Origin of the sequence: Arthrobacter sp. M2012083, assembly GCF_000281065.1 — a bacterium.
In the GTDB taxonomy this organism is placed as follows: domain Bacteria; phylum Actinomycetota; class Actinomycetes; order Actinomycetales; family Micrococcaceae; genus Arthrobacter.
This window is the reverse complement of record NZ_AKKK01000039.1, coordinates 110,416-196,726: the sequence shown is the minus strand read 5'-3', so window position 1 is coordinate 196,726 and position 86,311 is coordinate 110,416. Positions and strand designations below refer to the sequence as shown.

Annotated in this window: 81 protein-coding genes, 1 pseudogene and 1 riboswitch (1 of these 83 cut by a window edge); of the genes and pseudogenes, 31 read left to right on the top strand and 51 right to left on the bottom strand. The window is 62.8% G+C overall.

Going from position 1 to position 86,311, the window contains the following annotated elements; translation table 11 throughout:
• The coding region (locus A477_RS22440; protein WP_017200118.1) for an ABC transporter ATP-binding protein at positions 1-1,420 on the top strand (1,420 nt) is incomplete at its 5' end.
• Positions 1,417-2,211: an energy-coupling factor transporter transmembrane component T family protein gene (locus A477_RS0116895; protein ID WP_017200117.1), complete on the top strand. Its 795-nt coding sequence runs from the start codon at positions 1,417-1,419 to the stop codon at positions 2,209-2,211. The genes A477_RS22440 and A477_RS0116895, both read left to right, overlap by 4 nt.
• On the opposite strand, the gene A477_RS0116890 is transcribed toward A477_RS0116895, so the two are convergent.
• Together A477_RS0116890 and A477_RS0116885 are read right to left on the bottom strand one after the other, a co-directional pair.
• Complete coding sequence (locus A477_RS0116890; RefSeq protein ID WP_017200116.1) at positions 2,208-2,807, bottom strand: GNAT family N-acetyltransferase; 600 nt, start codon at positions 2,805-2,807, stop codon at positions 2,208-2,210. The two genes, A477_RS0116895 and A477_RS0116890, sit on opposite strands and share 4 nt — an antisense overlap.
• Before the next feature lie 36 nt (positions 2,808-2,843).
• Entirely contained in the window at positions 2,844-4,964 is a 2,121-nt protein-coding gene (locus A477_RS0116885) for a penicillin acylase family protein (protein WP_017200115.1), read from the bottom strand.
• Positions 4,965-5,065: 101 nt separating this feature from the next.
• Between A477_RS0116885 and A477_RS0116880 the strand changes: the two genes are divergently transcribed.
• Positions 5,066-5,800, top strand: a complete 735-nt coding sequence (locus tag A477_RS0116880) for a siderophore-interacting protein (protein ID WP_017200114.1) — start codon at positions 5,066-5,068, stop codon at positions 5,798-5,800.
• Positions 5,801-5,811: 11 nt separating this feature from the next.
• Here the strand turns inward: A477_RS0116880 and A477_RS0116875 are convergent, their stop codons facing one another.
• Entirely contained in the window at positions 5,812-6,291 is a 480-nt protein-coding gene (locus A477_RS0116875) for a hypothetical protein (RefSeq protein ID WP_017200113.1), read from the bottom strand.
• The gene (locus tag A477_RS22785; RefSeq protein ID WP_017200112.1) at positions 6,288-7,259 is read right to left on the bottom strand and encodes a WXG100 family type VII secretion target; all 972 of its coding nucleotides are present in this window, start codon (positions 7,257-7,259) and stop codon (positions 6,288-6,290) included. Before A477_RS22785 ends, A477_RS0116875 begins: the two co-directional genes overlap by 4 nt.
• 213 nt (positions 7,260-7,472) lie before the next feature.
• Here A477_RS22785 and A477_RS0116865 point away from each other — a divergent pair, with 213 nt between their 5' ends.
• Both A477_RS0116865 and A477_RS0116860 read left to right on the top strand, forming a co-directional pair.
• Positions 7,473-8,996 (top strand): UDP-N-acetylglucosamine 1-carboxyvinyltransferase, encoded by a 1,524-nt coding sequence (locus tag A477_RS0116865; RefSeq protein ID WP_017200111.1) that lies wholly within the window; start codon positions 7,473-7,475, stop codon positions 8,994-8,996.
• 75 nt (positions 8,997-9,071) lie between these two features.
• Positions 9,072-10,268, top strand: a complete 1,197-nt coding sequence (locus A477_RS0116860; RefSeq protein WP_017200110.1) for a glutamate--cysteine ligase 2 — start codon at positions 9,072-9,074, stop codon at positions 10,266-10,268.
• On the opposite strand, the gene A477_RS0116855 is transcribed toward A477_RS0116860, so the two are convergent.
• The 5 genes from A477_RS0116855 to A477_RS0116835 all read right to left on the bottom strand — a co-directional run bounded on the left by A477_RS0116855 (position 10,255) and on the right by A477_RS0116835 (position 14,680).
• Complete coding sequence (locus tag A477_RS0116855) at positions 10,255-10,875, bottom strand: hypothetical protein (protein WP_017200109.1); 621 nt, start codon at positions 10,873-10,875, stop codon at positions 10,255-10,257. The two genes, A477_RS0116860 and A477_RS0116855, sit on opposite strands and share 14 nt — an antisense overlap.
• Positions 10,876-10,885: 10 nt before the next feature.
• A complete protein-coding gene (locus A477_RS0116850; RefSeq protein WP_017200108.1) occupies positions 10,886-12,094 on the bottom strand; it encodes an O-succinylhomoserine sulfhydrylase in 1,209 nt (402 codons plus the stop codon).
• Positions 12,095-12,505, bottom strand: coding sequence for a rhodanese-like domain-containing protein (locus tag A477_RS0116845; RefSeq protein WP_017200107.1), 411 nt, complete (start codon positions 12,503-12,505; stop codon positions 12,095-12,097).
• Positions 12,502-12,768, bottom strand: a complete 267-nt coding sequence (locus A477_RS0116840) for a DUF1737 domain-containing protein (RefSeq protein ID WP_017200106.1) — start codon at positions 12,766-12,768, stop codon at positions 12,502-12,504. The genes A477_RS0116845 and A477_RS0116840 overlap by 4 nt, the downstream gene beginning before the upstream one ends.
• A gap of 13 nt (positions 12,769-12,781) precedes the next feature.
• Positions 12,782-12,893: riboswitch (SAM riboswitch) on the bottom strand.
• An 83-nt stretch (positions 12,894-12,976) separates the two neighbouring features.
• The gene (locus A477_RS0116835) at positions 12,977-14,680 is read right to left on the bottom strand and encodes a SulP family inorganic anion transporter (RefSeq protein ID WP_017200105.1); all 1,704 of its coding nucleotides are present in this window, start codon (positions 14,678-14,680) and stop codon (positions 12,977-12,979) included.
• A 154-nt stretch (positions 14,681-14,834) separates the two neighbouring features.
• Here A477_RS0116835 and A477_RS0116830 point away from each other — a divergent pair, with 154 nt between their 5' ends.
• From A477_RS0116830 to A477_RS0116815, 4 genes are all read left to right on the top strand, one after another.
• Positions 14,835-16,163, top strand: coding sequence for an NtaA/DmoA family FMN-dependent monooxygenase (locus A477_RS0116830; RefSeq protein WP_017200104.1), 1,329 nt, complete (start codon positions 14,835-14,837; stop codon positions 16,161-16,163).
• Positions 16,163-17,728 carry an aromatic amino acid ammonia-lyase gene (locus A477_RS0116825; protein WP_017200103.1) on the top strand — a complete coding sequence of 522 codons (1,566 nt, stop codon included), beginning with the start codon at positions 16,163-16,165 and terminating at the stop codon, positions 17,726-17,728. Before A477_RS0116830 ends, A477_RS0116825 begins: the two co-directional genes overlap by 1 nt.
• Positions 17,722-18,786 carry a PLP-dependent cysteine synthase family protein gene (locus tag A477_RS0116820; RefSeq protein ID WP_026005716.1) on the top strand — a complete coding sequence of 355 codons (1,065 nt, stop codon included), beginning with the start codon at positions 17,722-17,724 and terminating at the stop codon, positions 18,784-18,786. Before A477_RS0116825 ends, A477_RS0116820 begins: the two co-directional genes overlap by 7 nt.
• Before the next feature lie 100 nt (positions 18,787-18,886).
• A complete protein-coding gene (locus A477_RS0116815; RefSeq protein WP_017200101.1) occupies positions 18,887-19,369 on the top strand; it encodes a carboxymuconolactone decarboxylase family protein in 483 nt (160 codons plus the stop codon).
• Positions 19,370-19,832: 463 nt separating this feature from the next.
• On the opposite strand, the gene A477_RS0116810 is transcribed toward A477_RS0116815, so the two are convergent.
• Together A477_RS0116810 and A477_RS0116805 are read right to left on the bottom strand one after the other, a co-directional pair.
• Positions 19,833-21,287: an amino acid permease gene (locus tag A477_RS0116810; protein ID WP_017200100.1), complete on the bottom strand. Its 1,455-nt coding sequence runs from the start codon at positions 21,285-21,287 to the stop codon at positions 19,833-19,835.
• A gap of 257 nt (positions 21,288-21,544) precedes the next feature.
• Positions 21,545-22,486: an aminodeoxychorismate lyase gene (locus A477_RS0116805; RefSeq protein WP_017200099.1), complete on the bottom strand. Its 942-nt coding sequence runs from the start codon at positions 22,484-22,486 to the stop codon at positions 21,545-21,547.
• A gap of 158 nt (positions 22,487-22,644) precedes the next feature.
• Here A477_RS0116805 and cls point away from each other — a divergent pair, with 158 nt between their 5' ends.
• Positions 22,645-24,045, top strand: a complete 1,401-nt coding sequence (gene cls / locus A477_RS0116800) for a cardiolipin synthase (RefSeq protein WP_237715819.1) — start codon at positions 22,645-22,647, stop codon at positions 24,043-24,045.
• A gap of 22 nt (positions 24,046-24,067) precedes the next feature.
• Here the strand turns inward: cls and pabB are convergent, their stop codons facing one another.
• From pabB to A477_RS0116785, 3 genes are all read right to left on the bottom strand, one after another.
• Positions 24,068-26,113 (bottom strand): aminodeoxychorismate synthase component I, encoded by a 2,046-nt coding sequence (gene pabB / locus A477_RS0116795; RefSeq protein ID WP_017200097.1) that lies wholly within the window; start codon positions 26,111-26,113, stop codon positions 24,068-24,070.
• Positions 26,110-26,670, bottom strand: a complete 561-nt coding sequence (locus A477_RS0116790) for a low molecular weight protein-tyrosine-phosphatase (RefSeq protein WP_017200096.1) — start codon at positions 26,668-26,670, stop codon at positions 26,110-26,112. The genes pabB and A477_RS0116790 overlap by 4 nt, the downstream gene beginning before the upstream one ends.
• 107 nt (positions 26,671-26,777) lie before the next feature.
• Complete coding sequence (locus tag A477_RS0116785) at positions 26,778-27,383, bottom strand: TetR/AcrR family transcriptional regulator (protein WP_017200095.1); 606 nt, start codon at positions 27,381-27,383, stop codon at positions 26,778-26,780.
• A 99-nt stretch (positions 27,384-27,482) separates the two neighbouring features.
• Here A477_RS0116785 and A477_RS0116780 point away from each other — a divergent pair, with 99 nt between their 5' ends.
• Positions 27,483-27,794 carry a putative antibiotic biosynthesis monooxygenase gene (locus A477_RS0116780; RefSeq protein ID WP_044569057.1) on the top strand — a complete coding sequence of 104 codons (312 nt, stop codon included), beginning with the start codon at positions 27,483-27,485 and terminating at the stop codon, positions 27,792-27,794.
• Positions 27,795-27,873: 79 nt separating this feature from the next.
• Here the strand turns inward: A477_RS0116780 and A477_RS0116775 are convergent, their stop codons facing one another.
• The 3 genes from A477_RS0116775 to uriH are packed head-to-tail and all read right to left on the bottom strand — an operon-like array spanning position 27,874 to position 31,279.
• Positions 27,874-28,830, bottom strand: a complete 957-nt coding sequence (locus A477_RS0116775) for a ribokinase (protein ID WP_017200093.1) — start codon at positions 28,828-28,830, stop codon at positions 27,874-27,876.
• Positions 28,827-30,269, bottom strand: coding sequence for a uridine transporter UriT (gene uriT / locus A477_RS0116770; RefSeq protein ID WP_017200092.1), 1,443 nt, complete (start codon positions 30,267-30,269; stop codon positions 28,827-28,829). The genes A477_RS0116775 and uriT overlap by 4 nt, the downstream gene beginning before the upstream one ends.
• Complete coding sequence (uriH, locus tag A477_RS0116765) at positions 30,269-31,279, bottom strand: uridine-preferring nucleoside hydrolase UriH (RefSeq protein WP_044569081.1); 1,011 nt, start codon at positions 31,277-31,279, stop codon at positions 30,269-30,271. The genes uriT and uriH overlap by 1 nt, the downstream gene beginning before the upstream one ends.
• 201 nt (positions 31,280-31,480) lie before the next feature.
• Here uriH and A477_RS0116760 point away from each other — a divergent pair, with 201 nt between their 5' ends.
• Positions 31,481-32,524: a LacI family DNA-binding transcriptional regulator gene (locus A477_RS0116760; protein WP_017200090.1), complete on the top strand. Its 1,044-nt coding sequence runs from the start codon at positions 31,481-31,483 to the stop codon at positions 32,522-32,524.
• Positions 32,525-32,620: 96 nt separating this feature from the next.
• Here A477_RS0116760 and A477_RS0116755 read toward each other — a convergent pair whose 3' ends face one another.
• Positions 32,621-33,244, bottom strand: a complete 624-nt coding sequence (locus A477_RS0116755; RefSeq protein WP_017200089.1) for a LysE family transporter — start codon at positions 33,242-33,244, stop codon at positions 32,621-32,623.
• Between the two features lie 171 nt (positions 33,245-33,415).
• On the opposite strand from A477_RS0116755, the gene A477_RS0116750 reads away from it, so the two are divergent.
• A complete protein-coding gene (locus A477_RS0116750; RefSeq protein ID WP_026005712.1) occupies positions 33,416-34,489 on the top strand; it encodes a DNA polymerase IV in 1,074 nt (357 codons plus the stop codon).
• Positions 34,490-34,517: 28 nt separating this feature from the next.
• On the opposite strand, the gene A477_RS0116745 is transcribed toward A477_RS0116750, so the two are convergent.
• The 5 genes from A477_RS0116745 to A477_RS0116725 all read right to left on the bottom strand — a co-directional run bounded on the left by A477_RS0116745 (position 34,518) and on the right by A477_RS0116725 (position 38,603).
• Positions 34,518-35,501, bottom strand: coding sequence for an aldo/keto reductase (locus A477_RS0116745; RefSeq protein WP_017200087.1), 984 nt, complete (start codon positions 35,499-35,501; stop codon positions 34,518-34,520).
• A gap of 17 nt (positions 35,502-35,518) precedes the next feature.
• Complete coding sequence (locus A477_RS0116740) at positions 35,519-36,706, bottom strand: DUF6596 domain-containing protein (protein ID WP_157367113.1); 1,188 nt, start codon at positions 36,704-36,706, stop codon at positions 35,519-35,521.
• A 36-nt stretch (positions 36,707-36,742) separates the two neighbouring features.
• Entirely contained in the window at positions 36,743-37,117 is a 375-nt protein-coding gene (locus tag A477_RS0116735) for a YciI family protein (RefSeq protein WP_017200085.1), read from the bottom strand.
• A 119-nt stretch (positions 37,118-37,236) separates the two neighbouring features.
• Complete coding sequence (locus A477_RS0116730) at positions 37,237-38,052, bottom strand: methyltransferase domain-containing protein (RefSeq protein ID WP_017200084.1); 816 nt, start codon at positions 38,050-38,052, stop codon at positions 37,237-37,239.
• A gap of 29 nt (positions 38,053-38,081) precedes the next feature.
• Entirely contained in the window at positions 38,082-38,603 is a 522-nt protein-coding gene (locus tag A477_RS0116725; protein WP_017200083.1) for a MarR family winged helix-turn-helix transcriptional regulator, read from the bottom strand.
• A 164-nt stretch (positions 38,604-38,767) separates the two neighbouring features.
• Here A477_RS0116725 and A477_RS0116720 point away from each other — a divergent pair, with 164 nt between their 5' ends.
• Positions 38,768-40,942 (top strand): MMPL family transporter, encoded by a 2,175-nt coding sequence (locus tag A477_RS0116720; protein ID WP_017200082.1) that lies wholly within the window; start codon positions 38,768-38,770, stop codon positions 40,940-40,942.
• 3 nt (positions 40,943-40,945) lie between these two features.
• On the opposite strand, the gene A477_RS0116715 is transcribed toward A477_RS0116720, so the two are convergent.
• From A477_RS0116715 to A477_RS0116705, 3 genes are all read right to left on the bottom strand, one after another.
• A complete protein-coding gene (locus tag A477_RS0116715; RefSeq protein ID WP_017200081.1) occupies positions 40,946-41,455 on the bottom strand; it encodes a GNAT family N-acetyltransferase in 510 nt (169 codons plus the stop codon).
• Positions 41,452-41,802 carry an ArsR/SmtB family transcription factor gene (locus tag A477_RS0116710; protein ID WP_017200080.1) on the bottom strand — a complete coding sequence of 117 codons (351 nt, stop codon included), beginning with the start codon at positions 41,800-41,802 and terminating at the stop codon, positions 41,452-41,454. Before A477_RS0116710 ends, A477_RS0116715 begins: the two co-directional genes overlap by 4 nt.
• Before the next feature lie 146 nt (positions 41,803-41,948).
• Positions 41,949-42,686, bottom strand: coding sequence for an aquaporin (locus tag A477_RS0116705; protein ID WP_017200079.1), 738 nt, complete (start codon positions 42,684-42,686; stop codon positions 41,949-41,951).
• Between the two features lie 45 nt (positions 42,687-42,731).
• Between A477_RS0116705 and A477_RS0116700 the strand changes: the two genes are divergently transcribed.
• The 6 genes from A477_RS0116700 (at position 42,732) to A477_RS0116675 (ending at position 47,473) form a co-directional block, all read left to right on the top strand.
• Entirely contained in the window at positions 42,732-43,406 is a 675-nt protein-coding gene (locus A477_RS0116700; RefSeq protein WP_017200078.1) for an arsenate reductase/protein-tyrosine-phosphatase family protein, read from the top strand.
• Between the two features lie 132 nt (positions 43,407-43,538).
• Positions 43,539-43,961: an arsenate reductase ArsC gene (locus tag A477_RS0116695; RefSeq protein WP_017200077.1), complete on the top strand. Its 423-nt coding sequence runs from the start codon at positions 43,539-43,541 to the stop codon at positions 43,959-43,961.
• A gap of 22 nt (positions 43,962-43,983) precedes the next feature.
• Complete coding sequence (gene trxB / locus A477_RS0116690; RefSeq protein ID WP_017200076.1) at positions 43,984-44,961, top strand: thioredoxin-disulfide reductase; 978 nt, start codon at positions 43,984-43,986, stop codon at positions 44,959-44,961.
• A 27-nt stretch (positions 44,962-44,988) separates the two neighbouring features.
• Positions 44,989-46,362: an FAD-dependent oxidoreductase gene (locus tag A477_RS0116685; protein WP_017200075.1), complete on the top strand. Its 1,374-nt coding sequence runs from the start codon at positions 44,989-44,991 to the stop codon at positions 46,360-46,362.
• A gap of 35 nt (positions 46,363-46,397) precedes the next feature.
• Complete coding sequence (locus tag A477_RS0116680; RefSeq protein WP_017200074.1) at positions 46,398-47,057, top strand: arsenate reductase ArsC; 660 nt, start codon at positions 46,398-46,400, stop codon at positions 47,055-47,057.
• Positions 47,054-47,473, top strand: a complete 420-nt coding sequence (locus A477_RS0116675) for an arsenate-mycothiol transferase ArsC (RefSeq protein WP_017200073.1) — start codon at positions 47,054-47,056, stop codon at positions 47,471-47,473. Before A477_RS0116680 ends, A477_RS0116675 begins: the two co-directional genes overlap by 4 nt.
• On the opposite strand, the gene A477_RS0116670 is transcribed toward A477_RS0116675, so the two are convergent.
• Positions 47,474-48,331: a prephenate dehydratase gene (locus A477_RS0116670; protein ID WP_026005710.1), complete on the bottom strand. Its 858-nt coding sequence runs from the start codon at positions 48,329-48,331 to the stop codon at positions 47,474-47,476.
• Positions 48,332-48,441: 110 nt separating this feature from the next.
• Between A477_RS0116670 and A477_RS0116665 the strand changes: the two genes are divergently transcribed.
• Positions 48,442-48,972 carry a hypothetical protein gene (locus A477_RS0116665; protein ID WP_017200071.1) on the top strand — a complete coding sequence of 177 codons (531 nt, stop codon included), beginning with the start codon at positions 48,442-48,444 and terminating at the stop codon, positions 48,970-48,972.
• A gap of 66 nt (positions 48,973-49,038) precedes the next feature.
• Here A477_RS0116665 and A477_RS0116660 read toward each other — a convergent pair whose 3' ends face one another.
• Positions 49,039-50,451, bottom strand: coding sequence for an aldehyde dehydrogenase family protein (locus tag A477_RS0116660; protein WP_017200070.1), 1,413 nt, complete (start codon positions 50,449-50,451; stop codon positions 49,039-49,041).
• A gap of 161 nt (positions 50,452-50,612) precedes the next feature.
• On the opposite strand from A477_RS0116660, the gene A477_RS0116655 reads away from it, so the two are divergent.
• Complete coding sequence (locus A477_RS0116655) at positions 50,613-51,263, top strand: LysE family translocator (protein WP_017200069.1); 651 nt, start codon at positions 50,613-50,615, stop codon at positions 51,261-51,263.
• Between the two features lie 4 nt (positions 51,264-51,267).
• Here A477_RS0116655 and A477_RS22430 read toward each other — a convergent pair whose 3' ends face one another.
• From A477_RS22430 to A477_RS0116640, 3 genes are all read right to left on the bottom strand, one after another.
• A complete protein-coding gene (locus A477_RS22430) occupies positions 51,268-51,990 on the bottom strand; it encodes a hypothetical protein (RefSeq protein WP_017200068.1) in 723 nt (240 codons plus the stop codon).
• Positions 51,980-52,666 carry a helix-turn-helix domain-containing protein gene (locus A477_RS0116645; protein WP_017200067.1) on the bottom strand — a complete coding sequence of 229 codons (687 nt, stop codon included), beginning with the start codon at positions 52,664-52,666 and terminating at the stop codon, positions 51,980-51,982. Before A477_RS0116645 ends, A477_RS22430 begins: the two co-directional genes overlap by 11 nt.
• 247 nt (positions 52,667-52,913) lie before the next feature.
• On the bottom strand, positions 52,914-53,504 hold the full coding sequence (locus tag A477_RS0116640; RefSeq protein ID WP_017200066.1) for a TetR/AcrR family transcriptional regulator: 591 nt from the start codon (positions 53,502-53,504) through the stop codon (positions 52,914-52,916).
• A gap of 122 nt (positions 53,505-53,626) precedes the next feature.
• On the opposite strand from A477_RS0116640, the gene A477_RS0116635 reads away from it, so the two are divergent.
• Together A477_RS0116635 and A477_RS0116630 are read left to right on the top strand one after the other, a co-directional pair.
• Entirely contained in the window at positions 53,627-55,609 is a 1,983-nt protein-coding gene (locus A477_RS0116635; protein ID WP_017200065.1) for a primary-amine oxidase, read from the top strand.
• Positions 55,610-55,631: 22 nt separating this feature from the next.
• Positions 55,632-56,069, top strand: coding sequence for a hypothetical protein (locus A477_RS0116630; protein WP_017200064.1), 438 nt, complete (start codon positions 55,632-55,634; stop codon positions 56,067-56,069).
• A 96-nt stretch (positions 56,070-56,165) separates the two neighbouring features.
• Here A477_RS0116630 and A477_RS0116625 read toward each other — a convergent pair whose 3' ends face one another.
• A complete protein-coding gene (locus tag A477_RS0116625; RefSeq protein ID WP_026005708.1) occupies positions 56,166-57,065 on the bottom strand; it encodes a sigma-70 family RNA polymerase sigma factor in 900 nt (299 codons plus the stop codon).
• A gap of 17 nt (positions 57,066-57,082) precedes the next feature.
• Positions 57,083-57,541 (bottom strand): carboxymuconolactone decarboxylase family protein, encoded by a 459-nt coding sequence (locus A477_RS0116620; RefSeq protein WP_017200062.1) that lies wholly within the window; start codon positions 57,539-57,541, stop codon positions 57,083-57,085.
• A gap of 92 nt (positions 57,542-57,633) precedes the next feature.
• Between A477_RS0116620 and A477_RS0116615 the strand changes: the two genes are divergently transcribed.
• On the top strand, positions 57,634-58,671 hold the full coding sequence (locus tag A477_RS0116615) for a zinc-dependent alcohol dehydrogenase family protein (protein ID WP_017200061.1): 1,038 nt from the start codon (positions 57,634-57,636) through the stop codon (positions 58,669-58,671).
• Between the two features lie 7 nt (positions 58,672-58,678).
• On the opposite strand, the gene A477_RS0116610 is transcribed toward A477_RS0116615, so the two are convergent.
• Both A477_RS0116610 and A477_RS0116605 read right to left on the bottom strand, forming a co-directional pair.
• Positions 58,679-59,914 (bottom strand): pyridoxal phosphate-dependent aminotransferase, encoded by a 1,236-nt coding sequence (locus A477_RS0116610; protein ID WP_020372838.1) that lies wholly within the window; start codon positions 59,912-59,914, stop codon positions 58,679-58,681.
• 48 nt (positions 59,915-59,962) lie between these two features.
• Positions 59,963-60,622 (bottom strand): hypothetical protein, encoded by a 660-nt coding sequence (locus A477_RS0116605; RefSeq protein WP_017200059.1) that lies wholly within the window; start codon positions 60,620-60,622, stop codon positions 59,963-59,965.
• 145 nt (positions 60,623-60,767) lie between these two features.
• Between A477_RS0116605 and A477_RS0116600 the strand changes: the two genes are divergently transcribed.
• Complete coding sequence (locus A477_RS0116600; protein WP_237715817.1) at positions 60,768-61,178, top strand: hypothetical protein; 411 nt, start codon at positions 60,768-60,770, stop codon at positions 61,176-61,178.
• On the opposite strand, the gene A477_RS0116595 is transcribed toward A477_RS0116600, so the two are convergent.
• The 5 genes from A477_RS0116595 to A477_RS0116575 all read right to left on the bottom strand — a co-directional run bounded on the left by A477_RS0116595 (position 61,160) and on the right by A477_RS0116575 (position 67,903).
• Positions 61,160-63,589 carry an HAD-IC family P-type ATPase gene (locus tag A477_RS0116595; protein ID WP_017200057.1) on the bottom strand — a complete coding sequence of 810 codons (2,430 nt, stop codon included), beginning with the start codon at positions 63,587-63,589 and terminating at the stop codon, positions 61,160-61,162. The genes A477_RS0116600 and A477_RS0116595 overlap by 19 nt on opposite strands.
• A gap of 53 nt (positions 63,590-63,642) precedes the next feature.
• Positions 63,643-64,656: a hydroxyacid dehydrogenase gene (locus tag A477_RS0116590; protein ID WP_017200056.1), complete on the bottom strand. Its 1,014-nt coding sequence runs from the start codon at positions 64,654-64,656 to the stop codon at positions 63,643-63,645.
• Complete coding sequence (locus tag A477_RS0116585) at positions 64,653-65,591, bottom strand: carbohydrate ABC transporter permease (RefSeq protein ID WP_014922889.1); 939 nt, start codon at positions 65,589-65,591, stop codon at positions 64,653-64,655. Before A477_RS0116585 ends, A477_RS0116590 begins: the two co-directional genes overlap by 4 nt.
• Positions 65,588-66,520 carry a carbohydrate ABC transporter permease gene (locus A477_RS0116580; RefSeq protein ID WP_014922888.1) on the bottom strand — a complete coding sequence of 311 codons (933 nt, stop codon included), beginning with the start codon at positions 66,518-66,520 and terminating at the stop codon, positions 65,588-65,590. The genes A477_RS0116585 and A477_RS0116580 overlap by 4 nt, the downstream gene beginning before the upstream one ends.
• Positions 66,521-66,589: 69 nt before the next feature.
• Positions 66,590-67,903, bottom strand: coding sequence for an ABC transporter substrate-binding protein (locus A477_RS0116575; RefSeq protein ID WP_017200055.1), 1,314 nt, complete (start codon positions 67,901-67,903; stop codon positions 66,590-66,592).
• Between the two features lie 289 nt (positions 67,904-68,192).
• Between A477_RS0116575 and A477_RS0116570 the strand changes: the two genes are divergently transcribed.
• The 3 genes and pseudogenes from A477_RS0116570 (at position 68,193) to A477_RS22425 (ending at position 72,523) form a co-directional block, all read left to right on the top strand.
• Positions 68,193-70,214 carry an outer membrane protein assembly factor BamB family protein gene (locus tag A477_RS0116570; protein WP_017200054.1) on the top strand — a complete coding sequence of 674 codons (2,022 nt, stop codon included), beginning with the start codon at positions 68,193-68,195 and terminating at the stop codon, positions 70,212-70,214.
• A 98-nt stretch (positions 70,215-70,312) separates the two neighbouring features.
• Complete coding sequence (locus A477_RS0116565) at positions 70,313-71,422, top strand: substrate-binding domain-containing protein (RefSeq protein WP_026005707.1); 1,110 nt, start codon at positions 70,313-70,315, stop codon at positions 71,420-71,422.
• Positions 71,423-71,470: 48 nt separating this feature from the next.
• Positions 71,471-72,523: pseudogene (locus A477_RS22425) on the top strand (PDDEXK nuclease domain-containing protein).
• Positions 72,524-72,545: 22 nt separating this feature from the next.
• Here the strand turns inward: A477_RS22425 and A477_RS0116555 are convergent.
• On the bottom strand, positions 72,546-73,052 hold the full coding sequence (locus A477_RS0116555) for a methyltransferase family protein (RefSeq protein WP_017200052.1): 507 nt from the start codon (positions 73,050-73,052) through the stop codon (positions 72,546-72,548).
• Between the two features lie 115 nt (positions 73,053-73,167).
• Between A477_RS0116555 and A477_RS0116550 the strand changes: the two genes are divergently transcribed.
• A complete protein-coding gene (locus tag A477_RS0116550) occupies positions 73,168-73,776 on the top strand; it encodes a dihydrofolate reductase family protein (RefSeq protein WP_026005706.1) in 609 nt (202 codons plus the stop codon).
• An 82-nt stretch (positions 73,777-73,858) separates the two neighbouring features.
• Here A477_RS0116550 and A477_RS0116545 read toward each other — a convergent pair whose 3' ends face one another.
• From A477_RS0116545 to A477_RS0116510, 8 genes are read right to left on the bottom strand one after another with little or no spacing between them, the layout of a single operon-like run.
• Positions 73,859-74,707: a CPBP family intramembrane glutamic endopeptidase gene (locus A477_RS0116545; protein ID WP_014922882.1), complete on the bottom strand. Its 849-nt coding sequence runs from the start codon at positions 74,705-74,707 to the stop codon at positions 73,859-73,861.
• 43 nt (positions 74,708-74,750) lie between these two features.
• A complete protein-coding gene (gene nagB, locus A477_RS0116540) occupies positions 74,751-75,542 on the bottom strand; it encodes a glucosamine-6-phosphate deaminase (RefSeq protein ID WP_017200050.1) in 792 nt (263 codons plus the stop codon).
• Positions 75,543-75,568: 26 nt separating this feature from the next.
• On the bottom strand, positions 75,569-76,495 hold the full coding sequence (locus A477_RS0116535) for a Gfo/Idh/MocA family protein (RefSeq protein WP_014922880.1): 927 nt from the start codon (positions 76,493-76,495) through the stop codon (positions 75,569-75,571).
• Complete coding sequence (locus A477_RS0116530) at positions 76,492-77,391, bottom strand: carbohydrate ABC transporter permease (protein WP_017200049.1); 900 nt, start codon at positions 77,389-77,391, stop codon at positions 76,492-76,494. The genes A477_RS0116535 and A477_RS0116530 overlap by 4 nt, the downstream gene beginning before the upstream one ends.
• Complete coding sequence (locus A477_RS0116525; protein WP_017200048.1) at positions 77,388-78,344, bottom strand: carbohydrate ABC transporter permease; 957 nt, start codon at positions 78,342-78,344, stop codon at positions 77,388-77,390. The genes A477_RS0116530 and A477_RS0116525 overlap by 4 nt, the downstream gene beginning before the upstream one ends.
• A 29-nt stretch (positions 78,345-78,373) precedes the next feature.
• Positions 78,374-79,660 carry a sugar ABC transporter substrate-binding protein gene (locus A477_RS0116520; RefSeq protein ID WP_026005704.1) on the bottom strand — a complete coding sequence of 429 codons (1,287 nt, stop codon included), beginning with the start codon at positions 79,658-79,660 and terminating at the stop codon, positions 78,374-78,376.
• Between the two features lie 5 nt (positions 79,661-79,665).
• Positions 79,666-81,012, bottom strand: a complete 1,347-nt coding sequence (locus tag A477_RS0116515) for a sulfatase family protein (RefSeq protein WP_017200046.1) — start codon at positions 81,010-81,012, stop codon at positions 79,666-79,668.
• A gap of 2 nt (positions 81,013-81,014) precedes the next feature.
• Complete coding sequence (locus A477_RS0116510) at positions 81,015-82,061, bottom strand: hydroxyacid dehydrogenase (protein ID WP_014922875.1); 1,047 nt, start codon at positions 82,059-82,061, stop codon at positions 81,015-81,017.
• 134 nt (positions 82,062-82,195) lie between these two features.
• On the opposite strand from A477_RS0116510, the gene A477_RS0116505 reads away from it, so the two are divergent.
• Positions 82,196-83,332, top strand: coding sequence for an ROK family protein (locus tag A477_RS0116505; RefSeq protein WP_017200045.1), 1,137 nt, complete (start codon positions 82,196-82,198; stop codon positions 83,330-83,332).
• Between the two features lie 54 nt (positions 83,333-83,386).
• Here the strand turns inward: A477_RS0116505 and A477_RS0116500 are convergent, their stop codons facing one another.
• Complete coding sequence (locus A477_RS0116500) at positions 83,387-85,402, bottom strand: hypothetical protein (RefSeq protein ID WP_017200044.1); 2,016 nt, start codon at positions 85,400-85,402, stop codon at positions 83,387-83,389.
• A 137-nt stretch (positions 85,403-85,539) separates the two neighbouring features.
• Positions 85,540-86,311: the 3' portion of a helix-turn-helix transcriptional regulator gene (locus A477_RS0116495; protein WP_044569074.1), read on the bottom strand. The gene runs 95 nt beyond the window's last position; 772 of the gene's 867 nt are visible here — the last part of the coding sequence; the start codon falls outside the window, past its right edge — the gene reads right to left on this strand; its stop codon occupies positions 85,540-85,542.

Here is an 86,311-nt window from a genome sequence, read left to right as displayed (position 1 = left end):
GCATGCCCTCGCCGGAGTGTTGGGGGATGAGGAAGACGACTCGGATGAGACCGGCTCCCTGCTGATCGACGGCGGTGCGCCCCGCGAGCAGCGGGGACGCGCCGGATTGATGCAACAGGACCCCGAGACACAGGTGGTTCTGTCGAGGGTTGGCGACGACGTTGCTTTCGGCGCGGAGAACCTTGCCGTGCCCCGTGACGAGATTTGGTCCCGCGTCCATGAAGCGCTCGACGACGTCGGGTTGCGTACCGCTGCGGGTGGCGGCCTGGCGTTGGATCACCCGACGGCGGCGCTCTCCGGCGGCCAGAAGCAGCGCCTTGCGCTTGCAGGAATTTTGGCAATGCGGCCCGGGCTGATCCTGCTGGACGAACCAACAGCCAACCTGGATCCTGCAGGGGTGCTCGAGGTCCGTGATGCTGTTGGGCGATGCCTGGACAAGACCGGCGCCACGCTGGTTGTGGTGGAACACCGTGTGTCCGTCTGGAAAGACCTGGTGGACAGGATTGTGGTCCTGCAGCCGGGGTCGGCCGCAGGGTCCAGCACGGCCGCAGGGGCCGGGCGGGTCACGGGCGGCGTCCTCTTGGACGGCCCTCCGGACCAGGTCCTTTCCGAGGCCCGCACTATGCTCATGTCGGCAGGCGTCTGGGTGCCCGGGTACGTCCCGGCAACCCGGGGGCGGCACAATGAGCCCGACACCGCGCAGCTTCTCCTCGCAGCCCAGGACCTTTCTGTTTCCCGTGAAAAGCCACGGCGCAAAGGGTTCAAAACCATCCCGCCCATACCGGTGCAAACGGGCATCAGTGCACAGGTCCGGGCAGGACAAGCACTGACCATTACGGGCCCAAACGGTGCGGGCAAGTCCACGTTCGCGCTCACGTTGGCCGGCCTTTTGGCGCCTGTGGACGGCAAGGTGAGTGCCGCCGTCGAGCTCTCCGAGGGTGCGGGAATCGACCCGTTCAAATGGAAAGCGGACCGTTTGATCTCTCGGATCGGGACGGTGTTCCAAGAGCCTGAGCACCAGTTCGTCACGGGCAATGTGCTGGACGAGTTGATGTTTGGCCCAAAGCACCTGGGCCATGGCGAGGAACGCGTGGATGAGTTGTTGGAACGGTTGCGGCTCACACATCTCGTCGACGCCAATCCGTATACGCTATCCGGCGGGGAGAAGCGCCGGCTCTCGGTGGCCACGGTGCTGGCCGCGCACCCCAAAGTCCTGGTGCTCGACGAGCCCACGTTTGGCCAGGACGCGAATACTTGGGCCGAACTGGCGTCGTTCCTTGCCGAGTTGCTGGACGCAGGGACCGCGGTGGTCTCGGTGACCCACGATCAGGAATTCAGCGCAGTACTCGGCGGAACCGAACTGCGGCTCGGCCCCATATCGCAGGGCAGGGCAACGCATCAGGAAGCGGGTGCAGCGTGAGGGATGCACTGAACATCCGCGGAAACCATGCCCTGCTCACTTACGCCAACCCATTGGCGAAGTTCGTGTCGGTCTTCTTGATTTCCCTGGTGCTGGCCTTGTCCATCGACTGGGTCTCTGCGTCGACGGCGCTCGTTGCGGAACTGGCTCTCTTCCCGCTTGCCGGCCTCACTATCAGGGTGTTGTGGCAGCGGGCCTGGCCCTTGGCCATCGCGGCAGCGATCGGCGGCTGGAGTACCGCAATAGTGGCGGCGGACAGCGGCGCTGTATTGCTCGACGTCGGACTCTGGTCCATCAGCGAAGGTTCCCTGGAGCTGGGGTTGGGCTTCATGCTGCGCGGTTTGGCGATCGCGTTGCCGGCGATCCTGCTGATGACCTGCACGGATCCCACTGACCTGGCCGATGCGCTGGCACAGAAGGCCAAGCTGCCGCACCGCTTTGTCCTCGGATCCTTGGCGGCCATGAGGCTTGTGGGGCTCATGGCGGAGGAGTGGCAGACCATCGGAATGGCCCGCCGAGCCCGTGGAGTCGGTTCCCAAGGCAGCCCCTTCCAACGGTTGAAAGCCACGCTCGGCCAGAGTTTCGGTCTGTTGGTTCAGGCGGTTCGGCGGGCATCGCGGCTGGCGGTGACCATGGAAGCGCGCGGCTTCGGGGGCGGGCAACGGACGTGGGCACGCGAATCAAGGTACTCACTGCTGGACGTATGGGTGGTCCTTGGTGGTCTGGTCATCGCGGCCGGCGCAGTGCTGGCGGCTGTAGGTGCGGGAACCTGGAGCTTCGTCTGGCGCTAGCGCGCCCGCTGCTCCTGGATCTCATCAAAGCCCGCCCGCGTCAGGAATCCTAGCTGGGCCTCCTTCTCCGCCAGCTGAATGATGGGTCCCAGCTCGAAGCACGTCGCTTCCAGACGACGAAGGGCCTTGGCATTGCGGGAGTCCGGCTCCACCACAATCCGGTCCTTGCCCGGCAGGGAGAACATGTACTTGATCAAGGACGTGCCCAGCCGCGGGGTGAAATGCGGAATCGGCCGCGTTGCCGGAGCCAGCAGCAGATGCATGCCGATGTCTTCCTCGCGGGCGGGGTAGGCTTCGCCGACGGGATCGTGCAGGGGTTCGTACGTCTGGAAGAGTGCCAATGGCTCCCCGTCAAGGGTGGCAAGGAAAGCGTGGTGGGTTTCCAGCGAGTCAAGGAACTCGTAGATCCCCAGGACTTCTTCGCGGGAGTTTCCCGTCATTCCCCAGAACTTTGCACGGGGCTGGGTGACCCATTCGAAGATGAGGTCGATGTCCTCGCTGGGAACCAGCGGAACAATCCGGAGCGCACCCCATCCTTCGAGGTCTTCTGAGTAGACGGTGGTGCGGACGGAGAAGTCCTGGGTGGTGGTGGTCATGGTTTCCTTCGGGGCTGATGCGGGAACGGGAATGAGTCAGGGAGTGTCTTTGGCCAGAAGCGACCAGTCAGTGACCACCGGGGCGAGTTCCCCGGCTGTCCAGAGTGGGAGTTGATCGGCGAAGTGTTTGTGGCCGGGTACGCCGGAGGCACCGAATGGCGCGATCCAGCGGCTGTTTTGCCGATCGGCCAGGTCCCAAACGTAGCGGGCTACGGGTCCGCGGAAGCTCCGGTCATCAACGCCGGGGAGGCTCTCGGTGCACAGGACACATCCGGTATCTCCACTGAGGTCGGCGGTGGGTGCCGATGATGCGAGCGGGCCAGGGAGGACATGGACCGGCAAGAGCTTGTGCCGGTCGCCCCAGGCAGCACCATTCAGCATGGACTCCTCCAACGCGGCGTCTTCAAGCGCCGCGGCAGCTTCCACTCCAACGCTGATGCCAAGCTCCGAGCCACGGATCAGCAGGGTCTCAAGGGCAAAACCGATGCGCGACGCCACGGACAACCACGGCCCGAACAGGGGTGAGTAGCCTGTGGGCTCATTCAGGGGCGCAAGCGCGGAATGGCGTGCCAGGCGCTGGACCAGGGCACCACGCCACGCAGCGAAAACGGCGGCGCGATGGCTGCCGGCCTCCATGAGGCTATCCCAGTCCAACAAAAGGAGCCGCAACTCCTTGGCCTCCTTGGACAGATCCCCGGCGTCCAAGCCGGAGAGCAGCGACCGGAACAATGGCCACGGACCCAGTAGCGTGTCCGTGTGGATGGCCTGCATAACGTCTACGGACAAGGGTCCTGGAGCCAGTTCCAGCAATTCCCGGATGCGCCGGGCACGGTGCGCAGGTGCAAACTCCATGGCCACTTGATCACCGCCGCCTGCCGCGCGGTCGTTCGCACTCACGGCGAACTGCTGGACCTCAGTACGGGGCAGGATCACGTACTGGCCGTCCCAGGTATGACGAGCGGAGAAGGCCAGAGCAGGAAGGCGCCGGTTGGCCGGATTGCGCTGCGGGACCAGCCCGGCAAGGAAATGCCTCACAGACCCGTGAACGTCCGCCGCCACCACACTGTTAACGGGCTCAACCCAGGCATCGAATGCAGCCTCCACCTCGGAGACGTTCCGGCTCCGCAGCAGCGGCAGGAGGGCATCGAACCCCAGCCGCCCCTCAACCCCGGCCGGGAAGCGCAAACTGAGGGCTCCGCCGTCGGGCGTTTCCGAGATGACCGGACCCCGATCGGTCTCGATAATCTCAACGGACACAGCTTCGCCGTCGCGGACGCGGATGGTTTCGGAACTCACGACGACGGGTTCCCAGCCTTCCGCTCCGCGCGCCTCGATGCGCTCGCCCGTGAAGTCGCTGACCCGGCGCAACTCCTCGATGAAAAGGTCCTGGTAGTCGGCCATTGCGTTGGTGATGGCCCAAGCGGTGCTGCCCGTATGGGCGAAATGGGGGAGGCCGGGAACGCCCGGAAACGCGAACCCGATCGCATCGAACTCAGGGCAGGCGAGCCGTATCTGCTGGTAGACGCCGGGCAGCTCCATGAGGCGGTGGGGGTCGCCGGCGATCATGGGAAGCCCGCTGGTCGTCGCCGAGCCATGCGCTGCCCAAGCGTTGCTGCCTGACCAAACGGGTGCTTCGATGCTGAATAGGCTCACGGCGTCGTCGCCGAGTGTCCGCGCGACGTGGGCCCGGAACAGCTTGTTGGGGAACGTGGAAAACAGGATGTGGTGCACCAGGAAGACGCCGAGCGGAGTCCACGGATGCCACGGCTCGGGCAAGCTCCCGGATTCTTCGAACTCGGGCCCGCCACGTCGGCCGTCTGCCAGGGCCTGGTTGACGCCCGCCACGTAGTGTCCGCACCAGCGCTGAGTGGCGGCGTCGAGGTTCTCAAAGCAGCGACGTGCGGTGTCATCCAGCCGGGCTTGGCGGGCGAAACGGTCCCAGACCACCACGTCGGCGCCCAATACCTCTGCTGCGCGGCCTTCCGAACGCCACCGTTCCAGCTCGATCTGCCATGAGCGGTCCGTGGCCACATTCATGCCTTGGAGAAAGGCGAGTTCATCGGCGGAACCGGCCCACAAATGCGGAATCCCCCACTCGTCACGGTACGTTCCGGGGCCGCCTGCCGGGGCGGATGGGTGCGTCGGGGCAGGCGTCATAATCTCTGGCTGCTTTCGAGCTTAGGTTAGGCTTACTTAAGTTCAAGATAAATGGCTTTGGCCCCGTTCACAAATCGTGGACCTTCGTGAAGGAGTGTTGCTTGAAGCGCAATTGGGAAGGCGTCGTCCTCAAAGTCATGGGTGCCAAGGACTTCACCCTTGAGGTCACAGGTCGGGAAGAGATCACCCCGGACTTCCTCCGCGTGCACGTTCGTGATGGAGGACTGCTGGAGCGCAGCGGCCTGCATCCCACCATGTGGATCCGGCTCTGGTTCAATGAATCCGGCAAGGCTCACCAGCGCGCCTACACGTTGGTCAACGCCTCCCCCGCGGATGGTACGTTCAGCATGGACTTCGCGATGCACGACGGCGTTGCCGCGGATTGGGCCCGTTCCGTGCGGCCCGGTGACACCATCGACGCGACAGTTCAGGGCAGTTCCTTCACGTTCCCGCAGCCCGCCCCGCGCCGAATCTGGGTGGTGGGCGATCCTGCGTCCATCCCGGCAATCAATTCGCTCCTGGATGAGCGGCAGCGTGTTGCCGCGGGCGCGGCTGCAGTGACCGCTTGGCTTGAATATCAGCACGACGCCGACCCCTCGCTTGAGGTGCGTATCTCCGATTCCGACGTCGTCACCTGGATTCCGCGCAAACGCGACGGTGCCGCTTTACTGGAGGAAGTCTGTGGTGCGCTCACGGCGGACACCGTTTCCGTGGGCGAAGACTTCTTCTGGATCGCATGCGAAGCCTCAAGTACGCGGGCAATCGTCAAGCATCTCCGGAAAGAACTCGGAGTGGACAAGCACCGGATCGATGCCTTGGGGTACTGGCGGGTCTAACTCTGCGCGGGTTATTCGCGCCAGCTGAGGAAGCCCTTCTGCCCCTCCTGCGGCGTAAGCACCACGTCGCGGCCGTACTTCTTCCTGGCGTCAGCCCCTGAGAATGCGTCCGGGACAATGCGGACCGCCTTGGTGACCTTGCCGTCTTTCAGGAAGACGAAGAGGGCCGGTGAAGCGGTATAGCGGCTTTCCTTGGTGAGGGGTTCGCCAAAGGCCTCCTCAATGTCCTTGGCCGGGGTGCCCGACGTGACAAAACCTGCTTGGTCCCAGTCAAAGTCGGTGGCGTCGGCCAGCTTGAGTGATGTGCCGTTTTTGGCCGACTCCAGGACTTGATCGTTGAGGTGATCGTTTGTTTCGGGCATGACGGATCCTCCGAGGGAACAGGATGCCAAGGCGCAGGCCAGGACAAAGGTGAGCAAGCTGGTAACGGTGACGCGGAGCGCCGCAGTCTTGGGGCGGCGTCGCAAGTTGTTGGCGCTTGGAACAGTCACGATGTCGTCCTGGACTCGTCGTTGAACTCCGGGTCCTCACCAGGGGCGGGCTCGGCGTTGCCGGCATCGCCCGTCTGGTCAGCGGGGACCTCGTTTGACGGGTGCGGCAAAAGGTCAGGTCCCACCACCACGGTGTCTCCATTGTTGACGGCGTCCTCGATCAAGTCTGCAAGTTCCTCAGCGCTGGCGTCCGGATTGGCAATGGCAACGTTGCGGCCAACTTCATTGTTGTACAGATCCATGGCCTCGCGGGGAGCCGGGTTCCCGGGTAGCTGTTCGTGGGCCGTAGCGTAATCCTCTGCCCAGTCCGCGCCGAACTCCTTCACCATGAGGGCGTTCCAATAGGCGTGGCGGAAGGCATCGTTCTGGTCATCGTTGCGATCTTCGCTGGGGAAGCGCTCGTCGGCAACACTGAACGCGTCGTCGTGGATGCCCTTGAAAGCGTTCAGCTCAAAGGGGCCGAGGCCATTAAGGAGTTCCGCTTCCTTCTCAGTTACCACCTTCTGGTCAACCACGAATCGCAGCGGATCCCAGTCGCCGGGCCAGTTGGTGGTTTCGGCGTCGCTTACTTGGTACTGGTCCAGGATTTCCTGGGGCGTGGGCTGGGTGGGGTTGGTGGCTGCCGCTGTCTTTGTTGTTGCGTCGCTGCCAGGGTTTCCGGAGTTTCCTGACCCTCCGGAACCGGCTGGGCCCGCACCGCCTTCAGTGGACGCGCCAGCCTGCTCGTCGGCATTGGTGAGCACGGATTGGGACGCTTCCTCTATCCCGCGTGAGGTCCTTTCAAGCAGGGGCCGTAGGTGGCCCTGCCACTCGGAGGCGAAACGCTTGGCATCGTGCCCCTGCCAGTAACCGCCTTGGGCGATCAAGGAGTCGAGTTCCCGGGCGCGGCTGGTCAGCAACGATGCTCCGCTGGCGAGCGCTTTTGATAGTGCTTTGAGTTGATCGACGTCGGCGCCGTAGAAAGGCATATTTCCCCCTGAGCTTTCCCGTACATCCTTCGCTAAACCCTTGTTAGGGCACAATGGGGAGCTCTGCCCTTGATGAAACTGAGGGAAGGCGTTCACCAAGGGGGAGCCTCCGGCATCGTGCTCTATATCGCACAGAACGGGTATGGTGTGATGCATGTCGCTGGATCGGAGTTTTGCTCTTCACTTCTAGCTCATTTGTGATATTTTTTGGTTATGACGCAACCTACCGCCGAGAATGTAGGCCTCCTGCTCCGCGACGCCCGCGGCGAAAAAGGCTGGACGCAAGGGCAGCTGGCTACTGAACTGGGAACCAGCCAGAGCGCAATAGCCCGAATGGAACAGGGCAAACAGAATCTCAGCCTCCGGATGATCGAACGGCTTGAAGCCATCTTCGGGCGCTCCATCGTCAAAGTGGGCAAGCCGCAGATGACCCACCTCCGGGTGGAGGGCGGACGGACCCTCTCCGGGGAAGTGGACGTCAACAGCAGCAAGAACGCCGGCGTAGCCCTCTTGTGTGCCAGCCTGATCAACCGCGGAACCACCACTTTGCGTCGGCTGGCACGGATCGAGGAAGTCAACAGGATCGTCGAAGTATTGACGTCCATCGGCGTGGAATGCACGTGGCTCAACGGAAGCGACCTCCGTCTCCGCCGCCCCGAGGTCCTGGAGCTGGAATCCATGGATGTTGATGCCGCCCGACGCACACGAAGCGTCATCATGCTGCTCGGTCCGCTCCTGGACGAAACCAGCGAATACCTGCTGCCCTATGCCGGTGGCTGCGATCTGGGGACGCGCACCGTGGAACCGCACATGCAGGCGCTTCGCCAGTTCGGCCTCGAGGTGGAAGCGAAGTCCGGTTTCTACTCCGTGACTGCACCTCCTGCCGACGAGCTCCACCGTTCCTTCGTTCTGACCGAACGCGGCGACACCGTGACGGAGAATGCCATCATGGCGGCCGCACACCGTGAGGGCACCACCATCATTCGGAATGCCAGCCCCAACTACATGGTGCAGGACCTCTGCTTCTACTTGCAGGGCCTGGGCGTGGACATCGACGGCGTCGGAACCACCACACTGAAGATCACCGGACGCTCAGCCATTGATGTAGACATTGAGTACTTCCCGTCTGAAGACCCCATCGAGGCAATGAGCCTCATCACCGCAGGCATTGTGACCAACTCCGAGGTCACCATCCGCCGGGTTCCCATCGAGTTCATGGAAATCGAGCTTGCCACCCTGGAGCAAATGGGCCAAAACCTCCAAATCTCCGGCGAGTACATGGCGCGCAATGGACGCACCCGGCTGGTGGATGTCACCACGAAGCCCTCCGAGCTCCGTGCCCCGCAGGACAAGATCCACCCGATGCCGTTCCCGGGCCTGAACATCGACAACCTGCCGTTCTTTGCAGTGATTGCGGGCAATGCCGAGGGCCAGACCATGATCCACGACTGGGTCTACGAGAACCGTGCGATCTACTTGACGGAGCTCAACAAGCTGGGCGCCCAAGTGCAGCTTTTGGATCCGCACCGGATCTACGTCAATGGGCCTACCAAGTGGCGTGCCGCGGAAATCGGCTGCCCGCCGGCCCTGCGACCTGCTGCCTGCCTGCTCCTGGCAATGTTGGCGGCCCGTGGAACCTCCGAGCTTCGCAACATCTACGTGATCGAACGTGGCTATGAGGACCTCGCCGAACGCCTGAACACCATTGGCGCGAAGATCGAGTACTTCCAGGACTAGCCCGCCCTGCTGCCGGTCGAAGTCCCGGAAACACAAGCCCCTGTCCTCGCCAGCCCTCCTGGCGCAGAATGAAGCATGCGGACTTTCGGGGTTGAGGAAGAACTGCTCATCGTTGATCCGGTGACAGGCGAGCCCTTGGCCCTCGCGGACGCCCTTCTGTCTGGCCACGATGAACCTGACACCGCCACGGGCCTCAGCCACGAGCTCAAGCTGGAGCAGATCGAAACACAGACCCGCCCGTGCCATAGTTATGACGAGCTCCTGCAACAGATCCGCCGTGGCCGGGCCATGGCCAGCGAGGCCGCACGGCAGCATGGAGCGCGGGTTGCTGCCATCGCCACGTCTCCTTTGGCCTCGGTGACGCACACCACTCCGGACCCCCGGTATGCCGCGATGCTGGAACGCTTCGGCATCATTGCCACGGAGCAGCTGACGTGCGGGTTCCACGTGCACGCCTCGGTGGAGTCGCCCGAGGAAGGCGTGGTGGTACTGGACCACATCCGGGACAAACTCGCCGTGCTGACAGCCCTAACCGCCAACTCGCCTTACTGGCGGGGGCTGCCCACCGGCTTCGACAGCTACCGCACCCAAGCATGGAACCGCTGGCCGACGTCTGGCCCTTCCTCGGTTTTTGGCTCCCTTACTGCCTATCGACGCATCGTGAAGCGTCTCTTGGATACGGGCGTGATCATGGATGAGGGCATGATCTACTTCGACGCCCGCATCTCCAGGAACCACCCCACTGTGGAAGTCCGCGTCGCCGATGTCTGCCTTCGTGCCGAGGACGCAGCTCTGATGGCAGTCCTCGTGCGGGCTTTGGTGGAAACAGCATCCTTGGAGATGCTCGACGGCGTCGAACCCACCGCGGTGCCCACGGCACTCCTGCGGATGGCGAGTTGGCAGGCCAGCAATTCGGGTCTGCGCGGAGATCTCCTGGACTTTGGTGACTTCCTACCCCAGCCAGCTGCGGACGTCGTGTGGGCGTTGGTTGATTACCTGAGCCCGGTCCTTGACGACCAGAATGAGTTGGAGCTCGTCAAAGCAGGAATTTCGGACTTACTCGAACGGGGCAATGGCGCACATGAACAACGGGAAGCCGCCGAACGCTACAACAAAAGGCAGCGCGACGGGGAAACCCAGACCGGAAGCCCACCCACCAACGAAGCCCTGGCCGCCGTCGTCGGGCATGCTGCGAAGGTGACCGTGCGCGGCTCTGCCGCCGATGCCCCTAAGGATCCCCCGCCCATCCTGACCCGGGTTAGGAGACCGTAGGCGGCGTGTCCTCCGGCTCCTCCCAGGCCATCAGGTAGGCGCCGACGGTCCCCTCCACAAGGTAGAAGAAGAGCGGTGGGATGTCCTTCTTGGCCAGAAGGACGGCTCCGTAGATGGGCGCGGCGGCCGCTGCGGTGACGCCGATCCACCGTTTGGCAGGCAAAGAAAGAAGGCTCCCGCCGAGCGCGGCCAACGCCACAACATGGAGCCCGGAATATGCCAGGAATGGAGCGCTGGATCCGCGGCGGTAGGCGAACCCTTCAATGTCGGAAGCCCGCTGGGCAACGCTGGAGACGAAGAGCGGTGCACCGGCAAGCAACGCGGCTGCAGCAGCGTAAGCCCACTTTTTGGCCCGCCTGCGTGCAATGCCGGAGGCTGGAACGGCACGGGCGAACGCCGCGAATCCCACAGGCACTGCGACGGTCCCTACGGCGGTAATGTGCTGACCCGTGACCCAGCCGCGCTGGCCGGCTTGCAGCATGCGGAGGCGCTCGTCGTCATCAGGGGTGATGTAGACGCGTGAGACCGGCGAAATTCCGATGAACCACACCGCCGTACCGGCAACGATCACTGTTCCGGCACGGCGATAGGGATGGTTCCCGCTCATGGCAGCAAGGTTAGACCTGTTTGAGTGCCTTCTCCAGATCCAGGATGAGGTCGTCCACGTCTTCAAGGCCGACAGACAGGCGAACCACCCCATCGGAGAGCCCGATGGCCGCACGGCCCTCAGGCCCCATCGCCCGGTGGGTGGTAGTTGCCGGGTGCGTGATGAGGGACTTGGAATCGCCCAGGTTATTGGAGATGTCGATGACGCGGAGGCCGTCCAGCAAGGCAAAAGCGGCCTCTTTGGCTGAACGCCCTGCCGAAGGCGAAAGCTCGAAAGTCAGCACAGTACCGCCGGCCTTCATCTGCTTCGCAGCAAGCTCGTACTGAGGGTGGGACTTCAACAGCGGGTACTTGACCCAGCTGATGGCAGGCTGCTGCTCGAGCCACTCCGCTATCTTCAAAGCAGAAGCCGAGCTGTGGTTCACGCGCAGCCCGATAGTCTCCAAGCCCTTGGTCAGCACCCAGGCATTGAACGCCGAAAGCGACGGGCCGGTGTGCCGCATGAGCTGTTTGACCGGGCCATCGATGAATTCCTTGGTGCCCAGGATCGCGCCGCCAAGGACCCGTCCCTGGCCATCGATGTGCTTGGTGCCGGAGTACACGATCACGTCTGCTCCCAGCTCACCGCAGCGTTGCAGCAGGGGAGTGGCAAAGACATTGTCGACCACCACTGTCGCCCCGGCCGCATGCGCCAGTTCGCTGACGGCAGCGATATCGACGATCTCCTGCATGGGGTTGGACGGTGACTCGAAGAACACCGCGGTGGTGGGCTCGGACAGGGCCTCGCGCCACTGCTCCAGGTCCGGTCCGTCAACGAAGACCGTCTCCACGCCCCACCGGGGGAGGATCTCGTTGAGGATCACGAAGCAGGAGCCGAACAGCGAGCGGGCAGCAACCACGCGGTCGCCGGCAGCCAGCAGTGCACCCAGGGCGGTAAACACCGCGGACATTCCTGACGCCGTCGCGAAGCACGCCTCGGTTCCTTCGAGCAGCCGCAGCCGCTCCTGGAATGTGGCCACGGAGGGGTTGCCGTAGCGGGAGTAAACAAAGCGTTCATCCTCGCCGGTGAAGGCGCGCTCGGCCGCAGCGGCAGACTCGTAGACGAAGCCGGAGTTCAGGAAAACGGGCTCGGACGTTTCCTGGAAATTGGTACGGTCAAGGCCACCGCGTACTGCCTGGGTGTCAGGGCTCCAGCCAGTGGCATCGGGATTAAAAGTCACTTACTCGGTCCCCAGATTCGTTGGCAGGCCACGGTTCTTCCATCCGTTGACGGTGCGCTCGCCGTAGCGGTCCGGTTCGCCTTCGAAGCCCTCGAGGACGTTGTAGGCAGTAAAGCCGGCCTGGGTTGCAGCGATGGCCGCAGAAATGGAGCGTTGCCCTGAACGGCACAGGAACACCAGCTCAACGCCGTCGTCCTCGGGCGCCTGCTGCTGAAGATCTTCAATAAAACGGGAGTTCGGAATGCCGCCGGCCAGGTTCCATTGGATGAACAGGGGGTCGTTCTCCGTGGCTTTGGTATCCGGGATGCCGATGTGGGCCCATTCGCCCTCGGTCCGGACGTCAACCAGGATGGCGCCTTCTTGAAGTTTGGCCCACGCGTCGTGCGGCGTCAGGTCACCTGCGTAGCTCATGCGTGGCCCTCGAACGCTTCGTCGTCGTCGTAGTTCTCCAGCTGATCAACGGCGTTCGCGACGGCGGCATCCGCCGTGGCGATCGCGGTCGGCAGGACAACGGCTTGGGCGACGATGACGTCCGTGCCGTTGAACGTAGCTGCCGGGCTGCCGTGGAGGACGTACCCTTCAGCAAGGGCATTGTGGATGCGCTCGCAGAAGTCGCGGGTATCGGGCCCTGTCACCAGGCGGTAAGAGAGTTTTTCTTCAGTGGGTTCAGGCATAGCTGGTGCTCCTCAGTCACGCTTGCAGTACGAGTTGTCGATACGCCGAGTAGTCACCTGAGGCACCCCGCCGGAGAGAGGGTTGCCGACCAGCAAGTCAGGGCTTTGCGCTGGTGCTCATTACTCAAGAAAAACGTAACATCCACGGGCATCCGGCCGCACTTGCGGGCGGCTGGGCCGTCGTCATGTTGCGTAATCGGCGGCCGCTTCACTCTTCGTCCTTGAGCTCGCGGACGGCGGCACTCACCGTGGAAAAGAAGTGGTCCGGCGTGAAACGGGCTGCCGTTCCTAGCCGGAGCAGTTTGTCCTTCACCGGGCCCTTGAGCTCGGCGAACACCAGATCCACACCGTGACGGGCCAACCATTCATCCAGTGTGACGAGGTCATCCAAGGCGGTGGTGTCGATGCCTGTGATGGGTTCTGCCGCCAGGATTACGTGGGAGATATCGTCCGAAGTTTCGTCCAGTTGCTCGCGGACAAAGCTCGCGAGAACCTGTCCGTTGCCGAAGAACAGTGGTGCATCGAAGCGAAGAATGAGGAGTCCCGGGATGCGTTCGCCTTCCGGGTGGCGCGAGAGATCGTGGTAGCCGGGCCGTCCTTCCTGCGAGCCGAGTTCAGTGCGGTAGGGGTCCCAAGCCCGGCGAACGAAGTCCAGGAGCGCCAGGGCGATTGCCACCACGATTCCTTGGAGGACACCCACCGTGAGGACGCCCAGGAACGCCGCCAGCATCACCACGGATTCGCTCCGGCTCAGGCTGAGGAGCCGCCTGACGCCCGCAGGGTCCGCCAGCGCGATTGCGGCAGCAATCACGACGGCGGCCAAGGTTGCGGAGGGTAGGAATTCGGTCACACCGGGAGCCAGCAGCATGAACGCCAGCACCAACACCGAACCCACCACACCCGTCATTTGGGACTTGGCGCCAGCATCCACGGCGACGGGGGTCCTCGATGTACTGCCGGAGATGGGGAATCCGCCCAGCAGGCCCGTGGCAGCATTGGCCGCTCCGAGGGCTGCCATTTCCCTGTTGCCGGAAACCTTCTTCCCTTCTTTGGCAGCCAGCGTTTGGGACAGGACTCCGGTGTCCGCGAAGGCCATGAGGGCAATACCCGCGGCCGCGGGAAGCAGGGCCACTGCGTCGGCCCAGCCAATGCCGCCGAGCGCGGGCATCGGCAGGCCTTGGGGCAGGACCCCTGTGACCTTGACGTCGTCGTTCAGCCCCAAGAACGCCGTCGCAAGACAAGAGCCGACCACCGCCAACAGGACGCCGGGTACCTTCCACTTCAGCAGTTTGGGGATCCAAATAAGGGCGAGGGAACCCAGACCCAGCAGCAGCGCCGGAAGGTTTACGCCTCCGGTGAGCACCCCGGTGGTGACCTTCGCGAGCTTTTGCCAAATGTCGCCGTCGGCCTCTATCCCCAGGAACGCCGGCAGCTGCGAAAGGGCCACCAGCAACGCGATCCCGTTCAGATACCCGAGCCGGATGGGCTTGGAGAGCAGTCCGGTGATGGTCCCGAGCTTCAGGGCAGCCCCGGCCAGCATGATCGCCCCCATTAACACGGCCAATAGTCCGGCGAGCGCTACCGATTTTTCGCTGCTACCCGCCGCCAGCGGCACGATTGCCGCGGCGATCATGGGGGCGAGGGAAGAGTCGGGGCCGAGGACCAGGATGCGGGAAGGCCCTACCACCGCGTAAACCAGCAACGGGACCACGGTGGCGTAGAGCCCGGTGACGGGTGGAAGGCCAGCCGCCTGCGCATAGGCCATGCCGGCGGGTACCAGCAGGGCGAAGAGGGCAGCACCCGCCACGAGGTCGTGCCGGAGCCATTCGCGTTTGTAGCCCTTGAGCGCCCACACGCCCGAAAGCCGGTCCTTGGCGGAAGACTTGGCGGAAGAACGGGTGGGTGAACTCATACAGCGATCATTCCCGACCCATGCTGTTTTCGAAACAATGCGACGACCGTATGTGGAAAATCCTGACCGTCATCAGTCCCGCCCAAATGTGACGCCCCGGGAGCATAATTGACGCAGTACGACCCCCTGTAACTTCGCATGAAATCAGGTCGCGGTGAACGGACAGAGCAGTTCTACACTCAAGCCCATGCTGCACTTTGGATGGTTCGTGGGCCACGGTTTTGGCGTCCAGGGCTGGGGAACTCCCGGCTACAGCCTGGGTTACGACTGGAAGAAACCCGCCCTGTACCAGGATGCTGTCCGGGCCTTTGAGCAATCCGGGTTGGACCTGTTCATCATTGAGGATTCACTCACCGTCCCGGACACCTACGGCGGCACGGCTGAGGTCTCCCTGGCCCACGCGTCTTTCGCTCCGAAGCACGATCCGCTGGCGCTGGTCCCGTACCTTGTCTCCGCCACGGAGCACCTTGGAATCGTCCCGACGGTCAGTGCTTCCTTTTACCCGCCCTTCACTGCCGCCCGGCTCCTGGCAACATTGCAACACTTCTCGAAAGGGCAGCTCGGTTGGAACGTGGTGACCTCAGGGAGCGACCTCGCCGCGCAGAACTATGGGTTGGACCAGCAGATCGAACACGACCTCCGGTACGAGAAAGCGGAGGAATTCGTCGACGTCGTCAGGCGGCTCTGGCGGAGTTGGGAACCTGGCGCTGTGCTTGAGGACGTTGAGGCGGGGGTGTTCGCGGACCACAGTAAAGTGCACCCGATCAACCATGAGGGCGACTTCTTCAAGGTCAGGGGTCCGCTGAACACTGCTCCTCTACCGGAAGAACCCGTTCTGGTGCAGGCCGGAGCTTCACCCAGGGGCAAGGCGTTCGCGGGCGGGCATGCCGACGTCGCCATCGCCTTGGCCCGGGGCGTTGACGGGATGAAGTCCTACCGGGATTCGATCCGCGCTGAAGCTGCGAAAGCCGGCCGCGACCCCGACGACGTCAAGGTTCTTTTCGTCCTGAAGCCCACCGTTGTTGGTTCCACGGCCGAGGCACAGGAGTTGCGGGCGCAGCGGCGGGAACTCACCCAACGCGACATCGACAGCCAACTCAACTCCATCTCCTACCTTTCAGTGATCGACTTCAAACAGTTCGACCTTGACGCCCCGCTGCCCGAGTTGAGCACCAACAGCAACCAAGGGACGCTGGAACATTTCGCCAAGGCGGCCCCTCCTGGTTCCACACTGAGGCAGATCCTGCAGGCGCGCAGCGGAGGAGCGGGCGATTCGATCATTGGTACGGTTGGCGAAATCGCCGATTATCTGGAGTCGACTGGGTCTGAAGTGGGCGGCGACGGTTTCCTTTTCTCGGGCTTCGTGGACCCGGTGACCGTACACGGTGTGCTGGACAAACTCACCCCTGAACTGCGGCGCCGTGGTCTGTTGAGGAAGAGCTACGGCAATGGTGGTTTCCGGCAGAATCTCCTGGACTTCTGATGGTGTCGGCTGAATCTGGAACCTTCCTGATCGGTGCGGCTCCGGTGCGGGCGACCGCTGTGGCGCTGGCCGCTGAAAATCGCTCGATTCATGTGGAACTCAACCAAGAAGCGTTGTCTTCAATGCGTAAGTCGAGGGAACTGGTTGAGCTCACCGCGGCCTCCGGGAAGCGAGTGTACGGGCTCAACACCCTGCTTGGATCAGGCCGGGATACGGCTGTGGAGGAGAAGTCGCTCCTGGCTTACCAGGTACAGGTGGTCAGATATCACAACAGTGGTGTGGGCGCGTATCTGGACCGTGCTGCTGCCCGGGCCGTAATCCTTGCCAGGCTTATCGGTTTCAGCCGCGGTGGTTCCGGCGTGCGACCCGAAACAGCAGTCTTCTACGCCGAAATGCTCAATCGGGGAATCTTCCCCGCCATTCCCCGGGAAGGCTCAGTGGGATCGTCGGACCTGACCCAACTTGCCGCCGTCGCGGCGGTCGCCTTGGGTGAGGGCCAAGCATTCGACGCAGACGGTACGCTGATCCCAGGCGCCAAGGCGCTCGCCGACGCCGGCCTCCAGCCACTTGTTCTCGCGCCGGGCGAGGCCCTGGCCCTGGTCAGTGCCAATGCGTACTCGGTGGGCGTAGGAACCCTCGCCTTGGTGCGGTTGCAGCACCTGGCCGAATTGGCCGACGTCGCACTTTCCCTCTCCCTGGAGACGATCGCAAGGTACGACGGCGGCGGGAACCTCAGCCCGTTTTCGCCGGCAATCCAGGCGGCCAAGGCGGTGGACGGGCAGCGGGAGTCGGCTGCCGTGGTCCGCCGTCTTCTGAGCGGTGGGTGGTTGGAGGATGTTCGTCCCGAAGTATCGGTGCAGGATGCGTTATCGTTCCGGGCCGCGCCTCAGACGCACGGGGCTTTCCGATCCCTGGTGACGCAACTCGGTACTGCGTTGGAAGTTGAGTTGAACGGCCGCGGCGATAATCCCTTGGTCGATATCGACTCCGGGCAGGTGGTGTCCGGCGGGAACTTCCAACCGATGCAGCTGGCTCTCGCCTTTGAGGGCCTGCGCCTGGCCTTGGCTCACGTCGGGATTTCCAGTGAACGTCGCATCGCCAAGTTGTACCCTCCGCAACGGGCTATCCGGGCCCGCCACCTGCAGGCAGCATCCTCCGGGGAGGGTCTGGCCCAAGAAGAACTTCCCGGGCTGCTCTGGTACTCGGCCGCTGGCCTGTTGGCCGAACTCAAGTTCCTGGCCGCACCGGCGACGCTCGGGGCGCCGACACTTTCTGCGGACGTAGAGGACCATTCGACGCTTGCCCCGCTCGCCCTGCAGCAGCTCCAAAGGTCGTTGGAGGCTGCCGAAAAACTCATGGTGATCGAGGCGCTGACGGCGTCGTACTTATTGCTTGAAGCGGGAGCCGCACAGCCGCTCGGAAAGGGGACAGGCGTGGTCGTGGGAAGACTGGCCGATGTGCTTGCCGACCGGCCAGCGGCTCCTGACTTGGTTGAGCGGGCGCGGGTGGAATTGCGGGATGCCGTCGACCGGGAACTTTCGGAGGCAGGGGAGGAAACGTGGTGAGTACCGCGATCCGCAAACATGGTGTGCACGCGGCTGTCCCGATCCCGGACGGGCTCGATGCTTCAGTCCTGGACAAAGTGGGCAACACGCCGCTGGTGAAGTTGGAAGCGCTGAGTCACGGCCTGGGCAGCACAATCCACGTCAAACTCGAGTCCGAAAACCCGGGTGGTTCCATCAAGGACCGCACCGCGCTAAGTATGGTTCGGGCGGCGGAAAAGTCTGGCGAGCTGAAACCCGGCGCCACGATTGTGGAAAGTACGTCGGGCAACACCGGGATCGGGCTCGCCCTCATTGGACACCTGACCGGACACCCGGTGGTGGTGGTTACGGGCGACACGATCTCCGAGGAGAAGCTTGCTGCGCTGCACAACTACGGTGCCCGAGTGATCCTCACGGACTGGAACGCGCCGTCCGAATCGCCGGAGAACGCCCGTGCCGTGGCAGCGCGGATTACCGCCGAGACGCCCGGCGCGTGGCGGCCCATGCAGTTCGACAACCCTGCCAATCCCGCCGCGCACTATGAAACCACGGGGCCGGAGATCTGGGAGCAGACGGGTGGCCTGGTTACCCACTTCGTAGCGGGCATCGGCACAGGTGGGACCATTAGCGGGAACGGCCGGTTCTTGAAGGAACAGGCGGCTTCCTCGCGGACGGGTGGTCATGTGGAAGTTGTTGGCGCCGATCCCTATGGCTCTGCCTACAGCGGTGGACATCCCGGCGAGATCCTGGTTGACGGCGTGGGCAACTCCTGGCCTGAAGCTGAATGGCCCAAGGCTTTCGACCGCGCCATCGTGGACCGTTTCCTGCGCATTCCCAACGACGAGGTCTACACCACCGTCCACAGGCTTCTGGATGAAGAAGGACTCGCATTGGGTCCGTCGTCCGGGCTGGCTGTTGCGGCGGCCTTGCGGGTGGCCCGGGCTGCACCCCGCGGTTCGGTGGTGGTGGCCATAGCGCCCGACGCCGGCACGAACTACCTGAGCAAGGCCTTCAATCCGGTGTGGCTGGCGGAGCACGGCATCCGCCTCGCCGCCGACACCCCCACCGCCCGCGAGTAGGCCTTCTCTCATATCCCCCGGGTTTGGGGTAGGGGCTCCCTCGCCTCCGCATTCAGGAGCTGAAGCGGGGACAGGAACCCCGTTGCGTTAGGCTCCAACCATGCCTGAACAGGAAACAAAACCACGTCTGGCCGGCTATCTGGACAAGCAGCAGCCGGATCTTTACGCGACACTGAGCCACTATTCCCAGCAACTCGTGGACGAAGCTGACCGGCTTGGCATCCCGCGCCGTACCCTTGAGCTCATCAACTACTTGTGCTCGCAGATCAACGGCTGCGCTTTTTGCCTGGACCTTCATCACCGGCGCGCCCTCAAATACGGCGAGACGGAACAGAGGCTGTCCCTCGTTGCCGTTTACAAGGAAGTTCAGCTGTTTGAACCCCCTGAGGTGGTAGCGATGGAGATGGCTGAGCAGATCACCCGTATGAGCTCGTCGAGGCCCAGCCCCGAGCTTTTTGAACAGGCACGCCAGCACTACAGTGACGAGCAGATCAGCGTCCTCTGCATGGCGGCAATAGGGATCAACGCCTTCAATCGCCTGTCCATTTTGAGCGAGCACCCGGTACGCGCAGCCAAGAAATAGATCCCGTCGCTGGCCGAGTGTGTTGCCACCACCTACTTTGGCGTCCAACAGGGCCGTGACACACCCCTTGGCGGGCGTGTCGGAGTCATCCAGGATTCAATGTGGGTGGTGGCGGCACGAGGCGTGGGGTCGTCCCCCCCCTTTGTCATTGATTGACTTCCAAAGAGGTCAGGAGGCTGCGGAGGAAAGCGCGGGCAGGCAAGGCGAGGGCCGCCGTCGTAAGTTCTCAGAGGATCCAGCCAGGGCGTACCGCCACCACCTACTTTGGCGTTCAACAGGGGTGTGACACCCCCCCATAGCAGGCGTGTCGGGGCCATCTAAGAATCAAAGTAGGTGGCGAAGGCACCACCCAAGGAGAGCCCTGACCGTGTTGAAACGAGATCAGCCCCCGGACAACCGCGAAGGGTTGCCCAGGGGCTGATTGACTTCCACAGAAGGCCAGGAAGTCACAGAACCTAAGGTTCTAGGCGGCCACGGCTTTCTTGAGCGACCGGCGTCGTCCGTATTTGAAGTAGAAGATGGCGTAGCAGGCACCCACGAACGGAACGCCGAACAGGAGTGCAGCCACTTGGTTGGGGTCGAACGCGATGCCGATCAGCGATACCAAGCAGAGCGCGAACGCGAGGATCGGTACCAGCGGAAACAGGGGAGCCTTGTACGGAAGCGTGCTCAGGTCTCCACCGTTCTTGATGAACGTCCGGCGGTAGATGAAATGTGAAGCGACGATGGACATCCAAACACCCACGGTGGCGAAACCGGCCACGGAAACGAGCACCAAGTAGACGGTGGCCGGGGCAACAACGCTGCTGATCAGCGAAGCCAAACCGCCCAGCATACTGACGCAGAGGGCCACCATGGGGATCCCGCGCTTGGTCAGTTTACGGAAGGCCTTGGGGGCGTGGCCTTCGTCGGCCAGCGAGAAGAGCATGCGTGCACAGGAGAACAGTCCGCAGTTGCCAGCGGAAAGCAGTGCCGTGATGATCACAAAGTTCATGATGTCCGCGGCGTAGGGGATGCCGAGCATGGAGAAGACCGTGACAAACGGGCTCTCGTCCACGCTGACTTGTTCGTAGGGAATGGTGGCGGCGATAACCACGATCGCACCAACAAAGAAGATCATGAGTCTTATGACGGTGGTCCGCATCGCCTTGGGGATGTTCGCGCCGGGATTTGCGGTTTCTCCCGCGGCAACGCCGATCAGCTCGGAGCCTGAGAAAGCGTAAAAGACCGCAAGGCAAGTGACGAAGACACCAGTGAATCCGTTAGGGAAGAGCCCTTCCGGCGTGCTGAAGTTCTCGCCAAAGGACGGGTACCCGCCAGCGGCCAGAGGGTGGAAGCCAGCCAATGCGGCGCCGCCCAGAATGATCAGGCCGACGACGGCGGCAACCTTGATCAGCGCGAACCAGAACTCCGATTCACCAAAGACGCGCGATGAAATGGCATTGAGGGTGAACAGGACCGTGGCGAAGATGAAGCACCAGATCCAGACGTCTACGCCAGGGAACCAGCGTTGCATGAGTAGGCCCGCTGCGGTGAACTCGGAACCTAAAGCCACAGCCCAGCAGAGCCAGTACAACCAGGCGGTGGCAAAGCCAGTAGCCGGGCCAATGGTGCGGGCGGCGTATATGTGGAAGGCACCTGAGACGGGGAACGCAACAGCGAGTTCCCCGAGGCATGCCATCACCAGGTAGACCACCACGGCGCCAATGAGGAAGGCAATGACGGCACCTAAGGGGCCGGCCGTGGAGATGGTGTATCCGGAACTAACGAACAGGCCAGAGCCGATGACGCCGCCCATGGCGATCATCACCAGGTGCCGGGCCTCCATGGACCGGCGAAGTCCTGTTTGTGAGGCGCCAGTCTGGGGCTGTGCCTCGGTTGCCGATGCTTCGGCTTCTGTGGGGGAGCTGAGTCCCATATTCCCTCCGGGAAGTTAGCCAGCAAAGTCTGAAGTAGTTGCACTAGCGGGACGTGATCCAACTAACACGAGAACAAGATTCATCACATGACGAATGACCATTTCAAGGAGGATAAGAAACGTGATTGAACGCACTGGGCGCCCACGGTCGAGCCCAAGAGTTTCTAATCATTAAGTCATGCGAGCAATTACTCTACTTGTGACCTGCTAGGTTCTAGCGGGGCTTAGTAAGCGAAAAGCCTAGGAAGCCCAACGATTTACTCGATGCCAGCGAAGAGCTCATTGAGTTCGGCAGTGAGCTGCTTCCGAACAGCCGGCGAACCGATTTCCTTGCCGTTGATGTGGTTCACAGGAGCGATCAAACGGATGCTGGAAATAAGCCAGACTGCGTCGGCATCAAACAGGTCCTGCGGCACAAGCGGCCCATAGCCGAGCTCCCAGCCCGCAGCTTTCGCCGCCGCGAACAGTGCGCCCTGCGAGGTGCCGGGCAGAATTCCGCTGTCATGCTGCGGCGTGATGAGGCGGCGTACCGTCTTCACGGAACCTTCGCCGTCATCGACCGTTTCAAGGTGAGCCAGCAAAACAGTGGAGGTTGGGCCCTCCAAGACGCGGCCATCCGTTGAAGTGAAGATGGCGTCATCTGCGCCCTGTTTATGGGCAAAGCGAAGAGCTGCCATGTTTACTGCATAAGAGAGCGTCTTGGCACCCAGCAACAACCACGGCGCGCGCTCGCCGGCTTCGGTGTCGAAACCACGGTCCAAAAGTACGACGTCGATGCCCGTCTCGCGCTGACGGCGACTGCCCGCAGGTGAGGGCGATGCCTGCACCCAGCATGTGGGGCTTGCGGCGCCTTCGACACCGCGGGTCACGATCAGCTTGACCACAACCTCGTCCTCCTCCGGTGTGGGGGCCGGGTGGACGCCGCGGAACTCGTTGATGGCGGTATCGATCGCCTTGCGCCAGGCATCCTGCTCAGGAAGTACCAGGTCCAAGGCTGCTGCGGAACTGCCCAGCCGGTTCAGGTGGGCCTGGACCTTGCGGGGACGTCCCTGAACAGCGAGGAGTGATTCGAACACTCCGTCGCCGCGGGTGGCACCAAGGTCAGTGGCCATGAGCTGAGGCTGGCTTGAATCGGCAATACGTCCGTTTTCGAAGGCGGGGTCCAGGAAAACCAGGACCGTGGGAGCAGGTGAAGTCATGGTCCCAGCTTAGTGCTGGGCCGTGACGCATGACTTTGCCGGATAGGCTGTGGTCACTGTTGTTCTTGGACTGTGGGGGTTTGCAGGTGCTCTTTCCTTTTCCGTTTGGCCAGGAGTGGACCTGGTTATTAGGCGCGTGGGCCATCGCGGAAGTGATCATGCGCATCGTCCTTTTGGGCATCATTCCCGGCAACCGGCGTCCCACCACCGCCATGGCCTGGCTTTTGGCTGTGTTCCTCATCCCATCTGTAGGGTTCGTCCTCTTCCTCCTTTTTGGCAATTTCAAGCTCTCCAAGCGCCGGCGTGAGCAGCAGGAAGAAGTGAATCGGCGCGTGCGTGCCGTCACCTCCGATCTTGCCGACCCCGTGAGTGTCTATTCAGGCCCGGAATGGGTGAAGTCGGCGGGTGAGCTGAACCACCGGCTTGGTTCGTTGCCCATGGTGGACGGCAACAAGGTTGAACTGATTCCCGGCTACGAGGAGTCGATCAAAGCCATGGCCGAGGCTGTCAGGGGCGCCAAGGACTACGTCAACGCGGAGTTCTACATCATGAGCAGCGACTCCGTCACCGACGAACTTCTGACTGAACTGGAAAAAGCGACCGAGCGCGGTGTCACAGTGAGGCTCCTCTTCGACCACATTGGAACGCTTCGCGTCAAGGGATACCGCCGCCTGATCCGAAGGCTGAAGGCAAGCAGGATCCAGTGGAAGCGCATGCTCCCGCTGTTACCCATTCACGGTCAATGGCGGCGCCCGGACCTGAGGAACCACCGCAAGATCATGGTGATCGACGGACTGGTCGCTTTCACAGGCTCGCAGAACTTGATCGAGCCTTCCTACAACAACCCGAAGCACCACAAAGTAGGACGCAAATGGGTTGAGCTCATGTCCCGGCTTGAGGGACCGATCGTCGCCACCTTGAACGTCGTGTTCGCGACTGACTGGCTCAGCGAAACCGACGAGTCCCTGGAAGACCAGCTTCGGCTGCCCACGCAGCCTGCGCCTGGTCGCGTCACAGCCCAGGTTGTGCCGAGTGGCCCGGGTTTCGCCACCGAAAACAACCTCCGCCTGTTCAACACCCTGATCTATTCCGCGCAGCACACGATCTCCATTTGCAGCCCCTACTTCGTCCCTGACGATTCCCTGCTGTACGCGATCACCACGGCAGCGCAGCGAGGGGTCGCAGTAGAGCTCTTCGTGTCCGAAAAAGGGGACCAGTTCCTGGTTCACCACGCCCAGCGTTCCTACTACGAAGCCCTGCTGGATGCAGGGGTTCGTATCTATTTGTACCGGGCGCCGTATGTCCTCCACGCCAAGCACTTCACCATCGACGACGAAGTGGCCGTTCTTGGTTCCAGCAATATGGACATGCGCTCCTTCTCCCTGAACATGGAGGTCTCGGTGATGCTCCTCGGCGCCGAAACCGTGAACCTCATGCGGGCCGTGGAGTCCACGTATCGCGAGGTGTCCCGTGAGCTTATGTTGGAAGACTGGATGGATAGACCCCCGCTGGCAAAGTATGTGGATAACGTAGCCAGATTGACGGCGACGCTCCAGTAGTCCTCAACTGTGGACTAGCGGCTCAGCTCGGGAATGCAGCGCCCAGCGTGGACAGTACGCCGAATGCCTTAGTCCGTATTTCCTCGTACTCGTCGTCCGCAACGGAATCCGCGGTGATAGCGCCACCCACGCCGAGGGACAGGGTTCGCCCGCCAGTGCCGTCGGGATTGACCACCAGGGTGCGGATCACCACGGCAAGGTCCGTGGCCGCGCTCAAGGAGAAGTAGCCGATGGCGCCGGAGTAGATGCCCCGCGGACCGGATTCGAGTTGGTCGAGGATGTCCATGGTGCTGATCTTCGGCGCACCTGTCATTGACCCGGCGGGGAAGGCTGCGGCCAGGGCTTCCGCCCGCGGAGCTCCCGGACGAAGGTGCGCGTCTATGGTGCTCACCATTTGGTGCACCGTTGCGTAGCTCTCGATCGCGCACAGCCGGCTGACGGTCACCGAGCCCGGGATGGCGAAGTGGCTGAGGTCGTTGCGCAGCAGGTCCACGATCATGATGTTCTCCGCGCGGTCCTTCAGCGACGTTTCAAGGTCGTGCCGCAAAGCGGCGTCCTCGGATGCGTCAGAGGACCGGCCCCGGGTCCCCTTGATCGGCTCCGCGCGCATGCCGCCGTCGGACAATATGCGAAGGAACCGCTCGGGCGACGTACTCGCGACCACCAGTTCGCCGAACCGAAGGTAACTGGCGAACGGCGCCGGGTTCCGGCGTCGAAGGCTGAGGTAGCTTGCCCAAGGATCCAAGTCCCCGGCGGAGGCTTCCAACGTGGTGGTCAGGCAGATCTCGTAGGAGTTTCCTTCGCTGATTTCGTGCTGGGAGTCCGCGATTTTGCGCTTGTAATCCGTGGCGGAGTCCCGGCTGGTGAATTCGGGAACGGTGCCGGGCGGGCCCGGGACGGCGGCGTCAAGGGCGGCGGAATCAGGGGCGGTTGCAGCCTCAACGGCGGCGCGGGCCTCCCGGAACCACTCCTCGGCGTCGGGCGCGTCCAGGGCGAGCAGCCAGACAGTTTGCTCGCGATGGTCAAGCACCACGGCCCGGCCGGCAAAGAGCAGGGCCGCGTCCGGGGTGTCGGAGGGAACGTCATTGCCGCCGGTTTCGCGCTTGAGTTCGTATCCCAAGTAGCCGAGCCAGCCAAGCGTGAACTGGCCGTCGTAACCGCGGGGTGCCCGGACGGCGCGGCGGCCCCAGACGGAGTCGAGCCAGCGGAAGAACGGCCCGGACGTGCTCACGGTGGCGGAACCGGCGGTGACGTGGGTCATGCCGGACCGGTGCAGTACCGACTGGCCGAAGGTGCCGCCGTCGTCCGCCAGAATGCTGAAGCGGCTGCGGGCCGCCGCTTGGGACCGGCCAGCGACGGCGGAGGCATTGGAAGAATCCAACCACACCGCGTTCGTGGACTTGCCGTACAGGGAATCGAACAGAAGCGCAGCGTCAGGGGTCTCCGCCAGGCGCTCGGAGCGCAATTGGAGCCCTCGGCGGGCGCTGAGTTCGGGCGACAAGATGGCAGCAACCGAAGGCAGGTACATGAGCGCCTGCAGGACATCATCCGGTGCGCTGCCATCCGCAAGGTTCTGCACGCGGATGTCAGCCGCGTCGATCACCTCATCGGTTGAAAGCCACTCATCCTCTTGGGCTGCCCAGCTGTCCCAGTACGGTTCGTACGTGCTTCCGTCACGGGTCAGGGCCCGGCGACGGCGGTCGTCGCCGGGGGATTCCACCCACACCACGGCGTCCAGCATGGGACGGGCTGCGTCCGCCGCCGCTCCTACGCCTTCCACGATGACAATCTCGGCGGGCAGCGTGACGTTCAGGCCGCCGTCGTAATGCTTCTCCCAATCCCAACTGGTCCATTCCGCCGCCTGGCCGGTGCTCAGCGGCTTCAGGACCGTGCCAACGTACCGCTCGATGCCGGGCATGAGACCGTTCCAGCCGGGGTAGATGTCCTCCAGATGGAACAGTGAAACCTTGTGGTGCTGCCGCAACCGGGCCGCCAGTTCAACGGCCAGCGTGGTTTTTCCTGCGCCGGACCTGCCGTCAACAGCGATGATCACAGGTGCAGGGGTCATGTCATAGAGGTTACCTGCTGGTGGTCCTGGCCTGCGGCGGCCTCCGCGGAGCTGATAGCTGCCCTGACATACTGCACAATCCCGGGAACGGCGGCCTTGATGAGCGTCCACGTGTTATCGAAGTCCGCGTGCCCGCCGTACCAAGGGTCTTCGATGCCCAGGTCCAGGGAGCTGCGCCCCGCCATGTGGGGATCGAAGCTGCGGAGCATCCGAACTCTTTCGAGCGAAGAATGATCCGGCGCGCCCTCCTGGAGCCAGCCGAAATGGTCAACGTCCAGTGCGAGGATCAGGTCACGTTCGGCGTACCATTCCCGCCGCCATTCACGGGCAACGTGGTCCTCCGATGCAAGGTGCCGGGCAGTTAGGACACGTGCGGCGCGGGGGTCGATGGGGTGTCCCACCTCGTACCCTGTAGTACCCGCGGAGTCCACCACTACAAGCCGGCCGAGCCCTTCCGCTTCGAAGGCTTCGGTCAGCATGAGCGCTGCCATGGGCGAGCGGCAGATGTTTCCGGTGCAGACCGTGATGATGCGGTATGGGCTCGTCGTTGAGTACATGCAGCAAGCATGATTCATGGCGCCCCCTCTTGGCTAGGGGGAACTTCACAAGTGAGTCACTTTTCCTGTCAAAGCTGTCACGCATGTGCTTTGGGCGGATGCTTGCGCTACGCGGGAGTGGTTTCCTGCGCTTCGGCGGCCAACGCTGCGGCGGCCAGGTAGACGGTGCGTACGACGGCGGCGCGTCGCCTTTCGGCCCTGCCCGGATCGTCGCCTGCCATCAGTCCGTCGAGTGCAGGGAGGACGGGGGCGGCGTCGCACAAACTCACGATAGTGATGAGGAGATCCCCGGCGTCCTCCCTGGAAATGCCGGGGAGGGCGGCGATGGTGCTATTGACCTTGGAGGCGCAGTTGGCCATCCGCTTCGGCAGTCCCACAACTTCCGCGCCGCGTTCGAGCCCTTCCCAAAACAGGAGCCGTGGTGCCGTTGCGTCCTTCCGGTGATGGTCGAAGAGCCTGCCGGCGTAGTCTGCCATGGCCTCGGGTCCGCTGCCCTCGATGGGTACTTCGTCCATGAGTGAGCTCAAGGCGGTGACGATGACGGCGTCGAAAAGTGCATTCTTGTTGCCGAAATATTGGTAGATCCGCTCCTTGTTTACGCCCGCTTCAGCGGCAATGCGGTCAATGCGGGCACCGGCCAGTCCACGCGCGCAAAACTCGGACGTTGCCGCTTCGAGCAGCCGCCCCTTGGTTCGCTCTGTGTCCCACGCCATAGGGTCATATTACCAGTTTCCAACTAGATGGTTGTAATTGCTGGCGAGCGGGGTTATTGTGATCCCAAGCCAAAAGCAACCGTTTAGTTGGAGAATGCCATGACCACACAAACAACCTCCGAGATCGCCGCCGGCCCCACAGCGCCGGCCGCCCGCCCGCCTATGCCGTCCGTGCACGTTCGGGCGGTGATTACGTGGCTGGCCATCTTCCCGCTCGTGTCCCTTGGCATGCTGCTGCTTGGACCCATCATGGACTCGTGGCACCCCGTCTTGAGGGCGCTGCTGCTGACCGCCCTTGTGGTTCCCGCGGCTGTTTACGTTGTGGTGCCCCGGCTTATGGCCGGCCACGGTGCACTGTCCCGCAAGGCCGTGGAGCGCGCGACCCAGCGAGCAGCCCGCAAATCCGCTTAACCCAAGTAGGTCGCAGATCAGGCCGTTTGAGCGCTCAAAAACGGCCTGAACTGCGACCCAGTTGGGTGCGGCGCCGGGACTAAGCGCCCCGCAGCCGCTCGACGTCGGCGATGCCCGGGTACGCGGCCTGTGTCCCTTTCTTGGTTGCAGCCAACGCGGCGGCCACCGAAGCGAAAGACGCCGCATCAGCGAGGGACTCGCCAGCGGCCAAACGTGCAGCGACAGCACCAGTGAAGGCATCGCCGGCACCCGTGGTGTCAACGGCAGAAACACGCGTCGGGGCAATGCGTGTGATGTGGTCTTGAGCGCCACGCGCCAACGAATCCAGGACTACGGAACCGTGTGCGCCGAGGGTCACCAGAACCCTTAGCAAACCCCGGTCCGCAAACTGGCTCCGGACCGGCTCCCATGCCTCCGCACTGGCCTCGACGTCGGGTACGTCGGCTTCTGCGCCAAGAAACAGTGACGCCTCATGGGCGTTCACCAGCAGCACATCGCTCAGCCCGGCCAAGCGCTCCGGCACCTCGGCGTAGGGCGAGAGGTTGAGCAGAATTGTCGCACCGGCGTCGTGCCCCGCTTGGGCGGCGGCCATCACAGTATCGATTCCCACCTCCAGGCAGAGGCACACCACAGCCGCGTTCTCGAAGCCGTCGGGCGTAACGTCCGCCGGCCTCAGGGTGCCATTGGCTCCGGCCGAGATAATGATGCTGTTCTCGCCGCCGGCATCGACGGAAATGACTGCGACACCGGTGGCGACGTCGGAGCGTCGGACCCGCGAAACGTCCACTCCGGCGTTGGCTGTGGAGTCAAGGAGCATGGTGCCGTTGGAGTCGTCACCTACAGCGCCGATCAAGGCTACTTGCCCACCGAGCTTACTGGCGGCCACCGCTTGGTTGGCACTCTTGCCGCCCGGGTTCACCGCGAAACCGTTCCCGTGGACTGTCTCGCCTGGTTGGGGGAGGCGGTCGCAGTAGATGGTCAGGTCTGCGTTAAGGGAGCCGACGACGACGATTCCCGCCTTGGGTGCGCTGGTCATGCGGCCACCTTTTCGTCCTCGGTCACTTCTGCGTCAACCGGCTTGGGGATCAGGAGTGACGCTGCGAAGGCTGCGAGGGTGATGGCCAGACCAGCCACAACCACCGTCAAATAAGAAGCCTTGTCATCATTCAACGAGGCTGTGGCGACGAGGACCGCGGGCAGGACAAGGAAGCTGAGACCGGCACCGAGGTTGAAGGCGCCGGCGTTCATGCCAGGCAGGAAGCCTGGGTTGCCCTGCGGCGAGAGAACCACGCCGAGTCCGTTCAGCATGATGTTGACGGTACCGGCGTACATGATGCCCAGCAAGGCCGTGCCCACGATCATCATCGGCAGGTTGTTCAGGCCGAAGAAAGCGATGATCGCCAAGGCAACGAGGCTGCCGAGCAAGCCGATGCGCAGGACCTTGGTGTAACCGAGGACCGGGGCAAGCCGGCCGCTGATGGGGCCGAACAGCCAGCCCAGCAGCGCGTAGGGGGTCAGGATAATGAGCGACATCTCGGTGGGGCCAACGCCGAAGCCGGGATCAGCTGCCTGAACATAGGCGGGGACTATGCCGTTGATGACCGCGAAGATGCCGGTCATGGTGAGGGTGGTGGTCAGCAGCGGAGCCCAGGTGGAGCGCTGGCGCAGGTGCACTGTTTCCACCATGGGCTGCTTGGCGCGCTTCTCCACCGTCCAAAACGCAAAGAACGCGACGGCGGCAATCACCGTGAGCACGATCGCGAGGGTCAGGGTTCCGGGGTCGAAGGCCGTGGCCAGCTTGGCGCCCTCGTTCAGGGCGGTCAGCAGGGCGCCGACGGCGATGACGATGAAGAACACGCCCAGCCAGTCCATGGTGGTGCCTGCGCCAGGCTTGCTCTCGCCGGCCAGGACGGCGATCAGGACCGTGGCTACCAACGCGAGGGCAACCATCAGCCAGAAGATGCTGCGGAAGCCAAAGTTTTCAGCGAAGTACCCGCCCACGAATGAGTCGACGCCGGCCACACCGCCGTTGACCGCGGTGATGAGGCCCATGAGAGTGCCGTATTTGCGCGGGTTGGTGACCGCGGAGCGGAGCATGATCAGGCAGAGCGGAACGGTGGGGCCGCTAACGCCTTGGATGATGCGGCCCACGAACAGCCACGTGACGTCCGGGGCCATTGCTGCGATGACCGAACCCACCGCCATCAGGAGCATCATGCCAACGAGGATCTTCTTACGGCCCACGATGTCGCTCAGGCGCGGGAGGAAGAGGGAGAAGAGGGCTGCGGCGGTGAAGAACCAGGTCTGGGACAGGCCGATGGTGGCTTGGTCCGTGTTGAGTTCGTTGCCCATGGTGACCAAGGCCGGGCTGAGCATGGACGCGTTGAGCTGGAAGGCCACGCAGGCTGCCAGCAATGCAACCATGAGGGCGGTGACGTTTCCGCGGGTGGATTTGGCTTCGGTGAGCGTGGTCATTAGTGGGACTCTCCCGCCAGTACCGTTTTGGCTACGGCGGTGGCGTCAGCGCCGGCGTCGCGCATTGGTTCGCCGATCCGTTCAATCGCATCGGTTACCAAATCCCAGAACTTCTTGTGGTCCAGGTCCACGGCAACGGAGGTGTGGCAGTCATCCGGTGCGGGTGCGCGGAAGTCTGCAACGGTCATACCGAGGGTGAGCTTGCCCTGCAATTCGATGTCCACTGGGACCTTGCGGGTGGTCATAACGGTGGGATCGATGACATAGGCGACTGCGCAGGGGTCGTGGACCGGCGGGAAGTCGAAGCCTTGGGCATCCTTGTAGGTCTTTTGGAAGAAGTCCATGAGTTCCAGGACGAACTTGGCCGGCTTGGTGCCAATTTTTGCGATGCGGTCCACCACCTCGTCCGTGGCCAGCGCCTGGTGCGTGAGGTCCAGGCCGACCATCACCACGGGCCACTTTTCATTGAATACGATGTGGGCGGCTTCGGGGTCGATGATGATGTTGAACTCCGCCACGGCGCTCCAGTTTCCCACGTGGTAGCCGCCGCCCATGAGGACGACTTCCTTCACGCGCTCCACGATGCGCGGCTCCTTGCGGGCGGCCATGGCAATGTTGGTGAGGCCCGCGGTGGGGACCAAAGTGACGGTGCCCGGCTCATGCGCCATGACGGTTTCAATGATGAGATCGACGGCGTGGCGCGGGTCCAGTTCGATTGCGGACTCGGGCTGTTCAGGGCCATCCATGCCGGAATCGCCGTGGATGCTGGGGGCCGTTTCGATGGTGCGCACCAAGGGGCGGTCGCAGCCGGCGGCGAACGGGACGCCCGTGATGCCGGCAATGGTGGCTACGGAGAGGGCGTTCCGGGTCACCTTTTCCAGAGTCTGGTTTCCTACCACGGTGGTCACCGCCAGCAGCTCGATGTCGGGGCTGCCGTGTGCCAGCAGCAATGCCACTGCGTCGTCATGGCCAGGGTCGCAGTCAAGAATGATCTTCTTGCGTGCTGTCATGGGATTGGGGTCCACGTTTCTCTCCACGTCATTGGGGCCTGCCTGGTACTTGCCCGAGGCGGGGCGCTAAGCATTCAGGGGAATTCTGGCACTGCTTTGCAGGCTACGTCAAACGCTTAACGTGGTTGCTGACGTCCTTTGCGTCAAGCGCTTGATGCCTTCTCGCAGGTCAGGGCCGCTTATGAACGCTACGATCGATGCATGGAATCCCTGGATCGGCGCCACGGTCGCGCGCCCCGCTCACCTCGCGTGACGGCTGCGATGGTGGCCGCCCGGGCAGGCGTTTCGACGGCGACCGTGTCACTGGTGGCGAACGGAAAAACGCAAGGGCGGGTATCCGAGGACAACATTTCCCGGGTCCGTTCTGCCATCGCCGAACTCGGCTACGTGGTGGACAGTATTGGCAGTTCCCTGGCCCGCGGTGTCAGCTCGATTGTCATCCTGGTGACGCCGGATGTTTCCAACCCCTTCTTTGCCAACGTCATCGCGGGCGTTCGGGAATCACTGGGTTCCGAATACCAGCTGCTGCTCTCCGTAACCGACGCCGGAGAATCACCGCAGGCTGACGACGTCCGCAAACTTCTGGCACTCCGCCCTGCCGGCTTGCTGGTAGGTGCACCCAGCGCGGAGTTCCTGGAGGAACTGTCCCCCTCGGGCCCTCTGGTGCTGTTGGACGCGCCGGGCCTTGAGTCCTACGCGCCTTCCGTGAATCTCGACGTCGCCCAAGGCGCCCGCGAGCTGGCCCGGCACTTGGCGGCTTCAGGACACACCCGGGCTGCCTACGTGGACGGCGTGACGGGTACAGCCACTTTCCAGTTGCGGCGCGAAGCCTTCCTTGCAGAGGCTGCATCCTGTGGACTTTCCGTGGCTGATGGGCATGTGGTCAGCACCCCGATCGACGTCGGTGCCGCCGCCGCTGCGTTCGCTGCTGCCTGGCCGGAGTGGCAACGCGAGGAGGTCACCGCCGTCGTTTGCGGTACCGATACGCACGCCTATGGCGTACTGCAGGAAGCCCGGGTTGAGGGTGTACGCATCCCTGAGGAACTGGCGGTGGCAGGCTTCGATGATCTGCCCTACTCGGCCACCAGCAACCCCAGCCTCACCAGCGTCCACCTGCCGGCGACGCCCTTGGGACGCAAGGCGGGGGAGCAGCTGCGCGGGTTGATGGAAGGCCTGCCGCTGGAGGAATCGCAGGTGACGCTCGGGAGCTCGTTGGTGGTGCGGGGATCTACGTCTCCTAGCTAGGAGACAGGGGGGCGGAGCTGCGCTTCCTATACGGGGTTCGACACCGCGAAGTAAACCTGCTGCGCGGTCATCCAGTCAGCACCAGGGTTTGCCCCGCTAGTGGATGACTGCGAGCAGGATGCCCACGAGTACGAACAGACAGCCGAAGACGCGGTTCAGGACTTTCTGGCCCTTTTGGTCATGGGTAAATCGCTGGAAGGACCGCGCCGCCAGGGCGAAGAAGAACCACATCACCATGATGTCGATGACCAGGACGGTGACTGTCAGCACCGCATATTGCTGGAGCAGCGGCTGGTCCGGCCTGATGAACTGCGGCATGAACGCCAGGAAGAACACAATGGCTTTGGGGTTCAGCAGGTTCACCCAGATGCCGCGTTGGAACATGGACAGGGCGGACTCGTTCTTCTGGGTGTCCACCTTCTCTTTGTCCAAGTCCGGCTTGTGCAGGAATTGCCGGATACCGAGGTACACCAGATACGCGGCGCCCGCGTAGCGAATGACGTTGAAGATCACCGGCGAGTTGGAAACCAGCACACCCACACCCAAGGCCACGATGACGATATGGATGACCAGGGCCACCTGCTGCCCGAGAATGCCCCAGATGGAGCGTCGGAAGCCGGAATTGAGCGAGTTGCTCATGGTGAAAATGGCACCGGCGCCGGGAGTGAAACTGATCAGGGTGCCGGCGCCAACCAGGGCCAGCCAAAGTGAAAACTGCACATCTCAGCTTATGCCCGTGAGGTGGGTTCTCCGGACGCGTTGCTTCACCACCTACTTTGGCGGCTGACGAGGCGGAATGCACTCGGAATTGGTTGATTCTCGCGCCCCCGCGGATCAAAGAAGGTGGTGAAGGTACAGCCACGGGGCCGGGCCGTAGGGCAAACTGGTGCCGTGAGCGGAATCCCCTGGGTACTGCACGTTGATCTCGACCAGTTCATTGCGGCGGTCGAGGTACTGCGCCGGCCTGAACTCGCCGGCAAACCGGTCATTGTGGGTGGCCGGGGAGATCCTACGGAACGGGCCGTGGTGTCCACGGCGTCTTACGAAGCCAGGGCCTTCGGAGTGGGGTCCGGGATGCCCCTGAGGATCGCAGCCCGTAAAGTGCCCGACGCCATCATCCTGCCGGTCGATCAGGAGGCCTACCTCGCCGCCTCGGAAGTAGTGATGACCACCCTCCGCGCACAGCCGGGAGCCACCGTGCAGGTGCTGGGGTGGGATGAGGCCTTCGTGGGCGTCGAAACTGAGGACCCTGAAGGGTATGCCAAGCAGCTCCAAGCCGCCGTCCTGGAACATACCCAGCTGCACTGCAGCGTGGGCATCGGCGACACGTTGGTTCGCGCAAAGAACGCCACGGATTTCGGCAAACCGGCAGGCATCTTTCGGCTGACCAAAGAGAACTGGCTGGACGTCATGGGGAGTCGGCCCACCAAGGAGTTGTGGGGCATCGGAAGCAAAGTGTCGCAGCGGCTGGCCAAGCACCACATCACCACGGTGGCAGAGCTCGCTGCGTGCGATCCCCAGGATCTCGTCCCTGAATTCGGGCCAAAGATGGGCCCGTGGTACGCCCGGTTGGGACGCGGGGAAGGTTCCAGCGAGGTGGATGACACGCCGTGGGTCGCCCGCGGGCACAGCCGGGAGACCACGTATCAGCAGGATCTCACTGACCCCTCACACATCGAGGACGCCGTGAAGGAACTGACGGCGCAGGTCCTGGAAGACGTCGCAGCGGAGGGGCGCCCGGTGATCGGGCTGACCCTGAAAGTCCGTTATGCACCGTTCTTCACCAAGACTTACGCCAGGAAGATCCCCGAGACTTTTGACAGGGATGAAGTCCTCGCGCGGGCCCTGGACCTCACCGCCAAAATGGAGCCGGACCGTCCCATCCGGCTCCTCGGATTGCGCGCCGAGATGCCGATGCCCGAGGAAGCCCGGAAAGGACATACGCCGACGCGCAGCGGCTGGTGATAGCTAACGCCCGACGGCGGCCCGGCAGCTACCAGCGCGGGTGGATCGCTTCGCCGAAGTAGCGGTCATAGATATCCCGAACTCCTTCAGCCAGCCCTGCCCCGACGGATTGCATCCCACCGGCCTCGGCATTTGCGGCCGCCTGCGAAGCGGATCGTGCACCGGGAATGACCGAGGTGACACCGTCCTGGGCGATGACCCAGGCGAGGGCCGCTTGTGCGGTGCTGACGCCGTCGGGCACTAATCCACTAAACTCTTGAGCGGCTTTAACACCGGTTGCGAAATCGACGCCCGAGAACGTCTCGCCGACGTCGAAGGAAGACCCGTCGCGGTTGTAATTCCGGTGGTCGTCCTCAGGGAACTCGGTGTCCGGGGTGTACTTCCCGGACAACAAACCGGAGGCAAGCGGCACCCTGGCAATAATGCCAACGCCTGCTTCCTTGGCTGCCGGCAGCACCTCGTCGAGGGGCTTCAGGCGGAAAGCGTTGAGGATGATCTGCACGGATGCGGTGTTCCCGCGCTTAATGGCTTCAAGGGCCTCATCCGTACGCTCGACGCTGACGCCGTAATTGCGGATGGCGCCTTCACTGACCAAGGTGTCCAAGGCGTCGTAAACTTCGTCGCTGCTGTAGACGGACGTGGGAGGGCAGTGCAATTGGACGAGGTCCAGGCTGTCCTGCTGCAGGTTCCTCCGCGAACGGTCGGTCCACGCCCGGAAGTTCTGCAAGGTGTAGTTCTCGTGGACCTGATCCACGCGGCGGCCCATTTTGGTGGCAACGGTGAGGTCCAGGTCCGGATGTGCCCGGAGGAAGCGTCCGATGAACTGCTCGCTGCGGCCGTCTCCATAAACGTCTGCGGTGTCGAAGAAATTGACGCCGCCTTCCACCGAGGCTTCAAGGACGGCAAAGGCGTCCTCTTCGGTGACGGAACCCCAGTCGGCTCCGAGTTGCCACGTTCCCAGTCCGACGGTGGAGACGGACCGGCCGGTCTTGCCAAGTATGCGCTGTTCCATGGTTTCGACTATATGGGTTATTGCTCGTCCATCCGCGCTACTTTCCCCATTAAGTACTTTCGTTCGGGCAGGCTTCCGGTCTTCTTGGCAGCCGAGAGGTACGCTGCGCGGGCCTCCACGTAGGCGCCCGACATCTCCAGTAAATGGCCCCTGACGGCGTCCAAGCGGTGCGTCCGGCCAAGCGCGCCATCCAACCCGACAAGCAGGTCGAGTCCGGCGGCCGGTCCATGAACCATGGCCACCGCTACCGCCCGGTTCAGCGTGACCACGGGACTGGGTGCAACTGCTTCAAGGACTCTGTACAGCGCGAGGATCTGCGGCCAGTCTGTCTCTTCGCCGGAGACCGCCTCCGCGTGAACGGCCGCGATGGCCGCCTGAAGTTGATACGGCCCGGCGGCTCCGCGCCCGAGCACGGAGGAAAGCAGCGCGATGCCCTCTTCGATCTGCGTCCGGTTCCAGAGCCGTCGGTCCTGTTCCGCCAAGGGCACGGGTGTTCCGTCCGGCAGCGCACGCGCCGTGCGTCGGGAATCGGTCAGCAGCATCAACGCCAGCAGGCCCACGGCCTCCGGTTCGTGCGGTGCAACGGCCACCAGCAGGCGCGCCACCCGGGTGGCTTCAGTGGTGAGCTCCTCGCGCTGCAGCGACGGACCCGAGCTTGCAGCGTAGCCTTCGTTGAAAATCAGGTACAGCACGTGAAGTACGACGCCGAGCCTTGCCTTGCGCTCGGAAGCCGGCGGCATGCTGAACGTGGCTCCCGCTTTTTGGATCCCTTGTTTCGCGCGGCTGATGCGTTGTCCCATGGTCGATTCGGGGACCATGAAGGCCGAGGCGATTTCCGCCGTCGTGAGTCCTCCGACGGCCCGGAGCGTCAAGGCGAGCTGCGACGGTGCCGATAACGCCGGGTGGCAGCAGAGGAACATCAGGGTGAGGGTGTCGTCGGCTTCCGGGAGGGAGCTGTAGGACAAATCCACGGTCATGGCCGCGACTCGTTCTTCGCGGGCTCGTCGGGCGCCTTCGCTTCGGTAATAATCCACCAGCCGACGGGATGCGACCGCCATCAACCACGCCTTGGGGTTGTCCGGGAGCCCGGAGGGCCACTGAAGAGCGGCCTCAAGGAGCGCTTCCTGGACGGCATCCTCACAGGCATCGAACTGTCCATGCGTACGTGCCAGCACGCCGAGAACCTGCGGCGCCAACGTGCGCAGCAGGTCCTCGAGTCGCGTTTCCCGCGGGGAACCCAGTTAGACCTCCGGCAAAGCTTCCTGTGGCGGAGCTTCCTGGACTGCGCGAAGCTCAACCACCTGTGCGTACTTCACGATGCTTGAACAGATCTCAACGGCACGTTCTTCGCTGGCTACATCGACCACCCAGTAGCCCACCAGCGACTCCTTCGACTCTGCGTAAGGGCCATCCGTGGTAATGACGCCGCCGGGGGTCTGTTTGACCAGCTTCGCGGTGCTGCCATCGGCCAGGCCTGCGTTGAACACCATCTCGCCGGACTCCGTCAGGTCTTTGTCGATCTGAATCATGAATCCGATCATTTCCTGGATCCAGGCGGGGTCGGCGGTCTCCATCATGCCCTCGGCCGACCCGAACATCATGATCATGTATTTCATCTCAAACTCCTTATGAGGAGCGCCCTTTGTGGGTGCTTTCACTCAAGGGTCGGAACTGCGGTGGGCATTTCTACATGGTGGGGCAAACTTTTTGTGAGGACTACCTTTTTCTGTGATGACTAAGCGCGGGCTATGACTTCACCATTCGGAATGAGGAAGAAACCGTCATCGGTAGCGCCCCATCGATGCCAGCCAGCGGCGATCCGGGCGAGATCGGCCTCGTTGGCGAATCCGTACTCAAGGGCTTGCTCGGCGAAGGCTGAGTGCAGCACGCGTTCGCTCCACACCCTGGATTGCCACGCGCGCTGCTGTGCGGTGGCGTAAAGCCAGTTGCTGCTGGTCGGCGCCACCTGGGTGAAACCTGCTTGCTGAGCCCACGAAACCAGGCGTCGGCCGGCGTCGGGTTCTGCGCCGTTGCGCCGGGCGATCTTTTGGTAGAGCTCCATCCAGTCGTCCAGCTCGGGTACTTCCGGGTACCAGCTCATGCCGTGGAAATCAGCGTCGCGGACGGCAACGATCGCCCCGGGTTTGGCCACGCGACGCATCTCGCGGAGGGCGGCGACGGGGTCGGTCAGGTGCTGGAGGACTTGGTGGGCATGGACGAGGTCAAAGGACTCGTCCTCAAAGTCGAGGTCGTAGATGTTGCCTGTCTGGAAGGCCACGTTGTCCACGCCGCGCTCGGTGGCCAGTTCGGTGGCTTGAGCGACGATGTCGGCGGACCGGTCCAAACCGATGACTTGAGCGGGCGCAACCAGCCCGGCGAAGTCGCAAGTGATACTGCCTGGTCCGCATCCGACGTCGAGCACTGACGTTCCGGGGGTGAGATGGGGGATCACAAACGCGGCCGAATTCTCGACCGTCCGTGAGGCGTGGGCCCGGACAACCGACTCGTGGTGCCCGTGGGTATAGACATCTTCAGGCTGCTGCGCGTTCATAGGGAAACGCTACAACTTTGAAGGTGAATTTAGGTGGAGCGCGTTGCGTCGGGTTGGGTGGCTTCCTCGCGGGCTGCGAGGGTGGCTTCCACCATGTCCGTCATGAACCGGGTGACCAGCTCCAGCTCCTCAGGGCTGTACGCGGCCATGGCCTTGCCCATCCGGATAGCCAGCGGCATGAACATTGCGCTGCCATCCCGGTACGCCTTGGGTGTCATCTGCAACTGGACTTGCCGGCGATCCGTGCCAAGGCGTTCGCGGACCACGTGTCCGGAGGCATGCAGGCGATCAACCAACGCAGTGGTGGCGGGGGAGCTGAGCCGCAGTTCGGCGCGGAGAACGCCGGGCGTCACAACTTTGCCGGCTGCGGAGTGGCGCATGATGACGGCGAGTGCATTCAGGTCCGTGCGGTGCATGTCGTTTCGGCCACCTGCAGCGTCCACGTAGTGGTTCGCTTCGAGGGTGAAGTCCTGCAGGAGGCGAACCAGTTCCTGGGGGGCTGAGTTCTCGGGCCGGCTCGCCTCAGGTCGCGGGACTGTTGGGTCCGACATGTCCGCCCTCCTGCCAGTCGTCTCATATTTGCTGCCTTCCGGATATTACTCCCAGCGGTCCGGTTATCCGGCATCAACAGCAATCGGAGCTTCCAATAGTTCCATGATAGAGATAATCTATGATGGAATAAAGCTCGCCGGTCATCCCCGAAGAAGAAGGTCTCATGAACTCGCAGAAAGTACCGTTCTGGCTCCGCTGGCTAGTGCCCGTGGTGCTTGTCATTACGTGGCTCGGCATTGCCGGCATCGGCGGCCCCACCTTTGGGCGATTGGAAGAGGTCTCCTCAAACGACCAGGCATCCTTCCTTCCCGCCGGCGCCGAAGCCACGGAAGCCGGCGATTGGCAGGCCAAGTTCAGGGACTCGGAAGAGATTCCTGCGGTGGTCATCGTGGAGAACGGCACCCCCTTCACCCCGGCTCAGCTGGGCGAAGCAGCCCAACTGAAAGCCGACATCGAGGCACTCAAGCTGGGGAGCGCCGTCGTCGGGCCTATTCCGTCCGAAGACGACAAAGCCGTCCAGTTCATTGTTCCCATGGCGTCTTCCGATGAGCTGCGGGAGAAGGTCCAGGAGCTGCGCGACGTCGTGCAGCCCGGTGCCCCGGAGGGAATGCAGGCGTTCGTCACCGGGCCGGCTGGCCTGACCGCCGACCTCGTCAACGCGTTCGGCGGAATCGACGGCATTCTGCTGTTGGTTGCCCTGGGGGCCGTGTTTGTGATCCTGCTGTTGGTTTACCGCTCGGTGGTGCTGCCGCTGGCGGTGCTGTTCACCTCGGTCTTCGCATTGTGTGCCGCGATTCTGCTGGTGTTCGGCATGGCCAAGCTCGGCTGGATCCAACTGAACGGCCAAAGCCAAGGCATCCTTTCAATTCTTGTGATTGGTGCGGCTACCGACTACGCACTGTTGTATGTTGCGAGGTTCCGTGAAGCCCTGACTCACACCACTAACCGCACGCTGGCAGTCATTACGGCCTGGAAGGCATCGTTCGAACCAATTCTTGCCTCGGGTGCCACCGTGATCATCGCACTGCTCTGCCTGCTCTTCTCGGACCTGAACTCCAACAAGGCCCTTGGTCCTGTGGCCGCTGCCGGCATCCTCTGCTCCCTGTTCGCCGCACTCACACTCCTGCCCGCATTGATGGCTCTGCTTGGACGATCCGCTTTCTGGCCCTTCCGGCCCAAACTGCTGCCCGACGACGAACGCGAACCAGAGATTGTCACCGGACTTGAGGGGCAAAAGGGTCTGTGGCGCGCCACGGGTCGGCTGGTCTCCAAGCGGCCGCGCGTTGTGTGGGTGGCTTCGGTCCTGCTGCTGCTTGCCGCTTCGACCGGCTTGATGCAGTTGAAGGCCAACGGGGTTCCGCAAACGGACGTCATTCTTTCCGCATCCGACGCCGTCGACGGCCAGGAAGCGCTGGCGCGCCACTTCGACGCCGGCAGCGGCAGCCCCGCCGTCGTGGTGACTTCCGAAGGTGCTGCGCAGCAAGTGCTGGAGAAGGTCAAAGCGGCCGACGGCGTGGGCGACGCTTACCTGCTGGCTGATGGAAATGTTCCCATCACCGGCGCTCCCGGGACTCCTGCTGATCCGGCTGTCCGCGAGGGCAGGGTCCTGATCAATGCGACGTTGAACTCAGCTGCGGATTCGATTGAGGCTGAAGAGACGGTGAAGTCGCTGCGGGTGGCAGTCAAGGAGGCCGACGCCGACGCTCTGGTAGGTGGGGTGACGGCGACGGCACTGGATACCAACACCACTGCGCAACGCGACCTGGTGGTCATCATTCCGATCGTGCTGGTGGTCATCCTGTTCATCCTGATGCTCCTGCTGCGTTCGGTAGTGGCACCCGTGCTGCTGGTGCTCTCTGTGGTGCTTTCCTACGGTGCTGCGATGGGTGTCTCGGCCTGGGTCTTCAATGGAGTCTTCGGGTTCTCCGGCGCTGACGCTACCGTGCCGCTCTTCGGTTTCGTGTTCCTGGTAGCACTTGGCGTGGATTACAACATCTTCCTGATGAGTCGTGTCCGCGAAGAGTCCTTGAAGCATGGGACACGTCCGGGAATCCTGCGGGGATTGGCCGTTACCGGCGGTGTCATTACCTCTGCCGGGGTGGTCCTGGCCGCTACCTTCGCGGCCCTTGGTGTCATCCCCATCATGTTCCTGGTCCAGCTCGCGTTTATTGTGGCGTTCGGTGTGCTGCTGGATACGGTGCTGGTCCGCTCCTTGCTGGTTCCCGCGCTGGCCTACGATATCGGCAGCAAGATCTGGTGGCCGGGAAAGCTGGCGCGTGAGTCTTCGCCGGCGCAGATCGCTCCTCGCGAGGAGGAAGAGGCGTCGGTCGGCCGATAATCGTCAGTCAATGACCGGCGAGCGGCGCTCCAGCAGCAGGGTGTCGCGCCATTGTCCGGCGGCGGGTCCGGTGCTCACGCGAGCAATACGGTCCCGCCGCCCGACGATGGCAAAACCATTGGCCTGATGCAGCCGAAGGCTGGCCTGGTTCTCCGGGAAGATGCTGGACTGGATGGTCCAGATTCCTTGCGCCTCCGTGGAGGTGGCGAGCGCCTGCAGAAGCAGCTTCCCAACGCCTTGGCCGCGGGCGGCTCCAGCCACGTAAATGGAGTGCTCAACTACGCCGGCGTAGGCCGGTCGTGAGGAAATGGGTGAGACCGCGGTCCAGCCGAGGATGGTGCCCTCCTTGCTGACTGCCACGAATCGGTGCTCAGGCAATCTGGAGTTATTGAAGGCATCCCAGTCGGGGGCGGATGATTCAAACGTGGCGAAGCCGGTATCGATGCCCTCCTGGAATATCTCCCGTACGGCTGACCAGTCGTGAGGCTCCATTGCCCTAAGCGTGACCGTCACAGCTTGGCCAGGATGCCGGCAACGCCGTCCAATGCGCCCGGGACCAGGGAATAGTATGCCCATGTACCGCGCTTTTCGCGGTGTAGCAGGCCCGCGTCCACCAGGATCTTCAGGTGGTGCGACACCGTTGGCTGGCCGAGGCCCAGTGGCTCCGTGAGGTCGCAGACGCATGATTCGCCCGAAGATTCGGCTTTGACCATGGATAGAAGCCGCAGCCGGTTGGGGTCGGCGAGGGCCTTGAACACCATTGCTTTTCGCTTGGCTTCCTCTGCACCCAGGGCAGGCTGGCCCGTCGGCTCGCAGCAGTCTTGCCCGTTGGCCGGCGCGAGTGTGGGTAGTGCGGTCATATACCTATTATGCCGGAACATTGACGATCATCAATATACGCCGGTTCGCGAGCTTGGATGGCCCCCTAAGGAAGCAGGTTGGGGATCTGTTCGACCCGCTGACCATTCTTCTTCACTTCTGAATAACCCTTGGGTGCAAGGGTAGATCAAGCCCGCTCGTCCACTGTGTGCGGCACAACGACATCCTCCGCGATGCCTGAACCTGCGGGGAAAAGCATGAGGAGAAGGCCGAGTCCAACGGCGGCACCGATCACTTGCGCCAGGACAAAGGCCGGTGCGGAATCGGGTGCGATGCCTGCGAACGTGTCGCTGAAGATTCGTCCGACTGTCACGGCAGGGTTCGCGAAGGAGGTCGATGACGTGAACCAGTAGGCCGCCCCGATGTAGGCCCCAACAGCGGGGGCCGCCAAGGAGCCCCTCTTGGTGGCGGCCAGGGAAAAAATCAGAAGAATCAACCCGGCCGTGGCCACAATTTCACCCAGCAGGTGGCCAGGGGTTGCACGGTCTTTAGTGGAGATTGACGTGCCGACCTCAAACATGGCGTTCGCCAGCACGCTGCCACCGATCGCGCCCGCAGTTTGCGAGGCAACGTACGTGGCAACTTCCTTCAGCGCCAGCCCGTTGCTGGCTCGTCTGCCCAGGATCCAGTCCACCAGGGACACTACCGGGTTGAAGTGCGCCCCGCTGATTGGCCCAAAGACCAGTATGAGGACAGTCAAACCGAGCACGGTAGCAGTGCTGTTCTGGAGCAGCTGCAGGCCGACATCATTGGGGGAGAGCCGCTGCGCCGCGATGCCTGAGCCCACAACGATGGCGACTAGCAGGCAGGTCCCCAAAGCTTCAGCAAGGGCGCGGCGCCACAACCCGGGCGAATGAGTAGTCATGGGAACAGCTTGACTGATGAAAGTAGTTCAGTCAAAATTGAATCAATGAACATTGAGCAAAACTCGAGTCTCTTGGAGCGGGCAGCCAAGTATGCGGCCTTGGCTGATCCCGCCAGGCTGCGCATCGTGGATCTGTTGACCTTGGGGGACCTGTCGCCCACGGAGTTGCAGTTGGAATTGGGCATGCCCGCAAATCTGCTGTCGCACCATTTGCGATCCATGGAAGCTGCAGGTTTGGCCGTTCGGCATCGTTCGGAGGCCGACAAGCGCCGCAGCTATGTCAGGCTGGCTGCAGGGGCACTGGAGGGCCTCACCCCCGGCCGCGAGCACGGCGCTCGGCGGGTCTTGTTCGTCTGTACCCGAAACAGTGCGCGCTCGCAGTTGGCAACTGCGCTCTGGCGAACAGCCAGTGACATCCCCTCCGTGTCGGCGGGAACTCATCCTGCGGAACACGTGGCGCCTGGTGCGGTGGAGGTCGCACGCCGTCATGGCTTGGATCTTGCGGGAGCAAAACCCTGCCTGATAGACCAAGTGGCGAGCGAGGAGGATCTAGTGGTCACCGTCTGCGATAACGCACACGAGGAACTGACGGGATTGCGCGGCATTCACTGGTCAATCCCGGATCCTGTCCGGATCGCCAGTAAGGAGGCGTTTGAGGATGCATTCGCCGATATCTCGCGCCGCGTCCATGATCTCGCCCCTCGCTTGCGGGCAGCTTAGTCCCCGATTTTCATATATTGACAATGATCAATCTATAGGCCGATACTCAATGCATCGATGAATATCAATATTACTCATCGCGGCATTGGTGCGGAATGATCCCAACCGACCCAAACCGACCCAGGAGACCCCGTGAGCACTGAAACCGCCAAGAAGCCATCCGTTCTGTTTGTCTGCGTTCATAACGCGGGGCGCTCGCAGATGGCCGCAGCTTTCCTTACAAACCTCTCTCAAGGTGCCGTCGAGGTTCGATCAGCCGGCTCCCAGCCGGCAGACAAAGTCAACCCGGCTGCGGTTGAAGCCATGTCTGAGCTTGGCATCGACATGTCCACCGAGATTCCCAAGGTCCTGACTACGGAAGCCGTCAAGGAGTCCGATGTCGTGATCACCATGGGCTGCGGAGACGAGTGCCCGTATTTCCCGGGCAAGCGCTATGAGGACTGGGTTCTCGAGGACCCCGCGGGACAGGGCGTGGAAGCTGTCCGTCCCATCCGCGATGAGATCAAGACCCGCATCGAGGGCCTCATTGCCTCGCTGATCCCCGTCGCCAAGTAACCCAACTGCCAGGAGCGATTCCGTGAGTAACGAACAGCTGATCATTATCGGGTCCGGCCCTGCCGGCTACACTGCCGCCATCTATGCTGCCCGCGCGGGCCTAAAGCCCTTGGTTCTGGCCGGTTCGGTCACCGCTGGCGGGGCCCTCATGAACACCACGGAAGTAGAGAACTTTCCAGGCTTCCCGGGTGGGATCCAAGGTCCCGAGCTCATGGATGGGCTCCAGGAGCAGGCGGAAAAGTTCGGCGCGCGGATAGTGTTCGACGACGTCACTGAGGTTGATCTCAAGGGTCACCTCAAGCGTGTGGTCACCGGAGCCGGCGAGACCCACGAGGCACCTGCCGTGATCCTCGCTACGGGATCTGCCTACAAGGAGCTTGGGCTTCCGGAAGAGAAGAAACTCAGCGGGCACGGTGTCTCCTGGTGTGCCACGTGTGACGGCTTCTTCTTCCGCGAACAGGACATCATTGTGGTTGGTGGCGGAGATTCCGCCATGGAGGAAGCTACCTTCCTGACCCGCTTCGGCAAGTCCGTCACAGTGGTGGTGCGCAAGGATGAGCTGAGGGCCTCGCGCATTATGGCCCAGCGAGCCAAGGACAATCCCAAGATCACCTTCGCCTGGAACTCCGCTATCACCAAGATTCACGGCGACACCAAAGTCACAGGTGTCACCCTCACGGACACCCGCACCGGCGAAACCCGCGAGCAAGCGGCCACCGGTATTTTCGTCGCAATCGGTCACTTGCCGCGGACTGAACTCGTGGAGGGGCAAGTGGACCTCGACTCTGAGGGTTACATCAAGGTGGACTCACCCACCACTTGCACCAACCTGTCGGGCGTCTTTGCCTGCGGCGACGCCGTAGACCACCGTTATCGCCAAGCCATCACAGCGGCGGGCACCGGTTGCTCCGCTGCACTCGATGCTGAGCGATACCTCGCCGCCTTGGACGACGCCGACAGCATCGCCACCGCATTGGTTGAAGAGCCCACCCACTTCTAAGCGTCAACTACAGGGATACGAGTAAACATGGATAAGCACCTCCGCGTCGCAGTCATTGGGGCAGGCCCCGTTGGGCTGGCAGCCGCAGCGCACCTACTCGAACGCGGCCTCGAGCCGATCATCTTCGAAGCCGGTGCATCTACAGGGGCAGCCATCGAACAATGGCGCCACATCCGCCTCTTCTCCCCGTGGAGATTCAATCTCGACGCTGCGGCTGTCCGGCTGCTTAAGCCCACGGGCTGGGAATCGCCCCGTCCCACCGCGCTGCCCTATGGCGGGGAACTCATTGATGACTACCTCGCCCCGTTGGCAGATCTCCCCGCCATTGCTTCCCGCCTGCAGACCGGCGCCCGCGTCATCGCCGTCACGCGTGCCGGACTCGACAAGACCCATGTACGCGACCGTGACACCACGCCGTTTATGGTCCGGGTTGAACATGCTGCCGGTGAGGTGCGCGATTACATAGTGTCGGCCGTCGTCGATGCTTCGGGCACCTGGGCGACCCGCAACCCGCTGGGAACCTCCGGGTTGCCCGCCATCGGCGAAGACCGTGCAACAGACCGCATCTCTTCGCCCCTGCCCGATGTTTCCGGGCGGGATCGGGATTCGTTCGCTGGCCGACGAGTCTTGGTGGTTGGCGCAGGCCACTCCGCTGCGAACACGCTGATCAACCTCGCCGATGTGGCCAAAAGCAATCCTGAGACCAAAATCCTCTGGGCCATCCGCGGCGTTACCGCGCAGAAGGTCTACGGCGGCGGTGACGCGGACGGCCTGCCTGCCCGTGGCCAGCTCGGCTCGCGGCTGCGCCGACTCGTCGAATCCGGCGCCATCGAACTGCACGCGGGATTCGGCATCGCAGCCCTGAAGAATCTTGATTCCGGACTGACGGTGGAGTCAGCTGACGGACGGACGCTGGAAACAGATGTCATCGTCCCGTGTACCGGCTTCCGCCCTGACCTTGAGATGCTCCGGGAATTGCGGCTGAACCTGGACCCTGCTGTTGAAGCTCCTACGGAACTGGGGCCGCTGATCGATCCTGAATTCCACTCCTGCGGCACGGTCCCGCCGCATGGCGCGAAGGTGCTCGCCCATCCAGAGAAGGACTTCTACATCGTCGGCATGAAGTCGTACGGCCGTGCGCCCACCTTCCTGCTGGCCACTGGCTATGAGCAAGTCCGCTCCGTGGCCGCCGCCCTGGCGGGGGATCAGGTTGCGGCGGATACCGTTCACCTTGAACTGCCGGAGACCGGGGTCTGCTCCTCCGACGCGGGTACTAGCTGTGACGTTCCCGTCACTGATTCGAAGCGAGAGGCAGAAACCGGCTGCTGCGCGGCACCCGAACCAGCATTCGTCGGGTTTCCGACCGGACTCGTGCATGGCCGCTCCGGCAGCAACAACTAAAAGAGCCAGTCACCACTCAACATTGGAGCAATGTCATGGCCGAAATTCGTGAAACCAGTCTTGGACTGCAAGACAATACCGACCTCCTGCACCGCATCAGCGACCGGCTCTCCGTGCGCTACGCCGGGATCTTCGCGGCCGAAACGGTGGAACGCTACGTCTTCGAGTCCTACGCAGCCTTGGCACGTACTGCGAAAATCAGCGCCTACCTGCCCGCAACCACCGAACACTTTGCTAACGACAGGCTCCACGCGCTGGCCAAATCCAAAGGCTCACTCGCCTCAGGGATCCCCGAAGTCCTCTTCGTTTGCGTCCAGAACGCAGGCCGATCGCAGATGGCCGCAGCCCTGCTCAACGTCGAGTCCAAGGGTAAGATCCGGGTCCGCTCAGCCGGTTCCATGCCCACCTCGGAGCTGGACGCAAACGTCGTGACGGTCATGAAGGAGATGGGTTTGGACCTTAGCAGGGAATATCCCAAGCCACTCACGGACGATGTTGTGCGGGCCTCGGATGTGGTCATCACCATGGGGTGTGGAGACTCCTGCCCGATCTACCCCGGCAAACGCTACGAAGACTGGGAACTCACCGACCCCGCCGGCCAGTCCATTGACACCGTCCGCGAAATTCGCGACGAGATCCACGAACGCGTCAAGACCTTGGTTGCGTCCCTCACGAAAGAAGCAACACTCTCATGACCCAGAAGCACCCCGCAGTCCTGTTCGTCTGCAGCAAGAATGGGGGCAAGTCCCAACTCGCAGCTGGCCTCATGCGGGAGCTCGCCGGCGATCGCGTGACAGTGTATTCCGCCGGAACCAAGCCGGGAGGCTCCCTGAACGGGCAAGCCGTGGAGTCATTGGCCGAAGTGGGCATTGACGTCACCGGGGAGTACCCCAAGCCTGTTACCGACGAGGTCCTGAGCCTCGTTGACGCCGTCGTGGTCCTGGGGACGGAAGCCAAGCTCGATCCGCCTGCCGGGAAACTGTTTGAAGTTTGGGAGACCGACGAACCCTCCGAGCGCGGCATTGAGGGCATGGAACGTATGCGCCTTGTCCGGGATGACATCAGCGCACGGGTCCAGACGCTGTATGGAGAGCTTGCCAGCGGCCAGTAGCTAGGCGCTGACCGTGTTCCGCTCGCGGTAAGCGTCGGCGGCGTAGACGCCGAGGACGCGGACCTCGGTGGTGAAGAATTCCAGCTCCTCCAGGGCACGTCGGAGGCGGGCATCCTGAGGGTGGCCCTCGACGTCCGAGATGAACATGGTGGCCGCGAATTCGTTGCCCACCATGTAGCTTTCCAAGCGCGTCATGTTGAGCCCGTTGGTCGCGAAGCCACCAAGTGCTTTGTAGAGGGCCGAGGGAACATTGCGGACGCGGAAGACGAAACTGGTGATCGCGGGACCGGGAAGCTCTTCTTTTGTGGGGAGTTCCTGCTCCCGTGCCAGGACCACGAAGCGTGTGGTGTTGGTGGGGTCGTCCTCCACGCCTGAGGCCAGGACGTCCAGCCCATAAAGCCCTGCGGCGAGCGGCGGTGCCAGCGATAGCTTGCGGGGATCATTCCAGTCCCGGACTTCTCTGGCTGACCCGGCGGTGTCACCGGCAATGACGGGTTTGAGGCCAGCTTCACGGATAATTTTCCGGCACTGTCCCAGCGCATGGATGTGGCTGTGGACCTCCGTGGCGCCCTCAATGGTGCTGCCGGGGATTCCCAAAAGATCGAAGCGAATGGGCAGGAAGTATTCGCCCACGATCTGCAGCTTGGACTGGGGTAGCAGGACGTGGATGTCGGCCACTCGTCCGGCGATGGAGTTCTCAATGGGGATCATGGCCAGATCCACTTCGCCAGTGGACACCAGTTCAAATGCGTCCTCAAAGCTCGCGCAGGGAACGCTTTCGAGTTCTGGGAACATTTCCTTGCACGCGAGATCCGAATTGGCTCCCGGCTCACCTTGGTACGCAATCTTCTGGGACATGCTGCTCATGCTTACACGCGGAGCGCCCGGCCACCCAACCGCGTCCACCCTGTGACTGGACAAGTGGGAGCCGCCTCTTCTACGTTCAGGGCAAGGATGGGGGACCGACGATGACCACTGCCAACGTGCTCCGAGACCACACGACGGCTTTCAACGAGCACAGAATTACAAGGTTTGCAGGAACTGCGATGGGGCTGACAACGCTCGTCTGGGCAGTCCTGCTTTCAGGCAGCGTGGGCGACCCCGGGCAGGTATCGTTGCCATGGCACGTTGCGGTGCATGCGCTGAGCCTGCTGTCAGCCTTGGCTGTCTACATCTACTGTCGGCAGGTGGCTCACAGGACAATCGCTGCCGGACTCATGTGCTTTGTGGCCGTGGCGTTCTTCTTCGCTGATGTGGCTAGGGGTTTCAACTACAGCCCTTACTTCGGCATCGCGGTCATCGTGTGGGGTGCCAGTTCCCGGCGGCCTTTCCTTGCAGGCGCGGGCGTGCTGGCCTTCGCCGCCTCGAATGTGGTCCGGTTTGGCCAGTCATGGGGTTTTGATCACTCCCTTAGCGCCGTCGTCGTAGCCGCGTCCGGCATGATCATCCTCGCGACGGCACTCGCCACCCGTCCCGGAGACACTCGGAAACCCACCTGAGTCGCAGTTCAGGCCGTTATGAGAGAGCTCAAAGGGCCTGAACTGCGACTCAGCTGGGAGGGGAGATCAGCCGTTGATGACCTGCGGGACCCCTAGAGCCTTGAGGCCTTCGGCGCCGAACTCCAAGCCATAGCCGGACTGCTTCGCGCCACCGAAGGGAATACGCGGATCTACCGCACCGTGCTTGTTGATCCACACGGTGCCGGCCTGGATGCGGGAGGCGACTTCGCGTGCGGCACCCAGGTCGGAGGACCAGACTGAGGCGCCGAGTCCGACGTCGAGCGCATTCGCCTTGGCGACGGCCTCATCAACGGTGCCGTATTTAACAATCGGCAGGGCTGGTCCGAACTGTTCCTCTGCGACCAAGGGGTTGTCGTTGTCGATATCGGCCACCAGCGTGGTGGGGTAGAAGTTGCCGGGTGCGTCGGCGTCGGGGTTGCCACCCAGCAGCACGCGGGCACCGGAGGCCTTGGCGGCCTCAACCAGCCGGGCCACGATGTCATACTGCTGCCGGTTCTGCAGCGGGCCCAGGACGTTGTTCTCATCCAAACCAACTCCCATGGGCATCGCAGCAGCGACAGCAACAAGTTCTGAACACACGGCCTCGTACTGTGACTCGTGAACGTACAGGCGCTTCAGGGCAGCGCAGGTTTGGCCAGTGTTGATGAATGCGCCCCAGAACAACCCCTCAGCAATGGCTTTGGGGTCGGCGTCGGGCAGGACGATGCCGGCGTCGTTACCGCCGAGCTCCAGCGTGAGCCGCTTGACGGTATCGGCGGACGAGCGAATGATCGCCTTGCCCGTGGCGGTGGAGCCGGTGAACATGACCTTGCCTATGGCATCGTGCGAAGCCAGTGCTTCGCCGACGTCGCGGCCGCCGGAGACCACGGACAGCAGGCCTTCGGGCAGCTCTTCGTTGATGATCGAAGCCAGTGCCAGCACGGACAACGGAGTGTACTCGGAGGGCTTGACCACCACGGCGTTGCCCATGCGCAGGGCCGGGGCGATCTGCCAGACGGTGATCATCATGGGCCAGTTCCAGGGGCCAATGGCACCCACGACGCCAATGGGCCGGTAGTGCAGTTCGGCGCGGGTTTCGCCGTCGTCCACCACGGTTTCGGGGTCCAGCGGCGTAGCTGCCGTGGCGCGGAGCCAGGCGGCGCAGGCGCCGACTTCGAAGCGCGCGTTCGGGCCGTTCAGTGGTTTCCCTTGCTCGCGGGAGAGCAATTGGGCGAGTTCTTCTGCGGAACGTTCGACGGCGTCGGCAGCCTTCATGAGGGCGGCGGACCTGGCGTCGTGGCCCACGGCAGCCCAGGCAGGTTGCGCTGCTGCGGCGGTTGCAATGGCGGCTTCGAGCTCCTCCACCGTGTGGACGGGGGCTTCGCCGACAGCCTCGCCGGTGGCGGGATCAAAGATAGTGCGGCTGTTCTGTCCGGTGGCCGGGGTGATCGAGGCCAGCAGGGCGTCGTAAGTCTCCATTGGTACTCCGCTCGGGTAGTAAGTCTTGGCGGCCGTTGAGGCACGCGGCGATGCTTCCAGTGTGGTTGGCGTCACGGGGATGTGCCTTGTCGTTGAACGAACAGCCCTTGACGGGAAGCGAACGGTTTCCAACGGCCTATGGGTGCCGGATAATCGGCGGGGTGACTCTTGCATCCCTCGCAGCCTTCGCTGGACTATGCCTCATCCTGGCCGTGACACCCGGCCCGGACACCTTCCTTGTGTTGCGCATCGCGCTGAACCGGCCCAGTGCCGGAATCGCAGCGGCCGCAGGTTCGGCAGCTGCCGCCATCGTGTGGGCTGGACTGGTGGGCGTGGGGTTGGCCGCGATCCCGGGACAATCGGCCGAACTTTTCCGCTGGCTGAAGATCGCTGGCGGGCTGTACTTGTTGTACCTCGGCGTCTCGTCGTTCATCAGGTCCCGGAAGGCCGCGAGAGCCGCCAAGGCGGACGTCAACGGCACGGGTATTGAGGTGCCGCTGCCGTACAGCCGGCTCTCTGCCCTGGGCGCGGGGGCCCTGTCCACGCTGCTGAATCCCAAGGTTGGCTTGTTCTACTTGGCCGTGGTCCCGCAGTTCATCCCACACGGCGGGGACACCATGGGCACGTCGCTCATCCTGGGCGCAGTTGTTGCCGGGGTCGCTTTTGTGTACCTCTCGATGATCGCCGTGGTGGCGTTCAAAGCGATGAGGTGGCTCAAGCGCCCCAAGGTGAGTACCGTCGTCGAGCATGTCAGCAGCGGTGTGATCGCCGGGCTGGGTGTCGGCGTGGTGGCGTCGGGCGCCACCAGCTAGCTAACTAGTTCAGCGAGATGCGCAGACGTTCCACGCCCTCGGAGCCTTCCGGCACTTGTTCCATGAGCTCCGGTTCATTGGCAAGGCGACCAAGCATGTTTGCCAGGTGGTCCCGTTCGGCGGGCTTGTAGGTGACGCCACGAAGGTCAGAGGCTCGGACAACAGAGGCCAAAGTAAGGAAGTCATCGATGTGTCGCTGCCGTAGGGGGTCGTTGATGATGGTCAGCGCTGCCGCTTTGCCGATGAGGCTACCGAGCATCGTGGGCCGGTTGACACTGCCGGACGCTGATCCGGCTTGAACTCCGACGGTTTCGGAGCGATCGAGCGCTTGCTGGCTGGCTGGTGCAGCAATCGTGGTCCCGCCGGTAAACCCGCGTCTCTTCTCGGCGCGTTCGCCCAGATGGCGCGGAATGAGAACGTCCACCAAAGCTTGGCCGCGCTCCCATCGATGCTGGTAGCCCTCCGGGGATTCTCCAGCGGATTCGAAGCCGAGCCTCACGAGGAGCTCAGTGAAATCGTGAAGCATCGTGGGGTATGCCCGGATGTCCAACGCCATATCGGCGTCCTTGGTGGGTCGCACGTACGGGGCACCTCGTTCGATAGCGTGCAGGAAAACCGCTTGGCCGCCGACCAGGACCCAACCCTGCGGCATCACACTATGGATTTCGAAGACAGCCTGCCACGCTTCCTGCTGTTCGGTGAGCATTGCGGGAAGTTCAATGGGCATGGACGCTCCTGAGGATTTCACGTGCGGCTTGTTGTTCACGGACACCGGGCCGTTCGGCCAAGTCTGCCGCCACCACTAGTGGGGGAAGTTCGTCGGGGACTTGGTCGGCGGCGCGGAGGATTACATTCGGCCTCTTGCCGGGGAATGGCTCAACCAGGAACCAGTCCTTGACGATGTCCTTGAGTTCGTCGCGTCGCACGTATGCTTCAACCTCTGAGTTGGCAAGCAGCCCAGAGCGCGGGTGAGAGACTCCGGAGAGGTGAATTCGTTTGTCCTCCCGAAGCTCGGCGATGTCGTCCTGGCTGGAAGAGAACTCGAATCTTTCGGCGCGATTGGCAAGCCATGCTGCGAGAAGCTTGAGTGAGTCGGGGGAGTCCTGCAGCCGGCTGATGCGCTCTTTCAGGCGATGTTTCTCGACCGGGGAGGGTTCGAGGTAATCAAGGAGAGAGTGCCGTGGGCTGTTTTCCCAGAAGCAGGACACGAGTTGCCAGGCGCTGCGTTCGGACAGTGGCCGGCCGGCGGGCTTTCCAGACCGGTACTGGGCAGCGTTGGCTTCCTCAACAACCCAGCGTCCGCCCACTCGTTGGCCGCGTATACGTCCGGATTGGACGAGCTGCCGCGCTCGGCTCTCGTTGACGTTGAGGCGCTTCGCCAGCTCGGGGATACTCAATGCCATTTCATAATCATATCGGTATCGCTATGAATATGTAATCAGTCTTTGGGTCAAGAAGCTACTGGAAGTGCGGGCCGTGGGTGCTCAGGGCGGGTTTCCCCCGCCAAGGCTGACCTTAGAGCCCTAGCCATTCGTAGCTCCTGCAGTCTTCGGTTCTCCCTCTTACATGTGGCAAGGAATCAACGACAATATCGCGGTGGTCATCGACCCGGGAGGTACTGGGGTGGTGGCCTCGGGCACCACTAGCTAGCTAGCCGGCCAGTAGCGCCAGGTAGTTCTCCAACTGCCCGGAGAGGTCCAGGGAGAAGTGCTCGGCGGGGGATAGTGCGGCCACGATCTGCGCGCCGAGCATCATGTTGAGCAGGTGATCGGCGACGGCGGCGTCCCCGATGGGGGCTTTGATCTCGCCTGCCGTGCGGGCTGCTGCGCAATGCGCCGCAATGGTGGTGTGCCACTGGCTCATGGACGCGCTGTGCAATGCAGCCATGTCAGCGTCGTTGAGTGCCTTCTGCCAGAACGGAATCACGATGCGTGCTTCGTTGACCCGTTCTTCATCCAGCGGCAGGACTTCGGCGCAAAACGCCCGGAGTGCCGCCACCCCGGATAGCCCTTCAGTCATCGTGGCGATGCGCTGGTTCGTCCGGTTGAACACGTGCCCGAATGCCGACGTCAGCAGCAGGTCCTTGGTGGGGAAGTAGGGCTTCAAAGCGCCGTTGGCAAAGCCTGCTTCCTCGGCGATTTCCCGCATGGTGGCGCCCTCCATCCCCAGCCTCGCGATGATGCGCCAGGTTGCATCCACCAGCTCGAGGCGTCGTTGATCGTGGTCCACAATCTTTGGCACTGACGGGGCTCCCTGAAAAAAAATGGCGGACAGGTCTTGTGACCCATCTTACTTTTTGTTTATTCTCTACATCTATAGAAAATAAATCCTGACCCATCATAGGTCCCGGACAAGAGGCAGCCATGACGCCCACAGCAACTGAGACAGCAACTGAAGCCGTCGCCATTGAGGAAACGCAGTACGCCCTGGCAAAGGGCGCCGAAATTTCCCAGGTGCAGGGGATCCTGCAGGCCGCCGGCCACCTTGGCTCCGGGAAGCGAATCGCCTACTTGGGGTTGGTGGACCCATCCCGTGGCCAGTCAGAGCAGGACCGCCGTTTCCGCGTCTTCATCCATGACATTTCCGGCGGAGCTCCCAGCGACATCCTCGTGTCCGTGACCCGCGGCGAGATCCTGAACGCCATCGAACTGGATACCAAGGTCTCCGGCGAACTCCCCGTGCTGGAAGAAGAGTTCGAGGTGGTGGAAACACTCCTCGCAACCGACGAGCGCTGGCTCGCCGCGCTTGCGGCCCGCGACCTGGACGTAGAGAAAGTCCGCGTCGCGCCGCTCTCCGCCGGTGTCTTCGAGTACGACGACGAGAAAGGTCGCCGCATCCTGCGTGGCCTCGCTTTCGTGCAGGACTTCCCGGAGGACAGCGCTTGGGCACATCCCGTGGACGGTCTGGTGGCCTATGTGGACGTGGTCAATAAGGAAGTCACACAAGTCATCGATCTCGGCGTGATGCCGATCCCCACAGAGCACGGAAATTACACGGATCCTGAACTGACCGGTCCGCTCCGCGAAACCCAGAAGCCCATCAGCATCACCCAGCCGGAGGGGCCGAGCTTCACGGTCAGCGGCGGGAACCACGTGGAGTGGGAAAAATGGAGCGTGGACGTCGGCTTCGATGTCCGCGAGGGAGTCGTCCTCCACAACCTCGCCTTCCAGGACGGCGGCAAAAAGCGACCCATCATCAACAGAGCTTCCATCGCAGAAATGGTGGTTCCCTATGGCGATCCCTCACCCATCCGGTCATGGCAGAACTACTTCGACACCGGCGAATACCTGGTAGGCCAGTATGCCAACTCCCTGGAGCTTGGCTGTGACTGCCTGGGCGACATCACCTACCTGAGCCCTGTCATCAGCGACGCTTTCGGCAACCCCCGCGAGATCCGCAACGGCATCTGCATGCACGAGGAAGACTGGGGCATCCTCTCCAAGCACTCAGACCTCTGGACCGGCATCAACTACACCCGCCGCAACCGCCGTCTGGTGATCTCTTTCTTCACCACTATCGGCAACTACGACTACGGGTTCTACTGGTACCTCTACCTGGACGGCACTATCGAGTTTGAAGCCAAAGCCACGGGCATTGTGTTCACCAGCGCGTTCCCGGAGGGCGGTTCGGACAACATCTCCCAGCTCGCCCCGGGCCTCGGAGCCCCCTTCCACCAGCACCTCTTCAGCGCCCGGCTGGACATGGCCATCGATGGGTTCACCAACCGCGTGGAAGAAGAAGACGTAGTCCGCCAAGCCATGGGTGAAGGCAATGAGCGTGGCAACGCGTTCTCCCGGAAGCGCACTGTGCTGGCCAAGGAATCCGAAGCCGTCCGGGAAGCCGACGCGCGCTCTGGCAGGACGTGGATCATCTCCAACCCCGAGTCCAGGAACCGTCTCGGCGAGCCAGTTGGCTACAAACTACACGCCGAGAACCAACCCACACTGCTGGCCGATCCAGGCTCATCAATCGCGAAGCGCGCGGCTTTCGCTACCAAGGACCTATGGGTCACGCGCTATTCCGACGAGGAGCGCTATCCCACGGGCGACTTCGTGAACCAGCACTCCGGCGGCGCCGGCTTGCCGGCCTACGTGGCCCGGGACCGCGACATTGATGGCCAGGACATTGTCCTCTGGCACACCTTCGGGCTGACGCACTTCCCACGTGTAGAAGATTGGCCGATCATGCCCGTGGACACGGTTGGCTTCAAGCTCCGCCCGGAAGGCTTCTTCGACCGCAGCCCTGTCCTGGATGTGCCGGCCAATGCCTCCGGTTCGAGCTGCCACACCCCGGAATCTGCCAGCAAAGGCGAAGAGCACGGCGAACCCGCCGGGCACTGCCACTAACACCCCACCCGGGACACTCACAATGACAACGACTGCAGGGCGGGTTCGGGCCTCCGGGCCTGTCCTGCACCCCCGGATCTGCGCAGCCCTCACGGCAGTCTCCTGCCTGGTGCATCTCTGGCTCGCAGCCTCGGGACACCACCAGGCCTGGCTGGGTATCGTCATGATTGGCCTGGCGGCCGTCTGCGTTCCCTGCACGGTTCATATCTGGCGCCACAGCCGCGTGGGCGCACTCCACCAGGTGACCACCTCGGCCTTGGCCATGGTGGGCCTCCACGCCGTCCTGCTGCTGGGAGCGGGCGGTTCCGGACACGCGCACGGTGGGGGACCGGCGTCGAACGCTGTTGATACCTCCGGCGCTGCCGGATTGTTGCTGGTGATCGGACTGGAAATCACGACGGCGTTACTCGCCGCGACGCTGGTAGCCCGCCTCCGCCGTCGGGTGGCTGTGGCGTCGTGACCCACCCAGCCGCCGAAGTGGCCCATCTTTGCCGCAGCAAAGTCCGGTGTTCAGGCAACAGGGGCCGGCCGGGAAGGCCAAAGAAGGGCCAAAACGTCAGGGGCAGAGCGAAACCCGCGTCAGTTTGTCCGGGTTGGACAGTTGTCGGAGCCCCCGGATGCTCCCATCCGGAGCAGCGTCCACCTCAATGACGTCGGAGCGGCCATGATGCCTGAGCACCAAAGCCGTTCCGCCGTTGACCTCGATGAGCCAGGCGCGGACCGGCTGCACGGGATCGAAAACCACTGCTTTGCCGAGGATGCCCGCGAAAAAGCGCGCAATCCTGGCCGCCCCGAACAGCGGGTTCATGGCGCTCTTGACCTTGCCTCCGCCGTCGGCCCAGAGAACGGCATCCCGATCCAGCATGGCTACAACCGTGTCAATTTCACCCTGCTCGATTGCCCGTACCAGCTTCTCCAAGGCCGCTCGATCCTTGGCCCGGGGAGCGGGTGCCTCCGGATCGATCTCCAGCCGACGCTCCGCCCGCGAAATCATCTGGCGCACGGCCGCGGGGGTCTTCTCCAGGATTTCGCCGATGTCGATGGCGGACATCCCGAAGGCCCGGTGCAAAACGAGCGCCGCTCTCGCCTCGGGAGCCAGTTGCTCGGCCAAGTGCAGCAGGGTCAAGGACAGGAGTTCACGGTTGGCCACCGCCTCGTCCGGGAGCTTGGAGGTGTCCACCGGCTCGGGCAGCCAGGGGCCGGTGTAGTCCTCGCGCACGGCGGCGAGCTGGCGAACCCGGTCAATAGAGCGGCGGACGCACACGGTTGTGAGCCAGGCCGGCCAGGAATCCACACGGTCCGCGTCGGCTTTCCGCTCTCGCTGCACGGCATCGATCGCCACTTCAGACACGACGTCCTCCGCGTGTCCGAAGTCGCCCAACATTCTGTAAGCGATCCCCAGGAGGCGATTCCGTTCGCTCTGCCACGCCGAAGTGGCCGACACCGCAAGAGTCATGCTGCCAACGCTACCTCTCAGACGATCGGGTTCTTCTCATCTACGGGCGGCTCCATTTGTGTGCTGACGGCGATCCTGTTCCACACGTTAATGGTGGAGATGGCGAGGATCAGGCCGCCCATCTGGCTGTCATCGAAATGCGTGGCAGCAGCGTTCCAGATTTCGTCTGTGACAGTCTCCGGGCCCAGTTGGGTTACCGCGTCCGTCAGGGCAAGAACTACCTGCTCGCGTGCATCGAAGAACACCTTCGAATGTTGCCACGCCGCTACGGCATGCAGCTTCCTTTCAGGGATACCGCGCTTCCGGCCGTCGGTGGCATGCATGTCCACGCAGAAGCCGCAGCCGTTGAGAATGGAGGCGCGAAGTTTGATCAGTTCGTACAGATCGGGATCGACTGACTTGCGGGCGTAGCCTTCGAGTCCGATGACGGCGGCGTAGCCGAGCTTGTTGCTGCGGCCAATATTGATGCGGGGCATGCTGTTTTCCCTTCAGTGGTGGTGCCTTACATAGGGATGTCGGATTCGGTGCCGAAAGTGTGACAGGGGCGGCAAATTGTTAGAGTCAGTCGATGCGCGCAGTAGTTTTTGATGAGGTCCTAACCCAGCCCGACGTCAGGGAAGTAGCCAAGCCCCAGGCTCCCGTGGGAGGCGTGGTGGTGAAAGTACTGGCTACGGGCATGTGCCGCAGTGACTGGCATGCTTGGGCCGGACACGATGACATCGCCATGCCCCACGTGCCGGGCCATGAGCTCGCCGGCGTGATCGACGCCGTCGGGGAAGGCGTCCAGCGCTGGAAGGTGGGCGACCGCGTCACCGTCCCGTTCGTCTGCGGCTGCGGCGCCTGCGAATGGTGCCTGGCCGGCGACGCACAGGTCTGCCCGGACCAGCAGCAGCCCGGTTTCACCCACTGGGGATCGTTTGCCGAGTTTGTGGCCTTGCACGCTGCCGACAGCAATTTGGTGGCTATACCTGACGGCGTTGAATTTACGACGGCGGCAAGCCTCGGCTGCCGCTTCGCCACGGCATACCGTGCGCTGGCAGCGCGGGCGCAGGTCAAGGCAGGCGAGTGGGTAACTGTTGTGGGCGCGGGCGGCGTCGGGCTGAGCGCCGTGATGATCGCCAAAGCCATGGGAGCAAGGGTCATTGCCGTGGACCGGAACCCCGAAGCCCTGGCTGTGGCCGCACGTTTGGGTGCGGACCATACTGTGCTCGCTGATGGCGCTGACATCCCGGCCGCAATCAACGGACTCTCCGGCGGAGGCAGCCATGTGGCGGTAGACGCCGTCGGAAGTGAACAGACCTGCGCAGACGCGATCCTTAGCCTCCGCAGGCGCGGCCGGCATGTTCAGATCGGTTTGCTGCCCTCCATCGACGGTAACCCGCAGGTACCCATGGCACGTGTGATCGGTTGGGAACTGGACCTCCTTGGCAGTCACGGCATGGCTGCTGTGGACTATCCGGGCATGATGGCGCTCATTGAACAGGGTGCGCTCCAGCCGCAGCTGCTCATTGAACGCACCATTGGCTTGGAAGACGCTGCGGCACTGCTGCCCGGCTTCGATCAGGCCAATCCCGCCGGCATGACCATGGTGGACCCCGCGCGGTAAGTGCAGCTTAGTTGGGGGCGTCCGCGGGTCGGTCCCGGTAAGCGGCCAGGAAGTGGTCGATCCTGCGCACGGCTTCCTCAATGTCCTCTACAGCCGGCAGGATCACGAAGCGGAAGTGGTCAGGAGTGGGCCAGTTGAATGCCGATCCGTGCGAGACCAGGATCTTCTGCTCCTGCAGGAGTTGGAGGACGAACTTCTCGTCGCTCTCAATGGGGTAGATTTCCGGATCCAGCTTTGGGAACAGGTACATGGCGCCTGCTGCTGGAACGCAACTGACGCCCGGGATTGCGGTGAGGAGTTTCCACGCCAGGTCCCGCTGGTCGCGGAGCCGGCCGCCTGGACGTATGAGTGCTTCGATACTTTGGTATCCGCCCAGGCACGTCTGGATGGCGTGCTGTGCAGGAACATTGGCGCACAACCGCAGGGAGGCGAGCAGTTCCAAAGATTCCCGGTAGGCGATGGTCGCGGTCCGGGGTCCCGTGACGGCAACCCAACCTGCCCGGTACCCGGGCATTCGGTAGGCCTTGGACAACCCGCTGAACGTCAGGACACAGACGTCTTCAGCAACCGCCGCGGTGTGGATATGGGGAGCATCCACATATCGAATTTTCTCGTAGATCTCATCCGAGAACAGCACTAGATCATGCTTCCTCGCCAGCGCAGCGAACTGCTCCAAAATGTGGCGGGGGTAGACGGCGCCGGTGGGATTGTTCGGGTTGATGATCACTATGCCCTTGGTTCGTGGCGTGATCTTGGCTTCGACGTCGGACATGTCCGGCCACCAGTTCTCGTCCTCATCACAGAGGTAGTGCACGGGGTTGCCGCCGGTCAGAGTCACGGCTGCGGTCCACAAGGGGTAATCCGGTGCCGGGATGAGGATTTCGTCGCCGTTCTCCATGAAGGCCTGCAAGGTCATGGAAATGAGCTCGCTGACGCCGTTGCCAATAAAGACGTCCTCGACGCCGATGGTCATCAGTCCGCGCGTCTGGTAGTACTGCGAGATGGCTGTGCGGGCGGAGAAGATGCCCTTGGAATCGCTGTAACCCTGTGCGCCGCGAAGGTGATGGATCATGTCCACCACAACAGACTCCGGCGCCTCCAGTCCAAACGGTGCTGTGTCCCCAAGGTTCATCTTGAGGATGCGATGCCCCTCCGCCTCCATGGCCTTGGCCGCTTGGAGGATGGGCCCACGGAGTTCGTAGCGGACATTTTGAAGTTTGCTGGAGTGCTGCATCGGACGCATGGTAGATCTTTTCATGACACCGCCCCGCCCGAGTAAATGGTTCCAAAATCAGAGCCAGCGAATAATCACCGGTTGCCGTTTGGTGCTGGCCGAAACCTCCCGCTCCGTGCCGTCCACCGCAACAGCGAAGTGCTGGAGTTCCTCAGAGGAGGCCAACACCTCGAAGTGTCCTGTGGCATCACTGACCACAGCGTTGGCGGAGGAATGGGCGTGGATGTACGCGTCCGGGATGCCTTTGTTGTGTCCGTCCACCAGTCTTCCGCGGATGCGTCGCGCGGTTCCGGACGTGCCTGTTTGTGGCGGGACAGGCAGCTCCGACGGTTCCTCAAAAGGGAGGGAAACAGGGATACGCACCAGAAAACCCAGCCCTTGTTCGATGGCTGCGGAGTACTCCTCAAACTGGAGTTCCCCATTGGAGACCACCGAATATTGGCTGTGGAGTTCCACCGCGAGGAGGAGTTGTTCCATGTTGTCCAACTGCTCGGGTCCATGGCACTCCACGGCCACCTTTAGCTCAAGATCCAGGACCGGCCCTTCGCTGCGGGACCTTCCTACGCGGCTGAGCGTGACAGCCCGGACCGTAACCGGAGCGTCTGGCGGGGGAACTACGGCGGTGGGGGACCCGTCGTCGAACCTGACATGCTGAGGGGCGACGGCGTCGGAAAGTACCCCCAGAAGGTCGGACAGCGACGAACGCACATGGCCCACGGCAGAAACCCCAGCCGGACAGAAATCCACTAAATCAACTGGAACTAGGCTACTCCCGGAGTTGTCCATAGTCACTGGGATTCAGAGGTAACTCCAATCGATTGAAGCCACCCTGACCATTGGGTACCTCCACTATGCTCAGTTCATGACGACGGGGGAAAGCCCTAAGCGGCCTGGTGTGGTGACGTTCTCGGTGGTGCTGATGTACATCGGTGGCATCGCTCAAATCATTCTGGGGATCCTGACGATTTTCCTGCGGTACACACCGGAGGCCCAGTCCGGTGGCATTGCCTTGCCCATCACGCTGTTTGGTGCGGGGATGGTCCTGTTCGGCCTGTTGGTGATCGGGCTGGCCTCCGGAGTAGCGCGGGGAAGCGAAGCTGCCCGCCGCGGCGCCACAGCGGTCATGCTGCTCGGGCTGGCCTTTGCCGTGCTGGACCTGATTATTGCCTCTGATGGAGATTGGTCCGCTGTGATCTCGCAATCCATCGCAACGGTGGCCGTAGTTATCCCGCTGTGGGTCGGCCGCGGGCGGCGCTACTTCGAGACTCGTTGACGCAGGGCCTCCTGGGCGTCCCGGTAGGCAACACGGCGGTGCACGAAGCGGACAATCTCGATCAGCGCGATACAAGCCACGGATGTTCCCAGGACGAGTAGCGCCGTTGGGAGCGTTGGGTCGGTGAACTGGAGGAACTCGCGGGCAATCGGCACGGAATAGACGACTACCAGCCCGATCATCATGGCGCCGATGACCATCCCTTTGAACCGGGTGACCGGTCGCGAGAGCACCACCAGGATCCAGATGCCGATGATCGCCAGGATGAGTGTGGATCCGGTCCTGATCTCCGCTTCCGGAATTTGCAGGTTCGCGGCGAGCCGGGCGTAGGAGGCCAGGCCCAGGGTCACGGCCACACCCGCTGGCACGGCGAACGTGAGTGACCTCCGCAGGAAACCGGGAACGTAGCGCTGGGCGTTGGGCAGCAAGGCCAGGAAGAACGCCGGAATGCCGATGGTCAGGCCGTCAGTCACCGAGAGCTGCCGGGGAAGGAACGGGAAAGGCAGCAGGAGAATGCCGAACGAGACGGCAAGGAACGTCGCGTAGGCCGTCTTGGTGAGGAACAGCATCGACACACGCTCGATGTTGGCAATGACCTGCCGGCCCTCGGCCACCACGCTGGGCAGGTGCGAGAACTTGCCGTCCAAGAGCACCAGCCGGGCCACTGCCTTGGTGGCGGCGGCACCGGAATTCATGGCGACACCGATGTCCGCTTCTTTGATGGCAAGGGCATCATTCACGCCGTCGCCAGTCATGGCAACAGTGCGGCCTGCAGCCTTCAGTGCCACGACGATCCGCTTCTTCTGGTCAGGTGTCACCCGGCCGAAGACCACGTTGTTGTTGATGACGTCAAGGAACTCCTTATCGTCATCCGGCAACTCCCGGGCGTCAAAACCGTGGGGTGCATCCAGGCCGACTTCCCGGGCGATCGCGGCCACCGTTTGTGGGTTGTCACCCGAGATGATCCGGACATCCACTTCCTGTGCTGCGAAGTAAGTGAGCGTCTCCGCAGCGTCCGGACGGATGTTCTCCTTGAACGTCAGGAGGACCACGGGGACAGCATCTGGCGGAACGGTCTCGTCGTCGGTGGGTGTGCCGTGGGCAAGGACCAGCGTGCGCCGGCCGGTGGTTGCCAACTCCGCGGCTTGGGTGGCAAGTTGCCGCTTCACGGGATCGCTGGAGTCGTGGTCCGGGAACACCATTTCGGGGCCGCCCAGAATCCACATCCCGTCGTCGAAAATCACCGCGCTCCACTTGCGGGCCGACGAGAAGGGCACCCGGTCAAGCGGGTGGCCGGCTGGCTCGTTGAAGTGCCCCGCGAGGCTGCGGGCCGTTGCGTTGGCATCTTTCTGCACGCCATACCAGGAAAGAACCGACTCCCAACCCGGACGAGAGGTGAGCGGGTGCACGGCGTCGAAAACGATGTCGCCTTGGGTTAGCGTCCCGGTCTTGTCGAGGCAGATGATGTCCACCCGCGCAAGGCCTTCCACCGCGGGCAGCTCCTGCACCAGCACCTGCTGACGGGCCAGCTTTACCGCCCCCACAGCGAAGGTAATGCTGGTCATCAGCACCAGACCCAAGGGAACCATGGCGACGACGGAGGCAATAGTCGCCGTCGCTGCCTCGCGCCATGCGCCACTTGCGGAGGCTTCGGCCCACCCGCCTTGGGCAATCATCTGCGCATTCAAAACCAACAACGCCACCGGACCCACGAACCAGGTGACCCATTTCAGTACCCGGTCGATCGAGGACCGGAGCTCAGAGGCCACCAAGGAGAATCTCTTGGCCTCCGCCGCGAGCGAGTTCGCGAATGAGTCCGCGCCCACCCGGTCCACTACGGCTGAGCCCTCGCCTGCCACCACCACGGATCCGGAGAGCACGCGGTCACCGTCGGTCTTTTCCACAGCATCGGATTCGCCGGTGAGCATGGACTCGTCCACTTGGAGGCCCCGTGACCCGGACACCAGACCGTCGGCCGGCACCTGGTCTCCAGCCCTCAGGACAAGGGTGTCGTCCAGCACAACATCGTCCAAGGCGATCTCTGCCTCTGATCCATCACGCATCACCCGTGCATGCGGGGCGTTCAACAGGGCCAGACGGTCCAAAGCCCGCTTTGCCCGGTATTCCTGGACGCTGCCGATGACCGCGTTCGCGATGGCGCTGAAGCCGAAGAGCGCATCCTGCCAGCGGCCGATCGCGAACAGAACAATGAAGCAGGCAAGGATGATGCCGTTGAACAGGGTGAGCACATTGGCGCGGACGATGCTCCACACGCTGCGGCTGGTGTCTTGGACGAACGCGTTGGTTTGCCCCGTGGCCACTCTCTCTGCCACCTGGGCAGTGCTCAAGCCCTGTGCCGAAGACCCTACGAGCCGGACGGCAGCCCCTGAAAGATCCTTCTCGTTTGGCACTCATGCCCCCGTTTGTTGAGTCGGTGGAGCGATGGGATTGAGTATGCCAGCCGTTAGGCCGTAAAGGCGAGGTCCTTCGCGTGCAGCCTATGGAGGAGTGGTTCGCCGCGCGACACTCGATGTGCTTCCTCGATGGTACTGACGGCCATGCGTTCGAGTTCCATGCCCAGGGAACCCGCCAGGTGGGGCGTGAGCAGCACATTGGGGTGCGTGTAGAACCCGGAATCGGCAGGGAGCACCCAAGGGGTGGTGACGTCCAGGACAGCGTAAAGGTCGCCTTCCTCGATGCGCCGAAGCAGCGCGTCCTGGTCCACCAGTTCGCCTCGTGCGGTGTTGATGAAGGTAGCTCCCGGCTTGAAACTGGCCACCAGCCCTTGGTGGATCAGGTTGCGGGTAGACGGGAGCGACGGCGCGTGGAGGCTGACGACGTCGCAGACTGCCACAAGCTCTTCCAGGCTCACGCGTTCGACGCCGAGCGCTGCTGCCGCTGCATCGTCCAGGAACGGGTCTGCCACCACTACCTGAACGTCGTATGACTTCAGGAGGCGTATGACGTGCTTGCCGATCCTCGAGGCGCCGATGATGCCCACGCGCTTGCCGAAATTGCCCATGTCCGGGAAAACCTGATCGGGCTCTATCTCAGTTTTCTCCAAGTGCAGTTTCCGGGCTATCTGCAGGACGCGCTTGTTGGCCAGGAGAATCATGGCCACCGTGTATTCAGCCACGGGGATGGAGTTGGCATCAGCAGCCGTGCTGATTTCGATGCCCCCTTCCCAACACTCATTGCCTACGTGGTGCTTGACTGTGCCGCCTGCATGGAGGACATGGGTCAAGCGAGGGGCCGCGGCCAGGGCTGCGGCATCGAGCCTCGGGCAGCCCCAGCCAGTGATGAGGATGTCCGTTTCTGCGAGGAGTTCCAGCGAGCGCGGCGACATGAACTCTTCCATGGGCTCCGGGCTGAGCAGCCGCAGCCCGGGGGCCAAGGACTCGAGCCTGCGGGGCGGAAAGACACGGGACACGACGCCGGGACCCATGGCGAGGGCGACGTTCAGTTGGGCTGTGGTCACTTGACGCTCCCTGCGGTGAGGCCGGACTTCCAGAAACGCTGCAGCATGATGAAGGCCACCAGCAGCGGAATGATGGACAGCAGAGAACCCGTGATGACCATTGGTGTGAATTCAGGCTGCGGTACCGAGTAGCCCTGCCAGATGGAGATGCCGACGCTGACGGGCAGCAATTGCTGGTCCTGGAGCATCACCAGGGGAAGCATGAAGTTGTTCCACACCCCCACGAACTGGAACAGGGCAATGGTGATGTAGCCGGGCATCATCATGGGCAGGCCCAGGGAGAAGAAGGACCGGATGGGTCCGGCGCCGTCCATGCGTGCGGCTTCAAGGGTTTCGGCAGGAACGTAGCTGGCGGAGTAAACCCGCGCCAGGTACACACCGAAGGGGTTGCACAGGACTGGGATGAGGACGGCCCAGATGGTGTTGGTCATGCCCACCAGGGAGGCCAGAAGGTACATGGGCAGCACCGTGGCCGTGTTGGGAATCAGGACGCCCACCAGGACGAAACCGAAGAGTGAGTCTTTCCAACGGAACTGGAACTTGTCGAACGCATAGCCGGCCATCACCGAAATCAGGCTGCCCAGCACGGCGCCAACACCGGCATACATCACGGAGTTACCCAGCCATCGGAAGAACAGGCCTCCGTCCTGCTTGGCCACGTTGGCGATGTTCTCGAACAAGGAGAAGTTCCCCAGAGCGTAGGCGCTGGTGCCGTAGAGGTCCGCCGCGTTCTTGGTGGAGGCGAACACCAGCCACAGGACCGGTACCACCATGTAGGCGGAGCCGATGATCAGGAGACCGTTGACGGTGAGCTTGCTGGCGAAGCCACCGCCGCGGTTGGAGCTGGATCCGGTGCGGTTGGAACGGGATCCGGCGCGGCGGGGAGTTGCTGTGTCCGGGGTGGTGCGGGGGCGGGGGAGAGTTGAGGCGCTCATGATTTGTTCATCCTGGAGCTAAGGCGGGTGACGGCCAGGGACAGGACTGCGGCCAGTCCGGCGATGATGATGGAGGCAGCCGCGGCCTGGTTGAGGTTGTGACGGATGAAGGCCGCGTCGTAGGCCCAGAGGTTGGGAACCCAAGTACTGGTGACTGATGCTGTGGCTTTGGAGATGATGGACGGTTCCGTGAACAGTTGCAGGGTTCCGATGATGGTGAAGAGCATGATCACGCTCAGCGCCGGAAGGATCAGCGGGAACTTGATGCTGATGGCCGCGCGGATTTCGCCGGCACCGTCCACGCGGGCGGCTTCCAGGATTTCGCGGGGAACAGCCTGCAAAGCGGTGAACAGGATAATGACGTTGTAACCGGTCCACTCCCAGACGCCGATGTTCACGATGGACGGAAGAACCAAGTGCGCGTCGAGGAAGTTGATCTGGATCCCGCCGCCTTGGAGAGCCTGGATCAGCGGACTGATACCCGGGGTGTAGAGATAGGCCCAAATGAGGGCGGCGATGACGCCGGGTACTGCGTGGGGAAGGAACACCAGGAGCTGGAAGAGCTTGCGCGCCTTGGCCACCGTTGCATCCAGGAGGAGGGCGAAGACCACTGCGCCGCCCACCATGCAGGGAATGTAGATCAGGCAGTACAAGCCAAGGCGGGCGATGCCTTCCACAAACGTTTCGGACTGGAAGACCTGCACATAGTTCTCAAGTCCAACGAAGACCGTCTTGGCTTCCCCGAAGCCCAGCCCGGACTTCTGCTGCGAGTGGAAACTCAGCACCAGGGAGTAGATCACCGGTGCGATCATGGCGATCGCGAAGACCGCGAAGAAGGGAACCAGGAACAGCGCGGCAGTCCTTCCGCCGGTTCCCGCCAGTGCACGGCCTCGGCGGCGCACTGTGGTGGTGAGGGCCTGGGTGGCCATGGGATTCTCCTAGCTTGGAGGGGGCCTCATCCTGAGGCCCCCTGCCTGTGTGGCTATTCGGTGGCGGAGTTACTCTTTGACGGAAAGGCCGGCCTGCTTCAGGCTTGCCACGGTGGCGTCCTGGGCAGTATCCACGGCGTCATGGATGGTACCGCCGGTGGTCAGCTTGCCGTAGGCGTCCTTGAGCGCAGTGTTGGTGATGTCCCAGTTGGGACCCCACTGCCAGCCCGGGGTGATGGTGCCGTACGCCTTGGTGAAGACCTCGTAGATGTCGTTGCCGAAGTAGCTGGCGTCATACGCCTTCTGCGCCACCGGCGTCAGGCCCGGGAAGGCAAGGAAAGCGGAGCCGGTGTTGCCGCGGGCCTTGATGGCTTCCTGGCTGGTGGTGAGGAACTCGACGAACTTGGCGGCCGCGGCCGGATTCTTGCTGCTCTTGGTCACGTTGAAGCTGGATCCGCCATAGAAGGCGCCGGACTCGTTGCCCCACGTCGGCAGTTCCGCAGCGATCCACTGGCCCTTCTGACCGCTGGCCTCGGTGCGCTTCTGGATGCCCGTGGCGCTCCAGTTGGCACCCAGCACGCCAACTACGTTGCTGTTGGCCAGGTCCAGGCTCCACTCGTCACTGTAGGCTTGGCTGACTTTGACGATCTTCTGGTCAATGAGCTTCTGCCAGTAAGAGGCAACCTTCTGCGTGGCCTCATCATTGACGCCCACTTTCCAACTGTCACCCTCGGTGCCGAACCACTTGGCACCTGCCTGCCAGGCCAATCCGGCGCTCGCCGCTACCTCGTTGGGGTTGAAGCTGGCCAGGTAGGAGTCAGGCGCTACGGCTTTGAGCTTTTTGCCGGCCTGTTCGAATTCATCCCAGGTTTTGGGGACCTCGACGCCGGCCTTTGCCAGCATGTCTTGGCGGTACCACATGAGCATAGGGGCTGCGTCGTACGGAAGCGCGTAGGTTTTCTCACCGAACTGGACCAAAGCCTTGGTCTCGTCCGTGAGCTTTTCCACGGTCTCGGCCTTGTTGATCAAGCCATCGAGCGGGATCACCTGGCTGTTGCTGACGAACTGCGGCAGCTGCGGATATTCGATGGTGGCTACGTCAGGGCCGTTGCCTGCCGTGATGGCGGTGGAGAGTTTTGCGTAGCCACCGTTGGCACCGTTGGGGATGGTTTCGAAGCTGACCTTGATCTTGTCCTGGCTGGCGTTGAACGCTTCGGCCACTTTGTCCATGCCTGCCAACGAGGACCAGAAGGTGATGGATCCTGAGGGATCTTCCGTGGGGGTGGGCGCTGCCGCTGGGGTGGGGCCAGTACCGCAGGCGGCCAGCAACAGAGTGCTGGCGGCCAAGCCAGCTACTCCGGCAAAGAGATGACGACGCTTCATGGTGTTCTCCTTTGAAGACTTGCGATGCGAAGAAGGTTTGTGTGGTTGGGGCCACATGAGGTGAATCCATGTAACCGCGCTGCTTCGAACATCTACAAGATTTCAAACATTTTCAAACATTGCCGAGTGACGAGTTCAAAGGTCTCGGTTGACTTGGCTGTGGAACTTCGCCGTCAATTCTGTTTGAACGGACAGAAATGCTGGACGCTGTCAGCTTCACGCTGTTATGAATTCTGGACACCCGAAACGGCGACTACTGAAAAGCCATCACCTAAGAACAGGGATTCCAATGGAGAAATCGAACATCAGCAGACGGTCAGTCCTTCAAGTTGGCGGAGCAGCGTCGCTCGCCGCGGCCATCGGGCTGGCAGCCGGCCAACCGGCGTCGGCGTCCGCCCTTCTGGGCTCCAAGCCCAAGGCGACGGAAATCCTGGACCTGGGTCCCGCCGTCGTACAGTTCTCCCTGATGAGCGGCCTGCTGGTTGGCGATGTTCTGTACATCGGTTCCCGCAACCTGGAGCCGGTCCGGATCATTGCCTTCCACGTCCCTACGGGCAAGGTCATCGGCCAAACCGAACTCAGCAACGGCCACTCCATCCAGACGTTGGCCGCCGATCCTTCAGGCCGGTACCTTTACGCGGGTGTCCTCCAGAAAGCCGCCGGCACGCTGCCGAACCTGTTCCGTTGGGACCTCAACAGTCTCGGCACCAAGGCTACGGCGATCGGCTACATCGGAGACCGGGATGTCCGGGACATCAGCGTTGCACCCAATGGCCGGCTTTATGCAGTTGGCGGCGGAAGCAGCACCGCACCAGCGCTGTGGGAATACAACCCCGCCACCGGCCAGGTAGCGAGTCTTGGCATCCCGGACGCGGGAGCAACCTTGGCCCGCGCCGTGGCCGCGACGGACGCCACGGTGTTCTTCGGTGCGGGCAGCACGCTCAACGGCGGAAGTGGCGCCAGCCGGGCCTGCCTCTACGCCTACGACACAGCATCCAGGAAGTTCACCAACGTGACTCCGTCCGAGATCCTGCCAGATCCCAGCATCCGCGACCTCGCAGTGGTGGGGGACAAGCTTGTGGTCAGCTCCGCGGGATCGTTGGAGAACGCCAAGATGGCCGCTCTCAGTCTGGCCAACCACTCGTCGTACGCACTTGCGGTCTCGGAAGGCAAGGTGGCCAAGAGTTTCGCGGTGATGGGGGACAACGTCTATTTCGCCAACGAGACCGGACTACTCGCCTACTCGCTGGCATCGAACACGATCGCTGCCGTGCCGTTTGAGGGCCCCTCGCTCGGGGAAGTCTGGGGTGTCGATTCCAGGGATGGGAAGTTGCTGGTCACCTCCGGTTATGGCTTCATCGCCGAGATCGACCCCGTTGCCGGGACATCGAAGACCACTGACCTGGGTGAGGCCGGTGCGCCGTCGGATCCTCAAACGGTGATGGGAATTGCTGCTGGCGCGGGCTACGTCTACGTGGGTGGCAATGGCGTCATCGCCCGGCGTTCGCTGAAGGATGGCCACGTCACGAACATGAGGGCCCCCGGCGAGGCGAAGGACGCGATCGTCGTGGATGGGGCCCTTTATACAGGCCAATACAGCGGCCAGGGCATCTGGAGCTACAACCCACTTGACGGAAACTCGATCACGCAAGTGGCGGAGTTCCCCAAGGAACAGAACCGGCCGCTGGATGTGTGCTGGGACGAGCGCAACAAGCTTGTCCTGGTAGTCACCCAGGCAGACACCGAAGGCGGCGGTTCGCTGTGGACTTACGACCCTCGAACCGGAAAAAAGGGCTTCTTCGTCAACCCCATCGACGACGTCCAGCTGGTTCGCGCTGTTGCAAGCCGCGAGGGCGTAGCCTACTTAGGCGGCGGCCTCCCGGGCATCACCGGGGCAGGGACAGTAGTGGCGTTCGATCCCATTGCGGGCAAGGAGCTGTGGCGGATCGATCCAGGCCAGGGTGCCGGCGTCTCCGCCCTGGCTGTGCAGGGGAAGTATCTCTACGGCATCTCCCGCAAGGGCAGCGTTTTTGTCATAGACCTGCCGAAGCGCAAAGTGGTGCATCAAGCCGATATCAGCTCCGTCTGCTACGGCTTCGCGGCCCTGGTCACCAACCGCGGCGCGGTGTATGGCGTTTCCAACACCCACGTCTTCCGCTTCGACCCGAAGACCTTCGAGCTTGCCACCGTGGTGGCCGACATCGACGGCGCTTGGTACAGCGGCTCGCACATTAACAACGATGAGGACGGCTACCTCTACACCATGCGGGGCCGGAACCTCGTGCGGATCAACGACCACCCCCGGCGGTAGGTGCCCGGCGTTGCGGGGCCTGCTTTGCGCTCTCTGGCGAGTATTTACCGCGCAGAGCGGGCCCCGCAACGCACGTGCATACGGTCACCTATGCTTGTTTGAACATCTGGATTCCGGAGAGGGTGGGCATGCTTAGCGGCGAACGCCACGAGAAGATTCTGCGCGAGCTTGAAATGCGGGGATCCCTGACCGTCAATGGGTTCGCGGAGAAGACCGGGCTGTCCACCATGACCATCCGCCGGGACCTGACGCAGCTTGCTGCCCAAGGGCTGCTGCGCCGGGTCCACGGCGGTGCCGTTCCCGTCCCCTCCGAACGGCAAGGCGACACTGTTCACAGGAGATCTCGCCAGCCGCTCGCGACCCTGGGCCTTATTGTCCCGACCACGGGCTACTACTTTCCGGAGGTCATCCGCGGCGCGGAATCAGCCGCCAGGGGATTGAATGCCCGGCTGATTCTGGGGGTCAGCAACTACTCCGCGGAGGACGAACACCGGCAGCTCCAACGCATGGTGGCCAACTCCGTGGACGGGATACTGTTGGCAACCGCCGGATCCCTTGAACCCGGATCTCCAACGTTCGAGCTGCTGTCCGGGCTGCGAATCCCCGTAGTGCTCGTGGAACGTTCAAGCCGGGTGTTCGAATCCGTGATGTCCGATCACAGCTATGGTGCCGAGCTTGCACTTGAGCACCTCGCATCCCTGGGCCACCGCAGGATAGGGCTTGCCATCGCCACCAGCCCCACAGCGCCGTGGCTCCGTGAAAGCCACGAGCGCATGGTAGCCAAGCTGGGGCTCGAAACCGATGCGCCCATCATGGAATACGTTCGTTCAGTGGTGGGCGCAGGCAACAACCAAAAAGAGTTCGCGAAATTCCTCAGAGACTGCCGTCGCACTGAGACGCACGCGGCCCTGGTGCTCCCGGACGAGGAAGCCATCACGTTGATTAACCTCGCCGAGGAATCGGGGCTTGACGTCCCGGAGGACCTGGCGATCGTGGCCTACGACGACGAGGTCGCGGACCTCGCCCCCGTGCCCCTGACATCTGTCGCCCCTCCGAAGCGGGACGTAGGCCACGCCGCCGTCGCCATGTGCATGGAACGTCTTGCCGGAAAGACCGGCTCTGCGGTTTCGCCGGCCCTCCGCCGCGTGAGCCTGGCCCCGAAACTGATCATCCGGGAGTCCACCGTGCCGGGGGAGGACGTGGAGTAGGGGGAGCAGCTCTGAGAAATGTCAGTGGCGGTCAATAGGTTTGTGTGCATGACTGCTTCGCGTGCCCTGGCTTTACCCGCAGATTACAAAGATCTCTTAGACGCGCTCAAGAAACGCGTGCGCGATGCGCGTCAGACCGCCCGTCGAACCGTCAACACACAGCTGATCGAGTTGTATTGGTCGATCGGGAAGACTGTGTTGGAGCGCCAGCAGGCGGAGCAATGGGGGAGCGGGGTCATGGGACGCCTGGCCGAGGACCTCCGTGCAGAGTTCCCGGAGATGAAGGGCCTATCGCGATCCAACCTTTTCTATATGCGGGGATTCGCAGCCGCCTGGCCGGATTCAATTGTCCAATAAGCCGTTGGACAATTGCCGTGGGGCCACATCACAGTGCTGTTGGACAAACTAGACATGCCGGAGGACCGGGATTTGTACGCTGGCGCCGCAGTTGACCACGGCTGGTCTCGCAACGTCCTGCTGAACATGATCATGAACCGGACGTTGGAAAGGACAGGCGCGGCGCCATCGAACTTTGTCAGACGGCTTGTTGGACAAGATTCCGAACTGGCCCAGCAGATGGCCAAGGACCCCTACAGCTTCGAATTTCTCGGCCTGTCGGGGGAAGTCGCCGAACGGGACCTTGAACTGGCCCTTACCAGCCGAATCACTGAAACCCTCAGGGAACTCGGGCCGGGATTCTCGTTCGTTGGCCGGCAGGTCCACTTCGATGTCGACGGCGACGACTACTACGTCGACATGCTGTTCTTCCACATGGACCAGAACCGGTACGTCGTCGTAGAGCTCAAGACAGGAAAGTTCCAGCCTGAGTACGCCGGCAAGCTGAACTTTTACGTTGCCCTTGTGGATGACATGCTTCGCCGGGAGCATCACAACGAAACGATTGGCATCCTGATCTGCGGCACTAAGAACGACCGCAGCGTCAGGTACAGCCTCGGGCGGTCAACCTCACCCATGGCAGTCGCCGCCTATACATACGACAAGCTCCCAGCCTCCGAACAGCAAGCCCTGCCCAACGAAAGCCACCTGGTCGCTGCCCTCGAATGGGCAGAACCTGACGAGGGACAGACCGAACACACTTAGGCGGTAACGCCAACAATTGAAGTCACCCCCGCCACGGCGTGAACCGCGGCCACCACCCCGGGACATGGCGTCGGTAGTTCAGGTATTGCTCGCCGTAGGTCTCGGTGAGGGTTGGTTCCTCGTAGCCCTTCACAAACGCGACTACCGCGGCGAGGACAATCACCGCATAGATCACCAGCCCCCAACTTCCGAACAGCAGTGCTTGGCCCAGAATGATGCTCAGCACCGCGAGGTACATCGGATTGCGCACAAAGCGGTAGGCGCCCCTCACCACCAGCGTTTCAGTGGGAGCCACAGGAGCGGGCGTTCCGCGGTGCACGGCAAACAACGCGAAAGCGTGTAGGAGGAAGGCCACCCCAGCAGCGATGGCGCTCCACGCAAAGAACAACACAATCCACGCTGAGCCCCAGTCAAACCACCGCCAGCCGGAGATCAGCCCGGGAACGAGTCCTGCCACGATGCCAGGGGCGAGGAACAGGAAGAGAACCGTCCCGATCCACGCACGTGCTGGTGAGCTTGCCTGGGCCATGCGCGCCAGAATAGCCCCACCCGGCTTACCGCGCGACCCTCCCGCCGACTCGGCGTCCGGACTAGCATGGCGCGCATCAAAGAGCCCTGGAAGAACTCACCAAGAGGAGCACACCCTGGGAATTCTCTCCGTTGACCTTTTCATCACCCTCGACGGCGTGTATCAAGCGCCGGTCGGTCCCGACGAGGATACGTCGGGCGGGTTCGAGTTCGGAGGTTGGCAGGCGGCTTACTCGGACGAGGAGAGCGGCGAGGCGATCGTCGCAGGAATCGACCGGATGGACGCGCTGCTGCTGGGCCGCAGGACCTATGACATCTTCGCCGGGTTCTGGCCCAACCAGAGTGACCACATTGCCGACACCTTCAACGCCCTGCCGAAGTTTGTGGTCTCGCGGACCCTGAGAGACCCCGGATGGACAGGGACCACAGCATTGCCGGACGTTACGGACGTGGAAGCTTTGAAGGACAGATTCCAAGACATCCACGTCATCGGCAGCGGCGACCTCGCCAGGTCATTACTCGAAGCAGACCTCGTGGTCCGGCTCAACTTGTACCTCTACCCGCTCACGTTTGGCTCGGGTAAGCGCCTGTTCCCCGACGGAGCCGGCGTGCCCGCGGCCTTCCGCCTGGCGCAGCCACCGCGTGGCTTCGCGAAGGGCGCCGTCGCCCTCGTTTACGAGCGGGCCGGCGCCCCGGTCACAGGCATCGACATCAGCCAGGCCTAACAGCGCACCAAGTACTGCAAGCACAACAGAAGCGTTCGACGGCGGGTGGCAACCCGCCGTCGAACGCTTCTGTTTGGTGGAACTAGCTCAACACAGGCTCGGACAAAGGCGCGCGCTGCACCTTTCCTCGAACCACAATCAATGCGACCAAAGCGATCAGGATGTAAATCATGTTGGCCGGCCCGGCAAGCACCAGGAAGGGGCTCTGCGGGCCGGCGGCTGCCTGGTCAATGCCGCCTGTGGCGAGGAAAAGGGTGGGATCGTACAGTGCGTGAAGGATGATCGGCCAGATCAGGTTGCCAGTGACGCGCAGGGTCAGGTACATGCAGATCCCGAACCCGAAGGTGAAACCGACAGTCACCAGGACTGTGGCGATCGGTTGACCGGAAAGGGCGTTGGCTGCGTGCAGGAGGGCGAAAATCAGCGATGAAAGCACCATGACCACCCACTCGGACTTCCCTGAGTCCCGCAGCATTTTCACTACGATGCCACGCGTCAGCACCTCTTCGGCGAAGCCGATCAACAAGCCAGTGAGGAGGGTGACCACCACCACCGAGGCCTCATAGCTGCCGTAATCGATGCCCAGGAAGCGAAGGACAATAGCGACCACCAAGAAGAACGGCGCTACCCACATCCACCACTTCCCCTTGATGGGCTGCGGCGCGAAGAGCGGCCTGAGCCAGCCTGTGGAGGACAAGAAGGCCAGCAGCACCACACTGCCAACAATCAGCGAGAACGTGATGCCGAAGAACACACTCTGAGGCGTGCGGAAGATGTCCTCCGTGTCTATCTGGTCTCCCGCGACCGCACCGATCAGCAGGCCGGCGCCCAGATAGAAGGCCATGTAGAGCACCACCAAGAGAAGGGACCGCCACCACCCGCCCCGGTTCCAGAATGCTTTCCAGCCGGATGTGAGTGAATCCTGCCCCATGTACGGTCCCCTTTTCATGGAATACGGGATGCGTTTGCCCCCGCTAAAAACCTACTGCATTCAGCTCCTGCGCCGATCGCCAGGCATGCCGGTAATACTGGGCGTGCGCCACCATGGACGCGGCCTCTTCATCGATGATGACCGTGGCGTGGGGATGCTGCTGAACCACCGAGCCAGGCACGGCCGAGGAGACAGGTCCTTCCAACGCTGAGGCAACGGCATGTGCCTTGTTCGCCCCGAAGGCCAGGAGGACCAAGTGCCTAGCACGGAGGATGGTCCCCAGCCCTTGGGTGATGCAATGCGTTGGAACCTCGTCAGGGTTGCCGAAGAATCGGGCGTTGTCCCTGCGGGTTTGCTCCGCCAAGGCCTTGATCCGGGTGGGTGAAGCCAACGAGGAGCCCGGTTCGTTGAAGGCGATGTGTCCGTTAGAACCGATGCCCAAAATCTGGAGGTCGACGCCACCGGCCCCGGCAATCAAGGCTTCGTACTCCGCCCCGGCCCGGCCAATGTGTTCGCCAGTTCCGCGCGGTGTGAAGACCTGATCCGGATTCAATCCCAACGGCTCAACCACTTCGCGGGTGATGACCGAGCGGTAGCTTTCCGGGTGCTGCGGAGGAACCCCGAGGTACTCGTCCAGGGCAAAGCCATGTACGCCGGAAACATCGATCCGATGGTCACGGACGGCCCGCGCCAAAGCTGCGTACGTGGAGAGTGGGGTGGAGCCCGTAGCCAGGCCCAGCACGGTAGCGGGATTCGAACTGATCTGCTGGGCGATGATGGAAGCGGCGAGGGAGCCAGCCTCGGCCTGGTCGCGGACAATGATGATTTCTGCCATGGGTTTCCTAACATTTGGGTGCGTCACTAGCTGCCTACTGTCACGGGGACTCCCGTTTCGAGGCTCCTGTTGGTTGCTTCCACGATGGCCACGATGCTGAGGATTTCGGGCAGCGGCACATTGGGCCTGCCGCTGCGGCACGATTCCACAATGTCCTCAAGGAGGCCCACCAGCATCGGGGGCCCGGCTTCGATCGAGAAGGTGGCCAGACCCTCGGTGGTTTCAATCCGGCCCAGCGTGTGCGGGGTCCATTCGGATTCGCCGCTCATGGTCGCCACCCGGCCGTCGCCCCAGTCGACCGTCACCGAGGTTGGCCTGACAGCCGTTCCTGGCCCCTCGGCGTCGACCATTGCCTTTCCGGTGCGGGTGGCGACAGAACCAAGCGCCGCAACGGCGAGGTCCACCAGGTGCACGCCGTACCAGGCGAAGCCGGGGTGGCCCGGTTGGGTTGGAAGCGGACCGTCAAGCCACACCTGTCGAGCGGTGGCAGAACCAAGAGCCCTCTGGAATTCCGGCGTGAATCGCTTGGGTGACCCGGCCAGTACCAAGGAACCGGAAGCCCGGGCCTGGGCGAGCATTCGTCGTGCCTCAGCGAGAGTCGGGGCGAAGCGCGTGTCCACGTAGATCGGCTTGCCGTATCGCACCACCCGCTCAAAGTAGCGCGGGTGCGTCCGTGCATCCGAGGACACGATCAGTAGGGCGTCGCAAGCCTCGGCCACCGCTTCCGGCGAGTCGCACATGGTGACGCCGAGCCCGCTCACCTCGTCCGCGAAGCTGCCGATACGGTCGCGGCTCAAAGGAAAGTCCGACGACGCCTCCCCCTTCCAAGCGTGCGTCACCGTGCCGCCGGGGACCACGCCGTCGATGCCATTGCCGAAGAGGCGCGTAAAGGAAGGCGCGTGCGGGGAGTCGACCCCGATGAGCCCAAAACGGATCGGCGCGGCAGAGGTCATCCTTTGACCCCGCTGTGCGTGATGCTGGCGACGATGTGCTTTTGCAGGAGGGCGAAGATCACCAGGCACGGGATGAAGCTGACCAGTGTTGCTGCCATAACGTTGGACGTGGAGGCGGTCTCGGTGTTCAACGTTGCCAAGCCCACCGTGAGCGTCCTGGCTGCGTCCGACTGGCCCACCACCAAGGGCCACAGGAGATCATTCCAGTGCCACAGGAAGACGAAGATTGCCAGAGTCGCCAGCACGGGACGGATCAGCGGCAGGACGATCTGCCAGAACGTCCGCCATTCGCCGGCACCGTCGATGCGGGCGGCATCGAAGAGTTCCTCGGGCATATCCCGTACGAACTGCCGGATGAGGAAGATCGCCTGGGCGTTGGCCAGCGTGGGCAGGATCAGCCCCCAGAGGGTGTTCACCCCGCCCATTTTGGAGATGAGGATGAACGTGGGGATCAGGGTGGCTTGGACGGGCACCATCATGGTGGCGATGATGGCCCACAGCAGCGCGTTCCGTCCCGGGAACCTCTTGCGGGCCAACGCGTAGGCGGCCATGGATGCCGTGAGCAACACAACCACCACGGACACAGCCGAGTACAGGAACGAGTTCCAGAGCCAGAGAGGAAACTCGCCCACATTAAAGATGCGGACAATGTTGTCCAACGTCAGCGACGACGGCAGCGCATACGGCAACGTGGGCGCGTCGGCGGGGGAGAGCGCCAGCACTGCAACGGCAATGAGCGGTGCAACGGTGAAGAGCGAGATTACTGCCAACACCCATGTCAGGGTGCGCTGGCGGCGCTTCTCGGTATTCCGCCGGGGACTATGCCCGGCGGGGCCTTGGACGGGACGTCCGGCGGGGTGACGCCCACCAGCTGGAGTGGAAAGGGTGGCGGTCACTTGGAGTCCTTACCTTCGAAGAAGCGCTGCTGGATGAGCGAGAGGATGAGCACAATGACGAACAGCACCACGCCGATGGCCGATGCGTAGCCGAAGTCGAAGAACTTGAAGCCTTCATCGAACAGGAAGTAGATGAGGCTGTGGCTGGCCCGGGCGGGTCCGCCTCCGGTCATCACGTAGATGGTGTCGAAGACCTGGAACCCCACGATCGTCTCGATGACCAGGACGAAGAACACCACGGGCTTCAGGAGCGGCAGCGTCACGTACCAAAATGATTTCCACGCGCCGGCCCCGTCAATGCGGGCGGCTTCGTGGACTTCAGCGGGCTGGGCTTTGAGGCCGGCCAGGAAGATCAGCATGGAGTAGCCGAAGCCTTTCCACACTGACACCACGGCCAGGGACAAGAGGACCAGCAGTTGAGGGCCTGAGGTGAAGGGAACGGGCCCCATGCCTAAGCCGCCCAGTGCGGCATTGAGCGGACCGTCGGTGGAGAAGATCCAGGTCCAGATGATGCCGGCCATCACGAACGAGCTGAGGTACGGAATGAAGAGCAACGCCCGGAAGGTGCCGGTGAACCGGACCAGTTTGTCCAGGAGGACGGCCCCGGCCAGTGACACGGCGATGATGAACGGAACAAAGATCGCCACGTACAGGAATGTCACGCGCAGGCTTTGCCAGAAGTTGGGGTCCTCGGCCAGGCGCACGTAATTATCTGCGCCCAGGAACTCGAAATCACCGTTGAGGCTGTACTCGGTCAGGCTCATGGCTCCGGCCCCAAAGATGGGGAGGAATTTGAAGAGGCCAAAAATGATCAGCGTGGGAAGCACGAACAGGATGCCGGCTAGCGCCTCGCGGCTGCGGGCTTTCTTGGCCCCGAAAGGCTTGAGCTGTGGGGCCGTCAACTCGGGATGTCGGCCGGCCAGCGTGTTTCTGGTTCGGGTGTTTATGGACATGGGGTGACCAATCGGTGGTGGGGCCGGGCTTAGGATGCCGAGCGCTGCAGGATGCCGCGGGCTTCCGTGGCTGCACGGTCAAGGGCTTCTTTGGCGGTGACATCACCGCGGAGGGCGGCCTGGATGTTGGGAGCCAGGGCGCCCATGACCTGGCGTGCAACAGGTGACGATTCTCCGGGGTTGGCGGTCTTCAAAGCTTCTGCCATGGCCAGGGAGTCCGCGTCCGTGCCCAATGCCGCGGCGTCCGTCCGGGTGGGGAGGTTTCCCGCGGCGGCATTGAGGGCCTTCTGGGACTCGGCCGAGCTCAAGTAGCTCATCACCTTGTAGGCGGCTTCCCGGTTTTCCTTCTTGTTGATGGAGGTCAGTGCCAGCAAACCGGGGTTGCCGTAGGTCGCCTGGACCTTGCCCTGCAACGGAGCGCCCAGTGCAACGTTTTCGGCCCCGAGCGCGGCGCGCATCTGCTTCAATTCCGGCAATGACGTGGTGGCCCGCATCGCGGCCTTGCCGGTGGCGATCGGAGCACCTTCAACCTTGGGTCCATCGGTGGCCGCATCCGCGGGAAGCCCGCCGAGCTTCTTCAAGTCGATCAGTAACTGGAGTGCCGAAACACCGGCCTCGGAATCGAAAGCGATGTCCTTGGCGTCATCGGTGAAAACCGTTCCGCCGGCCTGCCACAGCAGCGGATAGAAGGACAGGTTGAGCGTCTGCTCGGGGCTTCCGGCGTAGTCCATCACGGCGACGCCCTTCTTCGCCAGAACCGGCGCCGCGCTGCGCAGGTCATCCCAGGTCTTGGGCAGCGGTACTCCTGCGTCCGCGAAGATCTTGGTGTTGTAAGCGGTGGTGTTGATGTTCTGGAACAGCGGAACGCCAAATACTTCGTCGTCGAACGTCGCGGCCTCCAGCGTGCCGGGGTAGAAGCTGTCCTTGTCCTGCTCAACAGCCTTATCTACTGGCAGCAGGCCGCGGACGTTACGGTACGTGGCTGCTTGGTCAGGCGTAATAAGTACGACGTCGGGTCCCGAGCCGGCGGCAAGCGCCGCCGAGATCTGGGCGTCCCGCTTGTCGAACGTCTGGAGCTCGATGGTCAGGTCGATTCCGGGGTTGGCCGTCTCGAAGCTTGCCTCAGTGTCCTGCCAGAACTTCTTGCTGGCGGTCTCGTCCTTGATGACGGGGTACATCCAGAGCGTCACCTTGCCGGTGGCCTGGCCGCCGTCGGACGTTGACGAACCGGCTGAACCGCAAGCGGTGAGCGTCAAAGCCGCGGTAACGACGACGGCTGTGGCCAAAGTGGCGGTGCGCATTTTTAGAGTAAACATGGTGACTACTTTCGGGTGAGGGTGGCTTCGTGGATCGCGTCGAGGGCGAGCTTGTGGCGGCTGGCTGCTACGGGGGCGGTAAGGAGGGGATCGCCGCATTCCCGCATCCAGTCGAAGAGGGTTGCGGAGAGATCCCTGAGGATTTCCGACTGCTCCGGCTGGCCTGCGATGTTGTCCAGTTCTTCTGGATCCACGGTGAGGTCGTAGAGTTCCAGCGCCGGGCTGGTGCCGATGGTTGGCCCGCCAAGGTCTGCCGGTAGGCTGCGGTGAATCCAGGATTGGGTGGGATCCATGGCGCGTGGTGCGTTGGAGAAGTTGACGATCAGCTTGTGCGTGGATGTCCGCACTGATCGTTTGGGGTCGTAATACGTGTGGTAACTCAACTGGCTGAAGCAGTGGCTTCGCGGAGCCTCGCCTGCTTCGACGGCCGGACGCAGGCTGGCCCCGGCGAGGCCTTCCGGGAAGGGCAGTCCGGCCAGCTCCAGCAAGGTGGGCAGGACGTCCACGTGGCTGACAATGTCCGTCACGCGTCTCCCGGACCATGCCGCGTTGCCGGGGTGGCGAAGCATCAGCGCAACGCCCAGTCCGGCGTCGTACAAGGTGCATTTGGCGCGGGGCAGCGCAAGGCCGTGATCGGTGGTGAACAGCACCAGTGTCTGGTCTCGGAGGCCCAAGGAATCGAGTTCCGCGAGAATGCTGCCCACGCCTTCGTCCATGTGCTTCACGGCGCCCTGTAGTTCGGCGATTTCCTCGCGGGCGCCATCGTTGTCCACCAGGTGGGCAGGGACTGTATGCCCCCGCGAGACGTCCGGGTTCACGCCGTCGGCCAGGAACCCCATGACGCCTGGGCGGTCCCGTTCGGACGGCACCCGGTGCGGTTCCGTGAAGCCCACTTGAAGGTAGAAGGGACGGTCGCTGCCGGACATCCGACGCAGTGCGTCAGTGGCGCGATGAACGACGACGTCCCGCGCACCTCCCGTACGGGCACGGTCGAAGCCAAGCCTGCCGGCCACAACATCGTCGGCCAGAACCCGGGATTCATGGTGCACGCCAACCAGCTCGGTCTGATAGCCGGCCGACTTCAACCTGTAGGCGATGTGCTGGGAGGGTTCCTTCAGGTCCCAGCCGAACGGCTCGTGGGTGAGGCCCAGGACGCCGTTGCTCTGCGGATACGTCCCGGTGAACAGTGAGGCGCGGGCAGGGCTGCAGTGCGGGGCCGTTGCGAAGGCCTGTTCGAAGAGGGTGGATTCGTCTGCCAGGGCGTCCAGGTTGGGTGTGGAGACGGTCTCCACGCCATACGTGCCCAGGAAGCGGCCCAGATCGTGGCAATGGATCAGGAGAATGTTGCGCATTTTCAGCCCATTCGTTCGAGGTCGGTGCGGGTGAGGGCGTGTTCCAGGGGTTCGCCGCTGATGTAGCGGCGGAGTTCGTCAACCACAATGCCGCCGGCCCGGCGCCTGGAGTCCGCGGTGGCCCCTCCGAGGTGGGGCGTAAGGAGCACGTTGGGCAGGGAACGCCAGGGGTTGTCCGTGGGCAGGGGCTCGTGGTCGAAGACGTCCAGCGCTGCATCAATCCGGCCCGAGTGGACCTCTTTGTAGAGGGCATCCATGTCCACGATGGTGGAGCGGGCAGTGTTCACCAACGCAGCCCCGTCCGGAAGCAGGGCAAGCTCGGCAGCACCGATGAGACCTTCGGTTTCCGGAGTGGCCGGAGCGTGGATCGCCACCACATCGCTGCCAGCCATCAGATCGTGCAGGTTTGCTGAGTGGGCCGCGAGGGGATCTCCCGCGGGAATGTAGGGGTCGTAGACGGACACCTTGGCGCCGAGTGCCAAGCAGGCGTCAATGTAGCGGCGTCCTGTCCTGGACGCTCCAACTACCCCAACGCGGGCCCCGGAGATTTCGCGGGCCCTGCTGACGTTGCGGGCGTCGTCCCAACTGGCTCCCGTCCGGAGGCTGTGATCCAACAAGTGCACACGGCGCAACAGATTCAGCGTGAAGGTCAGAGACAGTTCCGCGACGGCCGGTGCCATGGCTGCGCCCGCTTGGGAGATGGGGATGCCGGCGGCCCAGAAGTCGTCGCTGACCAGGGCGTGCAGCGAAGACGCTGCATGGACGACGCACTTGAGGTTCGGCGCCGCTGCCAAGTGTTCGGCGTCGAGACGGGGGAATCCCCAAGCGGTGATGAATGCGTCCTTGTCTGCGGCAGCGGCCGCGAAAGCATCCAAGGACTGGAGCTCGGCGGGGGCGATTTCAGTGATGTCGCCCAGCTCGCTGAGGGCAGTGCGGGTTTCGGGAGAGATGAACGCTGCCCGTTCGGCGTCCGGGATGCTCAGCAGGATCCGCAGCCGGGCTGCTGTGGGGGGCGAGCAGGGTGATGCAACGCCTTTGTTGATGTTCATGAGACCGAGATTGCCAGCTTCAATATCTTTTGTCAATGACTAAAGTAAGTACAATGGACAGTGTGAAGACATCCGGACCGCGGATGCCAGAATGGGGGAGATCCCTTGCGACGCAACAACAGGAGCCACGAGCTATGAAGCCACGCGCAGGCAGCAAGGCCCTGATCCGCGAGATCAACGAGGCCCTGGTGCTGGACATCGTCCGCACACAGGCGCCGGTATCCCGCGCCAAAATCACGATCCAAACCGGTTTGAGCGCAGCCAGCGTCACCGGGATCACCGGCAAGCTGGTCCTTTCCGGGCTGCTGGTGGAAACCGAGATTGCGCCCAGCACGGGTGGCCGTCCGGCGCGTCTCCTGGAGCTGGGGCGCGAAGGCGTCTTCGCAGCTGGGGTGAGACTGTCCGCCACGGAGGCACACGCCGTCGTGGTCGATTTGCGCGGTGACGTGGTGGCAACGCACAGCGAGCCGTTGGCATCCACCGAGCCCGACGAGGCGGCAGCGGCCGCTGCCCGGGCTGTTCGATCCGCGGCAGGGCAGATGGAGTCCAGGCTGATCGGGGTGGGCGCAGCCGTTTCCGGCGTGGTGGATCAAGCCGGCGGTCTGGTGCGGCATAGCGGGGCGATGGGCTGGACTGACATCAAATTCCAAATGCTTCTTGAAGAGGCTGTGGGCCAAGCCGTCGTCGTGGACAGTTTCGTCAACGCCTACGCACGCGGTCTGCTGTTCGACGACGTTTTCAAAGGTCGCGAAATGCTCATCTTCAGCGTCGGCACCAGCTTGGGGGCCGCCGTCGTGATTGAAGGCCGCATCCAGCGCGGCTTCAACGGCGCGGCTGGCGGCTTTGCCCATTCGCGTGCGATCACCGGACCCGGACCGGCCAGGCCCTGCCACTGCGGAGCCGAAGATTGCTGTGAAACCCGCGGCAGCCTGTGGGGCATGCAGCAGGAGCTGGAGCGAAACGGCCAGAACCGGAAGATAGACCCCGACGTCGATTCCAGCCTGATTGCCGACGCCGCCTTGCATCTGGGTATCGGCATGGCGAACGCCGCCAAGGTCCTCGGGCCCGAGCAGGTAGTGGTGGGCTTCGCGCCCGAAGCTAATCTGGGGACGTTTGCCGAGCAGACCAGGCACGCGTTTATGAGTCAGTACCTTCACGCCAACACTCCGCCTCCACTGTTTGATGCAGCCGTTGCAGATCCTGTGGCCCTGGCCCGGGGTGCTGCGTGCTCCGTGCTGGCTGGCCTGTTCACAGCTAGCCCAACTGGGTAGCAGCAGATGTCGTTTTGAGGGTTCAGAACGGCATCTGCTGCTACTTACATGGGGCTAACGCCGCATGGTTTGCATGGTCTGCTGATCGTCGATCCGGACAAGGTTCGGGCCGCGCAGCGTATAGAGCAATCCGTCTTCATCCGCCGTGATGTGCGGTCCGCTGTACCAACCGCCGTTGATGTCAGCAACAACAACAGAGGCGGCGAAAGTGATCGGATCTATGCGGAACACCGTGGTGTCGGAGACGCCGTAGACAATCCCGCGGCTGACCTGAAGAGCTCCGAAGTCCGTGCACACCGCGCTCAGGTCACCCCGATGAACCACCTGCCGTGTATCCAGATCGATCACGAACAGGCCGGCAGCCTTGCGGGACATGCCGTAAAGGAACTTGCCATGGATCGCCATCGCCGCAATGCCCTGAGGCTGCCCTGGATCCAGGCGCCACAACTCCTGGTTGGCCACGGGGTCCCAAGCCACCACGGTGCTGCGGGGACCGGTGGCGTAGATGTTGTCGCCACCCAGGTAGGCCACTCCGTCCTTGGTCGCCACGGCACGGACCATCTGGAGGGCATCGATCGGGTTGACCTTGGTGATGACCTGCGTGGTGGAAGGCTTGTAGGCGGCGAAGCAGCCGCCACCTCCGGTGTCGTTCTGGGCTCCGGCAATGACCAGCCCGTTGACTGCGTCCCAGCAGACATCCAAGGGGCGGTTCTGCCCGGCGGGCAACGCGGCCACTTGGTAGGGCAGTTGCCCGGTGGCGGGATCGTAGGCGTAGATTCCCCGCGAGTTGTACTGGCCCGTGTAGAGGACACCGCCTACCATCACGGCGTCTTTGGCTTCACCTGTTGCCCGGAGATAGGACACCTGTTCCGTGGCCAGTTGGTGCCTGGCAATGGTTCCGGTGCCGCCCACATAAACGTCCCCGGCGCCCGCTGCGAGACCCATGCATAGCTGAGGTCCGCCCGGCGCTCCGGCCTGTTGGAGGTCATGCTTGACGGCGGTCTTCGCCACGGGATCGATCTCAATGACGTCATAGGAAGACACTGTGAGCGCCTTGCTGCCGTAGACATCCAAGCCCCACATGGCACCCACATCTTCCGTGAGGATTTGAGTGATCTTCTTGGTGACCATGTTGTAAGACCACACGCCCGGTTCCTTGACGAAGAAGACGTCGTTGCCCAGTTGCCTGAACATGACGCCCGTCTTGGCGATGATGGTGTACTGGGCGTGGTTGGCAAGGTTGATCAGCACGGACTTACCGGGGCCCTTGACCCCCACTCCGAGCTGCCCGTTCAGCACGCTGAGGGAGGTGACCGAGACACCGGTTGCTACTTCTGCCGGCAGGATGTTGGTTGACGTCTTCGTGGTCCGGTCGAAGGCGAACAGGCGGCCGGGACTTGATCCGTTGCCGCCTCCCAGCGTGCTGCCCGTGCCGAAATACACGTGGCTGGCAGTGGCGGCCACAGCTTGGGCAATGGTGGCTCCGGGGTCCGGTATGCCCCAGCTGGTCATGGCATTCGTGGCGGGATCGAATTCCCACAGGGAAGGTGCATTGGTGGTTAGCCCTCCGCCGGCAAGGTAGACCTTTCCGTCAGGGGCCACGGCCAGGGCCCGGATGTCGCGGTCTCCGGTTTCGCCCACGCCCACTGCCGGCACGTTGGGCGTGCTGAGGTCCCAGCGGTACAGGTTCGGCTTTCCATCGATTCCATCGCGCAGAACACCTGCGTACAGGTAGCGGCCGGTGGAGTCGGCGGTCAAAGCCTGGATGCTGTACCCCGAGCCGAGGTCTGTCCGTGACGTGATGGTGCCGGTGGGGAGGTGGTATCCAATCACCCGTACCGGGTTCAGGTTGCGGGACCCGATGTAGACGGTGTCGCCCACCAGCAGTGAACTCATGAGGGAAAACTGAACGACGGCGGGTCCAAGGTCGGTGATCTGCGGGGCTCCCGTGGTCTGCCTGCCTGGAGCGGCTTGGGCGGCGCCGGAGGACATTGCCGACAGTGCTACGGCGAGCCCGCCGATGCCCCCGGTCTGCAGCAATTGACGACGATTGATGGCGAAAGTGGACATGGAAGATCTCCTCATTGAGTGTCCCGTGGGGTGGTTCCAAGAGTGTTATCCGTGCTGTGGGGACGTTTCCGGAGGCGTCCTGTGCACTCCATCCAGCGTTTCAGCCAGCCATCAGGAAATCCATGATTCGAACATTTTCAGACATCCCACGTGTGGTGGTCCGCAGGGTCAGCACGCTGGTGTTCCCGGCGGAAACCGCTTGGCGAGGACCCGGTCTTCTTGGTGAAGAGCCGGCTGAAATAAGCGGGATCGTCATAGCCGGTGAGGGACGCGATCCTTTGAACGGGAAGGTCCGTGTCAGCCAGCAGCGACTGGGCGCGCTGCATCCGGAGTTGGATGATGAGCTCCTTGGGACCAACACCGGTAGCGCTCTGCACTGCATGCCGGAGCTCTGGAACCGGGACCTTGAGCGAGGCGGCCAGCTGGGACAACGTCAGCGGCAGGTGGGCCCCTTCGCGAAGTGCGGAGAGTAGCCTGTTGTCTTTTGCCCGGGCGTCGATGGTGACCGGACTGGGCTGCGTGCCCGTCTGGATCAGTACCCGCTGGCAGAGTACGGAGGCGTCCAGATCTCCTTGTGGTCCACCCGTTAGGAGAGCTTGGCGGAGGGCGGAAAAAAGTCCAAGAGACTCCTCCAGGCCGACCTCCGAGGAGCCATCAAGCTGCACGAGAGCTTGGCTCCGCACGAAGCACCCCAGCTCCTCCAATGCCCTCGCCGTAGGTCCGGTGAACAATAACCAATGCTCTTTCCACCCCATCGGCCCAGGTCCATACCCGTGGCTGACTCCGGGGAAAAGCCGAATGATCGCAGGAGCCTGGACCGTGAAACGCCTGCTGCCCACAGTGAAGTGCCCGGATCCTTCGCTCACCAGCACTATGGCATGGCTGCTGAGGGTTCGACCGGCAAAGGAC

Bases quoted from the DNA above. Each gene is read 5' to 3' on its own strand.
- A477_RS0116625 (WP_026005708.1), bottom strand. From the start codon at position 57,065: ATGACTCTTGCGGTGTCGGCCACTTCGGCGTGGCAGAGCGAACGGAAT.
- A477_RS0116615 (WP_017200061.1), top strand. From the start codon at position 57,634: ATGCGCGCAGTAGTTTTTGATGAGGTCCTAACCCAGCCCGACGTCAGG.
- A477_RS0116710 (WP_017200080.1), bottom strand. From the start codon at position 41,802: ATGACCGCACTACCCACACTCGCGCCGGCCAACGGGCAAGACTGCTGC.
- A477_RS0116665 (WP_017200071.1), top strand. From the start codon at position 48,442: ATGACCACTGCCAACGTGCTCCGAGACCACACGACGGCTTTCAACGAG.
- A477_RS0116515 (WP_017200046.1), bottom strand. From the start codon at position 81,012: ATGCGCAACATTCTCCTGATCCATTGCCACGATCTGGGCCGCTTCCTG.
- A477_RS0116865 (WP_017200111.1), top strand. From the start codon at position 7,473: ATGACGCAACCTACCGCCGAGAATGTAGGCCTCCTGCTCCGCGACGCC.
- A477_RS0116600 (WP_237715817.1), top strand. From the start codon at position 60,768: ATGACGACGGGGGAAAGCCCTAAGCGGCCTGGTGTGGTGACGTTCTCG.
- A477_RS0116810 (WP_017200100.1), bottom strand. From the start codon at position 21,287: ATGGGACTCAGCTCCCCCACAGAAGCCGAAGCATCGGCAACCGAGGCA.
- A477_RS0116785 (WP_017200095.1), bottom strand. From the start codon at position 27,383: ATGGCGTGGGACACAGAGCGAACCAAGGGGCGGCTGCTCGAAGCGGCA.
- A477_RS22785 (WP_017200112.1), bottom strand. From the start codon at position 7,259: ATGCCTTTCTACGGCGCCGACGTCGATCAACTCAAAGCACTATCAAAA.
- A477_RS0116815 (WP_017200101.1), top strand. From the start codon at position 18,887: ATGCCTGAACAGGAAACAAAACCACGTCTGGCCGGCTATCTGGACAAG.
- A477_RS0116510 (WP_014922875.1), bottom strand. From the start codon at position 82,061: ATGAACATCAACAAAGGCGTTGCATCACCCTGCTCGCCCCCCACAGCA.
- pabB (WP_017200097.1), bottom strand. From the start codon at position 26,113: ATGACCCCTGCACCTGTGATCATCGCTGTTGACGGCAGGTCCGGCGCA.
- A477_RS0116535 (WP_014922880.1), bottom strand. From the start codon at position 76,495: ATGACCTCTGCCGCGCCGATCCGTTTTGGGCTCATCGGGGTCGACTCC.
- A477_RS0116840 (WP_017200106.1), bottom strand. From the start codon at position 12,768: ATGCCTGAACCCACTGAAGAAAAACTCTCTTACCGCCTGGTGACAGGG.
- A477_RS0116730 (WP_017200084.1), bottom strand. From the start codon at position 38,052: ATGAACGCGCAGCAGCCTGAAGATGTCTATACCCACGGGCACCACGAG.
- cls (WP_237715819.1), top strand. From the start codon at position 22,645: ATGCGCATCGTCCTTTTGGGCATCATTCCCGGCAACCGGCGTCCCACC.
- A477_RS0116525 (WP_017200048.1), bottom strand. From the start codon at position 78,344: ATGTCCATAAACACCCGAACCAGAAACACGCTGGCCGGCCGACATCCC.
- A477_RS0116610 (WP_020372838.1), bottom strand. From the start codon at position 59,914: ATGCGTCCGATGCAGCACTCCAGCAAACTTCAAAATGTCCGCTACGAA.
- A477_RS0116705 (WP_017200079.1), bottom strand. From the start codon at position 42,686: ATGACTACTCATTCGCCCGGGTTGTGGCGCCGCGCCCTTGCTGAAGCT.
- A477_RS0116825 (WP_017200103.1), top strand. From the start codon at position 16,163: ATGGTGTCGGCTGAATCTGGAACCTTCCTGATCGGTGCGGCTCCGGTG.
- A477_RS0116835 (WP_017200105.1), bottom strand. From the start codon at position 14,680: ATGAGTTCACCCACCCGTTCTTCCGCCAAGTCTTCCGCCAAGGACCGG.
- A477_RS0116630 (WP_017200064.1), top strand. From the start codon at position 55,632: ATGACAACGACTGCAGGGCGGGTTCGGGCCTCCGGGCCTGTCCTGCAC.
- uriH (WP_044569081.1), bottom strand. From the start codon at position 31,279: ATGACAGCACGCAAGAAGATCATTCTTGACTGCGACCCTGGCCATGAC.
- A477_RS0116520 (WP_026005704.1), bottom strand. From the start codon at position 79,660: ATGTTTACTCTAAAAATGCGCACCGCCACTTTGGCCACAGCCGTCGTC.
- A477_RS0116775 (WP_017200093.1), bottom strand. From the start codon at position 28,830: ATGACCAGCGCACCCAAGGCGGGAATCGTCGTCGTCGGCTCCCTTAAC.
- A477_RS0116670 (WP_026005710.1), bottom strand. From the start codon at position 48,331: ATGTCCCAGAAGATTGCGTACCAAGGTGAGCCGGGAGCCAATTCGGAT.
- A477_RS0116505 (WP_017200045.1), top strand. From the start codon at position 82,196: ATGAAGCCACGCGCAGGCAGCAAGGCCCTGATCCGCGAGATCAACGAG.
- A477_RS0116760 (WP_017200090.1), top strand. From the start codon at position 31,481: ATGGAATCCCTGGATCGGCGCCACGGTCGCGCGCCCCGCTCACCTCGC.
- A477_RS0116725 (WP_017200083.1), bottom strand. From the start codon at position 38,603: ATGTCGGACCCAACAGTCCCGCGACCTGAGGCGAGCCGGCCCGAGAAC.
- A477_RS0116570 (WP_017200054.1), top strand. From the start codon at position 68,193: ATGGAGAAATCGAACATCAGCAGACGGTCAGTCCTTCAAGTTGGCGGA.
- A477_RS0116500 (WP_017200044.1), bottom strand. From the start codon at position 85,402: ATGTCCACTTTCGCCATCAATCGTCGTCAATTGCTGCAGACCGGGGGC.
- A477_RS22430 (WP_017200068.1), bottom strand. From the start codon at position 51,990: ATGCCCATTGAACTTCCCGCAATGCTCACCGAACAGCAGGAAGCGTGG.
- A477_RS0116700 (WP_017200078.1), top strand. From the start codon at position 42,732: ATGAACATTGAGCAAAACTCGAGTCTCTTGGAGCGGGCAGCCAAGTAT.
- A477_RS0116685 (WP_017200075.1), top strand. From the start codon at position 44,989: ATGGATAAGCACCTCCGCGTCGCAGTCATTGGGGCAGGCCCCGTTGGG.
- A477_RS0116620 (WP_017200062.1), bottom strand. From the start codon at position 57,541: ATGCCCCGCATCAATATTGGCCGCAGCAACAAGCTCGGCTACGCCGCC.
- A477_RS0116580 (WP_014922888.1), bottom strand. From the start codon at position 66,520: ATGGCCACCCAGGCCCTCACCACCACAGTGCGCCGCCGAGGCCGTGCA.
- A477_RS0116805 (WP_017200099.1), bottom strand. From the start codon at position 22,486: ATGACTTCACCTGCTCCCACGGTCCTGGTTTTCCTGGACCCCGCCTTC.
- A477_RS0116735 (WP_017200085.1), bottom strand. From the start codon at position 37,117: ATGAAATACATGATCATGATGTTCGGGTCGGCCGAGGGCATGATGGAG.
- A477_RS0116545 (WP_014922882.1), bottom strand. From the start codon at position 74,707: ATGGGGCAGGATTCACTCACATCCGGCTGGAAAGCATTCTGGAACCGG.
- A477_RS0116680 (WP_017200074.1), top strand. From the start codon at position 46,398: ATGGCCGAAATTCGTGAAACCAGTCTTGGACTGCAAGACAATACCGAC.
- A477_RS0116555 (WP_017200052.1), bottom strand. From the start codon at position 73,052: ATGGCCCAGGCAAGCTCACCAGCACGTGCGTGGATCGGGACGGTTCTC.
- A477_RS0116860 (WP_017200110.1), top strand. From the start codon at position 9,072: ATGCGGACTTTCGGGGTTGAGGAAGAACTGCTCATCGTTGATCCGGTG.
- A477_RS0116885 (WP_017200115.1), bottom strand. From the start codon at position 4,964: ATGACGCCTGCCCCGACGCACCCATCCGCCCCGGCAGGCGGCCCCGGA.
- A477_RS0116575 (WP_017200055.1), bottom strand. From the start codon at position 67,903: ATGAAGCGTCGTCATCTCTTTGCCGGAGTAGCTGGCTTGGCCGCCAGC.
- uriT (WP_017200092.1), bottom strand. From the start codon at position 30,269: ATGACCACGCTCACCGAAGCCAAATCCACCCGCGGAAACGTCACCGCC.
- A477_RS0116780 (WP_044569057.1), top strand. From the start codon at position 27,483: ATGACCACACAAACAACCTCCGAGATCGCCGCCGGCCCCACAGCGCCG.
- A477_RS0116660 (WP_017200070.1), bottom strand. From the start codon at position 50,451: ATGGAGACTTACGACGCCCTGCTGGCCTCGATCACCCCGGCCACCGGA.
- A477_RS0116585 (WP_014922889.1), bottom strand. From the start codon at position 65,591: ATGAGCGCCTCAACTCTCCCCCGCCCCCGCACCACCCCGGACACAGCA.
- A477_RS0116845 (WP_017200107.1), bottom strand. From the start codon at position 12,505: ATGAGCTACGCAGGTGACCTGACGCCGCACGACGCGTGGGCCAAACTT.
- A477_RS0116675 (WP_017200073.1), top strand. From the start codon at position 47,054: ATGACCCAGAAGCACCCCGCAGTCCTGTTCGTCTGCAGCAAGAATGGG.
- nagB (WP_017200050.1), bottom strand. From the start codon at position 75,542: ATGGCAGAAATCATCATTGTCCGCGACCAGGCCGAGGCTGGCTCCCTC.
- A477_RS0116645 (WP_017200067.1), bottom strand. From the start codon at position 52,666: ATGGCATTGAGTATCCCCGAGCTGGCGAAGCGCCTCAACGTCAACGAG.
- A477_RS0116635 (WP_017200065.1), top strand. From the start codon at position 53,627: ATGACGCCCACAGCAACTGAGACAGCAACTGAAGCCGTCGCCATTGAG.
- A477_RS0116745 (WP_017200087.1), bottom strand. From the start codon at position 35,501: ATGGAACAGCGCATACTTGGCAAGACCGGCCGGTCCGTCTCCACCGTC.
- A477_RS0116890 (WP_017200116.1), bottom strand. From the start codon at position 2,807: ATGACCACCACCACCCAGGACTTCTCCGTCCGCACCACCGTCTACTCA.
- A477_RS0116720 (WP_017200082.1), top strand. From the start codon at position 38,768: ATGAACTCGCAGAAAGTACCGTTCTGGCTCCGCTGGCTAGTGCCCGTG.
- A477_RS0116855 (WP_017200109.1), bottom strand. From the start codon at position 10,875: ATGAGCGGGAACCATCCCTATCGCCGTGCCGGAACAGTGATCGTTGCC.
- A477_RS0116790 (WP_017200096.1), bottom strand. From the start codon at position 26,670: ATGTACTCAACGACGAGCCCATACCGCATCATCACGGTCTGCACCGGA.